The 115,343-nt window shown below is 60.1% G+C and carries 92 protein-coding genes, 1 other RNA gene and 1 pseudogene (1 of these 94 only partly in view); 39 read left to right on the top strand and 55 right to left on the bottom strand.

Features of this window, described 5'->3' with window-relative positions; genetic code table 11:
• Window positions 1–31 precede the first annotated feature (31 nt).
• Both ACNYC6_RS03775 and ACNYC6_RS03780 read left to right on the top strand, forming a co-directional pair.
• Window positions 32–613, top strand: a complete 582-nt coding sequence (locus ACNYC6_RS03775) for a PilZ domain-containing protein (protein ID WP_419711149.1) — start codon at window positions 32–34, stop codon at window positions 611–613.
• A gap of 14 nt (window positions 614–627) precedes the next feature.
• Window positions 628–1,350, top strand: coding sequence for a glycerophosphodiester phosphodiesterase (locus ACNYC6_RS03780; RefSeq protein WP_338585648.1), 723 nt, complete (start codon window positions 628–630; stop codon window positions 1,348–1,350).
• A gap of 42 nt (window positions 1,351–1,392) precedes the next feature.
• Here ACNYC6_RS03780 and sthA read toward each other — a convergent pair whose 3' ends face one another.
• Together sthA and ACNYC6_RS03790 are read right to left on the bottom strand one after the other, a co-directional pair.
• The gene (sthA, locus tag ACNYC6_RS03785; protein ID WP_053161582.1) at window positions 1,393–2,787 is read right to left on the bottom strand and encodes a Si-specific NAD(P)(+) transhydrogenase; all 1,395 of its coding nucleotides are present in this window, start codon (window positions 2,785–2,787) and stop codon (window positions 1,393–1,395) included.
• 207 nt (window positions 2,788–2,994) lie between these two features.
• Window positions 2,995–3,981 (bottom strand): FAD:protein FMN transferase, encoded by a 987-nt coding sequence (locus ACNYC6_RS03790; RefSeq protein WP_419712908.1) that lies wholly within the window; start codon window positions 3,979–3,981, stop codon window positions 2,995–2,997.
• A gap of 288 nt (window positions 3,982–4,269) precedes the next feature.
• Here ACNYC6_RS03790 and ACNYC6_RS03795 point away from each other — a divergent pair, with 288 nt between their 5' ends.
• Window positions 4,270–5,568, top strand: a complete 1,299-nt coding sequence (locus ACNYC6_RS03795; RefSeq protein ID WP_419711150.1) for an MFS transporter — start codon at window positions 4,270–4,272, stop codon at window positions 5,566–5,568.
• A gap of 95 nt (window positions 5,569–5,663) precedes the next feature.
• On the opposite strand, the gene ACNYC6_RS03800 is transcribed toward ACNYC6_RS03795, so the two are convergent.
• From ACNYC6_RS03800 to ACNYC6_RS03820, 5 genes are all read right to left on the bottom strand, one after another.
• Entirely contained in the window at window positions 5,664–7,103 is a 1,440-nt protein-coding gene (locus ACNYC6_RS03800) for an efflux transporter outer membrane subunit (RefSeq protein WP_419711151.1), read from the bottom strand.
• Window positions 7,104–7,112: 9 nt separating this feature from the next.
• Window positions 7,113–9,263, bottom strand: a complete 2,151-nt coding sequence (locus ACNYC6_RS03805; protein ID WP_419711152.1) for a glycosyltransferase family 2 protein — start codon at window positions 9,261–9,263, stop codon at window positions 7,113–7,115.
• Window position 9,264: 1 nt separating this feature from the next.
• Window positions 9,265–10,506, bottom strand: coding sequence for a hypothetical protein (locus ACNYC6_RS03810; protein ID WP_419711153.1), 1,242 nt, complete (start codon window positions 10,504–10,506; stop codon window positions 9,265–9,267).
• Window positions 10,503–11,708: an HlyD family secretion protein gene (locus ACNYC6_RS03815; protein WP_419711154.1), complete on the bottom strand. Its 1,206-nt coding sequence runs from the start codon at window positions 11,706–11,708 to the stop codon at window positions 10,503–10,505. The genes ACNYC6_RS03810 and ACNYC6_RS03815 overlap by 4 nt, the downstream gene beginning before the upstream one ends.
• 532 nt (window positions 11,709–12,240) lie before the next feature.
• Complete coding sequence (locus tag ACNYC6_RS03820) at window positions 12,241–13,704, bottom strand: glyceraldehyde-3-phosphate dehydrogenase (RefSeq protein ID WP_419711155.1); 1,464 nt, start codon at window positions 13,702–13,704, stop codon at window positions 12,241–12,243.
• A gap of 363 nt (window positions 13,705–14,067) precedes the next feature.
• Here ACNYC6_RS03820 and mfd point away from each other — a divergent pair, with 363 nt between their 5' ends.
• From mfd to ACNYC6_RS03835, 3 genes are read left to right on the top strand one after another with little or no spacing between them, the layout of a single operon-like run.
• Window positions 14,068–17,517, top strand: coding sequence for a transcription-repair coupling factor (gene mfd, locus ACNYC6_RS03825; RefSeq protein ID WP_419711156.1), 3,450 nt, complete (start codon window positions 14,068–14,070; stop codon window positions 17,515–17,517).
• A gap of 10 nt (window positions 17,518–17,527) precedes the next feature.
• Window positions 17,528–18,106, top strand: a complete 579-nt coding sequence (locus ACNYC6_RS03830) for a CsiV family protein (RefSeq protein WP_419711157.1) — start codon at window positions 17,528–17,530, stop codon at window positions 18,104–18,106.
• A gap of 11 nt (window positions 18,107–18,117) precedes the next feature.
• Window positions 18,118–20,811 (top strand): SNF2-related protein, encoded by a 2,694-nt coding sequence (locus ACNYC6_RS03835; RefSeq protein WP_419711158.1) that lies wholly within the window; start codon window positions 18,118–18,120, stop codon window positions 20,809–20,811.
• Between the two features lie 115 nt (window positions 20,812–20,926).
• On the opposite strand, the gene ACNYC6_RS03840 is transcribed toward ACNYC6_RS03835, so the two are convergent.
• The 3 genes from ACNYC6_RS03840 to ACNYC6_RS03850 all read right to left on the bottom strand — a co-directional run bounded on the left by ACNYC6_RS03840 (window position 20,927) and on the right by ACNYC6_RS03850 (window position 23,553).
• Window positions 20,927–21,664, bottom strand: a complete 738-nt coding sequence (locus ACNYC6_RS03840; RefSeq protein ID WP_419711159.1) for an S-methyl-5'-thioinosine phosphorylase — start codon at window positions 21,662–21,664, stop codon at window positions 20,927–20,929.
• Between the two features lie 12 nt (window positions 21,665–21,676).
• Window positions 21,677–22,687: a beta-N-acetylhexosaminidase gene (nagZ, locus tag ACNYC6_RS03845; RefSeq protein WP_419711160.1), complete on the bottom strand. Its 1,011-nt coding sequence runs from the start codon at window positions 22,685–22,687 to the stop codon at window positions 21,677–21,679.
• Between the two features lie 158 nt (window positions 22,688–22,845).
• Complete coding sequence (locus tag ACNYC6_RS03850) at window positions 22,846–23,553, bottom strand: TetR family transcriptional regulator (RefSeq protein ID WP_419711161.1); 708 nt, start codon at window positions 23,551–23,553, stop codon at window positions 22,846–22,848.
• A gap of 229 nt (window positions 23,554–23,782) precedes the next feature.
• On the opposite strand from ACNYC6_RS03850, the gene lexA reads away from it, so the two are divergent.
• Window positions 23,783–24,391, top strand: a complete 609-nt coding sequence (gene lexA, locus ACNYC6_RS03855) for a transcriptional repressor LexA (RefSeq protein WP_419711162.1) — start codon at window positions 23,783–23,785, stop codon at window positions 24,389–24,391.
• Window positions 24,392–24,401: 10 nt separating this feature from the next.
• Window positions 24,402–24,878 carry an SOS-induced cell division inhibitor SulA gene (sulA, locus tag ACNYC6_RS03860; RefSeq protein ID WP_419711163.1) on the top strand — a complete coding sequence of 159 codons (477 nt, stop codon included), beginning with the start codon at window positions 24,402–24,404 and terminating at the stop codon, window positions 24,876–24,878.
• Window positions 24,879–24,962: 84 nt separating this feature from the next.
• On the opposite strand, the gene ACNYC6_RS03865 is transcribed toward sulA, so the two are convergent.
• From ACNYC6_RS03865 to ACNYC6_RS03895, 7 genes are all read right to left on the bottom strand, one after another.
• Window positions 24,963–25,196 carry a hypothetical protein gene (locus ACNYC6_RS03865; RefSeq protein WP_046041430.1) on the bottom strand — a complete coding sequence of 78 codons (234 nt, stop codon included), beginning with the start codon at window positions 25,194–25,196 and terminating at the stop codon, window positions 24,963–24,965.
• 153 nt (window positions 25,197–25,349) lie between these two features.
• The gene (locus ACNYC6_RS03870) at window positions 25,350–25,874 is read right to left on the bottom strand and encodes a DUF6586 family protein (protein ID WP_419711164.1); all 525 of its coding nucleotides are present in this window, start codon (window positions 25,872–25,874) and stop codon (window positions 25,350–25,352) included.
• 242 nt (window positions 25,875–26,116) lie between these two features.
• Complete coding sequence (gene topA, locus ACNYC6_RS03875; RefSeq protein ID WP_419711165.1) at window positions 26,117–28,744, bottom strand: type I DNA topoisomerase; 2,628 nt, start codon at window positions 28,742–28,744, stop codon at window positions 26,117–26,119.
• A gap of 114 nt (window positions 28,745–28,858) precedes the next feature.
• A complete protein-coding gene (locus ACNYC6_RS03880; protein WP_007986363.1) occupies window positions 28,859–29,095 on the bottom strand; it encodes a DUF1653 domain-containing protein in 237 nt (78 codons plus the stop codon).
• A gap of 99 nt (window positions 29,096–29,194) precedes the next feature.
• Entirely contained in the window at window positions 29,195–30,370 is a 1,176-nt protein-coding gene (gene fadA / locus ACNYC6_RS03885) for an acetyl-CoA C-acyltransferase FadA (RefSeq protein WP_150701104.1), read from the bottom strand.
• Between the two features lie 29 nt (window positions 30,371–30,399).
• The gene (gene fadB / locus ACNYC6_RS03890; RefSeq protein WP_419711166.1) at window positions 30,400–32,547 is read right to left on the bottom strand and encodes a fatty acid oxidation complex subunit alpha FadB; all 2,148 of its coding nucleotides are present in this window, start codon (window positions 32,545–32,547) and stop codon (window positions 30,400–30,402) included.
• 528 nt (window positions 32,548–33,075) lie between these two features.
• Window positions 33,076–33,513 carry a hypothetical protein gene (locus ACNYC6_RS03895; protein WP_419711167.1) on the bottom strand — a complete coding sequence of 146 codons (438 nt, stop codon included), beginning with the start codon at window positions 33,511–33,513 and terminating at the stop codon, window positions 33,076–33,078.
• A 104-nt stretch (window positions 33,514–33,617) separates the two neighbouring features.
• Between ACNYC6_RS03895 and ACNYC6_RS03900 the strand changes: the two genes are divergently transcribed.
• On the top strand, window positions 33,618–34,058 hold the full coding sequence (locus ACNYC6_RS03900) for a universal stress protein (RefSeq protein ID WP_214381980.1): 441 nt from the start codon (window positions 33,618–33,620) through the stop codon (window positions 34,056–34,058).
• Between the two features lie 71 nt (window positions 34,059–34,129).
• Here ACNYC6_RS03900 and ACNYC6_RS03905 read toward each other — a convergent pair whose 3' ends face one another.
• Window positions 34,130–36,046 carry an ATP-binding cassette domain-containing protein gene (locus ACNYC6_RS03905; RefSeq protein WP_419711168.1) on the bottom strand — a complete coding sequence of 639 codons (1,917 nt, stop codon included), beginning with the start codon at window positions 36,044–36,046 and terminating at the stop codon, window positions 34,130–34,132.
• A 214-nt stretch (window positions 36,047–36,260) separates the two neighbouring features.
• Here ACNYC6_RS03905 and ACNYC6_RS03910 point away from each other — a divergent pair, with 214 nt between their 5' ends.
• Window positions 36,261–38,189, top strand: a complete 1,929-nt coding sequence (locus ACNYC6_RS03910) for a transglycosylase SLT domain-containing protein (protein WP_419711169.1) — start codon at window positions 36,261–36,263, stop codon at window positions 38,187–38,189.
• A 108-nt stretch (window positions 38,190–38,297) separates the two neighbouring features.
• Here ACNYC6_RS03910 and ACNYC6_RS03915 read toward each other — a convergent pair whose 3' ends face one another.
• Window positions 38,298–40,076: an ABC transporter transmembrane domain-containing protein gene (locus tag ACNYC6_RS03915; RefSeq protein WP_419711170.1), complete on the bottom strand. Its 1,779-nt coding sequence runs from the start codon at window positions 40,074–40,076 to the stop codon at window positions 38,298–38,300.
• Between the two features lie 259 nt (window positions 40,077–40,335).
• Here ACNYC6_RS03915 and ACNYC6_RS03920 point away from each other — a divergent pair, with 259 nt between their 5' ends.
• Window positions 40,336–40,515, top strand: a complete 180-nt coding sequence (locus tag ACNYC6_RS03920; protein WP_419711171.1) for a PA1571 family protein — start codon at window positions 40,336–40,338, stop codon at window positions 40,513–40,515.
• 68 nt (window positions 40,516–40,583) lie between these two features.
• On the opposite strand, the gene pdxB is transcribed toward ACNYC6_RS03920, so the two are convergent.
• Window positions 40,584–41,726 carry a 4-phosphoerythronate dehydrogenase PdxB gene (gene pdxB / locus ACNYC6_RS03925; protein WP_419711172.1) on the bottom strand — a complete coding sequence of 381 codons (1,143 nt, stop codon included), beginning with the start codon at window positions 41,724–41,726 and terminating at the stop codon, window positions 40,584–40,586.
• A gap of 166 nt (window positions 41,727–41,892) precedes the next feature.
• On the opposite strand from pdxB, the gene ACNYC6_RS03930 reads away from it, so the two are divergent.
• The gene (locus ACNYC6_RS03930; protein ID WP_419711173.1) at window positions 41,893–43,302 is read left to right on the top strand and encodes an MATE family efflux transporter; all 1,410 of its coding nucleotides are present in this window, start codon (window positions 41,893–41,895) and stop codon (window positions 43,300–43,302) included.
• A 46-nt stretch (window positions 43,303–43,348) separates the two neighbouring features.
• Here the strand turns inward: ACNYC6_RS03930 and tusA are convergent, their stop codons facing one another.
• Complete coding sequence (gene tusA / locus ACNYC6_RS03935) at window positions 43,349–43,600, bottom strand: sulfurtransferase TusA (protein ID WP_419711174.1); 252 nt, start codon at window positions 43,598–43,600, stop codon at window positions 43,349–43,351.
• 92 nt (window positions 43,601–43,692) lie between these two features.
• Entirely contained in the window at window positions 43,693–44,766 is a 1,074-nt protein-coding gene (gene rlmM / locus ACNYC6_RS03940) for a 23S rRNA (cytidine(2498)-2'-O)-methyltransferase RlmM (protein WP_419711175.1), read from the bottom strand.
• A gap of 222 nt (window positions 44,767–44,988) precedes the next feature.
• Here rlmM and acnA point away from each other — a divergent pair, with 222 nt between their 5' ends.
• The 3 genes from acnA (at window position 44,989) to ACNYC6_RS03955 (ending at window position 50,379) form a co-directional block, all read left to right on the top strand.
• Window positions 44,989–47,730 (top strand): aconitate hydratase AcnA, encoded by a 2,742-nt coding sequence (gene acnA / locus ACNYC6_RS03945; RefSeq protein ID WP_419711176.1) that lies wholly within the window; start codon window positions 44,989–44,991, stop codon window positions 47,728–47,730.
• A 187-nt stretch (window positions 47,731–47,917) separates the two neighbouring features.
• Window positions 47,918–48,709 carry a type II CAAX prenyl endopeptidase Rce1 family protein gene (locus ACNYC6_RS03950; RefSeq protein WP_419711177.1) on the top strand — a complete coding sequence of 264 codons (792 nt, stop codon included), beginning with the start codon at window positions 47,918–47,920 and terminating at the stop codon, window positions 48,707–48,709.
• 104 nt (window positions 48,710–48,813) lie between these two features.
• The gene (locus ACNYC6_RS03955) at window positions 48,814–50,379 is read left to right on the top strand and encodes a methyl-accepting chemotaxis protein (RefSeq protein ID WP_419711178.1); all 1,566 of its coding nucleotides are present in this window, start codon (window positions 48,814–48,816) and stop codon (window positions 50,377–50,379) included.
• A gap of 108 nt (window positions 50,380–50,487) precedes the next feature.
• On the opposite strand, the gene ACNYC6_RS03960 is transcribed toward ACNYC6_RS03955, so the two are convergent.
• Complete coding sequence (locus ACNYC6_RS03960) at window positions 50,488–51,165, bottom strand: alpha/beta fold hydrolase (protein ID WP_419711179.1); 678 nt, start codon at window positions 51,163–51,165, stop codon at window positions 50,488–50,490.
• 94 nt (window positions 51,166–51,259) lie between these two features.
• On the opposite strand from ACNYC6_RS03960, the gene ccoN (ACNYC6_RS03965) reads away from it, so the two are divergent.
• The 8 genes from ccoN (ACNYC6_RS03965) to ccoP (ACNYC6_RS04000) all read left to right on the top strand — a co-directional run bounded on the left by ccoN (ACNYC6_RS03965) (window position 51,260) and on the right by ccoP (ACNYC6_RS04000) (window position 58,149).
• Complete coding sequence (gene ccoN / locus ACNYC6_RS03965; RefSeq protein ID WP_419711180.1) at window positions 51,260–52,684, top strand: cytochrome-c oxidase, cbb3-type subunit I; 1,425 nt, start codon at window positions 51,260–51,262, stop codon at window positions 52,682–52,684.
• A 10-nt stretch (window positions 52,685–52,694) separates the two neighbouring features.
• Window positions 52,695–53,303, top strand: a complete 609-nt coding sequence (gene ccoO, locus ACNYC6_RS03970) for a cytochrome-c oxidase, cbb3-type subunit II (RefSeq protein WP_419711181.1) — start codon at window positions 52,695–52,697, stop codon at window positions 53,301–53,303.
• 3 nt (window positions 53,304–53,306) lie between these two features.
• On the top strand, window positions 53,307–53,495 hold the full coding sequence (locus tag ACNYC6_RS03975) for a cbb3-type cytochrome oxidase subunit 3 (protein ID WP_419711182.1): 189 nt from the start codon (window positions 53,307–53,309) through the stop codon (window positions 53,493–53,495).
• Entirely contained in the window at window positions 53,492–54,445 is a 954-nt protein-coding gene (gene ccoP, locus ACNYC6_RS03980; protein ID WP_419711183.1) for a cytochrome-c oxidase, cbb3-type subunit III, read from the top strand. Before ACNYC6_RS03975 ends, ccoP (ACNYC6_RS03980) begins: the two co-directional genes overlap by 4 nt.
• 482 nt (window positions 54,446–54,927) lie before the next feature.
• Entirely contained in the window at window positions 54,928–56,370 is a 1,443-nt protein-coding gene (ccoN, locus tag ACNYC6_RS03985) for a cytochrome-c oxidase, cbb3-type subunit I (RefSeq protein WP_419711184.1), read from the top strand.
• Window positions 56,370–56,978 carry a cytochrome-c oxidase, cbb3-type subunit II gene (gene ccoO, locus ACNYC6_RS03990; RefSeq protein ID WP_419711185.1) on the top strand — a complete coding sequence of 203 codons (609 nt, stop codon included), beginning with the start codon at window positions 56,370–56,372 and terminating at the stop codon, window positions 56,976–56,978. Before ccoN (ACNYC6_RS03985) ends, ccoO (ACNYC6_RS03990) begins: the two co-directional genes overlap by 1 nt.
• A 5-nt stretch (window positions 56,979–56,983) precedes the next feature.
• Window positions 56,984–57,169, top strand: a complete 186-nt coding sequence (locus tag ACNYC6_RS03995; RefSeq protein WP_003175465.1) for a CcoQ/FixQ family Cbb3-type cytochrome c oxidase assembly chaperone — start codon at window positions 56,984–56,986, stop codon at window positions 57,167–57,169.
• Window positions 57,166–58,149 (top strand): cytochrome-c oxidase, cbb3-type subunit III, encoded by a 984-nt coding sequence (gene ccoP / locus ACNYC6_RS04000; protein WP_419711186.1) that lies wholly within the window; start codon window positions 57,166–57,168, stop codon window positions 58,147–58,149. The genes ACNYC6_RS03995 and ccoP (ACNYC6_RS04000) overlap by 4 nt, the downstream gene beginning before the upstream one ends.
• 61 nt (window positions 58,150–58,210) lie before the next feature.
• Here the strand turns inward: ccoP (ACNYC6_RS04000) and ACNYC6_RS04005 are convergent, their stop codons facing one another.
• Window positions 58,211–59,233, bottom strand: a complete 1,023-nt coding sequence (locus ACNYC6_RS04005) for a metallophosphoesterase family protein (protein WP_419711187.1) — start codon at window positions 59,231–59,233, stop codon at window positions 58,211–58,213.
• Window positions 59,234–59,476: 243 nt separating this feature from the next.
• Between ACNYC6_RS04005 and ACNYC6_RS04010 the strand changes: the two genes are divergently transcribed.
• From ACNYC6_RS04010 to ACNYC6_RS04055, 10 genes are all read left to right on the top strand, one after another.
• Window positions 59,477–59,731, top strand: coding sequence for a type II toxin-antitoxin system Phd/YefM family antitoxin (locus ACNYC6_RS04010; protein WP_059404729.1), 255 nt, complete (start codon window positions 59,477–59,479; stop codon window positions 59,729–59,731).
• Window positions 59,731–60,141 carry a type II toxin-antitoxin system VapC family toxin gene (locus tag ACNYC6_RS04015; RefSeq protein WP_419711188.1) on the top strand — a complete coding sequence of 137 codons (411 nt, stop codon included), beginning with the start codon at window positions 59,731–59,733 and terminating at the stop codon, window positions 60,139–60,141. The genes ACNYC6_RS04010 and ACNYC6_RS04015 overlap by 1 nt, the downstream gene beginning before the upstream one ends.
• A 205-nt stretch (window positions 60,142–60,346) precedes the next feature.
• The gene (gene ccoG, locus ACNYC6_RS04020; protein ID WP_419711189.1) at window positions 60,347–61,762 is read left to right on the top strand and encodes a cytochrome c oxidase accessory protein CcoG; all 1,416 of its coding nucleotides are present in this window, start codon (window positions 60,347–60,349) and stop codon (window positions 61,760–61,762) included.
• A gap of 11 nt (window positions 61,763–61,773) precedes the next feature.
• On the top strand, window positions 61,774–62,313 hold the full coding sequence (locus tag ACNYC6_RS04025) for a FixH family protein (RefSeq protein WP_419711190.1): 540 nt from the start codon (window positions 61,774–61,776) through the stop codon (window positions 62,311–62,313).
• A gap of 166 nt (window positions 62,314–62,479) precedes the next feature.
• Window positions 62,480–64,930, top strand: a complete 2,451-nt coding sequence (locus ACNYC6_RS04030) for a heavy metal translocating P-type ATPase (protein WP_419711191.1) — start codon at window positions 62,480–62,482, stop codon at window positions 64,928–64,930.
• Between the two features lie 22 nt (window positions 64,931–64,952).
• Complete coding sequence (ccoS, locus tag ACNYC6_RS04035; RefSeq protein ID WP_059404569.1) at window positions 64,953–65,171, top strand: cbb3-type cytochrome oxidase assembly protein CcoS; 219 nt, start codon at window positions 64,953–64,955, stop codon at window positions 65,169–65,171.
• On the top strand, window positions 65,164–65,847 hold the full coding sequence (locus tag ACNYC6_RS04040; protein WP_419711192.1) for a sulfite exporter TauE/SafE family protein: 684 nt from the start codon (window positions 65,164–65,166) through the stop codon (window positions 65,845–65,847). Before ccoS ends, ACNYC6_RS04040 begins: the two co-directional genes overlap by 8 nt.
• 136 nt (window positions 65,848–65,983) lie before the next feature.
• Window positions 65,984–67,366 (top strand): oxygen-independent coproporphyrinogen III oxidase, encoded by a 1,383-nt coding sequence (hemN, locus tag ACNYC6_RS04045; protein ID WP_419712909.1) that lies wholly within the window; start codon window positions 65,984–65,986, stop codon window positions 67,364–67,366.
• 93 nt (window positions 67,367–67,459) lie between these two features.
• The gene (gene fnr, locus ACNYC6_RS04050) at window positions 67,460–68,194 is read left to right on the top strand and encodes a fumarate/nitrate reduction transcriptional regulator Fnr (protein ID WP_419711193.1); all 735 of its coding nucleotides are present in this window, start codon (window positions 67,460–67,462) and stop codon (window positions 68,192–68,194) included.
• A gap of 80 nt (window positions 68,195–68,274) precedes the next feature.
• On the top strand, window positions 68,275–68,823 hold the full coding sequence (locus ACNYC6_RS04055) for an adenine phosphoribosyltransferase (protein WP_419711194.1): 549 nt from the start codon (window positions 68,275–68,277) through the stop codon (window positions 68,821–68,823).
• A gap of 124 nt (window positions 68,824–68,947) precedes the next feature.
• Here ACNYC6_RS04055 and ACNYC6_RS04060 read toward each other — a convergent pair whose 3' ends face one another.
• The 5 genes from ACNYC6_RS04060 to dnaX form a co-directional block, all read right to left on the bottom strand.
• The gene (locus tag ACNYC6_RS04060; protein ID WP_419711195.1) at window positions 68,948–70,096 is read right to left on the bottom strand and encodes an acyl-CoA dehydrogenase family protein; all 1,149 of its coding nucleotides are present in this window, start codon (window positions 70,094–70,096) and stop codon (window positions 68,948–68,950) included.
• Between the two features lie 121 nt (window positions 70,097–70,217).
• A complete protein-coding gene (recR, locus tag ACNYC6_RS04065; protein WP_419711196.1) occupies window positions 70,218–70,820 on the bottom strand; it encodes a recombination mediator RecR in 603 nt (200 codons plus the stop codon).
• A 62-nt stretch (window positions 70,821–70,882) separates the two neighbouring features.
• Window positions 70,883–71,920 carry an NADP-dependent oxidoreductase gene (locus ACNYC6_RS04070; RefSeq protein ID WP_419711197.1) on the bottom strand — a complete coding sequence of 346 codons (1,038 nt, stop codon included), beginning with the start codon at window positions 71,918–71,920 and terminating at the stop codon, window positions 70,883–70,885.
• 173 nt (window positions 71,921–72,093) lie between these two features.
• Window positions 72,094–72,432: a YbaB/EbfC family nucleoid-associated protein gene (locus ACNYC6_RS04075; protein WP_419711198.1), complete on the bottom strand. Its 339-nt coding sequence runs from the start codon at window positions 72,430–72,432 to the stop codon at window positions 72,094–72,096.
• Window positions 72,433–72,498: 66 nt separating this feature from the next.
• Window positions 72,499–74,577, bottom strand: a complete 2,079-nt coding sequence (gene dnaX / locus ACNYC6_RS04080; protein ID WP_419711199.1) for a DNA polymerase III subunit gamma/tau — start codon at window positions 74,575–74,577, stop codon at window positions 72,499–72,501.
• A 135-nt stretch (window positions 74,578–74,712) separates the two neighbouring features.
• Between dnaX and ACNYC6_RS04085 the strand changes: the two genes are divergently transcribed.
• On the top strand, window positions 74,713–75,453 hold the full coding sequence (locus tag ACNYC6_RS04085; protein WP_419711200.1) for a substrate-binding periplasmic protein: 741 nt from the start codon (window positions 74,713–74,715) through the stop codon (window positions 75,451–75,453).
• Here the strand turns inward: ACNYC6_RS04085 and ACNYC6_RS04090 are convergent.
• The 8 genes from ACNYC6_RS04090 to ACNYC6_RS04125 form a co-directional block, all read right to left on the bottom strand.
• A complete protein-coding gene (locus ACNYC6_RS04090) occupies window positions 75,450–77,159 on the bottom strand; it encodes a putative bifunctional diguanylate cyclase/phosphodiesterase (protein ID WP_419711201.1) in 1,710 nt (569 codons plus the stop codon). The genes ACNYC6_RS04085 and ACNYC6_RS04090 overlap by 4 nt on opposite strands.
• A 376-nt stretch (window positions 77,160–77,535) precedes the next feature.
• Window positions 77,536–77,632, bottom strand: an RNA gene (gene ffs, locus ACNYC6_RS04095) — signal recognition particle sRNA small type.
• Between the two features lie 110 nt (window positions 77,633–77,742).
• On the bottom strand, window positions 77,743–78,909 hold the full coding sequence (locus ACNYC6_RS04100; RefSeq protein ID WP_419711202.1) for a zinc-binding metallopeptidase family protein: 1,167 nt from the start codon (window positions 78,907–78,909) through the stop codon (window positions 77,743–77,745).
• 133 nt (window positions 78,910–79,042) lie between these two features.
• Entirely contained in the window at window positions 79,043–81,400 is a 2,358-nt protein-coding gene (gene ligA, locus ACNYC6_RS04105) for an NAD-dependent DNA ligase LigA (RefSeq protein ID WP_419711203.1), read from the bottom strand.
• Window positions 81,401–81,492: 92 nt separating this feature from the next.
• Window positions 81,493–82,908, bottom strand: coding sequence for a group II intron reverse transcriptase/maturase (gene ltrA / locus ACNYC6_RS04110; RefSeq protein ID WP_419711204.1), 1,416 nt, complete (start codon window positions 82,906–82,908; stop codon window positions 81,493–81,495).
• 506 nt (window positions 82,909–83,414) lie between these two features.
• Window positions 83,415–84,269, bottom strand: a complete 855-nt coding sequence (gene zipA, locus ACNYC6_RS04115; protein WP_419711205.1) for a cell division protein ZipA — start codon at window positions 84,267–84,269, stop codon at window positions 83,415–83,417.
• A 258-nt stretch (window positions 84,270–84,527) separates the two neighbouring features.
• Window positions 84,528–88,016: a chromosome segregation protein SMC gene (gene smc, locus ACNYC6_RS04120; protein WP_419711206.1), complete on the bottom strand. Its 3,489-nt coding sequence runs from the start codon at window positions 88,014–88,016 to the stop codon at window positions 84,528–84,530.
• Window positions 88,017–88,018: 2 nt separating this feature from the next.
• Window positions 88,019–88,678: a GntR family transcriptional regulator gene (locus tag ACNYC6_RS04125; protein WP_419711207.1), complete on the bottom strand. Its 660-nt coding sequence runs from the start codon at window positions 88,676–88,678 to the stop codon at window positions 88,019–88,021.
• 264 nt (window positions 88,679–88,942) lie between these two features.
• On the opposite strand from ACNYC6_RS04125, the gene xdhA reads away from it, so the two are divergent.
• The 4 genes from xdhA (at window position 88,943) to guaD (ending at window position 95,090) form a co-directional block, all read left to right on the top strand.
• Window positions 88,943–90,397 carry a xanthine dehydrogenase small subunit gene (xdhA, locus tag ACNYC6_RS04130; protein WP_419711208.1) on the top strand — a complete coding sequence of 485 codons (1,455 nt, stop codon included), beginning with the start codon at window positions 88,943–88,945 and terminating at the stop codon, window positions 90,395–90,397.
• A complete protein-coding gene (gene xdhB / locus ACNYC6_RS04135) occupies window positions 90,390–92,789 on the top strand; it encodes a xanthine dehydrogenase molybdopterin binding subunit (protein ID WP_419711209.1) in 2,400 nt (799 codons plus the stop codon). Before xdhA ends, xdhB begins: the two co-directional genes overlap by 8 nt.
• A 145-nt stretch (window positions 92,790–92,934) precedes the next feature.
• A complete protein-coding gene (xdhC, locus tag ACNYC6_RS04140; RefSeq protein WP_419711210.1) occupies window positions 92,935–93,777 on the top strand; it encodes a xanthine dehydrogenase accessory protein XdhC in 843 nt (280 codons plus the stop codon).
• Between the two features lie 8 nt (window positions 93,778–93,785).
• Window positions 93,786–95,090, top strand: a complete 1,305-nt coding sequence (guaD, locus tag ACNYC6_RS04145) for a guanine deaminase (protein WP_419711211.1) — start codon at window positions 93,786–93,788, stop codon at window positions 95,088–95,090.
• Between the two features lie 88 nt (window positions 95,091–95,178).
• On the opposite strand, the gene ACNYC6_RS04150 is transcribed toward guaD, so the two are convergent.
• The gene (locus ACNYC6_RS04150) at window positions 95,179–95,943 is read right to left on the bottom strand and encodes a GntR family transcriptional regulator (RefSeq protein WP_419711212.1); all 765 of its coding nucleotides are present in this window, start codon (window positions 95,941–95,943) and stop codon (window positions 95,179–95,181) included.
• Window positions 95,944–96,169: 226 nt separating this feature from the next.
• On the opposite strand from ACNYC6_RS04150, the gene ACNYC6_RS04155 reads away from it, so the two are divergent.
• On the top strand, window positions 96,170–97,369 hold the full coding sequence (locus tag ACNYC6_RS04155) for a benzoate/H(+) symporter BenE family transporter (protein WP_419711213.1): 1,200 nt from the start codon (window positions 96,170–96,172) through the stop codon (window positions 97,367–97,369).
• 41 nt (window positions 97,370–97,410) lie between these two features.
• Here the strand turns inward: ACNYC6_RS04155 and ACNYC6_RS04160 are convergent.
• The 17 genes and pseudogenes from ACNYC6_RS04160 to ACNYC6_RS04240 all read right to left on the bottom strand — a co-directional run.
• Window positions 97,411–97,604, bottom strand: a pseudogene (locus tag ACNYC6_RS04160) (hypothetical protein); the annotation flags it as partial.
• A gap of 68 nt (window positions 97,605–97,672) precedes the next feature.
• Window positions 97,673–98,851, bottom strand: coding sequence for an MFS transporter (locus ACNYC6_RS04165; RefSeq protein WP_419711214.1), 1,179 nt, complete (start codon window positions 98,849–98,851; stop codon window positions 97,673–97,675).
• A 24-nt stretch (window positions 98,852–98,875) separates the two neighbouring features.
• Window positions 98,876–99,913, bottom strand: coding sequence for a Rieske 2Fe-2S domain-containing protein (locus ACNYC6_RS04170; protein WP_419711215.1), 1,038 nt, complete (start codon window positions 99,911–99,913; stop codon window positions 98,876–98,878).
• A gap of 121 nt (window positions 99,914–100,034) precedes the next feature.
• The gene (locus ACNYC6_RS04175; RefSeq protein WP_419711216.1) at window positions 100,035–100,868 is read right to left on the bottom strand and encodes an SDR family NAD(P)-dependent oxidoreductase; all 834 of its coding nucleotides are present in this window, start codon (window positions 100,866–100,868) and stop codon (window positions 100,035–100,037) included.
• A 23-nt stretch (window positions 100,869–100,891) separates the two neighbouring features.
• Window positions 100,892–101,656, bottom strand: a complete 765-nt coding sequence (locus tag ACNYC6_RS04180; protein WP_419711217.1) for an SDR family oxidoreductase — start codon at window positions 101,654–101,656, stop codon at window positions 100,892–100,894.
• Between the two features lie 132 nt (window positions 101,657–101,788).
• Window positions 101,789–103,039 carry a helix-turn-helix transcriptional regulator gene (locus ACNYC6_RS04185; protein WP_419711218.1) on the bottom strand — a complete coding sequence of 417 codons (1,251 nt, stop codon included), beginning with the start codon at window positions 103,037–103,039 and terminating at the stop codon, window positions 101,789–101,791.
• Window positions 103,040–103,087: 48 nt separating this feature from the next.
• Window positions 103,088–105,478 (bottom strand): efflux RND transporter permease subunit, encoded by a 2,391-nt coding sequence (locus ACNYC6_RS04190; RefSeq protein ID WP_419711219.1) that lies wholly within the window; start codon window positions 105,476–105,478, stop codon window positions 103,088–103,090.
• Window positions 105,465–106,463 carry a WD40/YVTN/BNR-like repeat-containing protein gene (locus ACNYC6_RS04195; RefSeq protein ID WP_419711220.1) on the bottom strand — a complete coding sequence of 333 codons (999 nt, stop codon included), beginning with the start codon at window positions 106,461–106,463 and terminating at the stop codon, window positions 105,465–105,467. The genes ACNYC6_RS04190 and ACNYC6_RS04195 overlap by 14 nt, the downstream gene beginning before the upstream one ends.
• Window positions 106,464–106,667: 204 nt before the next feature.
• The gene (locus ACNYC6_RS04200; RefSeq protein WP_419711221.1) at window positions 106,668–107,876 is read right to left on the bottom strand and encodes an acetyl-CoA C-acyltransferase; all 1,209 of its coding nucleotides are present in this window, start codon (window positions 107,874–107,876) and stop codon (window positions 106,668–106,670) included.
• A gap of 8 nt (window positions 107,877–107,884) precedes the next feature.
• Window positions 107,885–108,355 carry a MaoC family dehydratase gene (locus tag ACNYC6_RS04205; RefSeq protein ID WP_419711222.1) on the bottom strand — a complete coding sequence of 157 codons (471 nt, stop codon included), beginning with the start codon at window positions 108,353–108,355 and terminating at the stop codon, window positions 107,885–107,887.
• Between the two features lie 9 nt (window positions 108,356–108,364).
• Window positions 108,365–109,150, bottom strand: a complete 786-nt coding sequence (locus ACNYC6_RS04210) for an SDR family oxidoreductase (protein ID WP_419711223.1) — start codon at window positions 109,148–109,150, stop codon at window positions 108,365–108,367.
• Between the two features lie 228 nt (window positions 109,151–109,378).
• Window positions 109,379–110,257: an SDR family oxidoreductase gene (locus ACNYC6_RS04215; protein WP_419711224.1), complete on the bottom strand. Its 879-nt coding sequence runs from the start codon at window positions 110,255–110,257 to the stop codon at window positions 109,379–109,381.
• Between the two features lie 34 nt (window positions 110,258–110,291).
• Entirely contained in the window at window positions 110,292–111,443 is a 1,152-nt protein-coding gene (locus ACNYC6_RS04220) for an acetyl-CoA C-acetyltransferase (RefSeq protein WP_419711225.1), read from the bottom strand.
• A gap of 3 nt (window positions 111,444–111,446) precedes the next feature.
• On the bottom strand, window positions 111,447–112,505 hold the full coding sequence (locus ACNYC6_RS04225) for an acyl-CoA dehydrogenase family protein (protein WP_419711226.1): 1,059 nt from the start codon (window positions 112,503–112,505) through the stop codon (window positions 111,447–111,449).
• 9 nt (window positions 112,506–112,514) lie between these two features.
• Window positions 112,515–113,675, bottom strand: a complete 1,161-nt coding sequence (locus tag ACNYC6_RS04230; RefSeq protein ID WP_419711227.1) for an acyl-CoA dehydrogenase family protein — start codon at window positions 113,673–113,675, stop codon at window positions 112,515–112,517.
• Window positions 113,676–113,684: 9 nt separating this feature from the next.
• Window positions 113,685–114,437, bottom strand: coding sequence for an enoyl-CoA hydratase family protein (locus ACNYC6_RS04235; RefSeq protein ID WP_419711228.1), 753 nt, complete (start codon window positions 114,435–114,437; stop codon window positions 113,685–113,687).
• Window positions 114,438–114,455: 18 nt separating this feature from the next.
• A protein-coding gene (locus ACNYC6_RS04240) for an NAD(P)H-dependent flavin oxidoreductase (protein WP_419711229.1) crosses the window boundary here: on the bottom strand, window positions 114,456–115,343 show its 3' portion. Its footprint extends 243 nt past the window's final position; 888 of the gene's 1,131 nt are visible here — the last part of the coding sequence; its start codon lies beyond the right edge, outside the window — the gene reads right to left on this strand; its stop codon occupies window positions 114,456–114,458.

The following is a 115,343-nucleotide window of genomic DNA, read 5'->3' on the forward strand; positions in this document are numbered from 1 at the left end:
CTCAGACCACCGCCGCTACCATGGGTTCGCCATGTCGACATTAGATGAAGAAGATCGCCGCGAATACTACCGTATCGAGGACACGATCGCACTGGAAATTCGGCCCCTGTCCGCTCCCGAAGCCGCAGGCCAGGAAGTGTTGCAGGATGCTTCCCCACTCTTCAACCTGCTCAGCGAATTGCACCTGAGCGAATTCGAGTCGCAGCATCTGTTGCGCCAGATCAGCGAACGCGACCGCACGACGGCTGCATTCCTCAAGTCCCAGAACAAGCGCATCGATTTGCTGAGCCAGGTCGTCGCTCTGACGGTGCTGGGGCAGATTGGCGAACCGCAGCCTGTGATCATTTCCGAAGGCGGCATCGACTTTCAGCACCCAACGCCCATCGCCGCCGGTGCGCGCCTGTCGGTCAAACTGGTGCTGATGCCGCAAGCCCTGGGCCTGTTGCTGCGCGCCCGCGTCACCCACTGCGACCGCAAGGGCGATGGCTACGACGTCGGCACCGAGTTCGAACACCTGACCGACGCCCAGCGACAGCTGCTCGCCCGCCATATCTTGCAGAAGCAGGCCCAGGAACGACGTCTGGCCCGCGAACAACTCGAATCCGGCAATTAATTTAAGGAAGAACCGTGACCCTCATCTACGGCCACCGCGGCGCCAAGGGCGAAGCACCGGAAAATACCCTGACCAGTTTTCAGGAATGTCTCAAGCACGGCGTACGCCGTTGCGAACTGGACTTGCACCTGTCCATGGATGGCGAGCTGATGGTCATTCACGACCCGACACTCAAGCGCACGACCGACCGGCGCGGCAAGGTCGTCGAGCACACGGCGGCGGAGCTGGTGACCTACGACGCGCGCAAAGGCGGCCCGGGCTGGATCAAACCCTGCCCGATTCCGACGCTGGAAGAACTGTTCGAAAAGTGCGACTTCGATCACTGGCAATTGGAAGTCAAAAGCGCCTCACGCACCCGCGCTGCAACCACGGTACTGGCGATCCGCGAAATGGCGCAACGTCATGGCCTGCTGGACAAGGTGACGATCACCTCCAGTTCCCGGGAAGTGCTGAAAGCGGCGCTGGATCTGGTGCCGGACGTATCTCGCGGACTGGTGGCCGAGTACGCCTGGCTCGACCCTTTGAAGGTCGCGGCAAGTTATGGCTGTGAGATTCTGGCGCTGAACTGGACACTGTGTACGCCGGAACGCCTGCAGAAGGCGCAGCGACAGGGGCTGCATGTGTCGGTATGGACAGTCAACGAGCCCGCGCTGATGCGCAGACTCGCCGACTTCGGCGTTGACAGCCTGATTACAGACTTTCCCGGTTTGGCCACTGCCACGCTCGAGAATTGCTGAAATCGGTCTCCCCGGCCGGCTCAGGCCACCGGCCGGAGCCGCTCAAAAAAGCCGGTTGAGGCCGTCGTAAGCCGCTACCCGATAGGCTTCGGCCATGGTCGGGTAGTTGAATGTGGTGTTGACAAAGTACTTCAAGGTGTTGAGCTCACCCGGCTGGTTCATGATCGCCTGACCGATGTGCACGATCTCCGACGCCTGATAACCGAAGCAGTGAACGCCCAGCACTTCCAGGGTTTCACGGTGGAACAGAATCTTCAGCATGCCTTGCGGCTCGCCGGCGATCTGCGCACGCGCCATGCTCTTGAAGAACGCCTTGCCCACTTCGTACGGCACTTTGGCCTGGGTCAGTTCCTGCTCGTTCTTGCCGATCGAGCTGATCTCCGGAATGGTGTAGATGCCGGTCGGCACGTCATTCACGAAACGCCAGCTGCCATTATCGACGATGCTGCCCGCAGCCGAGCGGCCCTGGTCGTGGGCGGCACTGGCCAGGCTTGGCCAGCCGATCACGTCACCGGCGCCATAAATGTTCTGGATGCCGGTGCGATAGTTTTCGTCGACTTCGATCTGGCCGCGGCCATTGACCTTCACGCCGATGTTTTCCAGACCCAACTGATCAGTGTTACCGGTTCGGCCGTTGCACCAGAGCAAGGCGTCCGCCTTGATCTTCTTGCCGGACTTGAGGTGCAGGATCACGCCGTTGTCCACGCCTTCGACGCGGTCGTAGTCTTCGTTGTGGCGAACCGTGATGTTGTTGTTGCTGAAGTGATAACTCAGTGCCTGGGAAATTTCCGAGTCGAGGAAGCTCAGCAACTGACCACGGTTGTCCACCAACTCAACCAGCACACCCAGACCGCTGAAGATCGAGGCGTATTCGCAACCGATCACGCCGGCGCCGTAAACGATGAGTTTGCGCGGGGTGTGGCCGAGGCTGAGGATGGTGTCGCTATCGTAGATACGCGGGTGGTGGAAATCGATGTCCGCCGGGCGATACGGGCGCGAACCGGTGGCGATGATGATGTGTTTGGCCACCAGTTTTTCGACTACGCCGTTGGCGCAGACCACTTCGATGGTTTGCTCATCGGCGAAACTGCCGGTGCCGAAGAACACGTCGACGCGGTTACGGGCGTAGTAGCCGGTACGCGAAGCGACTTGTTTGGAGATGACTTTTTCAGCGCTTTTCAACACGTCCGGGAACGAGAACCAGCGCGGCTCACCAATGGCCCGGAACATCGGGTTGGTGTTGAACTGCATGATCTGCCGGACCGAGTGACGCAGTGCCTTGGACGGGATGGTGCCCAAGTGAGTGCAGTTGCCGCCGACCTGGCGACGGCTATCGACCATCGCCACCTTGCGCCCTGCCTTCGCGGCGTTCATTGCCGCGCCTTCTCCCGCCGGGCCGGAACCCAACACCACCACGTCGTAGTTGTAGACAGCCATGCGTACTCCTCAGAACAGGCCGTGGCGCCATCGGCGCCTGCGGCTAAATCACGCCAATCTGTGGCGTGAAGGAACAATTTGGGGCCAGTGCAGAACCCGGACACAGTCTATAGAAGCGTCAACGCCGCGCACATTAACCCTTGGTCGCGTCGTAGGCTACTTTTGCCTGCACTACAACGCCAGTTTTCAATGCTTGAATCGCCGCAATCACTCGGTTTTTCCGCCACTGATACGTGCAAAATCGTGACTGCTGCGTGTGACGAAACCTGTATCGGCACGAATCACAAAAAATGCGCCGATATCGTGTTTTTCTGCGTAGTCCCAACCCCGCTCAGGGCCGAGAATCAACAACAACGTCGATAAGCCATCGGCCATCAACGCAGAAGGATGAATCACCGTGACGGACGCCAGCGTGTGTGAGACCGGCGCACCGGAGCGGGCATCCAATGTGTGGGAAAAACGCTGGCCGCCCTGCTCGAAATAATTGCGGTAATCGCCAGACGTGGAGAGCCCGTAACCGTCGATGGCGACGATGCGCTCGGCCACTTGTTGATCATCACGAGGTTCTTCCAGGGCGATGCGCCACGATGAGCCGTCGAGTTTCTTGCCGGACGCCTTGAGTTCGCCGGTCACTTCGACAAGAAAATTGTGAATCCCGAGCGCATCGAGCTTCGCGACGATCGTGTCCACCGCATAGCCGGCAGCAATGCTGTTGAAATCGACCTCGACCGCAGCGTCCTTGCACAACTGGTCACCGTTGATGCGCAAGTGTCCATGACCGACGCGCTGGCGCACCTCGGCTAGCGCTTCGGCCGTCGGCACTTTTTCTTCTCGGGCCTGAGGGCCGAAGCCCCAGAGATTGAGTAGCGGCTCCACCGTCAAATCGTAGGAGCCTTCGCTTTGCTCTGACAACTGCTCGCCAACGCGGATCAATTCGAGGATCGACGCGGGCATTTTCTGACAACGGTTGGCGGGCAATTGGTTGAAACGTTCGATGTCGGAGTCACTTCGGTAAGTCGACATTTGCTGGTCGACTTCAGCCAGGATCTTTTCGACTTCATCCTGGACTTCCGCCGGAGCAGGAGCACCCGCCTGGCGCACGTACTTGATCGACCAAGTGCTGCCCATCGTCGGGCCGCCTAAATTTGCCATGGCACTGTCGTTGCCGCAGCCGGACAACATACCCAACAACATCGTGAGTGCCACCGTCCACCAATTCAAAACCACCCCCTGAAGATTACCCTCAACCCAATATCAGGCCTGGTCATTATGCCCGCAGACTCCCTCATTCTCTTGAGAAAGCTTTTCATGCGGTGAAATGGCAAAAACGTTTAAGCAGCAAGCTAACTAGTTGTTGCCTATCTATCCCTCTACACATATTGTTACAAACTGTTGCAAAGGTTGCCTGACGCCCAAGCAACACAGAGGGACGCGTCTAAATCAGGGATTTCCGACAAGACAGCTAAAAGCGAGTACGTTCAAATGTCCTCTAATACGGGCAAAGGCAAAGCGATTTTTCGCGTTGTCAGCGGTAACTTTCTCGAGATGTTCGACTTCATGGTCTACGGTTTTTACGCCACGGCCATCGCCAAAACTTTCTTCCCTGCCGATAGCGCTTTCGCTTCCCTGATGCTCTCACTGGCTACCTTTGGGGCCGGCTTCCTGATGCGCCCGCTGGGAGCGATTTTCCTCGGTGCTTACATCGACCGTCATGGCCGCCGTAAAGGGTTGATCATCACCCTGGCCTTGATGGCTGCCGGTACGGTGCTGATTGCCTGCGTACCCGGTTACGCCACGCTCGGCGTCGCAGCGCCGCTAATCGTCCTGTTCGGTCGGCTGCTGCAAGGTTTCTCGGCTGGCGTGGAACTGGGAGGCGTGTCTGTTTATCTGGCGGAAATCTCCACGCCGGGCCGCAAAGGCTTTTTCGTCAGCTGGCAATCCGCCAGCCAACAGGCGGCCGTGGTTTTTGCCGGGCTACTGGGGGTTGGCTTGAACCATTGGCTGAGCCCGGAGCAAATGGGTGACTGGGGCTGGCGCGTACCCTTCCTGATCGGCTGCATGATCGTGCCGGTGATCTTCGTGATCCGTCGCTCGCTGGAGGAAACTCCCGAGTTTCAGGCGCGCAAACACCGCCCCACCCTGCAGGACATCATTCGTTCCATCAGCCAGAATTTCGGCATCGTCATCGCCGGGATGGCGCTGGTGGTGATGACCACGGTGTCGTTCTACCTGATCACTGCCTACACCCCGACGTTCGGCAAGGCCGAACTGCATTTGTCGGACATGGATGCGTTGCTGGTGACCGTATGCATCGGCCTCTCGAACTTCTTTTGGCTGCCGGTCATGGGTACGGTGTCCGACAAAATCGGACGCAAGCCCCTGCTGCTGGCGGCGACGATTCTGGCGATCCTCACGGCTTATCCAGCGCTGTCATGGCTGGTGGCGAACCCGAGCTTCAACCATCTGCTGATCGTCGAGCTATGGCTGTCGTTCCTGTATGGCTCGTACAACGGCGCGATGGTCGTGGCCCTGACCGAAATTATGCCGGTGGAAGTTCGTACAACCGGCTTCTCTCTGGCCTACAGCCTGGCGACGGCGACCTTCGGCGGTTTCACACCGGCGGCGTGTACTTATCTGATCCATGTGCTGGACAACAAAGCGGCACCGGGGATCTGGTTGAGTGCGGCGGCGGTGCTGGGGTTGATTGCAACGCTGGTGTTATTCCGGGGCAACAAGCATGAACTGCGGACCGCAGAAGCGGCAGTCGTTCGCGGCGCCTGACAGATCGCCTTCGCGAGCGGGCTCGCTCCCACAGGGTTTGACATGCCCCTGTGGGCGCGGGCATGCCCGCCAGGGCCCTCAAATACACCGAAACTTTATCGATCCGCCATCTTCAGCGATTGACTCCACCCGCCCCCCAGCGCCTTGTACAACGTCACCTGATTGATCTCACGCGCCAGCTCCAGTTGAGCCCATTTCTGCTGTGCATCAAACAATGAACGTTGGGCATCCATGGTGGAAAAGTAGCTGTCCAGCCCCGACTCGAAACGTAAACGCGATTGCCGATAGGCTTCCTGATAATCCCCCACCAGTTTTTTCTGGAACGCCACTTGGGTGAGCATTTCCTCTCGCGCATTCAGGGCATCGGCCGCTTCACGAAAAGCATTTTGCACCGTGGCTTCATAGGCGGCTGTACGCCCATCGAAGCGCGCATGACTGGCATCGACCTGCGCCCTGCGCGCCCCCCCGTCGATCAGCGGCAAAGAACCTGCTAGCGCCACCGACCAGAACTCGGCCGGCCCGGAAAGTAACCGGGAAAAATCTCCCGTGAGACTGCCCAGCGCCGAAGTCAGGGAAAAGGTCGGAAAGTACGCACTGCGTGCCGCACCAATGTCCGCATTGGCCGCTCGCAGTTGAGCTTCGGCAGACATGATGTCGGGGCGACGCTCGACCAGATTCGACGGCAGACCCGCCGGCACATCCAGCGTGGCCAATTGCTCACCCAGCACTCCGGTGGGCAACAAACCCGTCGGCACCGGCTGCCCCACCAACACCCGTAGCGCGTTCATGTTCTGCGCCACTTGCATCCGATAGGTGTTGACCTGCACCGCCGCCGTGTTGGTCTGCGCGTCCGCCTGATGAACGTCGATGCGCGCACTGGAGCCGAGGCTATAACTTTTGCGCAACAGCTGGCCGTAGCGGTCCTGGGATTGGTAGGTATTCTGCGCGAGATCAAGCAAATGCTGATTGGCCTTGAGGCTAAGCCAGGTACTGGCGACTTCGCCGATCAGCGCCAGCCGCGCCGTTTGATAATCCGCCTCGGACGCCTCGAAACGCGCCCCCGCCGCATTCCGCTGACTGCGGATGCGGCCGAACAGATCCAGCTCGTAGGACGTAAAGCCACCCGTGGCTTGAAACGTATTGGCGATGCTGCCGGCCGTATCGCCGCCGCCCGGCGTGCGCACCAACGGTGGCAGCTTGCTGCGCCCGGCGTAAGTGTCGATACCAATCGTGGGGAAAAGCCCCGATTGCGCACTGTCGTACCCGGCCCGGGCTTCTTCGACACTGGCGGCGAACTGGCGCAGGCTGCGATTGTTGACCAGCGCCAGTTCAATCAACTGACGCAGACGGTCGTCGACCACAAAACCACGCCAGTCCTTGTCGAACGCCTGCTTGCCGCTGCAACACTCTCCGTTTGTGTTCGCCGGCCATTGCTGGTCGATCGGCGCATCGGGTTTCTCGTAGGTCGGCTCCAGCGAACAACCACCGAGTAGCAACAGGGACATGAAACATGAAGTGGGTAAGCAACTGTTCATGGCGCGCACCTACAAGCGTTGGCCGAGCAAAGCTCGCAAAGGAGAAAGCAGCAGTGTCCACATGCCTGCGCGGCTGACACTGATGGGCGATACCGGTTGCTTGTGCGACCGCACCATGACCGGCCGCCATCGAAGTGGCGAAACGCTGGCCGCAACGTTGACCGGCCGATGAGAACGCGGCGCCAGGCGTTTCTCACCCAATAAGGAACGTTGCAGCAAGGTGCCGAAGGCTTGTGCCGGCTCGGCCTTGCTGACGACGTTGACCGTCGCATCACTGAATAGCCGCGCAATCAGGCTGCGCCGCAATCCTTCATCCAGGTCGGCAAACCTCAAGCCCAGTCGGTCGTCACCGTGGTTGCGCATGACTTCCACGTCCAGCCAACCGAGCTTGTCGATCCACAATTGTGCGCACAACCCCGGCTTGATCGAAGAGGCAAAGGCACAACTCAGAGATGCACCGCTGAGGGAGATGTCCACCAACCGCCCCGCCAGGGTCTTGCCACCAAAGCGCAAACCGGTGGGTTTGTCGAACGGGAACCGCTCTTCACCGTGCAGTCGTGGCCGGTCAACGCAGGCCACCAGGGTCGCCAGGTTGTAGACCAGCGCAACCACCGTCCAGCAGAGGTTGAACATCATGTTGCCGTCGAACGAGGCCGCCGTGCTGATGGCGATGTAAGCGCCGATCTGCGAAAACAGGGTCAACGAGAAAAAGAACCCGAACAGCTTCCAGTGGACCATCGTTTTCGTACGATCAAGGCCCTTGGCGGTGACTTTGAAGGGGCGGCCAAACGGTCGGATCATCGCACTGGCGATGGTTGCCGTGACGGCCAGCGAGGCGACGATTTGCGTCACTTCGGTGAATATCGGCAGCGTACGCCGGTCCGTAACCCAAGTGCCGTACCCCCAGAACGCAATCAGCGCCGGCATGCCGAACGCCAGGAAATCCACCGGGTTGGCGTAGAACCCGGCGATGCCGAAGTACCAATACAACACCGGCGATACCAGCATCATCAAAATGAATGGCTTGGAAAACCAGTGCATCAGACCATGCAGATAATGCAGCCGGTCGTTCAACGTGTAGCCGCTGCCGCGCAGCGGCCCGTCCTTGAGCAATGCCACCTGGATCGTTCCCAGGCACCAGCGCCCGCGCTGATTGATGTATTCGGTCAAGCCTTCGGCTGACAATCCAATCGACAGCCGTTCATTCAACCAACGGGTGACATAGCCTTTTTGCAACAACCGGTAGGTGGTGTAGATATCCTCACAGACCGAACCTGTCGGGAAACCACCCATTTCGTTGATCAAATCCCGCCGCACCACAAAGGATGTACCGACACAAAACGCCGCATCCCAACCGTCCTTGGCGGGCTGGAACACATCGAAGAACACTCGCTGCTCATCGACCCAGCAGGCCGACGTGCCGAGGTTGTGCTGTATCGGATCGGGGTTGTAGTAGAACTGCGGCGTCTGGACCAGGCCGACCCTGGGGTCTTCGAACAAGCCCAACGTGCGCATCAGGATCGGTTGTTGCGGTGCGAAATCGGCGTCGAGCACCAGAATGTACGGCGCGTTACTGCCCGCCGCCGACTGGCGCAATCCGTTGTTCAAGTTGCCGGCCTTGGCGTGCGAATTATCCGGGCGCCGCGCGTATTGCACCCCCATCTCGGCGCAGTAATCGCGCAGCCAGTCGCGCCGGGTATCGTCGAGCACCCAAATGGTGAAGTTCGGATAGTCGATCGCCTGGGCGGCAATAATGGTTTTTTCGAGAATCTCCAGACCTTCGTTGTAAGTGGCGATGAACACATCCACCGCCGGTACCGCTACACCCTGCTCACGCAAGCGCCGTTCGCCGGCATCGGCACGTTTTCGGTGATCGGTCCGGCAGAGCATCACGACGATGGAAAACAGCGTGTAACCAATCGCCAGCATTTCGAAAAACAAAAAGGCATAGGCCCAGACCGTGGCAAACCCTGAATGCCCGTCGGGCAAGGTCTCGCGAATCCGCCACGCCGCGTAGTTGATCAGCAGCAACGCCGTAACGGCACCGAATCCCGCACGCGCCCACCCTTGATCCCGTTGAGTCAGGCAGGTGAAGAGAATCACCACTGCCAGAGTCCAGAAATTGATTTGCAGCAGTTGCAGCGAGTCCAGTGCCTGCATGTCAGTCAACCTCTTGAGAACCGGTAAAGGGATTGACGCCCGTGGCCGCAATCGCCGCCCACGCCGTGGCGCCCAAATGAGGCAGGTGGTAATAGAAGAAGTCGTTGGTGACCGAGTCCGGGCCAATCGCCAGCCCCGTGCTGATGCGCTGCGCCGGCGTTGCGAACAGCCAGCCATTGCCCGCCTGCTGAGCCAGCAACACACGCCAGAGCGGTTGTGCCTTTTCACTCAAGCCACTCAAGCGCGCCACTGCCGCCGCTTGAGCCGTACCCTCAGTCCACAAACCATCGGGATCACGGTTAAAGCCGTAACCGTCGCCGGCGCGGTGAGCGTGATCGATAAAGGCAAAGACACGCCGCCAGTCCTTGGGTGGATCGTGCAGCGCGATCAACGGCCAGATCTGCGCGTCCAGCCCCGAACGTTCACGATCCGAAGTCTGGCCATCCGCGCCGGTGCCGATCAGAAAGCGCCCTTCCCCCGCGTCCCACTGGCTCGACACAAACTGTCGGGCAATCTGCGCCTGCCTTGCCGAATCCGCATCCGGCGCCACGGCGTCGAGCGCCGACCATGCGGCGGCAAGGTCGACGTTGTGCTCGGTGGACTTCCAGTTCTGCTGAATCTGATTGGGAAAGTATCCGTAGTAACCACCGCTGAAACCTGCTGGCGATTGTCCGTCGTAAGTTTTTTGCTGTGACCAGCGCAGGACTTTTCGTGCGGCCTCAAGGTAAGACGCGACGCCGCTCTGACGAAAAGCCTCCAACAGCGCCAAAGCCGCCCAAGCCTGATTGCCCGTTGCACTGCTGACTTGATAGGCATCCTGATTCCAGGCGTTGCGTTCAGTACTCCAATATCCGGGCAACTTCATCGACGGCGCACCTACGGGGCCAGCGGCGTACGCGTTGCGCAACCGTCCATCCTGATATTCCGGATCGTGGCGCGTGGCGAATGCCAAGGCGTCGGCAATCCTGAGTGCCGACTCGGCTTTGCCGCAGGCAAACAAGGCAATGCTGGCCAACGCGTTGTCGTAGGTGAACGCCACGCCGCGCAATGCCAGGATCGGTGCTGGCTGGCCATCCAGCGGCGGGTAACTGGCCACCAGCACCGGCCCCGCGGGAAGGGCTGTGACGGCTTGATCCAGTGCGGCGCAGGTCATCGCCGCCAATTGCGGCCTCGCTTGCGCTGCCATGGCGGGCACCTCGAAGGCGATAAGCAACACGGCCAATAACCTGCGCACGCCGTTCATGGCCGCGATACCTCGGCACTGGCCCACAGCCCCGGATTGCAGGTCATGGCGCGCTGGCTATCGGTCAGGTCCGCGGCAAACGTACCGACGACATACACCGAGTTCTGTTCCGCGTAAGGGAACGGCACGCTGTAAGTGTTCGCACGGACGTCCGAAGTGCTGGACAGCAACTGCACAACGCGGGCCTTGAGCGGCTCATCCAGGCCGCGAATTTTCACCGTAAGCACGCTGTCGCGGTCGATCTTGCTGGCCATGCGCTCGGGAAACACCGCAACCACATAGCTCTGCCCGCAATCGGTGGCGCGTAACAGGGTCGACCCGGCCTGCACCAGCGTACCTTGTGGCGCCAGCAGCTCCTGAACCGTACCCGGTGAAAAAGCCACCACGTCGTAGCCGGCCATCAACTTGACCCGGTTCTGTTCGGTTTCGATCAGTTGATTGAGGTTGTCGAGCTCCTGTTGATAAGTGGTCCGGTTGCGCGCCTGATTCTCAAGACTGAGTTTCAAAGTGATCATCTGTGAGCTGAGGTCAAACATGCGCAGTTGATCGGGGTCAAGATAAACCCGCTTGTTCGCGGCACTGACATCGCCGTCATTGATCCGCAATTGCGAACGCACCGACTCTGCCGCACCTTGCAACGAGGCCAGTTGTGCTTTTGACGAAGCGACCACCGCGCCACTCACCGCGCCCTGAACGAACAGTTCGAGGTTGCGTTCGACGGTTTCCTGGGCATCCATCAACCGCGCGCTCGCCGCGCTACTTTCGGCTTTCAAGGCCTTTTGGGTAAACAGCTGGCGGGTATGAAACGCGGCCTGGTATTGCTGACTGGTTTTCTCCAGCTCTTCGTAATAGCGCAGGTCGTGCTCGGCCTGGCTCGCTGACGAAGAGAGCTGTTGTTCAAGCGTCAGGCGCCGGGTTTGCAAAGTCAGTAAGGTTTCCTGGTTCGCCCGCGGGTTTTCCACCACGGCGATTTTCTGGCCCTGACTGAACGTCGCACCGGGCTTGACCGCCAAAGAGCTCACAACTCCATCAATCGGCGTGGTCAGCAGTATCACTGGCGCATTCAAAATGGCCCGTGTAGCCGACGCCGACACCAACGGCATGAGCAGAGTCGACAACAGCAACCAGACGACAAACCCAAGAACTCCCAAACCCACTAGGCGTGGCAACAACGACAAGAGTTTCGATCGTTCTTCTGCCATGTTTGGTTCTCCCGATAAACCAACCGCTTAACAGTCAGGCAACAGCGAGCCGTGACCGCGAGACACTATTGGCAGGGCGAACAAAACAAAAATTGATTAACTTGACGACAACTTGTGCCGACACAGTTTTATTGGGACTTATTGTGATGTGAGCAGGAATCGGATTCCCGTCTTTTTGGAGAGTTGCTGTACAGCGCAGTGGTGACAGAGCATTCCAGGCTCGTGGCAGAGCGAGTTTGTTCTGTGGCGACACTAGAATCAGTGTGTTGGAGTGTCAAGCAGTCAGCTCATACAAATAAATGGCGCCAAATATGTAGCACATCAAAAATTGGATCCATTACAACGACTCAGCTCCAATCCATCGACAACTTATTATTTTTATTCAGGGTTTTTATTTTTTAGAATTAAATGAACTTTGTCACGAAATTTAGATAATTATTAACTTTCAACCAGAAATACTAAAACGATATAAGTCGCCCACAAACAAAAACGCCCCGACCAAAGTCGGGGCGTTTTCATTTTCAGCTAAGGCTTAGCGCGGGAATGCTGGCGGGTTTACACCGGCCATGTCTTCCATCACGCGAACCACCTGGCAGCTGTAACCGAATTCGTTGTCGTACCAAACGTACAGAACAACGCGGTTGTCTTGGGTGATGGTCGCTTCAGCGTCCACAACGCCTGCGTGGCGCGAGCCAACGAAGTCGGTGGAAACCACTTCCTGGGAGCTCACATAGTCGATCTGCTTGTGCAGATCCGAGTGCATGGCCATCTGGCGCAGGTACTCATTGATCTCTTCGCGAGTGGTGGCCTTTTCCAGGTTCAGGTTCAGGATGGCCATCGACACGTTCGGTGTAGGAACACGAATCGCGTTACCGGTCAGCTTGCCCTTGAGCACTGGCAGTGCCTTGGCGGCTGCGGTGGCGGCACCGGTCTCGGTGATGACCATGTTCAACGGCGCGGCGCGGCCACGACGGCTGCCCTTGTGGAAGTTGTCGATCAGGTTCTGGTCGTTGGTGAACGAGTGAACGGTTTCGACGTGGCCGTTGACGATGCCGTACTTGTCGTTGACTGCCTTGAGCACCGGCACGATGGCGTTGGTGGTGCAGGAAGCCGCCGAGATGATCTTGTCGTCAGGGGTGATGTCGGCATGGTTGATGCCGTGCACGATGTTCTTCAGCGCACCCTTGCCAGGTGCGGTGAGGATCACGCGGGCAGCGCCCGGGCAGGCCAGGTGCTGGCCCAGGCCGTCGGCGTCACGCCATACACCGGTGTTGTCGACGATCAGAGCGTTTTCGATGCCGTACTGGGTATAGTCGACTTCAGTCGGGCTCTTGGCGTAGATCACCTGGATCAGGTTGCCGTTGGCGGTGATGGTGTTGTTGGCTTCATCAATGGTGATGGTGCCATCGAACGGACCATGAACCGAGTCGCGGCGCAGCAGGCTGGCACGCTTGACCAGATCGTTCTCGGCGCCCTTGCGGACGACGATGGCGCGCAGACGCAGGCCGTCGCCGCCACCGGTTTTCTCGATCAGGATGCGCGCCAGCAGACGGCCGATACGACCGAAGCCGTAGAGGACAACGTCGGTGCCTTTGCGGCCGGAAGCGTTCTGTTGGCCAACCACGTCGGCCAGTTCTTCACGGACGAACTGCTCGGCAGTACGGCCATTGCCTTCGGCCTTGAATTTGGCCGCCAGCTTGCCCAGGTCCACCGAAGCGGCGCCGAGCTTGAGTTCGCTCATCGCCTTGATCAGCGGGAATGTTTCGTGGACGGACAGCTCGCTTTCGTCGGACTGACGGTGACGAGCAAAGCGGTGAGCTTTGAGAATCGCAATGACTGAACGATTGATCAGGCTGCGGCCATAGATCGAGCTCACCACGTTGTTATTGCGGTAGAGCTGACCGATAAGCGGAATCATCGCTTCTGCGAGTGCTTCACGGTCGATCCATTCACCAAGACACTGGTCGGGCTTCTGAGTCACGGGAACCTTCCACATGTAGGGGCAGAAAAAAGGGGCTACATTATGCCGCCCCATTCCTCTTGTAGCAATGCGCGCCTGTCGTGCGATCCGTAACAAATTCCCGTTCAAAAAATTTACGCTGCGCTAAAGCCCAATAAAACCGGGGCTTCCAGCACAGTCAATTTTTTGGAGACAACGCCACCTTGTCCGTAACCCTCCGTAACACCTGCTGTTTTTACCACTACATATTCAGTATTTATCCGTAAAAAACCGCGGTTTTTTGTCTTTACCACTACATTTCGCCAAACCTGCGTAATAGACGCAGTCTGCAACTGACAGGCGGCACCCGGGGCCGCTACAATTACCGACTTTGTCGCAACGCTTGGAGCTCAACCTTCCGTGCCTGTTCTGCGTCTACCGCATCTCCCTGCCGCGGCAGGTAAACAGCATTGGGGCAATCTGCCCGGTGCCGCCCTTAGCCTCGCCATCGCCGAGGCCGCCAGCGCTGCCAAGCGCTTTACCCTGCTGCTTACAGCCGACAGCCAAAGTGCCGAACGACTGGAACAGGAGCTGAGTTTCTTCGCCCCGGACTTGCCGGTGCTGCATTTCCCCGACTGGGAAACCCTGCCCTACGATCTGTTTTCGCCGCACCAGGACATCATTTCCCAGCGCATCGCGAGCCTGTATCGGCTGCCGGAATTGAGCCATGGTGTGCTGGTGGTGCCGATCACCACCGCCCTGCATCGTCTGGCGCCGACCAAATTCCTGCTCGGCAGCAGCCTCGTGCTGGATGTCGGCCAGAAGCTCGACGTCGAGCAAATGCGCACCCGACTCGAAGCCACCGGTTATCGCTATGTCGATACCGTGTACGAACACGGCGAGTTCACCGTGCGCGGTTCGCTGATCGATTTGTTCCCGATGGGCAGCAAGCTGCCCTATCGCATCGACCTGTTCGACGACGAAATCGAAACCCTGCGCACCTTCGACCCGGAAAACCAGCGCTCCATCGACAAGGTCGATTCAGTCAAGTTGTTGCCGGCCAAGGAGTTCCCGCTGCAAAAAGAAGCAGTCACTCGCTTCAAGGCGCGATTCCGCGAGCGCTTCGATGTGGATTTCCGCCGCTGTCCGATTTTCCAGGATTTGAGCAGCGGGATTACCCCGGCCGGTATCGAGTACTACCTGCCGCTGTTCTTCGAGGAAACCTCCACGCTGTTCGATTACCTGCCCCAGGACACGCAAGTGTTTTCCCTGCCGGGCATCGAACAGGCGGCGGAAAACTTCTGGAACGACGTGCGCAATCGCTACGAAGAGCGTCGCGTCGATCCGTCCCGTCCTTTATTACCACCCGCCGAACTGTTCCTGCCGGTGGAAGACTGCTTCGCACGCCTGAAGAACTGGCCGCGCGTGGTCGCCAGTCAACAGGATGTAGAAAGTGGTGGTGGTCGCGAGCGCTTCCCGGCTCGTGAACTGCCAAACCTGGCGATTGAAGCCAAGGCCACGCAGCCGTTGGCGGCGCTGGCGGAATTCCTCGACCAGTTCCCCGGTCGCGTGTTGTTTACTGCTGAGTCCGCAGGCCGTCGCGAAGTGCTGCTGGAGTTGTTGGAACGCTTGAAGCTGCGACCGAAGACCGTCGACAGCTGGCCGGATTTCGTTGCCGGCAAAGAGCGCCTGGCAATCACCATCGCGCCACTGGATGAAGGATTGCTGCTGGACGACCCAGCCCTGGCGCTGGTTGCCGAAAGCCCGCTATTCGGTCAACGGGTGATGCAACGCCGTCGTCGCGAGAAACGCGCCGACGCCAACAACGATGCGGTCATCAAGAACCTCACCGAACTGCGCGAAGGCGCGCCAGTGGTGCATATCGACCACGGTGTCGGTCGTTATCTGGGCCTCGCAACGCTGGAAATCGACAGCCAGACCGCCGAATTCCTCGCCCTGGAATATGCCGAGGGTGCCAAGCTCTACGTGCCGGTGGCCAACCTGCATTTGATCGCACGCTACACCGGCAGCGACGACGCACTGGCCCCGCTGCACCGCCTCGGCTCCGAGACCTGGCAGAAAGCCAAGCGCAAAGCTGCCGAACAGGTGCGCGACGTCGCCGCCGAATTGCTCGACATCTATGCCCGCCGCGCTGCCCGCGAAGGTTATGCCTTCGCCGACCCGAAAGCCGACTACGCCACGTTCAGCGCCGGCTTCCCGTTCGAAGAAACCCCCGACCAGCAAACCACCATCGAAGCCGTGCGCGAAGACATGCTCGCACCCAAACCGATGGATCGACTGGTGTGTGGTGACGTGGGTTTCGGCAAGACCGAAGTGGCCATGCGCGCGGCGTTCATCGCGGTTCACGGTGGTCGCCAAGTGGCGATACTGGTGCCGACCACCCTACTCGCCCAGCAGCACTACAACAGCTTCCGCGACCGCTTCGCCGATTGGCCGGTGACCGTGGAAGTGATGAGCCGCTTCAAATCGGCCAAGGAAGTCAACGCGGCGGTCGCGGACCTGGCCGAAGGCAAGATCGACATCGTCATCGGCACGCACAAGCTGCTGCAGGACGACGTAAAAATCAAAAACCTCGGCCTCGTCATCATCGACGAAGAACACCGTTTCGGTGTGCGCCAGAAAGAACAGCTCAAGGCGCTGCGCAGTGAAGTCGACATTCTCACGCTGACCGCTACGCCGATCCCGCGCACGCTGAACATGGCAGTGTCGGGCATGCGCGATCTGTCGATCATCGCCACGCCGCCGGCCCGTCGCCTGTCGGTGCGCACCTTCGTCATGGAGCAGAACAAGAGCACGGTCAAAGAAGCCCTGCTGCGTGAGCTGCTGCGTGGCGGTCAGGTCTACTACCTGCACAACGACGTGAAGACCATCGAAAAATGCGCCGCCGACCTCGCCGAACTGGTGCCGGAAGCGCGAATCGGCATCGGCCACGGACAGATGCGCGAGCGCGAACTCGAACAGGTGATGAGCGACTTCTACCACAAGCGCTTCAACGTGCTGATCGCCTCGACCATCATCGAGACCGGCATCGACGTGCCGAGCGCCAACACCATCATCATCGAGCGCGCCGACAAATTCGGCCTGGCACAGCTGCACCAGTTGCGCGGCCGGGTCGGACGCAGTCACCACCAGGCTTATGCCTATCTGCTGACGCCACCGCGCCAGCAAATTACCACGGACGCGGAAAAGCGCCTGGAAGCGATTGCCAACACCCAGGACCTCGGCGCGGGCTTCGTGCTCGCCACCAACGACCTGGAAATCCGCGGCGCCGGCGAACTGCTTGGCGATGGTCAGAGCGGGCAGATTCAGGCGGTCGGTTTCACGCTGTACATGGAAATGCTCGAACGCGCAGTGAAATCGATCCGCAAGGGCGAACAGCCGAACCTCGATCAACCGCTGGGCGGCGGACCCGAAGTCAACTTGCGCGTACCGGCGCTGATTCCCGAAGACTATCTGCCGGATGTTCACGCCCGCCTGATTCTCTACAAGCGCATCGCCTCGGCCACCGATGAAGAAGGCCTCAAGGATTTGCAGGTGGAAATGATCGATCGTTTCGGCCTGCTGCCGGAGCCGACCAAGAACCTGATGCGCATCACCGCCCTGAAGTTGCAGGCCGAGTTGCTGGGCATCAAGAAAGTCGATGGCGGTCCGCAGGGCGGGCGAATCGAGTTCGCGACGCAAACCCCGGTCGACCCGCTGACGCTGATCAAATTGATCCAGAGCCAGCCTAAACGCTACAAATTCGAAGGCGCGACGATGTTTAAATTCCAGGTCCCGATGGAACGCCCGGAAGAGCGCTTTAATACTGTAGAGGCGCTGTTCGAGCGCCTCATCCCGAAAACTGCTTGAAGGACGCCGCATGCGCCTGTTTCGCTCACTGACCTTGCTGACAACGTTAATCACAGCGCTGGTCGCACCCACGGCGTTTGCCGACGATCTGTACCAAATTGAAATGATTCTGGTGCGGCAGAACGCCGTGCCGGCGATTGACAGCCGCGCAGCGCCGGAAGACTGGGATGCCGGCGCCCAACGCATCAACACGGACAGTTTTCGCACGCCGAGCATGAACCCTGAAGTGGAAAAGCTCACCGCCAGCAACGACTACACCGTGTTGCTGCACAAGGCCTGGCAACAGAACCTTGGCGAGGAAGCCACCAAAGTCGCGATCAGCGACGGCAAGGAACAGTTCGGCCAGTTTCCAATTGAAGGCACCCTCAATGTCAAACTTGGACGCTTCACCGACGTTGACGCCGAATTCTGGGTCAACCAGTTCAACTCCGATGGCCTCGTGACCGCCAGCGAACGCCTGAAACAGGAAAGCCATACCAAAAACGGTCAACTGAACTTCCTCGACGCCGGCCATCTCGGCCTGCTGATCAAGATCACTTCATTGACGGCGCCCGCTCCCCGGGAAGCCCCTGAAGTGGTTCCAGACTGATCGAAGCCTCCATGTCCGCGACCCTGAGCAAACCCCTGGCACCTTCCTGGGTCAGCCGATTCAAGGAACAGAGCCTGGAGCGTGGCCGCCGCTACGCACTGGAAAATCGCGTCAGGATCGTCGAGGCCGGCGACGCTACGATCATCGCCGCTTGCGAAGGCTCTGGCGGTAACGTTTACCGTCAGACCATTCGCCTGCGCGAGTCAGCCAAAGGCACTTTGCTGATGGTCGATGCGACATGCTCCTGCCCTGTCCACAGCAACTGCAAACATTGCGCGGCGGTGCTGCTGCAAGTGCAGGAAACCCTTAACTACCCCGCTGCCGCCAAAGACGCCGAACTGCTGGAAAAACTCCAGGCCGTACTGGAAAACCGCAGCCCGAAAGCTCTGCCACAAGTGCTGGTGGATAACGTGCAACCGGTACCACGCCTGTGGCTGGCGAGCATCGAATTCAGTGCTTTCGAACCGCGCAACGGGCGGATGCAGCGTTACATCCAGCATCGCGCGGCGCTGTCCTTCAGTTATCTGGATGAGTACGTTTGCGGACAGAAAAACACTGACATCCTGATCCGCCAGGAAAAACAGACGTTACGGATAAAACGCCATCCGGAAGTGGAACAGTCCTACCGGGAACAACTGCGGATTCTCGGTTTCAAGATCGCCACCCGCCAAAGCAAGGCTTTGCCGGAAAGCGCTGGCGAACTGTTCGAGATGGTCAATGACAGCGCCTGGCTGACCTTCACCCTCAACGAACTGCCGAAGCTGCGCACCCAGGGCTGGGAATTGCAGATCAACGAGGATTTCGGTTTCGACCTGACGGCGGTGGACGACTGGTACGCCACGGTCGAACAGGCGCCGGAACGTGACTGGTTCGACCTGGAACTGGGGATCATCGTCAACGGCGAGCGGCTAAGCCTGTTGCCCATCCTGCTGAACCTGATGCGCTCGCACACCGAAATTCTCAACCCGGAGCGACTGGCCCGACGTCGCGACGACGAACTGATCCTGGTCAACATCCCAAACCGTCCGAACTCCGAGTACGGCCCGTTGCAAGTCGCCCTGCCCTTCGGTCGTTTGAAGCCGGTACTGGCGACCCTTGGCGAGTTCTATCTGCAGGGCCCCGGCGAGACCACCTTACGCCTGAGCAAGGCCGACGCCACGCGCCTGAATCCGCTGGAAGACTTGCCACTGCTTTGGGAGGGTGGCGAGCAGATCCGCACCTTTGCCCAACGCCTGCGTGACATCAAGGACTACACCGCCACCGCGCCCGAAGGCCTGAACGCAACGTTACGCCCGTATCAGCTTGAAGGTTTGAGCTGGATGCAATCGCTGCGGCAACTGGAGGTTGGCGGGATTCTCGCAGACGACATGGGCCTGGGCAAAACCCTGCAAACCCTGGCGCATGTGCTCACAGAGAAAATCGCCGGCCGCCTCGACCGCCCCTGCATGGTGGTAATGCCGACCAGCCTGATTCCCAACTGGCTCGACGAAGCGGCGCATTTCACACCGCAATTAAAAGTACTGGCGCTGTACGGTGCCAGCCGCAAAAAACATTTCGATAACCTCGCCGATTACGACCTGATCCTGACCACTTACGCGCTGCTGCCCAAGGATGTCGAGCGCCTGGCTGCGCAGCCGTTGCACGTTCTGGTACTGGATGAAGCGCAGTACATCAAGAATCCGAACAGCAAAGCCGCGCAGGCCGCCCGCGAGCTGAACGCCCGCCAGCGCTTGTGCCTGAGCGGCACGCCTTTGGAAAACCACTTGGGCGAACTGTGGTCGCTGTTTCACTTCTTGCTCCCGGGTTGGCTCGGCGACGTGAAAAGCTTCAACCGCGATTACCGCGTGCCGATTGAAAAGCGCACCAGCGAAGTAAGACTTCAACACCTTAACGGTCGGATCAAACCTTTCCTGCTACGCCGGACCAAGGAACAGGTGGCCACCGAATTGCCGCCGAAAACCGAAATCATCCACTGGGTCGAACTCAACGAAGCCCAGCGTGACGTGTACGAAACCATGCGCCTGGCCATGGACAAGAAAGTCCGCGACGAGATCACCCGCAAAGGCGTGGCCCGCAGCCAGATAATCATTCTTGAAGCCCTGCTGAAACTGCGTCAGGTGTGCTGCGATCTGCGCCTGGTGAATGATGCCACCCTGCCGGCTCGCGGTAGCACCTCGGGCAAGCTCGATAGCCTGATGGAAATGCTCGAAGAGTTGTTCGAAGAAGGCCGACGAATCCTGCTGTTCTCGCAATTCACGTCGATGTTGGCATTGATCGAGGACGAACTGAAAAAACGCGGCGTGGCCTATGCGCTGCTGACCGGACAGACCCGCGACCGTCGTACGCCCGTGAAAGATTTCCAGAGCGGCAAACGTCAGATTTTTCTCATCAGCCTGAAGGCCGGTGGCGTCGGCCTGAACCTGACGGAAGCAGACACGGTGATTCATTACGACCCGTGGTGGAACCCGGCGACGGAAAATCAGGCAACCGACCGCGCTTATCGCATTGGCCAGGAGAAGCCGGTGTTCGTCTACAAACTGATTGCGCGTGGCACGGTGGAAGAGAAGATTCAGCACTTGCAGAAGGAAAAATCCGACCTTGCGGCAGGTGTGCTGGATGGGCGTCAAGCTGGGGACTGGAAGCTGCAGAATGATGATATCGAGGCGCTGTTTGCGCCGTTGCCGGATAAGTTGGAGAAGCGCTGAGATGTGCAGCGCCTGATAGATCGCCATCGCGAGCAGGCTTGCTCCCACAAGGCATTCACTAATCCTGTGGGAGCGAGCCTGCTCGCGATGAATCCAACTCAATCTATAGCCAGGCTTAGCCCTTGAGCACCCGTGCCAGCGTCGACTTCACCTTACCCATCCCGTCATGCAACGCCTGCTCGATCTCGGCCATAGTAATCACTGCCGTCGACTTGCCCGCCGCCGGGTTCACCACCAGCGCCAGACAGGCGTAGTCCAGTTCCAGCTCACGGGCCAATGCCGCTTCCGGCATTCCGGTCATGCCGACGATGTCGCAACCGTCGCGCTCCAGGCGCGCGATTTCGGCCACGGTTTCCAGGCGCGGGCCCTGGGTGCAGGCATACACGCCATGACTGCTGTAACCCACGCCTTCAGCCGACAGTGCCGCAATCAATTGCTGACGCAGAGGCTCGCTGTACGGATAGCTAAAATCAATATGCGTCACCTGCTCCAGGTCATCGGCGAAATAGGTGTGCTGACGACCGCTGGTGTAGTCGATCAACTGATGCGGCACGCAGAAATGCCCGGTGCCCATCGCCGCATGAATACCACCCACGGCATTGACTGCGAGAATGGCTTCAGCGCCGGCCTGCTTCAGCGCCCAGAGGTTGGCGCGGTAATTCACCTGATGCGGCGCGAAGCGGTGCGGATGACCGTGGCGCGCGAGGAACAGCACTTCCTTGCCGGAATACTCGCCGATCTGTACGTCGGCCGAAGGCGCGCCGTAAGGGGTGTCGACCGCCAATGACTGACGAATGCCGAGCCCCTCGAGCTGAGTCAGGCCGGTACCACCGATAATCGCGTAAACCGTCATAGTGAACAGCCCTTAATCAATCAATTGAGCTTCTTTGAGCGCGCCGACGGCTGCCAGCCAGCGCGGATCCTGACGGTATTCGGTGGATGCGAACGACTGACCGCGCATCCGCGCGATTCGCGCGGACGGCTTGACCTTCAGACGCTGGGCGGCGCTCAGGGCGAGCTCGGCAGCTGCGCGATCGTTGCACACCAGGCCCATGTCACAACCGGCGGTCAAGGCCGCTTCGATACGGCTGGCGGCATCGCCGACCACATGGGCGCCGGCCATGGACAGGTCGTCGCTGAAAATCACCCCGTCGAACTGCAATTCGCCACGCAGGATGTCCTGCAACCAGCGCCGGGAGAAACCGGCAGGCTGGGAATCAACTTGCGGGTAGATAACGTGAGCCGGCATGACGGCGGCCAGTTGCTTGCTGAGTCTGGCGAACGGCACCAGGTCGTTGGCGCGAATCTCGTCGAGGCTGCGCTCGTCGTTCGGGATCGCCACATGGGAGTCCGCCTCGGCCCAGCCGTGACCGGGGAAATGCTTGCCGGTGGCGGCCATGCCGGCGTTGTTCATGCCGCGGATGAAGGCACCGGCGAGCAGTGCTGCCCGCTCAGGATTACCTTCGAACGAACGGGTGCCGACCACGGCGCTGCGCTGGTAATCGAGATCAAGGACCGGGGCGAAGCTCAGGTCCAGGCCAACAGCCAGTACTTCGGTGGCCATGATCCAGCCACACTGCTCAGCCAGATATTCGGCATTGGGATTGTCGGCGATCGCACGCATGGCCGGCAACCGGACAAAACCCTGACGCAGGCGCTGAACCCGCCCGCCTTCCTGGTCCACCGCCAACAGCAGATCGGGGCGAATGGCGCGTATCGATGCGCTCAACTCGCGGACCTGCCGCGGGTGTTCGATATTGCGAGCGAAAATGATCAGGCCGCCCACTTCGGGTTGGCGCAACAGTTGGCGATCTTCGGCCGTCAGCCAGGTACCGGCGACGTCCACCATCAACGAGCCTTGCAGGCCAGCAGTCATAGAGATTCCTTGATAACGATAAATCCGGCTCGCGCCGATACGCCGCCAAGGGCTGTGCCCGGCAGGTCGGCGATATAAATTGGGAGCGGATTGAAAACGAGAGTCGGCATGGGCGGCTAGCTTAGCGGATGTAAGCTGCCGCGCCCACCCGTGCGCGGTCAAACCTTGGCGGCAACCGGTGTCGATTTGCTACGTGGACGCAACTGCGCGGCGGCCATGGCCGCTTCGGTGACACCGGTCTCTGCACGCATGCCGGCCGCGAGGAACGGCACCATCAGGCGCATGACCTGCTCGATGGAGGTGTTTACCCCGAAGTCTGTCTCGGCAATCGCACGCAGCGCCTTGATGCCGGACATGCTGAACGCCGCCGCACCGAGCATGAAGTGCACACGCCAGAACAATTCGATTGGAGGAATACGCGGTGCGGCTTCGTTGACCAGCATCATGTAGCGACGGAACACCTTGCCGTACATGTCTTCCAGATAACGACGCAAGTGCCCCTGGCTCTGACTGAAGGCCAGCCCCAGCAAACGCATGAAGATAGACAGATCGTTACCGCTGCGCGGTTGTACCACCAGCGCTTGCTCGACGAGGATTTCGAGTAGTTCTTCGAGGGTGGGCTTGATTTCAGGCTTGGCCTGGCGCCGCTCCAGCTCTTTATCGAGGCTGATGCAGAATGGCCCGAGGAATCGTGAGAAAACCGCCTGGATCAGCGCCTTCTTCGAACCGAAGTGATAGTTCACCGCCGCCAGATTGACACCGGCCTTGCTGGTGATCAAACGCAATGAGGTTTCAGCGAAACCTTTTTCCGCGAACAATTGCTCGGCAGCATCAAGAATGCGTTCAACGGTTTCCGACTGGGCCATGGCTACTCCGCCTGACAAACACTTGTTTGAAACATACGTTTCAGCCTGTGCCTTGTCAAGTCTGGCAGTTCGTTTTGGGAATGGTCGGTCAGTCATTTAACCATACAACTGCAAAGCTTCAATCAGCAGGCTGATCGACCGTCCGGCGGCCGGCAAAAAAACGGGCATTGCCAAGACCGCTTCACTGTATATAATCCCAGTCACTGTATAAAAAAACAGAGCGATCGATATGCTAAAGCTGACGCCACGCCAAGCCGAGATTCTGGCCTTCATCAAACGCTGCCTGGAAGACAACGGCTACCCACCGACTCGTGCGGAAATCGCTCAGGAACTGGGTTTCAAATCGCCCAACGCGGCGGAAGAACATCTCAAGGCACTGGCCCGCAAGGGCGCGATCGAAATGACCCCGGGCGCGTCCCGCGGTATTCGCATCCCGGGCTTCGAAGCCAAGGCCGATGACTCCAGCCTGCCGATCATTGGTCGGGTGGCGGCCGGTGCACCGATCCTGGCGCAGCAACACGTCGAAGAGTCCTGCAACATCAATCCTGCCTTCTTCCATCCACGCGCTGACTATCTGCTGCGGGTGCACGGCATGAGCATGAAGGATGTGGGCATTTTCGACGGTGACCTTCTGGCCGTCCATACCACCCGCGAGGCCCGCAATGGCCAGATCGTGGTTGCGCGAATCGGCGACGAAGTGACCGTCAAGCGCTTCAAGCGTGACGGCAGCAAGGTCTGGCTGATTGCAGAAAACCCGGATTTCGCCCCTATCGAAGTGAACCTTAAAGATCAGGAACTGGTGATCGAAGGCTTGAGCGTTGGCGTGATTCGCCGCTAAAGGAGGCTTTATGCAGTTCCCACACACATCACAGCAAGCCCAACTGCCACTGCTGTTCGAGGCATTCCTGGCGCAGCCGATGGCGCCGATTCTGAAGGAAGTGGTCGAGTCGCCCTGGAGCGCCGAACCCGAGGTCTTCAGTGAACTGTCTCTGCGTGGTGCAGCCGGGAACTGCCTGAACCTTCTGGCCCCAATCCTCCGGGAGTTGAGCGACGATCAGGACGCACGCTGGCTGACACTGATCGCCCCACCTGCCAGCCTGACTCAGGCCTGGTTACGGGATGCCGGCCTCAATCGCGAACGCATCCTGATACTGCAACCACGCGGAACCCAGAGTGCCCAGCAATTGACCTGCGAAGCCCTTCGCCTCGGCCGCAGTCACACGGTCGTCAGTTGGCTCAATCCACTGAGCGCTACTTCACGGCAACAACTAGTCAGCGCCGCCCGGACTGGGGACGCACAAAGCCTGAATATTCGATTAGGTTAAGGGTGCACGCTGAACAACGCAGGGCTTCTCAAAGGATAGAGAAGCCGATCTGGAGCGGTACTGGATAAATTCGACGGACGGGTATCAATGCAGAACCCGAGAGCCCTCTTCCTTGTCGAATTCACCTTCAACCAGACGTCCAGCCATCTGAACGCCGACGCTCAACATCGCTTTGGCGACTTCGACGTGCTGGCCTTGCAGGAATGCTTTGGCGTCCTCGGAGAAATCCAAAGTAACCAGAGAACCCTCGTCCTCAGCCCTACGCAGCTCGATACGGCCGTCTGGCAACTCGACAATTTCTAGAAAGGACGTTGGCATAAAGGTTTGTTCTCCACGAAAGGCGGGGATTATATAGGCATCGGCTAGGCTTCGCTCGGGATCTTGACCAGATGCCATCACGAAGGGAAATTTCTGACAACACTTTTCCCTGAACGGACAGCCTTGTAGGCCATCCGTTGCAACCTGCCTATTTCAGCACTCGTTCAAGCCTTCGCGAAAGCGGATCGCCAGGCTTTTAAGGTTCTGACGCCAGCTCTCCAGTTCCTCACGACTCAGCTCTTGGGGCGCCTCTTCTTCGTCCAGGTTGACCGCCACAATCAACGGCTGTGTCACGTCACCTTTAGGCTTGCGCGGCGCCCTTGGTGGCTGAAACAGCGCCGCATGAGCCGCCAACAGCTTGGCCAGCCAGGTTTCAGGATTGTTGGCGAGTTCGACCATCTCGGCCATTTCAGGAATAGCGATGCTGTCCAGCACTTCGCGCGTCAGCAGAGATTCAGCCCGGGACGCATTGGCTTGAGGCAAACGATAGAAACCGGCAATTTCGTGACACAGCCCCAACAGTGCGCCGTACAGATGAAACAACGCCGATTCGCGGTTAGCCTGAATCAGCGCCAGGGAATTCATCGCCCGCCCCTCTTCAGCCTTGGCGAGCGCTTCCAGCGACAGGCCGGCGAAATAGATCTTCTGGTTGGTACGGGTATAGAGTTCGTGGGCCATGACGGCAGCCTCCACAGCGAAATAATTGCTTCACACAGGTCGGACAGTGTCGTGGATCACTCGAGTCCACCGCAAGCCCCCTGTAGAAGCGAGCTTGCTCGCGATGAGCCTGTAGGCACCGCGGGGTATCAGGTTTCCCGCGTCTTCGTTGATGAGCATCGCAAGTAAACTCGCTCCCACAGTAAAAAAAGCGCAAAAAAAGGCCGCATCATTGGATGCGGCCTTTTCGTTTACAGCGCCAATCAGGCCTTCGCAGCTGGACGCTTGTCTTCAACGGTCCACTTGCCGCCGTCGTAATACGCCTTCCAGCCAGTCGGCTTGCCGTCGACTTCGGTCTGCACGTATTGCTCTTTGGTCTTGCGGCTGTAACGGATCACGGCAGGGAGGCCGTCCGGATCTTTCTTCGGTGCTTCACAGAGGAAGTGATACTTCGGATCGATCTCGTCCTTGTGCGGGATGATTTCCATGACCAGCGGCGCACGGGTCTCGCGGTTTTTCGGGAACTGGCTGGCCGCCAGGAACAGGCCGGACGCACCATCACGCAGGATGTAGGTGTCGTTGACCTTTTCGCATTTCAGCTCAGGCATCTTCACCGGATCCATCTTCGGCGGCGCCGCGTCACCGCTTTTCAGTAGCTTGCGGGTGTTCTTGCAGGTCGCGTTGGTGCAACCGAAGAACTTGCCGAAACGGCCGGTCTTGAGTTGCATCTCGCTGCCGCACTTGTCGCACTCCAGGCTCGGACCTTCGTAGCCCTTGATGCGGTAGGTACCCTCTTCGATTTCGTAGCCATCGCAATCCGGGTTGTTGCCGCAGATGTGCAACTTGCGCTTCTCATCGAGCAGGTAGGCATCCATCGCCGTGCTGCAGATCGGGCAACGATGTTTGCCACGCAGTACCAGCGATTCCGACTCGCCCTCGTCATCCGCAGCGATTTCATCGCCTGGTACGAGGTTGACCGTAGCCTTGCAGCGTTCTTTCGGTGGCAGGCTGTAGCCGGAGCAACCGAGGAACACGCCAGTCGATGCGGTACGAATCTGCATTGGACGGCCGCAAGTAGTGCACGGAATATCGGTCATTACCGGCTGGTTGGCACGCATGCCGTTTTCCGGGCTTTCAGCTACTTCGAGTTTTTTCTTGAAATCGCCATAGAACTCGTCGAGCACGTTTTTCCAGTCGCGTTCACCCTGGGCCACGTCATCGAGATGCTCTTCCATGCCGGCGGTGAAGCCGTAGTCCATCAGGTTCGAGAAGCTCTCGGACAGACGCTCGGTAACGATGTCGCCCATCTTTTCCGAATAGAAACGACGATTGTGCAGCGCCACGTAGCCGCGATCCTGGATGGTCGAAATGATCGCCGCGTAGGTCGAAGGACGACCGATGCCGCGTTTTTCCATTTCTTTAACCAGGCTGGCTTCCGAGTAACGGGCCGGCGGCTTGGTGAAGTGCTGGGTCGGATCAAGCTTGATCAGCTTCATCGCGTCGCCCTGGGCCATGTCCGGCAGCACATCGTCATCGCCCGGCTTGGCGATTTGCGGCATGACACGGGTGTAACCGTCGAACTTCAGGATGCGGCCCTTGGCGCGCAGCTCGAAATCGCCGGCACCGACAGTGACGGTAGTCGACAGGTATTGCGCCGGCAGCATCTGGCAAGCGAGGAACTGGCGCCAGATCAGCTCGTAGAGCCGCTCTGCGTCACGCTCCATGCCCGACAGCTTGCTTGGCTCGGTGTTGGCGTCGGACGGACGAATCGCTTCGTGAGCCTCTTGTGCGCCTTCCTTGCTGCTGTAGACGTTCGGGGTCTCCGGCAGATACTTTTTGCCGAACTCGCCTTCAATATATGTGCGCGCCATCGCCACGGCATCAACCGAGAGGTTGGTCGAGTCGGTACGCATGTAAGTGATGTAGCCGGCTTCGTACAAACGCTGGGCCATCATCATGGTTTTCTTCACACCGAAGCCCAAGCGGTTGCTCGCGGCCTGTTGCAGGGTGGAAGTGATGAACGGTGCCGAGGGCTTGCTGCTGGTCGGTTTGTCTTCACGCTTGACGATGCTGTAGCTGGAAGCCTTGAGCTTCTCCAGCGCGGCCATCGCCTGGGCTTCGTTGAGCGGCTTGAAGGCTTCGCCCTTCTCGCGAGCCACGTCGAAACGCACGGTCGCGCCTTTGGCGGTACCAAGGTCGGCGTGCACTTCCCAGTACTCTTCAGGGATGAACGCGCGGATTTCACGCTCGCGCTCAACAACCAGCTTCACGGCAACCGATTGCACACGGCCGGCGGACAGACCGCGGGCAATCTTGGCCCACAGCAGCGGCGAAACCATGTATCCCACGACGCGGTCGAGGAAACGACGCGCCTGCTGGGCGTTGACGCGATCGATATCCAGCTCGCCTGGTTTCGAGAAAGCTTCCTGAATCGCCTTCTTGGTGATTTCGTTGAACACCACCCGCTTGTAGCGGGTGTCGTCACCACCGATGGCTTCGCGCAGGTGCCAGGCAATGGCTTCCCCCTCGCGGTCCAAGTCGGTTGCGAGATAGATGGTGTCAGCATCTTTGGCGAGCCGGCGCAGCTCTTCGATGACTTTTTCCTTGCCCGGGAGGATCTCGTACTTGGCTTTCCAGCCATGATCCGGATCGACCCCCATGCGCGCGACCAGCTGCTTGCGCGCCTTTTCTTTCGGCGACAAGGCCGGCGCTTCGCCCGCAGCAGCCTTGCCGCGCTTGGCGGCTGGCTCTTTGCTGGCGCTAGCCGAACCGCTGGTGGGCAGGTCTCGGATATGGCCGATACTCGACTTCACCACGTATTCGTTGCCCAAATACTTGTTGATGGTCTTGGCCTTAGCCGGGGATTCCACAATGACCAGCGATTTGCCCATGGATCAGAAAATTCCTGAATTCTAGAAGTGAAAGGCGGTTGGCGCCTGACGCGGCACCGCTATATATAGTGGCTACAAGATGAGGTCAAGCGCAGGGTCTTGCGCGAACTCCGCTTATGGCTTGGTAAAAAGGCTCTCTTCGGCCTGCACCAAAGCAAAGCGTGGCACCTGTTCGCCGTCAACCTCAACAGACTCCAGGAACATGCTCAAGGGACGCACCCAAAAGCCGTAATCGCCATACAGGGCTTGGTAGAAGACCACTTCTTCCTCGGTTTCCGAATGCCTCGCGACACTGAATACGCGGTACTGCGGACCTTTGTAATGTTGGTAGAGCCCAGGTTGTATCGGCATGCTTTGGCCCTCACTCAAATTTTTTCAAAATAAAAACAAAAATAAATCCGGAAAAACAAAAACCGGGGCACTTGGCCCCGGCTTCCATCGACGAAACGCTTAAACGCGTTCGAAGACGGTGGAGATGCCTTGGCCGAGACCAATGCACATGGTGGCTACCCCGAGGTTGCCGCCATTTTGCTTCATCACGTTGAGCAAAGTGCCGGAGATACGCGCACCGGAGCAACCGAACGGGTGACCCAGGGCGATCGCGCCGCCGTGCAGGTTAACCTTCTCGTTCATCTTGTCGAGTACTTTCAGATCTTTCAGCACTGGCAGGGCCTGTGCGGCGAAAGCTTCGTTGAGCTCGAAAAAGTCGATGTCGGAGATGCTCAGACCCGCGCGCTTCAATGCTTTTTGTGTGGCCGGTACTGGACCATAGCCCATGATTGCCGGGTCCACACCTGCCACTGCCATCGAACGAATCACCGCCAAAGGCTGAATACCCAGGTCCTGTGCACGCTGCGCCGACATCACGATCATGCACGAAGCACCGTCGGTGATCTGCGACGAAGTGCCGGCTGTCACGGTGCCGCCCTTCGGGTTAAACGCTGGCTTCAATGCCGCCAGGCTTTCCAGGGTGGTTTCCGGACGAATGGTTTCGTCGTAGTCGAAGGTTTTCAGGAAACCGTTCTCGTCGTAGCCCTGCATCGGGATGATTTCGTCTTTGAACTTGCCTTCCACGGTCGCTTTATGGGCGAGTTGGTGGGAGCGCACGCCGAAAGCGTCCTGTTGCTCGCGAGTGATACCGTGCATTTTGCCCAGCATTTCAGCGGTCAGGCCCATCATGCCCGAGGCTTTCGCCGCGTACAGGGACATGTGCGGGTTCGGATCGACACCGTGCATCATGCTCACGTGGCCCATGTGCTCGACGCCGCCGACGACGAACACGTCACCGTTGCCGGTCATGATCGCTTGCGCAGCAGTGTGCAGCGCGCTCATGGACGAGCCACACAGACGGCTGACGGTCTGGCCGGCCGAGGTGTGCGGGATCTGGGTCATCAGCGACGCCATGCGCGCAATGTTCCAGCCCTGCTCCAGGGTCTGGTTGACGCAGCCCCAGATCACGTCTTCGACTTCGCTCGGGTCAACTTTGACGTTGCGTTCCAGCAATTTGCTGATCAGGTGCGCCGACATGTCTTCGGCGCGGGTGTTGCGGTGCATGCCGCCCTTGGAGCGGCCCATCGGAGTACGACCGAAGTCGACAATCACGACGTCTCTAGGATTCAAGCTCATAAGTTCACTCTCACTCTAGTTGGGGGCGCTTAACCGAAGAAGCTCTGGCCGTTTTTGGCCATTTCGCGCAGCTTCGCGGTCGGGTGGTACAGCGCGCCCAAATCAGCGTACTGGTCAGCCAGGGCAACGAACTCTGCCACACCGATCGAGTCGATGTAGCGCAGCGCACCGCCACGGAATGGAGGGAAACCAATACCGTAGACCAGACCCATGTCGGCTTCGGCAGCGGTTTCGACGATGCCGTCTTCCAGGCAGCGCACGGTTTCCAGGCACAGCGGGATCATCATCCAGTTGATGATGTCTTCGTCGGTGACTTCGCGCTGTTCAAAGACGATTGGCTTGAGCACTTCCAGCACCGACGGATCGGCCACTTTCTTCTGCTTGCCCTTCTTGTCGGTCTCGTAGGCGTAGAAACCCTTGCCGTTCTTCTGACCCAGGCGCTTGGCTTCGTAGAGCACGTCAACGGCCGAGCGACGGTCGTCTTGCATGCGGTCCGGGAAACCTTCAGCCATCACGTCACGACCGTGGTGGCCGGTGTCGATGCCGACCACGTCCATCAGGTACGCCGGGCCCATCGGCCAGCCGAATTTTTCCATGATCTTGTCGATACGGACGAAGTCCACACCGGCGCTGACCAGTTTGGCGAAACCGCCGAAGTACGGGAACAGTACGCGGTTGACCAGGAAGCCCGGGCAGTCGTTGACGACGATCGGGTTCTTGCCCATTTTCTTGGCGTAGGCAACGGTGGTGGCAACAGCCAGTTCGCTGGACTTCTCGCCACGGATCACTTCCACCAGCGGCATCATGTGCACCGGGTTGAAGAAGTGCATGCCGACGAAGTTTTCCGGACGCTTGAGGGCTTTGGCCAGCAAGGTGATGGAAATGGTCGAGGTGTTGGACGCGAGGATCGTGTCCTCTTTGACCTTGTCTTCAACTTCAGCCAATACCGCTTGCTTGACCTTAGGGTTCTCGACGACGGCTTCTACCACCAGGTCCACGTGGCCGAAGTCACCGTAGGACAGGGTTGGACGGATGCCGTTGAGCACTTCAGCCATTTTCGCGGCGGTCATGCGGCCTTTATCAACGCGGCCAACCAGCAGCTTGGCAGCTTCGGCCAGACCCTGCTCGATGCCGTGCTCGTTGATGTCCTTCATCAGGATCGGCGTGCCTTTGGACGCCGACTGATAGGCGATACCGCCCCCCATGATGCCGGCGCCGAGTACGGCGGCCTGCTTCACGTCCTTGGCGATCTCGTCGTAGGCCTTGGCCTTTTTCTTCAGCTCCTGATCGTTCAGGAACAGACCGATCAAGCTCTGTGCGGCAGAGGTCTTGGCCAGTTTGACGAAACCTGCAGCTTCGACTTCCAGCGCCTTGTCGCGACCGAAGTTCGCGGCTTTCTGGATGGTCTTGATCGCTTCAACCGGCGCCGGGTAGTTCGGGCCAGCCTGACCGGCCACGAAACCTTTGGCGGTTTCGAAAGCCATCATTTGTTCGATGGCGTTCAGCTTCAGCTTTTCCAGCTTCGGTTGACGCTTGGCCTTGTAGTCGAATTCGCCGGAGATGGCGCGCTTGATCATTTCCAGCGCAGCTTCCTGCAGCTTCTCAGGCGCAACCACGGCATCGACGGCGCCGACTTTCAGCGCGTCTTCAGGACGGTTTTCCTTGCCGGAGGCAATCCACTCGATGGCGTTGTCGGCACCGATCAGGCGCGGCAGACGCACGGTACCGCCAAATCCTGGGTAAATGCCCAGCTTGACTTCCGGCAGACCGATCTTGGCCTTGATGGACATGACGCGGTAGTCCGCCGCCAGGCACATTTCCAGACCGCCACCCAAAGCGATGCCGTTGATGGCAACCACTGTCGGGACGTTGAGGTCTTCGAAATCGCTGAAAATCTTGTTGGCTTCGAGGTTGCCAGCAACAAGCTCTGCATCCGGCAGCTTGAAGTTGTCGACAAATTCGGTGATGTCGGCGCCGACGATGAAAACGTCCTTGCCACTGCTGACGATCACACCCTTGATCGAAGCATCTGCCTTGATGGTGTCCACGGCCTGACGCAGTTCGTTCAGGGTTAGACGGTTGAACTTGTTGACGGACTCACCCTTGAGGTCGAACTTCAGTTCGACGATGCCACTTTCAAGAGCCTTAACCGTGATGGCTTTACCTTCGTAAATCATCAACTGATCTCCACGATATGGAAGCTGAACAGTACACGTCGGACGCAGGCGAATGGCTGGCAGGACGTCAATCGTCAATGCTACGCCAATCCACCCGGCACACCCGCCAACGCGATAGTCGGGATTCTGTAGGAGCGGTCTGAAATACAAACGCTCAATTCATACGCCCGTTTGATTTGGGTACGCCACCTTCACGGAATTTCCGGCAATTGTCAATCGCCCAAAATGCGGGTTTAAACGCGACTTTGCGGTCACTTCCGTAACGCGAAGATCTCTAACACGCGGGTGCATGTGCTGCCATTCATAGGATCTATCATTAGAAAAGTCGCCCTAATTCACTGCAACTCGTGTTTAACAAGCTACGCTGGCGGAATCTGGAGAAAAAATTTTGAACGCTTTTGGCGAATGCCCGGCGTAAGATCAGCCCACTGCGAATTACCGGCCTGCCTGGCCAACCCGCCCGATGTTGTTGTCGGGCTTTTTATTGCCTGACGTTTCGCACCCTCGCAGTGCGAAACGCGATCGAAGTCATGCCAATGCTTTCAACAGCACATCAATGTCCTGCAAAACCGCCGCTTCGCCCTTCTCTCCCCAATACAGGGCGATCATTTGCTTGTCGGCCTCGACCTTGTAGACGTTGCCCGGCAATTTTTCGAAATGATTGAGCAGTGCTCGATCCTCGCAGGTTTCCTGCCACTGATTGACCCACAGACCCGGTGATTTCTGCCAGTAACTCCAGCAGGCTGGTTGCGTACCGCGCCGTGGCCGATGGTACTGCGCGCAGGGGTTTGGCGGCTCCTGACCGAGCCAGTGGGGCCATTCCTGAGGTGCAAGCTGCATGGCCAACCCGATGCGTCGCGCCTCCATGCGCAGGGCCATCCGACCACTCTGATAGCGAGACGGTCGCAACCATGCCAGGGGGCTGAGAACCACCAGCAGGATTGACACCACTATCCAGACCGTCATATCTGTACTCCCGATTTTGAATGAGCGCATTGAGTCTCTTTGGAACCAATGCGCTTGAAACCAGCCATACTTACCAATATTGCATTCCTCAGGAGGAGCACCTCATGCCCTACAACCATATCCTGGTCGCTGTAGATCTAACCGAAGAGTGCGACCCTGTAATCCACCGGGCTCGCGAGCTGTCGGTGAGCAACGGTGCGAAGTTGTCCCTGGTGCACATTGTCGAGCCGATGGCCATGGCCTTTGGCGGCGACGTACCGATGGACCTGTCACAACTGCAACAACAGCAGTTCGATCAGGCCAAGGAGCGCCTCGAACGGCTGATTGTGAAATATCCGGAGCTCTCCAAGGAATACAGCCACCTGACCTACGGCCAGCCACGCCAGGAGATTCACCACCTGGCCAAGGAACAGACCTGCGACCTGATCGTGGTGGGCAGCCATGGCCGGCACGGCCTGGCACTGCTACTGGGCTCCACCGCCAACGACGTGCTGCACGGTGCGCCTTGCGATGTGCTGGCGGTGCGCCTGCAAAACAAAAGCTGACAGCACCTGCCTTTTGTAGAAAAGCCCGACACTCGAGTCACCGAGGTCGGGCTTTTTTATTGCAGGATCAATCAGGCATCCAGCTCGGCCCAGCGCTCGACCATCACGTCGAGTTCAGCCTGCAACTGCGACAGCTGGGCGATCACCGCAGCGGTTTCGGCAGCCGGGCGCAGGTAGAAACCGCTATCCGCCATCTGCGCTTCAACGGCAGCGATCTGCTGTTCCATGGCTTCGATCTGCCCTGGCAAGGCTTCCAGCTCGCGCTGCAGCTTGTAGCTGAGCTTTTTCTTCGCTGGTGCTTCGACGGCTGCCGCAACAGGCGCAGGCTCGGCCTTGACCACAGCGGAGTTCAGGTCGGCCTTGCCGGATTTGCTCTCGGTCACGCCCAGCAGACGCGGCGAACCGCCCTGACGCAGCCAGTCCTGATAACCACCGACGTATTCGCGAACCTTGCCTTCGCCTTCGAAGACCAGGGTGCTGGTGACCACGTTGTCGAGGAATGCCCGGTCGTGGCTGACCATCAGTACGGTGCCGTTGAAGGTCAACAGGACCTCTTCCAACAGTTCGAGGGTTTCAACGTCGAGGTCGTTGGTCGGTTCGTCGAGTACCAGCAGGTTCGCTGGTTTGCTGAACAATTTGGCCAGCAACAGACGGGCACGTTCTCCACCGGACAGCGCCTTGACCGGCGTGCGGGCACGCTGCGGGCTGAACAGGAAGTCGCCGAGATAGCTCAGCACGTGGCGGCTCTGGCCGTCGATATCGATGAAGTCGCGACCTTCGGCGACGTTGTCGATCACGGTTTTTTCCAGATCCAGTTGATGGCGCAACTGGTCGAAGTAGGCGACATCGATCTTCGTCCCCTCTTCTACCTTGCCACTGGTCGGTTGCAGGCCGCTGAGCATCAGCTTGAGCAGCGTGGTCTTGCCGGTGCCGTTGGCGCCGAGCAGACCAATGCGGTCGCCGCGTTGCAACACCATCGAGAAATCCTTGATCAGGAACGGCCCGCCCGGGTGAGCGAAGCTCACGTTCTCAAGCACCATCACCTGCTTGCCGGACTTGTCGGCGGTTTCCAGCTGAATGTTGGCCTTGCCAGTACGTTCACGACGTTCGCTACGCTCGACGCGCAACGCTTTCAGAGCACGCACGCGGCCTTCGTTACGGGTACGACGAGCCTTGATGCCTTGACGAATCCACACTTCTTCCTGGGCCAGACGCTTGTCGAACAGCGCGTTGGCGGTGGCTTCGGCAGCCAGTTCGGCTTCTTTATGCACGAGGAAACTGGCGTAGTCGCCGTTCCAGTCGATCAGGCCGCCGCGGTCCAGTTCGAGGATGCGGGTGGCGAGGTTTTGCAGGAAGGAACGGTCGTGCGTGATGAACAGCACGGCGCCCTGGAAATCTTTCAACGCCTCTTCCAGCCAGGCGATCGCACCGATGTCCAGGTGGTTGGTCGGTTCGTCGAGCAGCAGCAGGTCCGGTTCGGAAACCAGAGCCTGGGCCAGCAGGACACGGCGACGCCAGCCACCGGACAATTCGGCGAGGGTTTTGTCGGCCGGCAACTGCAAACGGCTGAGGGTGCTGTCGACCAGGGTTTGCAAACGCCAGCCATCGCGGGCTTCGAGGTCGTGCTGGACGTGCATCAACTTGTCCAGATCGGCGTCGGTGACGATGTTCTGGCTCAGGTGGTGATATTCGGCGAGCAACGCGCCGACACCGTCCAGGCCTTCGGCAACCACGTCGAACACCGTCCGCTCGTCGGCTACCGGCAATTCTTGCGGCAATTCGCCAATCTTGAGGCCGGGTGCGCGCCAAACCGAGCCGTCATCGGGCTTCTGGTCGCCCTTGACGAGCTTCATCATGCTGGACTTGCCAGTGCCGTTGCGGCCGATGATGCACACCCGCTCTCCACGGGCGATCTGCCAGGACACCTTGTCCAACAACGGCATAGCGCCGAAAGCAAGGGACACATCGCTGAATTTGAGCAGGGTCATGAGCTTCTCCAAAAACCGGGCGCGCATTCTACCTGAATCGAGGCTTCAGAAGGCCGGCAATTTCACTGTCGAAGCACTCTGCACAACAAATGTTGCGAACTGATGCAGACAGGTCCGCAAAGCTTTCGCCTGCTGCTGGCAAAAGGCTAAGCTACGGATAATTCAGTGTGGTCATCGCCCGCACTTGTCATGATTTTTTAAGTCCGGACGTCTCATGCGCAGTCGCCTTTTCAAGCTTTTGTCCTGTTTTTTACTGTCTGCCGCTGCCGTTCAAACCGCTCAGGCGGTGGACCTGTCCACCCAACGCCAGTATTACGATGAAGCCAAGCGCGCCCTGGCCAAGGGCGACAGCGGTCCTTACTTCCGTTACAGCCAGGCGCTGGCCGATTATCCGCTGGAACCGTATCTGGCGTATGACGAGCTGACCGCGCGCCTGAAAACCGCAAGCAATGCCGAAATCGAAAAATTCCTTGCCGAACACGGCGACCTGCCGCAAGCCAACTGGATGAAACTGCGCTGGTTGCGCTGGCTGGCCGATCGCGGCGACTGGGCGACCTTTGTCAAGTATTACGACCCGAAAATGAATTTCACTGAGCTGGATTGCCTGAACGCGCAGTACCAGATCAGCCACAACCTCAAATCCGAAGGTTATGCCAACGCCAACAAACTCTGGCTGACTGGCAAATCTCAACCAGTCGCCTGCGATGCGCTGTTCGGCATGTGGGCCGCTGACGGCCAACTGACCGAACAGAAACGCTGGGAACGCACCAAACTCGCGGCCCAGGCACGCAACTACCCACTGGCCAACAGCCTGACCAACGGCCTGACCACCCTCGCCCCTCGCGGCCGCTTGTTGGTCGATGTAGCGCAGAACCCGGAACTGTTGAATCAGCCATCGCGCTTCACTCCGGCCGACGAGCCGATGTCCGACGTAGTCAGCCTTGGCCTGCGCCGCCTCGCCCGCCAAGACCCCGACAGGGCCATGAACCTGCTGGACGGGTACGCCAGCAGCATGCATTTCTCGCGGGATGAAAAAGTCGCGATTGCTAGAGAAATCGGGCTGACGCTCGCCAAGCGTTTCGACAGCCGCGCACTGGACATGATGACCAAGTACGACCCGGAACTGCGCGACAACACCGTGTCCGAATGGCGCTTGCGCCTGTTGTTGCGCCTGGCCCGCTGGGACGATGCCTATCAACTGACCCGCCGCCTGCCGCAGGATCTCGCGACGACCAACCGCTGGCGCTACTGGCAGGCCCGAAGCCTGGAGCTGGCACAACCGCAAAGCCCGGAACCGCAATCTCTTTACAAAAACCTCGCCCGTGAACGTGACTTCTATGGCTTTCTCGCAGCAGATCGTTCGCAATCCCCCTATTCGCTGAACAACAAACCACTGGTGATGAGCCAGGCGCTGATCAATAAAGTGCGCAACACCCCCGGTGTACGTCGCGCTCTGGAGTTCCACGCCCGCGGGCAGATCGTCGATGGCCGACGCGAGTGGTATCACGTCAGCCGCCACTTCAGCCGCGACGAAATGGTCGCCCAGGCCAAGCTGGCCTACGACCTGAAATGGTATTTCCCGGCCATTCGCACGATCAGCCAGGCGCAGTATTGGGACGATCTGGATATACGTTTCCCGATGGCCCACCGCAACACGCTGGTACGTGAAGCGAAGAATCGCGGCTTGCATCCAAGCTGGGCGTTCGCCATCACCCGCCAGGAAAGCGCCTTCATGGACGACGCCCGCTCCGGCGTCGGTGCCAGTGGCCTGATGCAATTGATGCCCGCCACCGCCAAGGAAACCGCGCGCAAGTTCAGCATTCCGTATGCCTCGCCGCAGCAATTGTTCGATCCGGACAAGAACATCCAGCTCGGCGCCGCGTACCTGAGCCAGGTCCACAGCCAGTTCAACGGCAACCGCGTCCTCGCCTCCGCCGCCTACAACGCCGGCCCCGGCCGCGTGCGCCAATGGCTGCGCGGCGCGGATCACCTGAGTTTCGATGTGTGGGTGGAAAGCATCCCGTTCGACGAAACCCGCCAGTACGTGCAAAACGTATTGTCGTACTCGGTGATCTACGGCCAGAAACTCAACGCACCTCAGCCGATCGTTGATTGGCATGAGCGGTACTTCGACGATCAGTAACAGCCCCGCGCTGGAGCTGTTCTAACAAAAAATGCCCGCATCATTTGATGTGGGCATTTTTTTCAAGGCAAGATCAAAAGATCGCAACCTCGTTTCACTCGACAGCGCCTACAGGGGAAGGTCGAGTTCTGCCTTGTCAGTGTTGAACTGCAACGCCGCCAACCGCGCATACAGTGCATTGCTGGCGATCAGCTCTTGATGCGTACCCACCGCCACCAGTTTTCCTTGATCCATCACGGCGATGCGGTCGGCGTTTTTCACCGTGGCCAGCCGATGGGCGATGACCAGCGTGGTGCGGTTTTTCATCAGGCTCGGCAGGGCTTGCTGGATCAGGTGTTCGCTTTGGGCATCGAGGGCGCTGGTGGCTTCGTCGAGCAGCAGGATGGGCGCATCCACCAGCAGCGCTCGGGCGATGGCCAAGCGTTGGCGTTGGCCGCCAGACAAGCCGAGGCCACCATCGCCCAGGTGCGTCTGGTAACCGTTGGGCATCGCTTCGATGAAGTCATGGGCGTAGGCGATTTTTGCCGCTTCCTGGACCTCGGCCAGCGTCGCGCCCGGATTACCGTAGCGGATGTTTTCTTCAATGCTGCCGAAAAACAGCGCCGGGGTTTGCGAGACCAATGCGAAGCAACGCCGCAGATCCAGCGGATCGAGTTGGGTCAACGGCGTGCCATCGAGCAGGATGCGGCCTTCAGCAGGGTCGTAGAAGCGCAGCAACAAGTCATACACCGTCGACTTGCCCGCACCGGACGGTCCGACCAGGGCCAGGGTTTCGCCCGCCCTGACCGTCAGGCTCAGGCCATCGACGGCATAGCTTTCGGGACGTGACGGGTAGGAAAACCGCACGTCTTGCAGCAGCAGATCGCCCTTCACCCGCGCAGGCAAGGTCACCAGATCAGTCGTCGGTGGCAGGATGATGTTTTCCGAACGCAGCAATTCGGCGATCCGTTCCGCCGCGCCAGCCGCGCGTTGCAATTCGCCGATCACCTCACTCAGAGTACCGAACGCACTGCCCACGATCAGGCTGTAGAAGACAAACGCCGCCAACTCCCCGGCGGAAATTCGCCCCGCAATAACATCCATGCCACCGACCCAAAGCATCACGCCCACGGCACCCAGAACCAGCACGATCACCAGGGTGATCAGCCAGGCCCGCTGGAAAATGCGTTTGCGCGCAGTGTTGAACGCCTCCTCCACGGTCACGGCAAAGCGCTGCTCGTCCTGAACCTGGTGGTTGTAGGCCTGCACGGTCTTGATCTGGCCGAGGGTTTCGGAGGCATAGCTGCCGATGTCGGCGATCCGGTCCTGACTCAGGCGCGACAGGTTGCGCACCCGCCGGCCGAAAATCAGGATCGGCGCGATCACCAGTGGCAAAGCGACCACCACGATGCTGGTGAGTTTTGGGTTGGTGATAAACAGCAGGACGATCCCACCGATCACCATCAGCAAATTGCGCAAAAACAACGACAGCGAAGAACCGATCACCGATTGCAGCAGCGTGGTGTCGGCGGTCAGCCGTGACTGGATCTCGGAGCTGCGGTTGTTTTCGTAGAACCCCGGATGCAGATAGATCAGATGATTGAAGACCTGACGGCGGATGTCGGCGATACAGCGCTCGCCGATCCACGACACCAGATAAAACCGGGTAAACGTGCCGACCGCAAGGCCAATCACCAGCAGCAAGAACAAACCGATGGACTGGTTAAGCAAATGCGGTGACTGGGTCATGAAACCCTGATCCACCAGCAGCCGGATGCCCTGTCCCATGGACAAGGTAATGCCCGCCGTGACAATCAACGCGAGCAAGGCCCCGAAAGCGTGCCAGCGATAAGGTGCGATGAAACGGCTGGCGAGGCGAATGGCGCGGCGGTGACGAACAGTGAGCATGGGCATTATCCAGGATGGAGCAATTGGCAGGGTCAACCTACACCGATCAATGGGGTGGAACTTGGTAAATCACAATGAGTCAGGTTAATTATGACCCGCAAGACTAGGCCATAGACGCTATTGGTCTAAGGTCCGGGTGGCAATGGCGCGGTATTTCTGGTGGACTGGTATTGCCACCAAGGAGAGATCGCAGGGAGTTGTCACAGCCTGGTCACCTGGCGGTTCTACAGTAAGCACACACCTGATGAGGAGACAGGCCATGTCCTTGCACAACAGCAGCGATGACAAGATTCAAGTGATCCGCACGCAGCCAGACCAGTCTCTGGGATGCTCGATTATCGATGAACAGGGCCGCGAAGTACCGATCACTGAAGACATGATCCAGCAAGCTTGCAGCGAACTGGAAAAGCGATTGGTCAAGCCTGCCGAACAAGAGTGATATAGCCACCGTCTTCATTGACCCGGCCCATGGTGGCCGGGTTTTTTATATCTGCAAGGCTTGCATCGTTAGACCGCCGCTGCACCCAACGCTGCCACAATCTGGCGCAACGCCGGCGAGCCCCCTTCGATCCGCACTGTCAAACCATCAATCTCCCGGCGCGATGGATAGTTCTTGCGCAACACATCAAACGCCGCACGCTGCTCGCTCACACTGCCTACAAGGCTGCGGCGGAAATCCGCATCGTCGCGGCGCGGGTCGTACACGCCACGGCACAACATCGCCAGCGCCCAGGCCGGATCGCTTTCAGCGCTCAGGGTCACTTGCGACAACCACGGCGCCGGCAACAAATCACTCAAGCTGACGCGGGCCGGTTGCCCTAGGAAATTGCAGTACGCCTGATAGATCTGCGCCGTGCCGCGCTGCTTGCCATCGAGGCTGTAGCCGGCAATGTGCGGCGTCGCCAGCACGCAGAGTTCGGCCAGCGCCACATCGACTTCCGGCTCGCCTTCCCAGACATCGAGCACCGCTTGCAGGTCTTCGCGCTCCAACAGCACATCGCGCAAAGCGGCGTTATTAACCACCGGACCACGACTGGCGTTGATCAGCCAGGCGCCCGTTCTGAGTTGGTTCAAACGCTTTTTATCGAACAAGTGCCAGGTCGACTGTGAGCCTTTTTTGGTCAGCGGTGTGTGCAGGCTGATCACGTCGCACTGCTCGATGATCTCTTCCAGGTTGACATACTCACCACCTTCAGCGGCTTGCCGTGGCGGATCGCAGACCAGCACTTTCCAGCCCAGCCCTTGCAGGACCTTGACCAGTCGCCCGCCTACTTCACCCGCCCCGACCACGCCGTACGTGCGCCGGGTCAGGTCGACGCCTTCGATTTCGGCCAGGGTCAGCAGACTGCCGAGCACATAGTCGACCACGCCCCGGGCATTGCAACCCGGTGCACTGGACCAGGTGATGCCGGCCTGTTCAAAGTAAGCGAGGTCCAGGTGATCGGTGCCGATGGTGCAGGTGCCGACAAAGCGCACGTTGCTGCCTTCGAGCAAGGCGCGATTGACGTTGGTCACCGAGCGCACCAGCAGTACATCGGCCTGCTCGACGGTGGCGCGGTCGATGGAACGTCCCGGCACCCGGCGGATTTCACCGAAACCCTCGAAGAAGGCATCAAGCAGGGGGATATTTTCGTCGGCAACAATCAGCATGGCAGGCTCCTTTGGCGGATCGGCAGTGTAGGCGTAGATGACACATCGCGCCTAGCGCGCAGCTTGCGCGTGATTACAAATCGTTAACACGGGTCTTATCCTGACTGCTGCGTCAAACGCGTAGAATGCGCGCCTGTGCATCAAAACCCTTTTGGACGTTTCGCTATTGAATCCTGTAACTGAAAACACCGTCGCCACGGCTCCTGCGCGGACGACGCCCGTACGCATGGAGCTCAAAGGCTTGCTCAACCTGGCCACGCCGATCATGGTCGCGCAACTCGCCACCACGGCCATGGGCTTCGTCGATGCCGTGATGGCCGGCCGCGTCAGCCCGCGGGACCTGGCCTCGGTTGCGCTGGGCAACTCGATCTGGATTCCGGTCTACCTGTTGATGTCCGGCGTACTATTGGCAACCACGCCCAAGGTCGCACAACGCTTTGGCGCCAGGCAGCTTGACGAGATCGGACCATTGGTTCGCCAGGCGTTGTGGCTGGCACTGTGTGTCGGGTTGATCGGCAGTGGCCTGTTGCTCAGCGCCGAGCCGATCCTGCACTGGATGAAAGTCGATCCGCAGTTGATTGAACCAAGCATGGGCTATCTGCACGGTATCGCCTTCGGTTTTCCCGGCATGGCGTTCTATTACGTCCTGCGCTGCTACAGCGATGGCATGGGTCGCACCCGTCCGAGCATGGTCATCGGCTTATGCGGCCTGCTGCTGAACATCCCCTTGAACTATGCGTTGATCTATGGCCATTTCGGCGCACCGGCCCTCGGCGGTGTTGGTTGCGGCTGGGCCAGCGGCATCGTGATGTGGTTCATGGCGTTGAGCATGGCTGGCTGGACTTTCTGGGCCCCGTTCTATGCCCGCACCCGGGTATTGGTGCGTTTCGATCGTCCGCAATGGGCCGTGATCAAACGCCTGGTCAGTATTGGCCTGCCGATCGGCATCGCCGTTTTCGCCGAGTCCAGCATCTTCGCAGTCATCGCCCTGTTGATCGGTAGTCTCGGCTCTACAGTAGTGGCCGGGCATCAAATCGCCCTGAACATCAGCTCGCTGCTGTTCATGATTCCGTACTCGCTGGGCATGGCGGTGACCGTGCGGGTCGGTCAGGCACTGGGGGCGGGCAATCCTTATCAAGCGCGGTTTGCGGCTAAGGTCGGGCTCGGTGCAGCGCTGGTGTTTGCGGCGTTTTCGGCAACGCTCATTTTGTGCCTGCGCGAACCTATCGCTTCGATCTACACGCCTGACAAGGCGGTGATCCAGATTGCGTCGATGCTGATTGTGTATGCCGCGCTGTACCAGTTTTCCGATGCCATCCAGGTGATTTGCGCGGGCGCGCTGCGTGGCTATCAGGACACTCGGGTGACGATGGTCCTGACGTTGTTCGCCTATTGGGGTATCGGCCTGCCGGTCGGTTACGTGCTGGGACTGACCGATTGGTTCGGTCCGGCCAGCGGTCCGAACGGGCTGTGGGAAGGGTTGATTGCCGGTTTGAGTTGCGCAGCGTTGATGCTGTCGATCCGCCTGACGCGCAGTGCGCGCAAACGCATTCGCATGAGCCGCTCGGCGGGATAACCGCAAAAAAAAGACCTGCTTTTGCAGGTCTTTTTTTTGCGGCCCGTTAAACGGACTTCTTGCGAATCCAGTACAGATAAGTGCCGGCGTCTTCGTGTTGCGCCACCAGTTCGTGGTCAAGAAACACGCAGAACTTCGGGATGTCGCGACGGGTCGACGGGTCGGTCGCAATCACCTTGAGCAGGCCACCGGGTGCCAGGTCACGGATATGCTGGTGCAACATCATCACCGGCTCCGGGCAGTTGAGGCCGGTGGCGTCGAGGGTGCCGTCAACCGGCGTATCTAGCATTTCACTCATGATCAACTCCTGAAACTTGCCGGCATTGTCGCGCATTGCCGGATTTGTGGCGAGGGAGCTTGCTCCCTCGCCACAACAGCCATGGATGGATATCAGCGGGACTTGGGTTTCTTCACGTCCAGCCGACGCAGATGGCAGGTCACTTCTTCGCGGTCGTGGTACAGCTGTTTGCAGCCGATCTCGACCTTGATACCGCGCGCCTTGAAGCCATCGGCAATGCGCTCCAGCAGACGCTTCACTTCGGCGTAACGCTGCTTCATCGGCAGCTTGAGGTTGACCACTGCTTCGCGGCAATGCCCGTCGCCGATCCACTCCTCCAGCATCGCGGCGTTGCGCGCCGGTTTCTCGACGATGTCGCAGACCATCCAGTCCACCGGCTGCTTGGGCTTGAAGGTGAAGCCATCGGCCATCAAGTGTTGCACCAGCCCGGTGTCCATCAGGCTCTCGGCCATCGGACCGTTGTCGATGGCGGTTACCAGCATGCCGCGGTTGACCAATTGCCAGGTCCAGCCACCCGGCGCAGCGCCGAGGTCGACGCCGGTCATGTCGCTGTGCAAACGCTCGTCCCACTGGTCGCGCGGGATGAAGTGGTGCCAGGCTTCTTCCAGCTTCAAGGTCGACCGGCTCGGCGCTTCGCGGGGGAATTTCAAACGCGGAATGCCCATCGGCCACATCGCCGAGTTGTTCGACTCCGCCAGACCGACAAACACCTCACGACCGCTCTTGAAGGTCAGCAACAGGCGCGGCTTATTGGCGTCATCCACCAGTTTGCCCGCTGCCAGCAGCGCCTTGCGCAAGTGAACTTCGAATTTCTTGCAGAAGTTCGACAGTTCCTTGCCATCGTTGGTATCGACCATCTCCAGCCACAGGCTGCCGCACACCGGGAAATCCGCCATGTGCGCGAGGATCACGCTGATGCGGTCGGTTTCCGGCAGGTCGATGAAAATGCCCCGGGCCCATTGGCGCGGGAAGATCAGTCGTTCGAATCGCTGACCACGCATCAGGCGTTCGGCGCCGTCTTCTTCGGTGCAGACAAATTCGGCGCAGGCGCTGGCGGCCTTGGCCTTGGCATAACCGGCCACGTTCAGTTGTGCGGCGAGGTCGGAAATCTCGGAACAGACTTCACCTTCGAAGCCTGGCCGGCAATGCATGAATAGGGTGTTCATTCTTACTCCTGGGCAGATGGCGAGACATTCAACCACTGCGCGATGCCCAAGCTTGCTCTGGAGCAAAGCCTGTCACGAAAACCGGCGCATGATAGCCGACTTCGGAACCTCGGACTTGTCGATAGAGTCCAGTTATTAGCCAGCTACTTAAAACAGGGCTAGGTTTAATGCTCTGCCCGTCCCCTCAGTCCGTAGCCGTGCGGACTTCAAGGAGTGATTGCAATGCCGTCCCTCGATAGCCTGAAGACTCTGAAAACCCTGCAAGTCGACGACAAGACCTACCACTATTTCAGCCTGCCCGATGCCGCCAAGAGCCTGGGCGATCTCGACAAGTTGCCGATGTCGCTGAAAGTGCTGCTGGAAAACCTGCTGCGCTGGGAAGACGAAAAAACCGTCACCGGTGCCGACCTCAAGGCGATCGCCGCCTGGCTCAAGGAGCGCCGCTCCGATCGCGAAATCCAGTACCGCCCGGCGCGAGTGCTGATGCAAGACTTCACCGGCGTGCCCGCCGTGGTGGATTTGGCCGCCATGCGCGCAGCGATGGCCAAGGCCGGTGGCAATCCGCAACGGATCAACCCGCTCTCCCCTGTCGACCTGGTGATCGATCACTCGGTGATGGTCGACAAGTTCGCCACCAGCAGCGCCTTCGAACAGAACGTCGACATCGAAATGCAACGCAACGGCGAACGTTACGCGTTCCTGCGCTGGGGCCAAAGTGCCTTCGACAATTTCAGCGTGGTGCCGCCGGGCACCGGGATCTGCCACCAGGTGAATCTGGAATACCTGGGTCGCACGGTCTGGACCAAAGACGAGGATGGCCGCACCTACGCCTTCCCGGACACGCTGGTCGGCACCGATTCCCATACCACCATGATCAACGGTCTCGGCGTCCTCGGTTGGGGCGTTGGCGGCATCGAAGCGGAAGCGGCGATGCTCGGTCAACCGGTGTCGATGCTGATTCCGGAAGTGATCGGTTTCAAACTCACTGGCAAGCTCAAGGAAGGCATCACCGCTACCGACTTGGTGCTGACCGTCACCCAAATGCTGCGCAAAAAAGGCGTGGTGGGCAAATTCGTCGAGTTCTACGGCGATGGTCTCGCCGACTTGCCGCTGGCCGACCGCGCGACCATCGCCAACATGGCCCCGGAATACGGCGCCACCTGCGGCTTCTTCCCGGTGGACGACGTGACGCTGGAATATTTGCGCCTGTCCGGCCGCCCGATTGAAACCGTGAAACTCGTCGAGGCCTACAGCAAGGCGCAAGGCCTGTGGCGCTTGCCGGGCAAGGAACCGGTATTCACCGACAGCCTGGCGCTGGACATGGCCAGCGTCGAAGCCAGTCTCGCCGGACCGAAACGCCCGCAAGACCGGGTTTCGCTGCCGAATGTGGCGCAGGCGTTCAGCGACTTCCTCGGTCTGCAAATGAAGCCCACCAGCAAGGATGAAGGTCGCCTGGAAAGCGAGGGCGGTGGCGGTGTGGCAGTGGGCAACGCCGATCTGGCCGGGGAAGTGGACTACGACTTTGAAGGACAAACGGTGCGGCTGAAAAACGGCGCGGTGGTGATCGCGGCGATTACCTCCTGCACCAACACCTCCAACCCGAGCGTGATGATGGCTGCCGGCCTGGTGGCCAAGAAAGCCGTGGAAAAAGGCCTCCGCCGCAAACCCTGGGTGAAAAGCTCGCTGGCCCCCGGCTCGAAAGTGGTCACCGACTACTACAAGGCTGCCGGGCTGACGCAATACCTCGATGAGCTCGGGTTTGCCTTGGTCGGTTATGGCTGCACCACCTGCATCGGCAACTCCGGTCCGTTGCCGGAGCCGATTGAAAAAGCTATCCAGAAAGCCGACCTGACCGTGGCCTCGGTGTTGTCCGGCAACCGCAACTTCGAAGGCCGGGTTCATCCACTGGTGAAAACCAACTGGCTGGCCTCGCCGCCGCTGGTGGTCGCCTATGCACTGGCCGGCACGGTGCGCATCGACCTCAGCCGCGAGCCCTTGGGCGAGGACAAGAACGGCAATCTGGTTTACCTGCGGGACATCTGGCCGAGCACCCGGGAAATCGCCGACGCCGTGGAGCAGGTCAACACGGCCATGTTCCACAAGGAGTACGCCGAAGTGTTTGCCGGCGATGAACAGTGGCAAGCCATCGAAGTACCGCAAGCGGCGACTTATGTCTGGCAGGACGATTCAACCTATATCCAGCATCCGCCGTTTTTCGATGACATTGGCGGACCACCGCCGGTGGTCAAGGACGTCAGTGGCGCGCGCGTTCTTGCGCTGCTGGGCGACTCGGTAACCACCGACCACATCTCCCCGGCCGGCAACATCAAGGCTGACAGTCCGGCGGGCCGCTACCTGCGCGAGAAAGGCGTGGAACCGCGTGACTTCAACTCTTACGGTTCGCGTCGCGGCAACCACGAAGTGATGATGCGCGGCACCTTCGCCAACATCCGTATTCGCAATGAAATGCTCGGCGGCGAAGAAGGCGGCAACACCCTCTACATCCCGACAGGAGAGAAGCTGGCGATCTACGACGCGGCCATGCGCTATCAGGCCGCAGGGACGCCGCTGGTGGTGATCGCCGGGCAAGAATACGGCACCGGATCGAGCCGCGACTGGGCAGCCAAGGGCACTAACCTGCTGGGCGTGAAGGCGGTCATCGCCGAAAGCTTCGAACGCATCCACCGCTCCAACCTGGTAGGCATGGGCGTACTTCCGCTGCAGTTCAAGCTGGACCAGAACCGCAAGAGCCTGAACCTCAGAGGCACCGAAACCCTGGACATTCTCGGCCTGACCGGGATCGAACTGACACCACGGATGAACCTGACGCTGGTCATTACCCGTGAAAACGGCATCAGCGAAAGAATCGAGGTGCTGTGCCGGATCGATACACTTAATGAAGTGGAGTACTTCAAGTCGGGAGGGATTTTGCATTACGTGTTGCGACAGTTGATTGCGTCGTAGCCCTGCGTTGACACAGACACCGCCTTCGGGCGGTGTTTTTTTGTGCTCACGAAAATCCTGTGGGGAGCCTGCTCGCGATGGCGGTGTAACATTCACAAAAAATGCTGGGACACTCCGCTATCGCGAGCAGGCTCGTTCCCACAGGGGGCTGGTGCAGGCCCACAGAATTTAGACACAAGGATTTTCAATGTTCGCCCTGCCATGGACGCTACTGGCTCTGCTCTCGCTCGGCTACGGCATGGCCCTGACCTATGGCCGACTTGGCTGGCTCGCCGGGATATCCGTCGGCTTGTTGCTGATCGCCGGTTACGCCGTCCGCCAACAACAACTTCAGTTCGGTCGCTATCTCGGCCACGCGCTGTTCATCTTTCTCGCCCTGGCCTTGGCGATGCACTGGCTGCCGGGGTTCTACAACGGTCGTGTCATTCCAGCTCAGCAATTCACCGACGATGCCGTGCGGTTCTCCCTGTACCTGAATCTGGACAAACCCCTGATCGGCTTCTGGCTGTTGTTGGTATGTCCTTGGATTGTCGGCTGGCGTTCCCTGCGGCTGTTCCTGTATGCCACACCTTTGGCACTGACTGTGAGCGCGGTGCTGGCCCTGGGCGGCGCGCTGCTGTTGGGTGTCATCGGTTGGGCGCCGAAATGGCCGGAACATGCCTGGCTGTGGCTGCTGAACAACCTGCTACTGGTGACGCTGGTCGAAGAGGCGCTGTTTCGTGGCTATATCCAGGGCGGTCTGAGCCGATGCTTCAAGCACCTGGCGTACGGCGAAAATCTCGCGCTGCTGCTCGCTTCGCTGCTGTTCGGCCTGGTGCACGCAGGGGCAGGCTGGCAATGGGTGTTGCTGGCGGGCCTGGCCGGGATCGGATACGGACTGGCTTACCGTTTTGGTGGACTGGCCGCGGCCATCGCCACTCACTTTGGCTTGAATGTGCTGCACTTTGGCCTGTTCACCTATCCGATGCTGGCGCGCTGACGCAAGGGACGTTTTGCGACGTGCCACTGATTATCGAAAAATAGTCTCAACAAATCCCGATGGAGGCCGATACAACACTTGAAAGCCTTGCGGATTAAAAAGCCATGCGTAACAACCAGCCAATTACACAACGCGAGCGGACATTCCCGGCTCAGCAACGGTTGATTTCCACCACCGATGCCAAGGGCATGATTACCTACTGCAACGACGACTTCGTCGAGATCAGCGGGTTTTCTCGTGAGGAACTGATCCGTGCGCCGCATAACCTGGTGCGTCACCCCGACGTCCCGGCCGCGGTGTTCGCGCACATGTGGGGCACACTGAAACAAGGCTTGCCATGGATGGGCATTGTCAAGAATCGCTGCAAGAACGGTGATCACTATTGGGTTAATGCCTATGTGACGCCGATCTTCGAAGGCAATCAGGTCATCGGTTACGAGTCGGTGCGGGTCAAACCCACCGCCGAACAGATTCACCGTGCCGAAGCGCTCTATCAACGCATCAACCAGGGCAAGTCGGCCATTCCTTCCTCGGATAAATGGTTGCCGGTACTACAGGACTGGCTGCCGTTCATTCTGGTCAGCCAGTTGAGCTTCATGATCGGCGCCACCCTGACCTCGCAGTGGGGTTTCGCCCTGGCCGCCGGCCTTTCGGTGCCGCTGGGCCTGATGGGCCTGAGCTGGCAGCAACGCGGCATCAAGCGCTTGCTGCGTCTGGCTGAGCAAACCACGTCCGACCCGTTGATCGCGCAGATGTACACCGACAGCCGTGGCGCCCAGGCGCGTCTGGAAATGTCGATCCTCAGCCAGGAAGCGCGCCTGAAAACCTGCCTGACTCGCCTGCAGGACACAGCCGAACACCTGACCGATCAGGCGAAGCAGTCCGATGCCCTGGCACACAACAGCTCCACTGGCCTGGAACGTCAGCGCGTCGAGACCGAGCAAGTGGCGACCGCCGTCAATCAGATGGCCGCCACCACTCAGGAAGTCGCCAGCCACGTGCAGCGCACTGCCGATGCCACTCAGGAAGCCAATCGCCTGACTGGTCGCGGTCGTGACATCGCCGGGGAAACCCGCGAAGCGATCCAGCGCCTGTCGGTGGTTGTGGGTGAAACCGGCCTGACCGTGACTCAACTGGCCAAAGACAGTGACGAAATCGGCGGCGTGGTCGACGTGATCAAAGGCATCGCCGACCAGACCAACCTGCTGGCGCTCAACGCGGCCATCGAAGCGGCCCGTGCCGGTGAGATGGGACGTGGTTTTGCGGTGGTCGCCGACGAAGTCCGGCAACTGGCGCAACGCACCAGCGAATCCACCGGGCAGATCCATGCCCTGATCGCCAAACTGCAACAAACCGCCGGCACTGCCGTGCAGACCATGGAAGCTGGACATCGTCAGGCTGAAGAAGGTGTGGCACGGGTGCTGGAAGCGGATCAGGCATTGGTGGGCATCAGCGAAGCGGTGGCCAACATCACCGACATGACCACCCAGATCGCCGCCGCGACCGAAGAGCAAAGTGCCGTGGCCGAGGAAATCAGCCGCAACATCAGCAACATTTCGCACCTAGCTGACCAGACTTCGGAACAAGCACAGAACTCGGCGTTGTTAAGTGAAGAGTTGACCAAGACCGCGAATACCCAGTATTCGTTGGTGGAGCGGTTTAACCGCTGATTGATGCTGGCATGACAAAAACCCGGACAGTGAAAGCTTCCGGGTTTTTTATTGATTCCGTGAAAGTGATGTTGTCTGGTAGGCCCTCATCACAGCCTGCACAACACGTCACTGAATGAATGAAACCACCTTTTGCGCCGCAGCCGCCAAATGCTGCTCATGGGTAAACCCGGAAGCCTTCAGAGGCTTCAAATCATGATCCCCCGCCACCAACCAGAACACCTCGATGCTCGGTGACAGCGCATAGCCTTCCACCGCCTCCCGGTTGCCCAGGGCATCCCGCTCACCCTGCACGATCAACGTGCGGGTTTTCAAAGAAGCCAGATGCTCCACCCGCGGTTTCTCCGGTTTGCCCACGGCATAAAACGGATAACCCAGGCATACCAACGCATCCGCCCCCAATTCATCGGCCAGCAAACTGGCCATCCGCCCGCCCATGGACTTGCCGCCGATGGCCAGCGGCCCGGCGACATGACGCCGCACCTCGGCATACACCTCACGCCAGCATTCCAGCAGTTTCGGCGCCGGATTCGGTGGACGTTTACCGCCATCGACACGGCGTTGCGCCATGTACGGAAACTCGAAGCGCAACACGTTGACGCCATGTGCCGCGAGGCGTGCGGCCATGTCATTCATCCAGGTGCTGTCCATCGGTGCGCCGGCGCCATGGGCGAGGATCAGCGTCGCCGATGCAGCGCCTGAAGCGCCGTCCCAAAGCCATCCGCGATCGCGCGCACACTGCGCCCATTGATCCCCGTCAATACCGGCCTTGTGCCCTTTGTCCATGCTTGCCTCGCTTTTAGTCTGCCTATAACTCCGGCCGAAGGGTGCGCTGCCAAGCGCTGCGCGCTCACTTCGGCTGAACCGTGGATGGGGAACCATGAACACTTCTATCAGTACCGCCTACAACTACAAGGTGGTCCGCCAATTCGCCATTATGACGGTGGTGTGGGGCATCGTCGGCATGGGGCTCGGGGTTTTTCTCGCGGCCCAGTTGGTCTGGCCCGAACTCAACTTCAATTTGCCGTGGACCAGTTTCGGCCGTTTGCGCCCGCTGCACACCAACGCGGTGATCTTCGCCTTCGGCGGTTGTGCGCTGTTCGCCAGTTCGTTCTATTCGGTACAACGCACCTGCCAGACCCAATTGTTTGCGCCGAAAATCGCCGCATTCTGCTTCTGGGGCTGGCAACTGGTGATCCTGCTGGCAGCCATCAGCCTGCCGCTGGGCTACACCAGTTCCAAGGAGTACGCCGAGCTGGAATGGCCGATCGACATTCTGATCACCATTGTCTGGGTCGCCTACGCCATCGTGTTCTTCGGCACGGTGATGAAGCGCAAGACCAAACACATCTATGTCGGCAACTGGTTCTTCGGCGGATTTATCATCACCGTCGCCATCCTGCACATCGTCAACAACCTTGAGTTGCCGGTGAGTTTCACCAAGTCCTACTCGCTGTACGCCGGCGCCACCGACGCCATGGTGCAGTGGTGGTACGGGCACAACGCCGTGGGCTTTTTCCTCACCGCCGGGTTCCTTGGCATGATGTATTACTTCGTGCCGAAGCAGGCCGAACGCCCGGTGTATTCCTATCGCCTGTCGATCGTGCACTTCTGGGCGCTGATCACTCTGTACATCTGGGCCGGTCCGCACCACTTGCACTACACGGCGCTGCCGGACTGGGCGCAGTCGCTGGGCATGGTGATGTCGCTGGTGCTGCTGGCGCCGAGCTGGGGCGGGATGATCAATGGCATGATGACGCTGTCGGGCGCCTGGCATAAGTTGCGCAGCGACCCGATCCTGCGCTTCCTCGTGGTGTCGCTGGCGTTCTACGGCATGTCGACCTTCGAAGGCCCGATGATGGCGATCAAGACCGTCAACGCCCTCTCCCACTACACCGATTGGACCATCGGCCACGTTCACGCCGGTGCGCTCGGCTGGGTGGCGATGATCTCCATCGGCGCGCTGTACCACATGATCCCGAAAGTCTTCGGACGCGAGCAGATGCACAGCATCGGCCTGATCAATGCGCACTTCTGGCTGGCCACCATCGGCACCGTTTTGTACATCGCCTCGATGTGGGTCAACGGCATCGCCCAGGGCCTGATGTGGCGCGCGGTGAACGAGGACGGCACGCTGACTTACTCATTCGTTGAAACCCTGGTGGCCAGCCACCCCGGCTTCGTCGTGCGACTGGTGGGCGGTGCGATCTTCCTCAGCGGCATGTTCCTGATGGCTTACAACACCTGGCGCACCGTGCGGGCCTCGCAGCCTGCCGACGTCGCCGCTGCCGCGCAGATGGCCTGAGGAGACCGCCATGAAACACGAAACAATCGAGAAAAACGTCGGCCTGTTGATGCTGCTGATGGTGCTCGCCGTGAGCATCGGCGGCCTGACCCAGATCGTCCCGCTGTTCTTCCAGGACGTGACCAATAAACCGGTGGAAGGCATGAAGCCCTACACCGCGCTGCAACTGGAAGGTCGCGATCTCTACATCCGCGAAGGCTGCGTCGGCTGCCACTCGCAGATGATCCGGCCGTTTCGCGCCGAGACCGAACGCTACGGCCACTACTCGGTGGCCGGTGAAAGCGTCTGGGATCACCCGTTCCTCTGGGGCTCGAAACGCACCGGGCCGGACCTGGCGCGAGTCGGAGCGCGCTACTCGGATGACTGGCACCGCGCGCACTTGTACAACCCGCGCAACGTCGTGCCGGAATCGAAGATGCCCGCCTACCCGTGGCTGGTGGCCAACCCACTCGACAGCAGTCACACCGAAACCAAGCTCAAGACCCTGCGCACCCTCGGCGTGCCGTACACCGATGAAGACATCAGCGGCGCCGTCGCCTCGCTCAAGGGCAAGAGCGAAATGGACGCACTGGTCGCCTACCTGCAAGTGCTCGGCACTGCGATCAAGAGCAAGAGGTGAGTCATGTTTGAGATCAGCACTGGAATGATCCGCGGCCTGGGCACGGTCGTGGTGTTCGTGGCTTTCGTCGGCCTGACCTTGTGGGTGTTCAACAACAAACGCAACCCGGAATTCGCCGAAGCGCGCCTGCTGCCGTTCGCCGACGAGCCACAACCCGACATCACCGAAGAAACAAGGAGTACCCGGCCATGACCACCTTCTGGAGTACGTGGATCTGCGTACTGACCATCGGCAGCCTGATCGGCCTGACCTGGCTGCTGATCGGCACCCGCAAGGGCGAAACCAAGGGCAGTGTCGACCAGACCATGGGCCACAGCTTCGACGGCATCGAGGAGTACGACAATCCGCTGCCGCAATGGTGGTTCATGCTGTTCGCCGGCACGTTGGTGTTTGCCGTCGGCTACCTGATTCTTTATCCGGGCCTGGGCAACTGGAAGGGCATCCTGCCCGGCTACGAAAACGGCTGGACCGGTGTGCACGAATGGGAAAAGGAGATGGACAAGGCTGACGCGAAATTCGGGCCGATCTTCGCCAAATTCGCCGCGATGCCGGTGGAAGAAGTGGCTAAAGACCCGCAAGCACTGAAAATGGGCGGACGCCTGTTCGCCTCCAACTGCTCGGTGTGCCACGGCTCGGATGCCAAGGGCGCGTTCGGCTTTCCCAACCTGGCGGACAGCGATTGGCGCTGGGGCGGCAATGCCGACACCATCAAGACCACCATCATGGGCGGGCGCATGGCGGCAATGCCGGCCTGGGGTGAAATGCTGGGCGAGGCCGGCGTGAAAAACGTAGCCGCTTATGTACGTCATGAACTGGCCGGCCTGCCATTGCCTGCCGACAGCGCTGCCGACCTGCAAGCCGGACAACAAGCGTTCAGCACCACCTGCGTGGCCTGTCATGGGGCAAACGGCCAAGGCACTGCAGCCATGGGTGCGCCGAACCTGACACACCCGGCCGGCTTCATTTACGGCACCAGCCTGACGCAGTTGGAGCAGACGATTCGTCATGGCCGTCAGGGCCATATGCCGGCGCAGAACGAACTGCTCGGCAACGATAAAGTTCAGCTGGTGGCCGCTTATGTGTACAGCCTGTCCAACGGTTTGAATACCGAACGTTTACAGGCTGAAGACAAAAGCGAATAAATCTCGAGCGAACTACTGCCGCATTCACATGGATGCGGCAACCTCCCGCCCCTTTGCGACGCATTGTCGCACCCCCATGGTGTCTTTCTTTCGGTTCACCGGATTCGGGTCTAAGCTTCCCCCGATGCGGACCGGCGAACACCGGTTCCAGGTCGACCGCGAACGATGTGTTCGACGATTCGGCTGACTGACAGGCCGCAAAGGCTGGTAGATACCGGCTGTCGCGCCAATTGCCTCCGGTCACCCAATCGTTGCGTTTGAACACACGCCGTTACATCCGACCTGACCCCCTCGCCTATCGAGTCCGCCGAGACATTTTGCCCGTGGGCAATTTTGTCCTTACGCGGCGCATGGAAAGGCCGCAGAATCAGCATTTGAAAGCATTGACCCAGGTCATGGCGCGTTGCAATGACCCCCTGCTTTCTCCATACTTGCGGCCGATTTTTAATCCTAATAAAACACCCAAACCGTGGAACCTTAGAATGAGCACAGCAATCAGTCCGACTGCTTATAACTATAAGGTAGTCCGCCAGTTCGCCATCATGACGGTGGTCTGGGGGATCCTTGGCATGGGGCTCGGTGTCTTCATCGCCTCGCAACTGGTCTGGCCGGAGTTGAACTTCGGTCTGCCATGGACGAGCTTTGGACGCTTGCGCCCGTTGCACACAAACCTGGTGATTTTCGCCTTCGGTGGATGTGCACTGTTTGCCACTTCCTATTACGTCGTGCAGCGAACCTGCCAAACGCGACTGATTTCCGACAGCCTCGCGGCCTTCCACTTCTGGGGATGGCAAGCGGTGATCGTCGGTGCAGGCATTACCTTGCCGCTGGGTTACACCACCACCAAGGAATATGCTGAGCTGGAATGGCCGCTGGCCATTTTGCTGGCCATTGTCTGGATCGTTTACGCACTGGTGTTCTTCGGCACCATCGTCAAGCGCAAGACCAAGCACATCTATGTCGGTAACTGGTTCTACGGCGCGTTCATCGTCGTGACCGCGATGCTGCACATCGTCAACCACATGTCGCTGCCGGTCAGCCTGTTCAAGTCCTACTCCGCCTACTCGGGTGCGACTGACGCGATGATTCAGTGGTGGTACGGCCACAACGCGGTAGGTTTCTTCCTGACCACCGGCTTCCTGGGGATGATGTACTACTTCGTGCCGAAACAGGCCGAGCGTCCGATCTACTCCTATCGCCTGTCGATCGTGCACTTCTGGGCACTGATCACTCTCTACATCTGGGCCGGCCCCCACCACCTGCACTACACCGCGCTGCCGGATTGGGCTCAGTCCCTGGGCATGGCCATGTCGATCATCCTGCTGGCGCCGAGCTGGGGCGGCATGATCAACGGCATGATGACCCTCTCGGGCGCCTGGCATAAGCTGCGCACCGACCCGATCCTGCGCTTCCTCGTGGTATCGCTGGCGTTCTACGGCATGTCGACCTTCGAAGGCCCGATGATGGCGATCAAGACCGTCAACTCGCTGTCGCACTACACCGACTGGACCATCGGCCACGTACACGCCGGCGCTCTTGGCTGGGTAGCGATGATCTCGATCGGCGCGATCTACCACATGATCCCGAAACTGTTCGGTCGTGCGCAGATGCACAGCACCGGCCTGATCAACACGCACTTCTGGCTCGCGACCATCGGTACCGTTCTGTACATCGCTTCGATGTGGGTCAACGGCATCACCCAAGGCCTGATGTGGCGTGCAATCAACGATGACGGCACCCTCACCTACTCGTTCGTCGAAGCGCTGCAAGCCAGCCACCCTGGCTTCATCGTTCGCGCCCTGGGCGGTGCGTTCTTCGCCAGCGGCATGCTGTTCATGGCCTACAACGTGTTCCGTACCGTACGCGCCTCGAACCCGGCAGAAGCTGAAGCCGCCGAACAGATTGCTGTAGTTGGAGCTCACTGATGAAGCATGAAGCAGTCGAGAAGAACATTGGCCTGCTGGCCTTCTTCATGGTTATCGCCGTCAGCGTCGGCGGCCTGACCCAGATCGTTCCGCTGTTTTTCCAGGACGTCACCAACAAGCCGGTCGAAGGCATGAAGCCCCGCCCCGCCCTTGAACTGGAAGGCCGGGACGTTTACATCGCCAACGGTTGTGTCGGCTGCCACTCGCAGATGATCCGCCCGTTCCGTGCTGAAACCGAACGTTACGGCCACTACTCGGTCGCCGGTGAAAGCGTCTGGGATCACCCGTTCCTGTGGGGTTCCAAGCGTACCGGTCCGGACCTGGCCCGTGTCGGCGGTCGTTACTCCGATGACTGGCAGCGTGCGCACTTGTACAACCCGCGCAACGTGGTGCCCGAGTCGAAAATGCCGGCCTACCCGTTCCTCGTGGAAAACAAGCTCGACGGCAAAGACACCGCCAAGAAAATGGAAGTCTTGCGCACGCTCGGCGTCCCTTACACCGACGAAGACATCGCCGGCGCCAAGGATGCTGTGAAGGGCAAAACCGAAATGGACGCGCTGGTGGCCTATCTGCAGGGCCTGGGCACCATCATCAAAAGCAAACGGTGATCTAAATGGATATCGGGATGATTCGTGGCCTGGGCACCGTCGTTGTGATGGTGGCCTTCATCGGTCTGGCGTTGTGGGTATTCAGCCCCAAGCGCAAGTCGGAGTTTGAAGACGCGACCTTGCTGCCTTTCGCGGATGATCCCGAAGCCATCAAGCACGTCGAGCAAGCTTCTAGGAGTAACAAAGAATGACTACATTCTGGAGTCTGTACGTCACAGTCCTCAGTCTCGGTACGATCTTCGCCCTGACCTGGCTGTTGCTGTCGACCCGCAAGGGCCAGCGCACCGAGGCCACCGAAGAGACCGTTGGGCACTCCTTCGACGGGATCGAGGAGTACGACAACCCACTGCCGAAATGGTGGTTCATGCTGTTCGTGGGCACCATCATCTTCGCCCTGGGTTACCTGGTGCTGTACCCAGGCCTGGGTAACTGGAAGGGCCTGTTGCCGGGTTACAACTACCTGGATAACGAGAAGCAGACCGCGTTTGCCAACGGCCAGACCGGCTGGACCGGCGTTCACGAGTGGGAAAAGGAAATGGCTCGTTCGGACGCCAAGTTCGGTCCGATCTTCGCCAAGTTCGCTTCCATGCCAATCGAAGAAGTGGCCAAGGATCCGCAAGCCCTGAAGATGGGGGGCCGCCTGTTTGCCTCCAACTGCTCGGTCTGCCACGGTTCCGACGCCAAAGGCGCCTACGGTTTCCCTAACCTGACCGACGCCGACTGGCGCTGGGGCGGTGAGCCGGAAACCATCAAGACCACCATCATGGGCGGTCGTCACGCGGTCATGCCGGCGTGGGCTGAAGTGATCGGCGAGCAAGGCGTCAGCGATGTGGCTGCATTTATTCTGACCAACCTCGATGGCCGCAAGCTGCCGGAAGGCGCCAAGGCAGATCCGGTTGCCGGGCAGAAGCTGTTCGCTGCCAACTGCGTGGCTTGCCACGGTCCGGAAGGTAAAGGTACTCCAGCGATGGGCGCACCAAACCTGACCCACCCGGCCGCGTTTATCTACGGTTCGAGCTTCGCTCAACTGCAGCAGACCATCCGTTACGGCCGTCAGGGCCAGATGCCTGCGCAAGAGCAAATGCAGGGCAACGACAAGGTTCACCTGCTGGCCGCTTACGTCTACAGCTTGTCTCACGGCGAGAAAGCTCCGGCGGCGGACGCCCAATAAGGCAAACGCTTGATGCATAAAAAAGCCCGGTCATCTGACAGGGCTTTTTTTTGATTAATGATTATCGGACAAGGATGACCGCAATCGGCTGACGGCTTGGCCAATTGTTACCATTGACCTGATGTACTTTCAGCGTCTTGCGATCCGGCGCAATATCGGCGATCAGATACGTCTTATTGGAAGCAGCACCACTGAGGAACACCGGCACGTCACCGAAGTAGTCCCGACGATTCCAGCCGATGTATTCCCCTGGTTCATTGTGCAAATGGCCAGCGAACACCGCCGTCACCGGGTAGCGGGTAATGAGTGTTTTAAAGCGCTTTATCTGTTCATCACTCCCGTGCCAACGGTCGGGCTTGTGCATGTTCAGAATGATGATCTTGCCTTGGGTGTGTGCTCGCTGCAGGTCACGCTCCAGCCAATCCAGTGCATCGGTTATTTCAAACCTGACCCTATTGAACGGAAAGCCAGAGTTAAACTCAACCGAGTAAGTCGGCTCATTATTCAGTTGCACCAAATGAACATCGCCCACTGTTTTTGAGTAGGCAAGACTGCCGTAATAAATCTTGATTCCAGATTCAGCACGTGCGGCCAGGTCCATACTAAAAACGTTACCCCAGTACTTCCCCTTCAATTCCTCGATGCTACCTGCGGCGCAATTATTTTCAGGAAAGCTGCAATCATCCACATTATTTTCGTAGTCGTGATTACCTAATCCATAGTCATAAACGCCCCCTAGCTGCTTGTCGAGAATCGACTTGACCGTCGAGCGCTGGCCACCATGACCAAAAGCCGTCATATCACCATTGATCATGACCGGAACCCGATCAGGACTGGACGCAACATTGTTCCTGAAGTTGGCCACATCCGAGTACTGGGTTTCGATCAGCCATTGCGAACGCCGTTCTTTTTCCGCCGTTGACTCATCCCAGCCAACGTCGGAACTTTCAGTCCACGGGTACTGAGGGTCCGAGGTAAATATCAAATGCTTCGGCAGGTAGTCATCTTGTGCCGAATAAACACTGAACGCACTAATCCATAACAAAGCGCACAAAAGCACTTTGAACAATTTTTCAGTAACCATAGATATCCATATCCATTAAGTTGAACAATTCAAGCGAATAACAAAAGCCCGCCTCATCAACTTACGACATGAACTGATTTAGAACAAAGGGGTTGGATGTTCCCACTTCAATAACGAATGTTTCGCAAGACTCCCGATCAGCCTGACAATGACCGACGGTCGAGCGCTGGAGCGACAAGGTTGCGAGGCGAGCACTCAGGTAGTAACGTTTCTACATCCGAACATTCAAGAGGGTCAGACATGATGGCCATCACCACCATTTCCAGCCGCGAATTCAACCAGGACACAAGTGGTGCCAAAAAAGCCACGCGCCAGGGGCCGGTTTTCATCACCGACCGAGGCAAACCGGCCCATGTGCTGCTAAGCATTGAGGATTACCAAAAACTGACCGGCATTAACGCCGACATCGTCGACCTGTTGGTAATGCCAGAAGCGGCAGACATCGAGTTCGAAACCGAGCGTGCCGTGATCACTCACCGCCCTGTGGATTTGTCTTGATGTTTCTACTTGATACCAACGTGATTTCGGAGCTACGCAAACCTCAGGCTGATGCGAACGTCGTCGCCTGGGCCAAAAGCATCATGGCTCCGCGCATGTTCATTTCAGCCATTACCTTGAAAGAACTGGAGACCGGTGTTCTACGCGTGGAGCGCCGCCATCCCGCGCAGGGAAAGGTATTGCGCACCTGGCTCAAGCGTCACGTCATCCCGGCTTTCGATGCCCGTATCCTGCCGATCGATGCTGCCGTGGCCCTTCGATGTGCCAGTTTGCATGTGCCGGATCGCGCCAATGAAGCAGATGCATTGATTGCAGCCACTGCGCTGGTTCATGGCCTGACTGTCGTCACCCGCAACGTCGGCGACTTTCAATCCAGTGGCGTGCAGTTGATTAACCCATGGGCCGATTGAGCCGCGGCCTTCGCAAAACCGTCCATAATTCTCAAGTCAATTGATTCAAGTCATTACACCATCAATTGATTTTGCCAAACGTGACCAAAGGTCGCACCCGCGACCTAGAGCGACAGGCGTATCATTGCGCCACTGCAACATCTCTTTTTGACCGCGGTCGGCACGTACTGACCGAGGCATTTTTCCACTGCCGTGGGATGCAATGATGAGCAACCAGATTCCGGTACACGACGTCACTCCACCCGCCAAGAACGCGAACAACAGCGTCGACCTCTACGCCTCTCGAGAAAAGATCTACACCCGCGCCTTCACCGGTCTGTTTCGCAACCTGCGCATGGCGGGCGGCGCCGTATTGTTCCTGCTGTATTTCGGTACGGTCTGGCTCAATTGGGGTGGCCATCAGGCTGTCTGGTGGAACCTGCCGGAACGCAAGTTCTTCATCTTCGGTGCCACCTTCTGGCCCCAGGACTTCATTCTGCTGTCCGGCATGTTGATCATCGCCGCCTTCGGCCTGTTCTTCATCACGGTGTACGCCGGCCGGGTCTGGTGTGGTTATACCTGCCCGCAAAGCGTGTGGACGTGGATCTACATGTGGTGCGAAAAGGTCACCGAAGGCGACCGCAACCAGCGCATCAAGCTCGACAAGGCGCCGATGAGCGCCAACAAGTTCCTGCGCAAATTCAGCAAGCACACCCTGTGGCTGTTGATCGGCTTCGTCACCGGCATGACCTTCGTCGGTTACTTCTCGCCGATCCGCGAACTGGTGATCGAATTCTTCACCGGCGAAGCGGATGGCTGGTCTTACTTCTGGGTCGGTTTCTTCACCCTCGCCACCTACGGCAACGCCGGCTGGTTGCGCGAGCAGGTGTGCATCTACATGTGCCCGTATGCACGTTTTCAAAGCGTGATGTTCGACAAGGACACCCTGATCGTTTCCTACGACCCGCGTCGTGGCGAAGGCCGTGGTCCGCGCAAGAAAGGCATCGACTACAAGGCCCAGGGCCTGGGTGACTGCATCGACTGCACCATGTGCGTCCAGGTCTGCCCGACCGGCATCGACATCCGGGATGGCCTGCAAATCGAATGCATCGGCTGTGCCGCGTGCATCGATGCCTGTGACGCCATCATGGACAAAATGGAGTACCCGCGCGGCCTGATCAGCTACACCACCGAACACAACCTGTCCGGGCAGAAAACCCATAAACTGCGTCCGCGCCTGATCGGCTATGCCGTGGTACTGCTGGCGATGATCAGTTTGCTGGTGACCGCTTTCTTTATGCGCTCACTGGTGGGTTTCGACGTCAGCAAGGACCGCGTGCTGTACCGCGAGAACGCCGAAGGCCGGATCGAAAACGTCTACAGCCTGAAGATCATGAACAAGGACCAGCGTGACCACACCTACGTGCTCGAAGCCACCGGCCTGCCGGACCTCAAGCTGCAAGGCCGACGCGAAATCAAGGTTGCGGCCGGCGATATCATCAGCCAGCCCGCCGAGTTGTCCGTGGCGCCGGAACACCTGCCATCGAGCACCAACGAGGTGAAATTCATCCTCAAGGATGCCGATGACGCCAGCATCCACGTTGAAGCCAAGAGCCGGTTCATCGGCCCACAAAATCGTTGAGAGAAGTGATCATGCCCGCAGCAACTGCCGCAAGTCCCTGGTACAAGCACCTTTGGCCGTGGATCATCATCGGGATCCTGGCCTGCTCGGTGACCCTGACCTTGTCCATGGTGACCATCGCGGTGAACAACCCGGACAACCTGGTCAACGACAACTACTACGAGGCCGGCAAAGGCATCAACCGCTCCCTCGACCGTGAACTGCTGGCGCAAACCCTGCTGATGCGCGCCAGCATTCATCTGGATGACGTGACCGGCGAAGTCGACCTGCGCCTGAGCGGCAACAGCCAGCCGAAAAGCCTGGAACTGAACCTGATCTCGCCGACCCAACCAGAGAAGGACCGCAAGATCGTCCTGACCCGCAGCGAAACCGAACAGGGTCGTTACATCGGTCAGTTGAGCGACAAGATCGAAGGCCGCCGCTTTGTCGAATTGCTGGGTACCCAGGACGACCATATCTGGCGCATGTTCGAAGAAGAACTGGTCAATCATGACAAGGATCTGCTGCTCGGTGATGAACCGTTGCAAGGCGCGGAAGACCTGAAGAAGTAAGAATGCAATCGAATGTGGCGAGGGAGCTTGCTCCCGCTGGGTCGCGCAGCGGCCCTAAAACCTGTAAACCGCTTCTATCAGGTACGGCAAGCCTGCAGCATTGCGCCTGCCGCGCAGTCGAGCGGGAGCAAGCTCCCTCGCCACAAAGGCTTTCATGGCTACAAAAATGACCACCCCAACCCCCTGCTACCACTGCGCCCTGCCCGTCCCGCCCGGCAGCCGCTTCACCGCCGTCGTGTTCGGGGAACCCCGCGAGTTCTGCTGCCCGGGCTGCCAGGCTGTGGCCGAAGCCATCGTCGCCGGGGGACTGGAAAGCTATTACCAACACCGCAGTGAAGCCTCGGCCAACCCCGAAGCACTGCCGGTGCAACTGGTCGATGAACTGGCGCTGTATGACCGTGCCGACGTGCAACAGCCCTACGTCCGCCATGAAGGCGAGTTGGCCGAAACCACGCTGCTGATGGAAGGCATCAGTTGTGCCGCCTGCGGCTGGCTGATCGAGAAACACCTGCGCACCTTGCCGGCCGTGGCCGAAGCCCGGCTGAACCTGTCCAACCATCGCCTGCACGTACGCTGGGCCGATGCGCAATTGCCGCTGAGCCAGGTGCTCAGCGAGTTACGCCACATCGGTTACGCCGCCCATCCCTATCAAGCCGACCGCGCCAGCGAACAACTGGCCAGCGAAAACCGTCTGGCCCTGCGCCAACTCGGGGTCGCCGGGCTGCTGTGGTTCCAGGCGATGATGGCGACCATGGCCACCTGGCCTGAATTCAACATCGACCTCAGCCCCGAGCTGCACACCATCCTGCGTTGGGTCGCGCTGTTTCTCACCACCCCGATCGTGTTCTACAGCTGCGCACCGTTCTTCAAAGGCGCGATGCGCGACCTGCGCACCCGTCACCTGACCATGGACGTTTCGGTGTCGCTGGCCATCGGCAGTGCCTACATCGCCGGGATCTGGACTTCGATCACCGGGGTTGGCGAACTGTATTTCGATGCGGTCGGCATGTTCGCATTGTTCCTGCTGGCCGGACGTTATCTGGAGCGTCGCGCCCGCGAGCGTACGGCCGCCGCCACCGCGCACCTGGTCAATCTGCTGCCCGCCTCATGTTTGCGCCTGAGCGCCGACGGCCAGAGCGAGCGGATCCTGCTGAGCGAGTTGCGTGTCGGTGATCAGGTGCTGGTGCACCCGGGCGCAATCCTTCCGGCTGACGGCAAGATCCTCGGCGGCCAATCGAGCATCGACGAATCACTGCTGACCGGCGAATACCTGCCACAGGCACGCACGCCGGGCGATGTCGTCACGGCGGGCACGCTGAATGTCGAAGGCGCCTTGACCGTCGAAGTGCAGGCGCTCGGCCAGGACACCCGCCTCTGCGCCATCGTCCGTCTGCTGGATCGCGCCCAGGCGGAAAAACCGCGACTGGCGGAAATCGCCGACCGCGCCGCCCAATGGTTCCTGTTGTTGTCACTGATCGCTGCCGCTGCCATCGGCCTGTTGTGGTGGCAGCTGGATTCTTCGCGGGCGTTCTGGATTGTGCTGGCGATGCTCGTCGCGACCTGCCCGTGCGCCTTGTCCCTGGCGACGCCGACCGCTCTCACTGCGGCCACCGGCACCCTGCACAAACTCGGCTTGCTGTTGACTCGCGGCCATGTGCTGGAGGGCCTGAACCAGATCGATACGGTGATTTTCGACAAGACCGGCACCCTCACCGAAGGGCGCCTGGCGCTGCGCTCGATCCGCCCGCTCGGCGCATTGGGAAGCGATGAGTGCCTGGGGCTCGCGGCCGCTCTGGAAAACCGCTCGGAGCATCCGATCGCCCGCGCCTTTGGCCGCGCACCGCTGGCCGCTGAAGAAGTGCACAGCACACCTGGCCTTGGCCTGGAAGGCGTCGTCGACGAACAACGCTTGCGCATCGGCCACCCCGGATTTGTCTGCGAACTCAGCGGCGCGGCGGTGCCGTCGATGCCGGATGAAGCCGGGCAATGGCTGTTGCTCGGTGATCGCCAGGGGCCGTTGGCGTGGTTCGTCCTCGATGATCGCTTGCGTGCCGACGCGCCTGCCCTGCTGGCAGCGTGCAAGGCTCGCGGCTGGCGCACGCTGCTGCTGTCCGGCGACAGTTCACCGATGGTTGCCAGTGTTGCCGCTGAACTCGGCATTGATGAGGCCCGGGGCAGTTTGCGTCCGGACGACAAACTGCACGTCCTGCAACAGTTGCACAAGGAAGGCCGCAAGGTGTTGATGCTCGGTGACGGCGTGAATGACGTGCCGGTGCTGGCCGCCGCCGACATCAGCGTCGCCATGGGCTCGGCCACCGATCTGGCGAAAACCAGTGCGGATGCGGTGCTGTTGTCTAACCGCCTGGACGCGTTGGTGCAAGCCTTCAGCCTCGCTCGGCGCACCCGTCGGGTGATCATTGAGAATCTGCTGTGGGCCGCGCTGTACAATGGCCTCATGTTGCCGTTCGCCGCCCTCGGCTGGATCACGCCCGTGTGGGCCGCGGTCGGCATGTCGATCAGTTCGTTGACCGTGGTGTTGAACGCCCTGCGCCTGACTCGCCTGCCGAGCGCGCCCGCTGCCAACGCCACGCCAGAAACCCGCCCGCTGCCGGCCTGAGCCGCGCGGGCATGGAGTCCAGATGCCAGCTCTCTACGTGATGATCCCGGCCGCGCTGCTGATCGTGGCCATCGCCATCTACATCTTCTTCTGGGCGGTCGACAGCGGTCAGTACGACGACCTCGACGGCCCGGCCCACAGCATCCTGTTCGACGACCAGGACCCCAACCACACCGCAGCGGTCGACGAGGCCAGCGGCCATCCAGCCAAACCCGACGACAAGGCCCCGCCCCATGCTTGAATTGGCGCCACTGTTGGTGTCTGCGGTGATTCTCGGTCTGCTCGGTGGTGGCCATTGCCTGGGCATGTGCGGTGGCTTGATGGGCGCGCTGACCCTGGCGATTCCCAAGGAACAACGCAGCCGGCGCTTTCGTCTTTTGCTGGCCTACAACCTCGGGCGAATCCTCAGCTATGCCACTGCCGGCCTGCTGATCGGCCTGGCCGGTTGGGCGGTGGCCAACAGCCCGGCAGCGATGTTCATGCGTGTACTCGCCGGGCTGTTGCTGATCGCAATGGGCCTGTACCTGGCCGGCTGGTGGAGTGGCCTGACGCGTATCGAAAGCCTCGGTCGCGGCCTGTGGCGGCATATTCAACCGGTCGCCAACAAACTGTTGCCGGTCTCGAGCCTGCCTCGTGCGCTGCTGTTGGGCGCGCTCTGGGGCTGGCTGCCGTGCGGTCTGGTTTACAGCACGCTGCTGTGGTCGGCCAGTCAGGGCAATGCGCTGGACAGCGCACTGCTGATGCTGGCGTTCGGCCTCGGTACCTGGCCGGTGTTGCTCGCCACCGGGCTGGCGGCTGAACGGGTGACCGCGTTGTTGCGCAAACGCAGCGTGCGCATGGCCGGCGGGTTGCTGGTGGTGCTGTTTGGCATCTGGACCTTGCCGGGGCCGCATCAGCATTGGCTCATGGGGCACTAACTGTGGCGAGGGAGCTTGCTCCCTCGCCACAAAAGCAATCAGAGCCCAATTATCCTTGATACAAATCAAGATCCATCAACGCCGCCGCCTCTAGACTGGCTGACACTGCCAGCCTATCCGGGGGAATGCCCGCATGATGCTCGACGCCATTCGTTGGGACACCGACCTGATCCGCCGTTACGACCTGGCGGGACCGCGCTACACCTCCTATCCGACCGCCGTGCAATTGCACGGTCAGGTCGGCACCTTCGACCTGTTCCACGCCCTGCGCGACAGCCGAAAGGCGCAGCGCCCGTTGTCGCTGTACGTGCACGTACCGTTCTGCGCGAACATTTGCTACTACTGCGCCTGCAACAAAGTCATCACCAAGGATCGTGGCCGCGCACTCCCCTATTTGCAGCGCCTGGAGCAGGAAATCCAGCTGATCGCCTGCCACCTCGACCCCGCGCAAAAAGTCGAGCAACTGCATTTCGGCGGCGGCACGCCAACCTTTCTCAGCCACGACGAACTGCGGCAATTGATGGCGCACCTGCGCAAACACTTCAACCTGCTCGACGATGACTCCGGCGACTACGGCATCGAAATCGACCCTCGCGAGGCTGACTGGTCGACCATGGGCCTGCTGCGCGAACTGGGCTTCAATCGGGTCAGCATCGGCCTGCAAGACCTCGACCCGGCCGTGCAACGTGCGGTCAATCGCCTGCAAAGCCTGGAGGAAACCCGCGCGGTGATCGATGCCGCCCGGACCCTGCAATTTCGCTCGATCAACATCGACCTGATCTACGGCTTGCCGAAGCAGACCCCGGAGAACTTCGCCCGCACCGTCGAGGAAGTCATCAGCCTGCAACCGGACCGGCTCTCGGTGTTCAACTACGCGCACCTGCCTGAACGCTTCATGCCGCAACGGCGGATCAACAGCAACGAACTGCCGACACCGGCACAGAAACTTGAAATGCTCCAGCGCACCATCGAACAACTGACCGCTGCCGGTTACCGCTACATCGGCATGGACCACTTTGCCCTGCCCGACGATGAACTGGCGATTGCCCAGGAAGAGTCGACCCTGCAACGCAATTTCCAGGGCTACACCACCCACGGTCATTGCGATCTGATCGGGCTTGGCGTTTCAGCGATCAGCCAGATCGGTGACTTGTACTGCCAAAACAGCAGCGACCTGAATCAATACCAGAATGCCCTGGCCTCTTCGCAACCGGCCACCAGCCGCGGCCTGCTGTGCAACGCCGATGACCGCGTGCGCCGTGCGGTGATTCAGCAACTGATCTGCAACTTCAGCCTGGAGTTTGCTGAGATCGAACAGACCTTCAACATCGATTTTCAGGGTTATTTCGGCGAACTTTGGCCACAATTGCAACGTATGGCCAAGGACGGCCTGATTGAACTGGATCGCGACAGAATCACCGTGTTGCCTGCCGGACGTTTGCTGGTGCGCTCAGTGTGCATGGTGTTTGATGCGTACCTGGAACAACACAGCCGCCAACGTTTTTCCCGGGTGATCTAACGGCCTGCGACAAAAGCGCCGTGTGCTGGCCTCAATGTCCTTGGGTGAGTTACCCTTACGTCTTATGTGTGATTTCCTACAAGGATTGATGAAATGTCCGAGCCAGTAAAACTGCGCGCTCATAATCAGGCCCATTGCAAGGATTGCAGCCTGGCCCCGCTGTGCTTGCCACTTTCGCTGAACCTGGAAGACATGGACGCGCTGGACGAAATCGTCAAACGCGGCCGCCCACTGAAAAAGGGTGAGTTTCTGTTCCGTCAGGGCGACACGTTCGACTCGGTCTACGCAGTACGCTCCGGCGCGCTAAAAACTTTCAACCTGAGCGATGCCGGCGAAGAACAGCTCACCGGTTTTCACCTGCCGAGCGAGCTGGTCGGCCTGTCGGGCATGGACACCGAAAAGCACCCGGTGTCGGCACAAGCGCTGGAAACCACCTCGGTGTGTGAAATCCCCTTCGAACGTCTCGACGAACTGGCCCTGCAATTGCCGCAGTTGCGCCGTCAGCTGATGCGCGTCATGAGCCGCGAGATCCGTGACGATCAACAAATGATGTTGCTGTTGTCGAAGAAAACCGCCGACGAGCGCATCGCTACCTTCCTGGTCAACCTGTCCGCGCGTTTCCGTGCCCGGGGTTTCTCGGCCAACCAGTTCCGCCTGAGCATGTCGCGCAACGAAATCGGCAACTACCTGGGCCTGGCGGTGGAAACCGTGTCGCGGGTGTTCACACGCTTCCAGCAGAACGAACTGATCGCCGCCGAAGGCAAGGAAATCCGCATCCTCGACCCGATCCAGCTCTGCGCCCTGGCCGGTGGTTCCCTGGAAAGCTGAAACATGCTGTTGCGGCTGAGCGAAACGGTTCAGCCGCCGTTATAATGCGTCGTTTGCAGCCCTGCCAGGACACAACGACGATGGTCTTCGACTCCTTCGACATCAAATCCCTCATCCGCCCCGTGATCGACTTTCCCAAGCCGGGCGTGATCTTTCGCGACATCACCCCGCTGTTCCAGTCGCCCACCGCCCTGCGCCTGGTGATGGACAGCTTCGCCCATCGTTACGTCGAGGCCGATTTCACCCACATCGGCGCGATGGATGCCCGTGGTTTCCTGATCGGTTCAGTACTGGCCTATCAGTTGAACAAGCCGCTGGTGTTGTTCCGCAAGCAAGGCAAACTGCCAGCCGATGTCCTCGCTGAAGGCTATGCGACCGAATACGGCGAAGCCTTCCTCGAAGTGCACGCCGACAGCCTGTGCGAGGGCGATTCGGTGGTGATGTTCGATGACCTGATCGCCACTGGCGGCACCCTGATCGCGGCGGCCAACCTGATTCGCCGCATGGGTGCGAAGGTTCATGAAGCGGCGGCGATCATCGACTTGCCGGAGCTGGGTGGTTCGCAGCGTCTGCAAGACATGGGCATTCCGACGTTCTGCCTGACGCAGTTTGCGTTGACCGATAAGTAAGCGGCGCCTGTACTGACGCCATCGCGAGCAGGCTCGCTCCTACAGTGGATTGCGTTCTTCCGGACAGAACGCGGTCGAATGTGGGAGCCTGTTCGCGATGGCGTAATCCGCAACGCTACAAGACTTAAAGCCCCATCTGCTTGCTGATGATTTCATTCATCACTTCCCGCGTCCCCCCGCCGATCGACAGAATCCGGTTGTCCCGATACAGCCGCTCCACCAGGCTCTCGCGCATATAACCCAAACCTCCCAATACCTGCACGGCGTCGTTAACGATCCGATCCGCCGTGTCCGTGGCAAAGTTCTTCGCCATGGAAATTTCCTTGATCACCGTCTGCCCCGCCGCCATTTTCGCGGCTTGCCGGTAGGTGAATTCCCTTGAGACTTCAAGTGCCGTGGCCATCTCGGCGAGTCGATGCTTGATCACCTGAAACTTGCCGATCGGCTTACCGAAGGCTTCACGTGCTCGCGCCCATTTCAGGCTTTCCTCCAGCGCCAGTTGCGCGGTCATGTTGGCCATCAGGGCCAAGGCCAAACGCTCGCTCTGGAAGTTACCCATGATGCAGGCAAAGCCCATGTTCTCGGTGCCAATTAAATTTCCTACAGGCACCCGGCAATCGTCGAAGAACAGTTCAGCCGTGTCCGACGCCCACCAGCCCATTTTCTTTAACTGCCGTCCCACGGTGAAACCGGGCGTGCCCTTCTCGATCAACAACAGGCTGATGCCGGCGAAACCCGGCTCGCCAGTGCGCACCGCGACGGTGTAGAAATCCGCGCGGACGCCGCTGGTGATAAAGGTTTTACTGCCGCTGACCCGGTAGAAATCGCCGTCACGCACAGCGCGGGTTTGCAGGTTGGCAACGTCGGAACCGCCGCCAGGCTCGGTGATGGCCAGGGCGCTGATTTTCTCGCCGGACAGCACCTGCGGCGCCACTCGATCACGGACCTCAGGCCTGGCCCACTTGAGGATCGGCGGCAAGCCGATGTCCAGCGACCCCAGCCCCGCCACGAGGCCACCGGAGCCACAACGCATCAACTCTTCGCTGGCGGCGACCTTGGCGAACAAATCACCTTCGTGACTGCCACCGAGCGCTTGCGGATACCCTATGCCGAGAATTCCTGCCGCGCCGGCCTTCAGATAGAGTTCACGGGGAAAGCTTTCGGTTTCTTCCCATTGATCGATGTCCGGAAGAATCTCGCGCTCGACGAAACGTCTGACGCTGTCACGGACCAATTGGTGGCTGGGATCGAAGTATTCCTGAAAGGCAGGCATCGGCGAACTCCACTGAAGGGTTCAGCGACGTTAACCGAGCGCTTGCTTGGTTTACAAGATCAAATGATCGCAGCCTTCGGCAGCGCCTACAGAAAAGCCTGAAGGCTGCGATCTTTTGCCGTTACAACGAAATCGGCTTACGCCCTGCAAACGAATGCGCCAGCGTCCCGCCATCCACCAACTCCAGCTCCCCGCCCAACGGCACGCCATGGGCAATGCGCGAGGCGATCAAGCCTTTGCTGCTGAGCAATTGGGCGATGTAATGCGCCGTCGCTTCACCTTCCACGGTCGGATTGGTGGCGAGGATGACTTCCGCGAACGTACCCGCCTCTTCGATCCGCGCCATCAGCTGCGGAATACCGATGGCCTCCGGCCCCAGTCCATCGAGCGGCGACAAATGCCCCTTGAGCACGAAGTAGCGACCACGGAAACCTGTCTGTTCCACGGCGTAGACATCCATCGGCCCTTCCACGACGCACAACAAAGTGTCATCGCGGCGGGTGTCGGCGCATTGTGGGCAGAGGTCATCTTCGGTCAGTGTGCGGCACAAACGGCAATGGCCGACCCCTTCCATGGCTTGGCTCAGGGCCAGCGCCAGTCGCGAGCCGCCGCTGCGATCACGCTCGAGCAACTGCAACGCCATGCGCTGGGCGGTTTTCTGGCCCACGCCCGGCAAAACTCGCAGGGCATCGATCAGTTGGCGAATCAAAGGGCTGAAGCTCATGGGGAAAAAGTCCGACAAAACAACGAGACGCGGTTTATACCCGCGCCTCTGTTTAGCGTCAATTATTCAGCTGTCGCGACCCTCACCACCAATTTGCCGAAGTTGCGTCCTTCCAGCAGACCGATGAACGCTTGCGGCGCGTTCTCCAGGCCATCGACCACGTCTTCGCGGAATTTCACCTTGCCATCGCGCACCCACGGGGCCATGGCGGTGGCGAATTCCGGCTGACGGTCGCCGTAGTCGTCAAACACGATAAAGCCCTGAATCCGTACACGCTTGGTCAGTAACGTGCGCTGCAATTGCGGCAAGCGATCCGGGCCGCTCGGCGCTTCGCTGGCGTTGTAGGAAGCAATCAGGCCACACAACGGAATTCGCGCCTTGGGATTGAGCAGTGGCACCACCGCGTCGAACACCTTGCCGCCGACGTTTTCGTAATAGATGTCGATGCCCTTTGGGCATGCCTGCGCCAGTTCATCGACGAAGCTCGAACTCTTGTGATCGATGCAGGCATCGAAGCCGAGTTCTTCGACCACATAACGGCACTTGTCCGCGCCGCCTGCCACGCCGACCACGCGCAAGCCCTTGATCTTCGCCACTTGCCCCACGACCGAACCCACCGCGCCGGATGCCGCCGCGACCACCAGCGTCTCACCGGATTTCGGCTGGCCGATGTCCATCAATCCCATGTAGGCGGTCATGCCCGGCATACCGAGTACGCCGAGGGCCATCGACGGGCTCGGCAGGCTTTTCGGAATAGGAATAATGCCGCGACCGTCGTTGATACTGTGGCTTTGCCAGCCTGTAGCGCCGACCACCAGATCGCCTTCCTGAAACTTGGGATTGAGCGAGCGCTCGACGCGACTGACAGCGCCACCGGTCATTACATCGCCGATTTCTACCGGAGCGGCGTAGGACGGAGCGTCACTCATGCGCCCGCGCATGTAGGGGTCCAACGAGAGGTAAAGCGTCTTGAGCAACACTTGGCCATCCGTCAGGTCAGGCAATGCGACCCGCTCCAGACGGAAGTTTTCCGGCGTCGGCGCGCCCACCGGGCGTGAAACCAGGACGATACGTTGGTTGAGGGTCATGGGGTCGGACATGGCAGCGTCTCCTTTGATCAATGGGGTTGGTGATATAGGGAGCAGACCTTTGTGGCGGTTTGGCGTTCGATGTTTCTGCCCTGAACCGAGTCGACTTCATTCGCGGGCAGAAACAAAAATGCCAGGCGCGATGCCTGGCATTTTTTGTAGCTCATCTGTCACCCGAAGGCGAATCAGAATGGCAGTTTCATGCCCGGTGGCAGTTGCATGCCAGCGGTCATCCCGGACATTTTGTCCTGGCTGTTGGCTTCGATCTTGCGGACGGCGTCGTTGACGGCGGCGGCAACGACGGCTTCGAGCATTTCCTTGTCGTCTTCGCTCAGGCCTTCGACCAGACTCGGGTCGATGGTCACGCTCTTGACGTCATGACGACCGGTCATCACCACGGTGACCATATCACCACCCGCGCGACCGGTGACTTCGGCATTGGCCAGCTCTTCCTGCATCTTGGCCATTTTTTCCTGCATCTGCTGCGCCTGCTTCATCAGGCCGGCCATGCCACCTTTCATCATGGGAATCACCTCAAAAGTACTTGGATTAAACGGCGCCCGGCCCTTTCGGCCGAACGCCTTCAGTTATTAGCCCTGACTGACCAGGGCTTCGACAGGTTCAATAGTATCGTTACGGATCACCGCACCGAACTGCTGCATCATTTGCTGGATGAACGGATCACCGTGGATCGACTCCTCGGCCTCGCGCTGACGGTCGGCACGCCGGCGTGACGCCGCCTGGGCCGGGGTTTCCTGCTCGGGCTTGATCAGCTCCATGGTCAGGTTCAGGGTCCGCCCGTGATACTGGTTCAACGCATCGTTGAGGCGACGCTGCTGCGTCGCGTTGAACAAGGCACTGTGGGCCGGGTCCAGGTGCAACAGCCAATTGTCACCATCCACGGCGATCAATGTGCAGTTGGCGGCGATGCTGCCGGTCATGCCGGAGATCGGCAGCTTCGGGAACAGCTCAAGCCATTGCAGGGCCACGCCGGTGGCCGGCGCGGCGGCAGGCTCGGGTTCAGGCTCCGGCGTCGGCTCGGCGGTGTGTTCGCTGGCCAGCTCATCGAGGTAGCTGTAGGCCGAATCCATGTCCGGCTCGATGTAGTCTTCGTCCAGCGGCGGCTCGTCGTCCAGGTCCATACCCGGCGTGGCGGCATCGACCTCGGCCACGGACGGCTCCGGGATTGGCGCAGCGGCCCACTCCGGTGCGTCCGGCACCACGCTGTCAGGCGTCGGCAACGGCATCGGCGGCAACTCGGGTTGCTCACTGGTGGTTTCCAGCACCGGCTCCACCGCAGGCTGCTGAACAGGCGCAGGCTCGACCGGATCGTTCCACGGCAGGTCGACCACTTCTTCGACCACGGCAGCCTCGACCACCGGCTCGGGCTCAACCACCGGTGCTACCGGTTCAGGCGCAGGCTCGGGAGCCACAACCGCCTCAATCGGCGGAGCAGCCGCAGGTGCAACTGCCGCAGCGACCACCGGCGCAACGACCGGCGTGGCAGCCACTGATTTGGCGGAATCAACCGTGGCCTGGCTGATCCCCACTGGCTTTAGCGGTTGCCTCGGGGCTTCCGCCGTGTCGGCGGGCCGGAACGCGAGCATCCGCAGCAGCACCATTTCAAATCCGCCACGGGGGTCCGGCGCCAGCGGCAAGTCGCGGCGGCCGATCAGGCCCATCTGGTAGTAGAACTGCACGTCTTCGGCCGGCAATGCCTGGGCCAGTGCCAGCACCCGCTCACGGTCGCCGTGACCGTTATCGACACCTTCCGGCAAGGCCTGGGCGATGGCGACACGGTGCAGCACATTGAGAATTTCCGAGAGCACGCCGCTCCAGTCCGGGCCTTGTTCGGCCAAGTGACGAACAGCTTCGAGCAACGCCTTGGCATCGCCTTCGATCAATGCATGCAGGACGTCATAGACCTGCCCGTGATCGAGAGTGCCGAGCATTGCCCGAACGTCGGCGGCCATCACCTTGCCTTCGCCGAAGGCAATCGCTTGGTCGGTCAGGCTCATGGCATCACGCATCGAGCCATCGGCGGCGCGGCCCAGCAGCCACAGTGCATCGTCTTCGAACGGCACGTTCTCGACGCCCAGCACGTGGGTCAAATGCTCGACCACACGCTCCGGCGTCATGTTCTTCAGGGAGAACTGCAGGCACCGCGATAGAATCGTTGCAGGAAGTTTCTGCGGATCAGTGGTGGCCAGGATGAACTTGACGTAGGGTGGCGGCTCTTCGAGGGTTTTCAGCAGCGCATTGAAGGAATGGCTGGAGAGCATGTGCACTTCGTCGATCAGGTAGACCTTGAAGCGCCCACGGCTCGGGGCATATTGCACGTTGTCGAGCAGCTCACGGGTGTCTTCGACCTTGGTGCGGCTGGCGGCGTCGATCTCGATCAGGTCGACGAAACGGCCTTCATCGATCTCACGGCACACCGAGCACTCGCCGCAAGGCGAAGAAGTGATGCCCGTTTCACAGTTCAGGCATTTGGCGATAATTCGCGCGATGGTGGTCTTGCCGACCCCGCGCGTACCGGTGAACAGGTAGGCGTGGTGCAACCGTTGGCTGTCCAAGGCATTGATCAGAGCCTTGAGCACATGGGTCTGGCCGACCATTTCGCGGAACGAGCGCGGACGCCATTTACGTGCAAGAACCTGATAACTCATCGAAAACCATCGCAACGGTAGAAGCAGAAGCGGCTAATGCTAGCGGAGCAAGGCCAAAATTGCATCCGGCGCGCTCGTCTAATATGGCTAAGCTGCATTTCGGGGGCTTTTTGTTTCAAGGATAGTGGAGCGGTTATGCGGTTGGCCTTGGGGGCATTGCTGTTGATCAGCCTGAACGGCGCTGCCGCGCAAGCGCCGTTGCGCTTCGTGGTGCCCGACAGTTGGGCGATGCCGATGGTGCAGTTTGAACGCGGCCGGCCAACCCAGGGCATTCTGTATGACGTGATGCTCAGCCTCGCGACGCAGGTCGGCATACCTGCGCAGTTTCACGTGTTGCCACGGGGCCGGGTGCAAAGCGCCATGGAACACGGCGAGGTCGATGTTCGCTGTTATGCCGCACAATCATGGCTGCCGAATCAGTCCGGCGATTACATCTGGAGTATCCCGCTCTGGACCCAGCCCGACTTGCTCGTCAGCCGCCCCGCTCTCCAAACCTCAGTGGTTCCGGCAAGCCTGCCCCGACAGTCCATCGGCACTGTGCTCGGCTACAGCTACCCGACCCTGGAACCGTTGTTCGACGCCAATCAACTGCTGCGCGACGACGCCCGCAATCAGGAACAGGTGCTGGAAAAACTTCACGCCGGGCGCAATCGCTATGCGGTCAGCAACCAATGGTCACTGGACTGGTTCAACCAGCGCCTGATGCCGGAACACCAATTGCTGAGTGTTGCGGTGCTGCAGGAGCAAAGCGTCGGTTGCTATGTGCGCAACGACCCAAAAGTGCCGGTGCAACGGATATTGCGGACGTTGGTGCGCATGAAAATGTCCGGGGAAATCGATGACATCATTCGGTTGTACGTCGGCGGCAAACCTTAACCCGCGGTCTCCAGCAAATCCGGCGCCTGCCATTGCGGCGGAGTGACAAACGCTGCCACCCAACCCGGTACATCCGTGGACGGCATCGGTCGAGCGATGAAATACCCTTGGGCCACGTCGCAGCCCAGGCGCAGCAATAACTCGCCGTGCTCCACGCTTTCCAGTCCCTCGGCAATCACCTGACGCCCAAACGCCCGGGCCAGGCCAATGATCGCAGTGGTCAGGGCCAGGTCGTCGCTGTCATGCAGAATATCGCGCACAAAGGTTTTATCGATCTTGATGGTTTGCGTGCGCAGACGCTTGAGGTAGCTCAGGGACGAGTAACCCGTGCCGAAGTCCCCCAAGGAAAACTGCACGCCAAGCGCCTGGCAGGCCTGCAAGCAGTCGCTGACGTGCTGGATATTCTCGACGGCAACCGACTCGACGATTTCCAGGTCCAGCCGCTGCGGTGCGACCCTGGCATGCCGCGCCAACACGTTTTTGAGCCGGTCGACAAAGTCCGTCCGCTGAAAATGCCGTACCGCGATGTTGACGCTCACCGGCCAGTCATGCCCGGCTTGCCGCCATTGATCCAGCTGCGTCAGCACCTGATCCATCACCCATTCGCCGATATCGATAATCAGGTCGGTCTCTGCCACCAGCGGCAAAAACTCCCGCGCAGGGACGATGCCGTTTTGCGGATGCTCCCAACGCAGCAACGCCTCGAAACCAACGACCTTACCCTGGCGCATGTTGACCTTGGGCTGGAAATGCAGGCGCAATTCGCCGCAAGCCAAGGCCCGACGCACCTGCTCGACGGTCTGGTGCGTGGCCTTGACCTCCCGATCCCGGGAGACATCGAATAGATGAAAGCGATTGCGGCCGCTCTGCTTGGCCACGTACATCGCCTGATCGGCGTGGCGCAACAGGGTATCGGCGTTTTCGTTGTCGTGGGGAAACAGCGTGACGCCAATACTGGCGAACACATGGATGTCCTTGCCATTGAGCGAATATGGTGCCGAGATTGCTCCCAGCACACGATTCAACGCCGCGCGCAGTTCCTGCAGGTCGCGAACATAACGCAGCACCAGCACGAACTCGTCACCGGCCAGCCGCGCCACCACATCCTCGCCACGCACAATACCGCGCAATCGTTTGGCAACTTCGACCAGCAAAAGATCACCGCTGGCATGCCCATAACCATCGTTGACAGCCTTGAAACCGTCGAGGTCGAGCATGCACACCGCCAGCGGAATGCTCTCCAGGCGCGAGAATTCCAGTGCCTGATCCAGCAAGTCCGAGAGAAACGCACGATTGGGCAAGCCGGTGAGCACGTCATGTCCCACTCGCCATTGCAGGGAATGCAGCAGTTGACGCTTTTCGCTGATATCGAAGCGAATGGACAAGTAACGCTCCACTCGCCCGGTGACTTCATCGAGAATCGGCACCATGGTGCTTTCGACCCAATACAGGCTGCCATCTTTGGCACGATTGCAGATTTCGCCCTTCCAGACATTACCCAGGGCGATGTTGCGCCACATCCCGGCGAAAAACTCGGCCGAGTGCATGCCGGAATTGAGCAATCGATGATTTTGCCCGAGCAGTTCCTCACGGCTGTAGCCGGAAACTGCACAGAATTGGTCGTTGACGTGGGTAATCCGGCCGGTCAGATCGGTCTCGGAAAAAATGGCGGCGGCATCCACGGCCCTGCGGTACTTCTCATCCATGAGTCAGACTCGCTGTCGCTAACATTGGCGGCGGTGAGGCAACAATATACCGCTGACGATTCGCGGGATATCACGGCTGCACAACGACTCACGTAACCCCGTGAGCATGCGCCCTGCTGGCTCTATTGTATTGATCGAACGTCTGGAAACAGGTGATCAAATACCCATTTCCGGCGGCGATTCTACGAGATGCCTGACAATTTGCAAAGCAAGGTAACCGATTCATGTCGCGAGAGGGTGAGCGACAGGCTGCTTTTTATCCGCCTCACAAATCGAAGACGACAAAAAACCGCTATGGACAAGGTCCATGGCAGCACAAAAAAAGTATTTGATTCAGATAACGCGAGAGAGGACTCGCGGTGCGTTATGGAGGCAACCCCACCAGCCACACCCCGGCACACAATGTTCCCGCTGTGGCTGCTGCCTTCCGGCTCTGACCAGGTTCACGGGTAATCGTTGCGGGGGGACCGATGGGGTCACCATAACGACGCTCACCTGACGGCGAGCCGCGCCATTGTACCTATCTGAGACGAAGATACAACCGTTCAGGTGGATTAAAAATATGAAGGCGTTCAAGCACTTGCTATTGCGCCTGAAGCACCTCATCTGCCCTGCCGCCCTCGCGCTGGATCACCAGATGAATAAAGTGCAGTTTGGCGATCACCGCCGGCGGTAACACGAACGGATAAAAATCCGGCTGCCCCATGCTGCGCGACAACTCATTGAGCATGCCGGCCAATTCGATCCAGGCGTTGACGAACGACAGAAACGCCGCACCGCCGGGATGCTGAGAATCGTAGAGAGTTTCCAGCGGAAACGGCTGATAGTCGAAGTCCATTTCCCGGGCACTCATGCCAAACCCGAGCGCCGTGTCCACCGCGTCCATCATGTGCAGGTAGTGCGCCCAGGTTTCGGCCCAGTCTTCCCACGGGTGCATGGTGGCGTAGGCGCTGACGTACTGTTGTTGCCAATCAAGCGGTGCGCCTTGTTGATAATGCCGATCAAGCGCCTCGGCGTAACTGGCGCGCTCGTCGCCGAACAGACCGCGAAACGCGTCCTGCCAATCACTGTTGGCGATCAATCGATCCCAATAATAGTGCCCGACTTCGTGACGGAAATGCCCGAGTAGCGTGCGATAGGGCTCGTGCATCTGAACCCGTACCTGTTCGCGATGGGCGTCGTCGGCTTCCTTGACATCGAGGGTGATCAAGCCGTTGGCGTGGCCGGTAGTGGGCGACTTGCCTTCGAGGTCGACGCCGATGAAATCGAAGGCCAGGCCAGCGTCTTCGTCAATGGTTTTGGGGATCACCTGCAAGCCCAGGCTGACCAGTTGCGCGACCAGTCGCCGCTTGGCGGTTTCCACTTTGCGCCAACGCTCATGATTTTCAGCTATCGATAAATCGGGGATGGTGCGATTGAGACTACAGGCAATGCACAAGACGTCGCGATCATTGGCGGGCAACAACCAATTGCAGGCTGCCGGGGAGTCGAGGTTGGCGCAGCGGCGAAACAGGCCTGCCTCCGGGTCGACATCAAGTAACCAGGTGCCTGTCTGCTCACCCGGTTGCAGCGAGGTCAGGCAGCTCCGCTCCGGCTGATAGCCCAACGCCGCCGAACAGGCCAGGCACTGACTGTTGCGAAAGAACAGCGACTGCCCGCAACGACAGGGCCAGACCTTGCTGTTGCGCGAACTGTCGCCCATGAAGGGCGCGGCGATACGCGAGCTGAGCTGTTCGAAGAAACGGTACATGGCGATCTCTCCCTGGGGTTTGCCAAGACTAGATCATTTCCCAGACAGGATCGTTCCGTGCTCTTTGTGGCGAGGGAGCTTGCTCCCGTTCGCCTGCGTAGCAGGCGCCAGCTCCCCCGCCACAGGATAAAAGTCAGACAGAAACACCGTGCCCCTTCAGAAACTCGACAAACGCCTCTTCATCCAGCACCTTCAATCCCAGCTCATTGGCCTTGGCCAACTTCGACCCAGCTCCCGGCCCTGCCACCACGCAATGGGTTTTGGCCGACACGGAACCTGCCACCTTGGCGCCGAGGCTTTCGAGTTTTTCCTTGGCCACATCACGACTCATCAGCTCCAGCGAACCGGTGAGCACCCAGGTCTGCCCGGCCAGCGGCAGGCCTTCGACGACTTTCTTCTCGCTCTGCCAGTGCATGCCGAAATCGGCGAGTTGCTTTTCCGCAGATTCGGCGAGCAAGCGATTTTCCTCGACCGCAAAAAACTCACGAACCGAATTGGCCTGCTTCTCCGGCAGCGCCTGACGCATGTCCAGCCAATCAGCGCTGATGACCCCTTGCAGCGAACCGAACTTCTCAGCCAGTTTCTGCGCCCCGCCTGGCCCGACCGAAGGAATGTGCAGCTTGTCGAGGAAACCGCCCAACGTCGTGCTGGCGGCAAACTCGGCGCCCAAGTCACCTTGATCCTGAATCTGCAAACCATGCTTGAGCAGATCGGCGATCACTTGCTGGTTATGCGCATCTTCGAAGAAACTGTGAATCTCGTGAGCCACTTCCAGGCCGACGTCCGGCAAGTACGTCAGCACTTGCGGCAATGCCTGCTGCACCCGCTCCAGTGAACCCAGCGACCGCGCCAGCACCTTGGCCGTCTCTTCGCCGACATCGGGAATCCCCAACGCATAGATGAATCGCGCCAGCCCGGGTTTCTTGCTGTCTTCGATGGCACTGAGCAGCTTGTTGCTCGACACCTCGGCAAAACCTTCCAGATCGACGATGTCGTCGAACTTGAGTGCGTAGAGATCGGCCGGCGAACTCACCAAACCTTCGTCCACCAACTGCTCGACACTCTTGTCGCCCAAACCTTCAATGTCCATCGCACGGCGCGACACGAAGTGAATGATCGCCTGCTTCAATTGCGCACCGCAGGCAAGACGTCCGACGCAGCGGTAAACCGCGCCTTCGCTGATCGTCTCTCGGCCCTTGCTGCGTTTGACCAGTTGCGTGCGCTCGACGTGGGAGCCGCAAACCGGGCACTTCTCCGGGATCTGCACGGGACGCGCATCTTCCGGACGACGCTCCAGAACCACTTGCACCACTTGCGGAATCACGTCGCCGGCACGGCGAATGATCACCGTGTCACCGATCATCAGCCCCAGCCGCGCGACTTCATCCATGTTGTGCAGCGTGGCATTGGCCACGGTGACACCGGCAACCTTCACCGGTTTCAACCGCGCTACAGGCGTGACCGCACCGGTGCGCCCGACCTGGAACTCCACATCGAGCAACTCGGTGAGTTCTTCCATGGCCGGGAATTTATGGGCGATGGCCCAGCGCGGCTCGCGAGCACGAAAACCCAGCTCTCGCTGTGAGGCGATGCTGTTGACCTTGAACACCACGCCGTCGATTTCGTACGGGAGCGCGTTGCGACGCTCACCGATGTCGCGGTAGTAATCCAGGCACTCATCGATACCGTTGGCCAGTTTCAGCTCATGGCTGATCGGCATGCCCCAGGCCTTGAGCTGTTGCAAGTTGCCGATGTGCGTATCGGCAATGTCCGCCGAAATCTGACCGATGCCGTAGCAGCAAAACTCAAGCGGCCGGTTGGCGGTGATTTTCGAATCCAGTTGCCGCAAACTGCCTGCCGCGGCGTTGCGCGGGTTGGCGAAGGTCTTGCCGCCGACTTCGAGCTGTGTGGCGTTGAGCCGTTCGAAACCGGCCTTGGACATGAACACTTCACCGCGCACTTCCAGCGTCGCCGGCCAACCCGTGCCGTGCAACTTGAGCGGGATATTGCGCACGGTGCGCACGTTGACGCTGATGTCTTCGCCGGTGGTGCCATCGCCGCGCGTGGCACCGCGCACCAGCACGCCATCCTGATACAACAAGCTGACCGCCAGGCCATCGAGCTTCGGTTCGCAGCTGTACTCCACCGCCGCGCCCCCACCGAACAGATCGCCGACCGGCAGATCCAGGCCCTCGGTCACCCGACGATCGAACTCGCGCATGTCGGTTTCTTCGAAGGCATTGCCGAGGCTGAGCATCGGCACTTCGTGACGGACCTGGGTGAACGCCGACAACGCCGCACTGCCCACTCGCTGGGTCGGTGAATCGCTGGTGATCAGTTCGGGATTGGCAGCTTCAAGCGCTTTGAGCTCGTGGAACAACCGATCGTACTCGGCATCGGGAATGCTTGGCTCGTCCAGCACGTGATAGCGATAGTTGTGCTGATCCAGCTCGGCACGCAGCTCTAGAATGCGGTTTTTGGCGGCAGTCATGGGTGTTCTCTCATAATCGAGTAGGAGGCGGATTCACATCCGCCGTCCTCTCACACCACCGTACGTACGGTTCCGTATACGGCGGTTCAGGTTTAGCGGTTAAGCCGGGTTATCGTATCCAGTATCGAGACCAGCCCGAGTCGATCCCATAGTTTCTTCGGCAGCGCCTGATTCATATGGGGGGCTCCGGAGTTCCACCAAGGGCCTCGACCATTGAATGCCGAGTTACAAGCACGCGCCTCGTTGAGTCCCAAGCGCATCAAGTTGCGGGCCCTCGTAGAGGGCTGCTTCCATTGGCGCCAGATGATACAGCGAAGTTTATGTCGCACCCACCCATCCAGTGTCTCAAGTGCCCGCTTGCTCTGACTTAGCTTGAAATAGCCTGCCCAACCGCGCAGTACGGGGTTTATCCGTTCGATGACGTTCGCCATCTTGCGGCTCCGCGTTGCACGCAGCAGGCTTCTAAGTCGGTCGCGTAGGCGATTCAGACTCATCGTCGCCACTCTCAGTCTCGGCTGTTGATGCCAGCTCATCCCGTAGCCCAGGTAATCACACATCCACGACCCGGCTACTCGGCTCTTTTCCCGGTTCAGCGTCAGTTTCGGGCGCTGTCTCAGGAAGCGCTCAACGCCAGCCATCACTCGTTCGCCTGCCCGTTGGCTGCGCACATAGATGTTCGCATCATCGGCATAGCGCACGAATCGATGGCCCCGTCGCTCTAACTCATGGTCGAGTTCGTTGAGCAGGATATTCGACAACAACGGCGACAGTGGGCCGCCTTGCGGCGTCCCTTCCTGCCGTCGGCTGACGAGCCCGCCCGACATCGTTCCCGCTTCGAGATAGCGACGGATCAGCGTGAGCACACGCTTGTCTTCGATTTGACGCTCGATGTAGGCCATCAATACATCGTGATTGACCCGATCGAAGAACTTTTCCAAATCGAGTTCCACGCACCAGCGGTGACCCACTGCCACATGGCCGCGAGCGGTTTCAATGGCTTGATGAGCGCTTCTGCCCGGACGAAAACCGTAGCTATAGTCCGAGAACAGAGGATCGAAGATCGGCGTGAGCTGTTGCAGCAAAGCTTGTTGGATCAGGCGATCCACAACGCTGGGAATGCCCAGTTGTCGGGTGCCGCCTTGGGGTTTGGGAATCTCGACGGCGCGTACACCTTGCGGGTAGTACTCGCCGGCCAGCAACCGAGTCTTGAAGATCGGCCAATACTGTTTCACGTAGCCTGCCAACTGCTCGACCGTCATGCCATCGGCACCCGGCGCGCCCTTGTTGCTGACTACGCGTTGATACGCACGCCTGAGGTTGGCGGATGCAAGCACTCGCTCCATCAACGTGTCCGGCTCCGCTTTCGTCCACGTCACAGACGCCGTCGATACCTGTGCGCTGTCAGCCGTCATCCTCGGATTCTGTCCGGGACTCGGAGTAACAGTCTTCTCTGGGAGAAATTTCTGCATTTCGGTATTCAACGAGACTGTGACGCCTACTGGCGGCATGACCTGTTCGGCCCTTGGTGGCGTGGTTTTTTTCCGCCACTTACTACGGCCTCGGCTGACTTCTGCAGGTTCATCCCGTCGCCTCTCGACGCTCGGTAGCACAGTGGCAAACCTGCAGATCTCCCAGGGTAATTCGCGCGACCTTCCTGCTTATGCCTGTCGGATCTACGTCACAGCGTTCCGTGCAAGTATCGGGCTTTGAAGATGCTTGCCTTCTTACCCCGCTGCGCCGCCTCTATCCGCTTCCTGTTCGTCAAGCCAGCAATTTGCCTCGGGCTTCCTTCAGATTCGCAGTCGCCCGCGACACCCTTGCCTCTGGCTAACACTTCCCCTTGCCGGGTGTGTAGAGGACTTTCACCTCCAAGTCACCAGCGAGGCCACCACAGCCAAGCTGGTTGCGCTTACGCGCAACGCGCCATGCCTGGCGCACAAGCAAAAGAGCAGCCGAGGCTGCTCAATCTGTTTTGCCGATTATCCCGCGCACCGCACGGGAATAACCATTTCAATCAACGTTTCTGGGTCAGGGCACGACGCTCAAACTCAACAATGCGCTGACGGTAATGCTCAATCGTCTGGGCGGTCAGCACGCTGCGCTGGTCGTCCTTCAGTTCGCCGTTCAGCTCCTGGGACAGTTTGCGCGCTGCAGCCACCATCACGTCGAAAGCTTGCTTCGGATGACGCGGGCCTGGCAGACCGAGGAAGAAGCTCACTGCCGGGGTGCTGAAGTGGTCGATGTCGTCCAGATCGAAAACGCCAGGCTTGACCGCATTGGCCATGGAGAACAGGACTTCGCCGTTGCCCGCCATGCTTTCGTGACGGTGGAAGATGTCCATCTCGCCAAAACGCAGACCGCTTTCCAGAATGTTCTGCAACAACGCCGGGCCTTTGAAGCCGGCCGCGTCGCGGCAGATCACGCTGATTACCAGCACTTCTTCGGCCTGTGGCTGATCCTTGTCGTTGACCGCTGGCGAAGGCTTGGCGTCGTCAGCGAAATCATCGTCACGGCTGCTGAAGCTCGGGCCGCCATCCAGATCCAGGCTGAGGTTCATGTCACCCTGGGAAGGCTCGCCATGACCACGCTTGCCGCGCTTGGAACCCGACTCGCGAGGCTCGCGTGCCGGCATGCTTACGGATGGCAGATCATGCTCGTCCAGTTGCGGCTCTTTATGGGTATCCAGCACGCGGGGCGGGCCCAACAGCTCGGCGCTGGCGTCCTCGTCCGGCAGGTTGGACAGACTTCGATCAAGACGGAATTTCAGTTTTCCCTTGCCGCCGCGCATCCGGCGCCAGCCATCAAAAAGAATACCGGCAATGACAATAATGCCGATGACGATCAGCCACTCGCGCAGACCGATTTCCATGTAATCCCGTGCCTCTATAAAAAATGCTGAAAAATAAGGGGTTTACAACCTGTAAACCGCTTTAAAACGTGGCGCCAACTCTATGTTCTGACAGGCGTTTTGCCCACGTATACGAAAAATTGACATTAAACTAGCACGACCAAAGGTAACTTTACACCGTCTACCGCCCCGGCTTATGCGAATATGTCGATTGGCCAGCAAGTCGAAGCAAGTAAAAAAGTCCTACGGACTACAAATACCTCCCCTACAAGCGCCAAATCAGGCATCCACCATCGCCATCGCCTCTTCGACATCCACCGCTACCAGACGCGAACAGCCGGGCTCGTGCATCGTCACCCCCATCAGTTGATCGGCCATTTCCATGGCGATCTTGTTGTGGGTGATGTAGATGAACTGCACCGTCTGCGACATCTCCTTTACCAGCCGTGCGTAGCGTCCAACGTTAGCGTCATCCAAGGGTGCGTCAACTTCATCGAGCATGCAGAACGGCGCCGGGTTCAACTTGAAGATCGCAAAAACCAGAGCCAATGCGGTCAGGGCTTTTTCGCCACCGGAGAGCAAATGGATGGTGCTGTTCTTCTTTCCTGGCGGCTGCGCCATGATCGTCACCCCTGTATCGAGTAGATCTTCGCCCGTCAGTTCCAAATACGCGCGACCTCCACCGAAAACTTTTGGGAAAAGTGCCTGTAAACCGCCATTGATCTGATCAAAGGTATCTTTGAAACGGTTACGGGTTTCCTTGTCGATCTTGCGAATCACGTTTTCCAGCGTCTCCAATGCTTCCACCAGATCGTCGTTTTGCGCATCCAGATAACGTTTACGCTCGGATTGTTGCTGGTATTCGTCGATGGCCGCGAGGTTGATCGCCCCGAGGCGCGCAATCCGTGCGGCAATGCGCTCAAGTTCTTCCTCGGCGGCTTTTTCGCTGGCCTCGGCGGTCAGCGTGGCGAGTACGCCATGCAGATCGTAGCCGTCTTCGAGCAACTGATCCTGCAAGGCCTTGCGGCGAACGGTCAGTGCTTGCCATTCCATGCGCTGCTGTTCGAGTTGACCGCGGATCAGCTGCGATTGCTGCTCAGCCTGGTTGCGGCGTTTCTCGGCATCGCGCAGTTCACGGTCGGCGTCTTCCAGGGCGATCTGCGCGGTCTTGAGTTCTTCGTCGACGGTCATGCGTTTGTCGAGCAACTCTTCAAGCTTCAGGCGCAGCTCTTCCAGCGGTGCCTCGCCCTCCTCCAGGTTGAGGCTCAACTGCTCGCGCTTTTCGGTCAGGCGTTCTGACTGCATTTCCAGACGTTCCAGCGCCTGACGCGTCGAATCGTGCTGCGCCTTGAGCGAGCCCAGACGCACCGCCAGTTGATGGGCATGATCCTTGTGCTGCCGCGCTTCCTGACGCACCCGGTCAAGGCGCTCGCGCAAACTATCGCGCTGAGCCAGCAGCAATTCGCGTTGCTCGGTGTCCAGCGCCATGCTGTCGAGGGCTTCCTGCAATTGCAGGCGCGCTTCGCCGATGTTTTCGTGCTCCAGCGCACGCTGTTCGTCCAGTTCGGTAAGTTCTTCGTCGAGACGCGTGCGGCGCAGGGTCAATTGCTCGGCCTTGGCTTTACCGGCCGACAATTGGGCTTTCAATTCACCCTGCTGGCGCGCCTCGTCTTGCAGCAAGCGGCGCAAATGTTCGCGACCGTTTTCCTGCTGCCGCTGTTGCGCACGCAGGTTTTGCAATTGGCTTTCCAGGGTTTCGACGGCGGCTTCACGCTCTTCGCGCTCAAGGCTCAATTGCTGGATTTCCTGACCCCGGGCCAGTACGCCGCTTTCCGCTTCACTGGCCCGTCGCACCCGCAGGAAATGCCGGCCAACCCAGAAACCGTCACGACTGATCAGGCTCTGACCGGCGGCCAGTTGACCACGCAGGGCCAGCGCCTGCTCGAGGTTTTCTACCGGTTTGACCTGACCCAGCCAAGGCGACAGATCAATCTGCGCCTCGACCTTGTCGAGCAGGCTGCCGGGGACTCGCACGCCATCGCCCGCAGGGCTGAGCAAACGCAAATCGCCTTGGGCAAACCCGGCCAGATCGAATTCGTTGAAGTCATCCACCAGCACCGCTTGCAGATCGGCGCCGAGCACGGTTTCCACCGCCAGTTCCCAACCGGCCTCTACCTTCAGGCCTTCGGCCAGACGCGGGCGATTCGCCAGATTTTGTTCGCGCAACCATTCAGCGGTGCCGGTGCCAGGATCGAGCGCGGCTTGTTGCAGGGCTTCCAGCGAGGCCAGACGCCCATTGAGTCGCTGCAAATCGCCCTGGGCCTGTTGCTGCGATGTCAGCGTTTGCTGCAATTGCTGGCGCAGTTGCTCAAGTTTTTCGACCTGAGCTTCTTCACTGGTCTGCAAATCTTCGAGGGTCGCCTCGGATTCAGCAAGCTGCTCGCTGAGCTCCATGATCGCCGCGTCCTCCGGGTCTGCCGAGAGCAAGGCGCGCTCTTCGCCGAGACGCTTCCGACGATCGGCCAGACGCTCCATGCTGGTTTCCAGTTGCTGGATCCGCGACTGCTGCACTTCAGCCTGACGGCGCGGTTCGGCGGCGGTCAGGTTGAAGGTGTCCCACTGTTCCTGCCAGCCGTGCATGGTGGTTTCGGATTCTTCCAGCGCGGCGGCGGCTTCTTCGGCGGCAGCGCTGGTGACTTCCTGCTCCGGCGTGAGCATGTCCAGCTCTTCGCCGAGGGTCAGCAGCAACGTGCGGTCGTGCCCCAGGTGCGATTCGGTTTCCAGGCGCGCGCGCTCGGCTTCTTTCAAATCGTCCTGCAACTGACGCAAGCGCTGCTGGCCGTGCTGGATGCTCTGCTCGACCCGGGCGATGTCGCCGCCGACCGAATAGAAGCGCCCCTGCACCAGATTGAAGCGCTCGGACAGGTCATGGTGCCCGTCGCGCAAGCGTTCGATGCTGGCATCGGCGTTGCGCTGCTCGGCCACCAATGCTTCGAAACTGATTTCCTGGGTGCCGATGATTGCTTCACGCTGACCGACCTGATCGTTCAGGTCTTGCCAACGCAGAGCCGACAACCGGGCCTTGAGCTGACGCTCCTCGCCTTTGTATTCCTGATACTTCTTCGCGGCCTCGGCCTGGCGGTGCAAGCGTTCGAGTTGACGCTCAAGCTCCTCGCGCAGGTCAGTCAGACGCTCCAGGTTTTCGTGGGTGCGACGGATGCGGTTTTCGGTCTCGCGCCGACGCTCCTTGTACTTGGAAATGCCCGCCGCTTCTTCGATGAAATTACGCAGGTCTTCCGGTTTGGACTCGATCAGCTTGGAGATCATCCCCTGCTCGATGATCGAGTAGCTGCGCGGGCCGAGGCCGGTGCCGAGGAAGATGTCGGTGATGTCGCGGCGACGGCATTTCGTGCCGTTGAGGTAATAAGTGGTCTGGCTGTCGCGGGTCACTTTGCGGCGAATGGAAATTTCCGCATAGGCGGCGTACTCACCAAGCAAAGTGCCGTCGGAGTTATCGAAGACCAGTTCGATGCTCGCCTGGCTTACCGGTTTACGACTGGTGGAGCCGTTGAAGATGACGTCGGTCATCGACTCGCCGCGCAGATTCTTGGCCGAGCTCTCGCCCATCACCCAACGCACGGCGTCGATGATGTTCGACTTGCCGCAGCCATTGGGCCCGACCACCGCCGCCATGTTGCTGGGGAAATTCACCGTGGTCGGATCGACGAAGGACTTGAACCCCGCCAGCTTGATGCACTTGAGCCGCAAGATCAGGCGTCCGTCAGGGCGGAGATCACCAGATCGCAGCTGCGCTGGCCATAAGCGGTCAGCACTTCGCGAATCTGTGGAAAGTCACGGGCAATCACGGCGGCAAGCAGGCGTTCGAACAGCTCCAGGTACTCGCTCATCGAGGCCTTGCGCTGATCCAGTGCAAGGAAATAGGCACGGCTCATGGCCGGCTGCAGATTCTCGACGGTTTCCTGCAAGTACGGGTTGTTGGCAAACCCATAGGTGGCGCGCATCACGCTGAAACTGTCGTCGACGAAGGTGTGGATGTCCTGGCGCTCGTAGCTGGCCGTCAGGCGCTGCTGAATCTGCACGAACGGCGCCAGGTCGGCCTGGATTTTCCAGCCAGTGGCCACGGCGTTGGCGAGCAGGATGTACATCTCGCTCATCAGCGTGCACAGGCTCTGCACCTTGTGCGGGGTGAGTTCCGTCACATGGGCGCCACGTCGCGGCAGGATCGCGATCAGGTGGCGACGCTCAAGGATCAGCAAGGCCTCACGGACCGAACCGCGGCTGACGTCGAGCGCCTGCGTGACCTTCTGTTCCTGGATGCGCTCCCCGGGCTTCATTTCGCCGCGAATGATGCGTTCGGCGAGGTGGTGAGCAATTTGCTCGGCGAGGCTGTCCGGCGCCTTGAACGTCATGGTTGTCCTTCAAACTCTTCGATCTGCACAAGCGGCGCAGTGTAGCGCAATTGATACGTCATGGCGCAGAGCCCTACCGGGGGTTTTGGCACGATTCAAGCAAAAAGCAGGCTAGCCTGCGAGGGTTAATAATGAAGAAACAAGTTGTTAGTCGACAAAATGCACTTTCCTGACCTTTAAGTCAGAAAATCATTGACCGAAAAGTCAGACCTGCTAAATTCGGTCACATCGGTTAACAACAATAATGAGTCTGCGAGGCCTTCCGTGATCCAGTTTTTACTAAACCAGGAACTCCGTAGCGAGCACGCCCTGGACCCGAACCTGACCGTGCTCAATTATCTGCGCGACCATGTGGGCAAACCCGGCACCAAAGAAGGCTGCGCCAGCGGTGACTGCGGCGCGTGCACCGTGGTAGTCGGCGAATTGCAGACGGATGATGACGGCCGCGAGCACATTCGCTATCGCAGCCTCAACTCGTGCCTGACGTTCGTTTCGTCGCTGCACGGTAAACAGCTCATCAGCGTTGAAGACCTCAAGCACAAAGGCGAACTGCACAGCGTGCAAAAAGCCATGGTCGAGTGCCACGGTTCGCAGTGCGGCTTCTGCACGCCGGGCTTCGTCATGTCGCTGTTCGCCCTGCAAAAGAACAGCGACGAGCCTGACGCCCATAAAGCCCACGAAGCGCTGGCCGGCAACCTCTGCCGCTGCACCGGCTATCGCCCGATCCTGGAAGCCGCCGAGCAGTCCTGCTGCGGCAAAAAGCCGGATCAGTTCGATGCCCGTGAAGCCGAAACCATTGCTCGCCTCAAAGCCATTGCGCCGACTGATATCGGCGAACTCAACAGCGGTGACAAGCGCTGCCTGGTGCCGCTGACCGTGGCCGACCTGGCCGATCTCTACGACGCGTATCCACAAGCCCGCCTGCTGGCCGGCGGTACGGACCTGGCGCTGGAAGTCACGCAGTTCCACCGCACCTTGCCGGTGATGATCTACGTCGGCAACGTCGCCGAGATGAAGCGCATCGAGCGCTTCGACGACCGTCTGGAAATCGGCGCCGCCACCGCCCTCTCCGATTGCTACGAGGCTTTGAACGACGAGTACCCGGACTTCGGTGAACTGCTGCAACGTTTCGCGTCCTTGCAGATCCGCAACCAGGGCACCCTGGGCGGCAACATCGGCAACGCCTCGCCGATCGGTGACTCGCCACCGCTGCTGATCGCCCTCGGCGCGCAAATCGTCCTGTGCAAGGGCGAAACCCGCCGCACCATGGCGCTGGAAGACTACTTCATCGATTACCGCGTAACCGCGCGTCAGGAAAGCGAGTTCATCGAGAAGATCATCGTGCCGCGCGCCAGCGTCGAACAACTGTTCCGCGCCTACAAAGTCTCCAAGCGTCTGGACGATGATATTTCTGCGGTGTGCGCCGCCTTCAACATCCGCCTCGACAACGGCGTGATCGCCGATGCCCGCGTGGCGTTCGGCGGCATGGCGGCCATTCCGAAACGCGCCAACAGTTGCGAATCCGCGCTGATCGGCTCGCCGTTCAACTACGCCACCATTGAACGCGCCTGCGCCGCTTTGGCCGAAGACTTCACACCGCTCTCGGACTTCCGCGCCAGCAAGGAATATCGCCTGCTCAGCGCGCAAAACCTGCTGCGCAAATACTTCATCGAACTGCAAACACCGCACATCGAGACTCGGGTGACCGCTTATGTCTAATCATCACGCCGTAGAGAAGACCCAGGCCGAACTGGCTGAACTGTTCGCCAAGGACCTGACCACCGGTGTCGGCCGCAGTGTCAAGCACGACAGCGCCGCCAAGCATGTGTCCGGTGAAGCGCAGTACATCGATGATCGCCTGGAATTTCCGAACCAGTTGCACGTTTATGCGCGTCTGTCGGATCGTGCCCACGCGAAAATCATCAGCATCGACACCTCGCCCTGCTACGCCTTCGAAGGCGTGCGTATCGCCATTACTCACGAGGACGTACCGGGCCTGAAAGACATCGGTCCGTTGCTGCCGGGCGATCCGCTGCTGGCCATCGACACCGTGGAGTTCGTTGGCCAACCGGTGATCGCCGTCGCGGCGAAAGACCTGGAAACCGCACGCAAGGCAGCAATGGCCGCGATCATCGAATACGAAGACCTGGAGCCGGTGCTGGACGTGGTCGAAGCCCTGCGCAAGCGCCACTTCGTACTCGACAGTCACACCCATCAACGTGGCGATTCGGCCACGGCGCTGGCGACTGCCGAACATCGCATCCAGGGCACGCTGCACATCGGCGGCCAGGAGCACTTCTACCTCGAAACCCAGATCTCCTCGGTGATGCCGACCGAAGACGGCGGCATGATCGTTTACTGCTCCACACAAAACCCCACCGAAGTGCAGAAACTGGTGGCCGAAGTGCTGGACGTGTCGATGAACAAGATCGTCGTCGACATGCGCCGCATGGGCGGTGGTTTCGGCGGCAAGGAAACCCAGGCCGCAAGCCCTGCGTGCCTGTGCGCTGTAATCGCGCACCTCACCGGCCAGCCAACCAAGATGCGCCTGCCCCGCGTCGAAGACATGCTGATGACCGGCAAGCGTCACCCGTTCTACGTTGAATACGACGTCGGCTTCGACAGCACCGGGCGCCTGCACGGCATCGCGCTGGAACTGGCCGGCAACTGCGGTTGCTCGCCGGACCTGTCGGCCTCGATTGTCGACCGGGCGATGTTCCACTCCGATAACTCGTACTACCTGGGCGACGCGACCATCAATGGTCACCGCTGCAAAACCAACACCGCGTCGAACACCGCCTACCGTGGTTTCGGTGGCCCGCAAGGCATGGTCGCCATCGAAGAAGTGATGGACGCCATCTCTCGCCATCTGGCCCTCGACCCGCTCGCGGTGCGCAAGGCCAACTACTACGGCAAGACCGAGCGCAACGTCACCCATTACTACCAGACCGTCGAGCACAACATGCTCGAAGAGATGACTGCCGAGCTGGAAGAAAGCAGCCAGTACGCCGAGCGCCGCGAAGCGATTCGTCGCTACAACGCCAACAGCCCGATCCTGAAAAAAGGCCTGGCACTGACCCCGGTGAAATTCGGCATTTCCTTCACCGCCAGTTTCCTCAATCAGGCAGGCGCGCTGGTGCACGTCTACACCGACGGCAGCATCCACCTGAACCACGGCGGCACCGAAATGGGCCAGGGCCTGAATACCAAGGTCGCGCAGGTCGTGGCCGAAGTGTTCCAGGTGGAAATGGACCGCGTACAAATCACCGCGACCAACACCGACAAGGTGCCGAACACCTCGCCAACCGCCGCGTCCAGCGGCGCCGACTTGAACGGCAAGGCTGCGCAAAACGCGGCAGAAATCATCAAGAAACGCCTGATCGAGTTTGCTGCGCGCCAGTACAAAGTCACCGAAGAGGACGTCGAGTTCCACAACGGCCACGTGCGGATTCGCGATCACATCCTGACCTTCGAAGCGCTGATCCAGCAGGCATACTTCGCTCAGGTGTCGCTGTCGAGCACCGGTTTCTACAAGACCCCGAAAATCTACTACGACCGCAGCCAGGCACGCGGTCGTCCTTTCTACTACTTCGCCTTTGGCGCGGCGTGCTGCGAAGTGCTGGTCGATACCCTGACCGGCGAATACAAGATGCTGCGCACCGACATCCTCCACGACGTCGGCGCCTCGCTGAACCCGGCCATCGACATCGGCCAGGTCGAGGGCGGTTTCATCCAGGGCATGGGGTGGCTGACCATGGAAGAACTGGTGTGGAACAACAAAGGCAAGCTGATGACCAACGGCCCGGCCAGCTACAAGATCCCGGCCGTGGCGGACATGCCACTGGACCTGCGGGTGAAGCTGGTGGAAAACCGCAAGAACCCGGAAGACACGGTGTTCCACTCCAAGGCCGTGGGCGAGCCGCCGTTCATGCTCGGCATCGCCGCGTGGTGCGCCATCAAGGACGCCGTGGCCAGTCTCGGTGATTACAAGCATCAACCGAAAATCGACGCACCGGCGACCCCGGAGCGGGTGTTGTGGGGCTGCGAGCAGATGCGCCAGTTGAAGGTGGCGAAGGCTGTCGAAACCGAAGTTGAGTTGGCTTCGCTCTAAGACCGAGGCGCGGCCAATCGCTAGCAGGCTAGCTCCCACAGAATTTGTGTTGAATCCAGATTCTGTGAACACCACAAAACACTGTGGCAGCTAGCCTGCTAGCGATGAGGCCCGAACAGACAACAAATGTTGTAGGGGTGAAAACATGTACAACTGGATCGACGCCCTCGCCGACCTGCAAAACCAGGGTGAGCCCTGCGTGTTGGTGACCATCATCGAAGAGCTCGGCTCGACGCCGCGCAATGCCGGTTCGAAGATGGTCATCAGCGCGAACCAGACTTTCGACACCATCGGTGGCGGGCATCTGGAATACAAGGCCATGCAGATCGCCCGCGAGATGCTCGCCAGCGGCAAGCAGGACACTCATCTGGAGCGCTTCAGCCTCGGTGCCAGCCTCGGCCAATGCTGCGGCGGCGCGACCGTTTTGCTGTTCGAACCGATGGGCCAGGTGCAGGCTCAGATCGCCGTATTTGGCGCAGGCCACGTCGGTCGTGCGCTAGTGCCATTGCTCGCTGGCCTGCCCTGCCGGGTGCGCTGGATCGACGCTCGGGAAGAAGAGTTTCCCGAGCAGATTCCCCACGGCGTACGCAAGATCGTCAGCGAGGAACCGGTGGATGAAATCGACGACCTGCCCGCCGGCAGCTACTGCATCGTCATGACCCACAACCACCAACTCGACCTCGAACTCACCGCCGCGATCCTCAAGCGCAACGACTTCGCTTACTTCGGCCTGATCGGCTCGAAGACCAAACGGGTGAAGTTCGAACATCGCCTGCGCGACCGTGGTTTCGACAGCAGCGTCGTGCAACGCATGCGCTGCCCGATGGGCATCGGCGAAGTCAAAGGCAAGTTGCCTGTGGAAATCGCCATCTCCATCGCCGGCGAAATCATCGCCACCTATAACGCGAATTTCGGCCAGCAAACTTCCAGCGCCGGATCGATAGCCAAACTGCTGCCTGCCTCACGCCGCAGCCAAGCCTCTAATTGAGAACTCCCATGCCTTTGACTCGCAAAGCCTACCGCGCCGCCATCCTGCACAGCATCGCCGACCCTGCCGAAGTGGGTATCGAAGCCTCGTACGAGTATTTCGAAGACGGTTTGCTGGTGGTCGATAACGGCAAGATCAGCGCCCTTGGCCACGCCAGCGAATTGCTGCCGACGCTGCCGGCTGACATTGAAATCACCCACTATCAAGACTCGCTGATCACCTCCGGTTTCATCGATACCCACATTCACTTGCCACAAACCGGCATGGTCGGTGCCTACGGCGAGCAACTGCTGGACTGGCTCAACACCTATACCTTCCCGTGCGAAAGCCAGTTCGCCGACAAGGCCCATGCTGACGAAGTCGCCGACATTTTCATCAAGGAACTGCTGCGCAACGGCACCACCACCGCCCTGGTATTCGGCAGCGTGCATCCGCAATCGGTGAATTCGTTCTTCGAAGCAGCCGAGCAGCTCGACCTGAGGATGATCGCCGGCAAGGTGATGATGGACCGCAACGCCCCCGATTACCTGACCGACACCGCCGAATCCAGCTACGTCGAAAGCAAGGCGCTGATCGAGCGCTGGCACGGCAAGGGCCGCCTGCACTATGCGGTGACCCCGCGTTTCGCCCCGACCAGCACCCCGGAACAACTGACCCTCGCCGGCCAATTGCTGACCGAATACCCGGATCTGTACATGCAGACCCACATCAGCGAAAACCTCAAGGAAATCGAGTGGGTCAAGGAGCTGTTCCCGGAGCGCAAGGGCTACCTGGACGTCTACGATCACTACCAGTTACTTGGCGAGCGCTCGGTGTTCGCCCACGGTGTGCACCTGTGCGATGACGAGTGCGCGCGCCTGGCGCAAACCGGTTCGGCCATTTCGTTCTGCCCGACCTCGAACTTCTTCCTCGGCAGCGGCCTGTTCAACCTGCCGATGGCCGAGAAGCACAAGCTCAATGTCGGTATCGGCACCGACGTCGGTGGCGGCACCAGTTTCTCGCTGCTGCAAACCCTCAACGAAGCGTACAAGGTGATGCAACTGCAAGGTGCGCGCTTGAGTCCGTTCAAGTCGCTGTACCTGGCCACCCTCGGCGGCGCCCGTGCGCTGCGCCTGGAAGACAAGATCGGCAACCTGCAACCGGGCACCGACGCCGACTTCCTGGTGCTGGACTACAACGCCACGCCGCTGCTGAGCTATCGCTTGAAGCAGGCCAACAACATCGCCGAGTCGTTGTTTGTGTTGATGACGCTGGGGGATGACCGGACGGTTCAACAGACGTATGCGGCGGGGAATCTGGTGCATCAGCGCTAAAGTTCTTCAGGCATAAAAAATCCCCCGCACTTTTCAGTCCGGGGGATTTTTTATTGCCTGCCAGCGATTAGAGCAACTCGGTATCAGCTCAGAGCTTGGCCGGCGAGCGCCCTGGTTTCTTGGTCTGCAACAAATGCGAGAACACCGCATGCAAATCATCCGACGCACTTTCTTCGTCGAGGTTGAGTTTGCTGTCGATGTGATCCATGTGATGCATCATCAGGTTCACGGCCAGTTCACTGTCGCGCTTTTCGATGGCGTCGATCAACTGGGTGTGCTCGTCGTAGGAGCAGTGGGAACGGTTGCCGCTTTCGTACTGGGCGATGATCAGCGATGTCTGAGAGACGAGGCTGCGCTGGAAGCTGATCAGCGGTGCGTTTTTCGCCGCTTCGGCCAGTTTCAGGTGAAATTCGCCCGACAGACGGATGCCGGCACCGCGATCGCCACGGGAGAAGCTGTCGCGTTCGTCGTTGACCATCTGGCGCAATTCGGCGATCTGCTCGGCGGTGGCGTGTTGCACGGCCAGTTCGGTGATCGCGCGCTCCACCAGACGGCGGGCCATGAACACCTGCCGCGCCTCTTCGACGCTCGGGCTGGCGACCACGGCGCCGCGATTCGGACGCAGCAGCACAACGCCTTCATGGGCCAGGCGCGACAACGCGCGGCGAATGATGGTACGGCTGACCCCGAAAATTTCCCCCAGCGCTTCTTCGCTCAACTTGGTGCCGGGCGCCAGGCGCTGTTCGAGGATAGCCTCGAAGATATGCGCGTAGACAATATCGTCCTGGGTACCGCTACGGCCGGCTTTGCCTGCTCGCGGTTGTTTCTTTAGGGGCTGCAACTGTTCGTTCATGGGCACTCGAGTCGGGAGAACTGCGGCGAATTGACCGTGACTGTAATACGGCACAGTGGGTCGCTGGCAAGTATCGCGTAAAAAACACTGCGATTGTACACAATGGTTAGTGGCAACACGACTGTATGGCTGTTTGTCGCTTCTGCTGTATAGCAACGCTTGCTTACATTTGAGTTTAGGCTTGAACCCTGGTTTTACCTTTGAAAAGTACAGGAACAACGCTGTCATGAACGACGCCACACAAACCCGCCTGCGCCCATGGGCCGACACTTCACCTTCGGCCATCGTCGCCGGGTTCATCGCGATGATGACCGGCTACACCAGCTCCCTGGTCCTGATGTTCCAGGCCGGACAAGCGGCGGGCCTGACCAGCGGGCAGATTTCCTCGTGGATCTGGGCGATTTCCATCGGCATGGCGGTCTGTTCGATCGGCCTGTCACTGCGCTATCGCACGCCGATCACCATTGCCTGGTCGACGCCGGGCGCGGCGCTGCTGATCACCAGCCTGGGCGGCGTCAGTTACGGCGAAGCCATCGGTGCCTATATTACCTGCGCGGTGCTCGTGACCATTTGCGGGCTGACCGGCAGTTTCGAACGACTGGTGAAAAAGATCCCGGCGTCATTGGCGGCGGCATTGCTGGCGGGGATTCTGTTCAAGATCGGCAGCGAAATCTTCGTCGCCGCCCAGCACCGCACCGCGCTGGTGCTTGGCATGTTCTTCACTTATCTGGTGGTCAAGCGCCTGTCACCACGCTATGCGGTATTGGGCGCGCTGTTGATCGGTACGGCGCTGTCGGGGTTCATGGGGCTGCTGGACTTCAGCGGTTTCCATCTGGAAGTGGCGATGCCGGTCTGGACCACGCCACACTTTTCTCTGGCGGCGACGATCAGCATCGGCATTCCGCTGTTCGTAGTGGCGATGACTTCGCAAAACATGCCGGGCATCGCCGTGTTACGTGCCGATGGTTACAGCGTGCCAGCCTCGCCGCTGATCACCACCACCGGCATTGCCTCGTTGCTGCTGGCACCGTTCGGCTCCCACGGAATTAACCTGGCCGCCATCAGCGCGGCGATCTGCACCGGGCCGCATGCCCATGAAGATCGCAGCAAACGCTACACGGCAGCGGTGTGGTGCGGGATTTTCTACGGGATCGCCGGGGTATTCGGCGCTACATTGGCGGCGCTGTTTGCCGCGTTGCCCAAGGAACTGGTGCTGTCGATTGCCGCACTGGCGCTGTTCGGCTCGATCATCAATGGCCTGAGCATTGCCATGAGTGAAGTGAAGGAACGTGAAGCGGCGCTGATCACTTTCATGGTCACGGCATCAGGGCTGACGCTGTTTTCCATCGGTTCGGCGTTCTGGGGGATTGTGGCGGGGGTGGTGACTTTGCTGATTTTGAACTGGCGTAAAGCTGCGATCCTTTGACCTAAAAAAACGTCGACCCTTGAGTCGCCGTTTTTTCAACATCAAGCTACCGGATTGATCGGCTTTTCCGGGTACCAGACGTCCAGCAGCGGGCTGACTTCAACGCTGGTCAGCTCGGTGCGGCCCTTGAGCCAGGCTTCTGCAGGAAAACCAGACCGTAGACGTCGCCAAAATAACCCAGACCATTGGCTTCCATGGCTTCTTTGAGGAACGCATCGAGGAAAGCATCAATGGCAGTTCGACGCCTGCTTCCTCGATCACCTGCCAGACCTGGCGTTTCTGGGACGCTTTTTCATTCGGGGTCTATTGCAGGGCCGCCAGCGCGACAGTGCCTTTCAAGCGCTGCGCCAGCAGCCAGGTAAACGCCAGTACCGGGATCACCGCGCAGGCCGCCGCCAGCCACAACAGCGCGCCAAACCCTTGGCCAACCAATTGTCCGGCCAAGGCCGGCCCCGCCATGGAGCTCAAGGCAAATGCCCCCGGAATCAACATGATCGAGCGACCGCTGCTGTCCAGGCGAGCAATTGCCGCAGTTTGGTAGACACAGCCCCAGGTGAACCCCACCTCCCAGATCCAGGCCCCGGCGGCATACATCAGGAAGCCCTCGGCGCTGCCCAGTAACATCAGCCCTGCTCCCAGTACCGCCAGGACGATGACATGGGGCAAGCGCACGCCCAGACGGTCGCCCACCACGGCCAGGACAAGTGCAGCTGCGCCGCCCAGTAACTTCAACACTGCAAAGACGATACCCAGTTCCGTCGGCTGCAGCGCCAGACCATGGCCCAAACGCTCAAGGAACGCCCAAAGGCCAATTTGCCCCACGCCGAACAAGAAGAAAAAGGCCAACGCGGCATAAGCCGCAGGCGGCAATTGAAAGCATGAGAGCAACGATCCACCACGCAGTTGCTCTCTTTCACCAATAAAGTCCTGGCGATTCGGCAATACCAATGCGCTGAGGCTCAACAACAGAATGATCGTAGCCAGCATCAAGACCGCGCCGGCGTAGTGGAAATACGCAATCACCAACGAAGGCAAAGCGAAAAGCACGGCAGCCACCACTCCGAGTTCGATGCCCAGCCGCATACCCAAGGCTCGTTCCTTGTTGGCCATTTCGCCCATGATGCGCATGCCGAGGCAAGTCATCAGCGCGGCAAAAAAACCAATCACGGCCCACACCGGCAACTGCGCCGCGGCCGGTAGCCATGACGACATCCAGTACGCTGCCGCAGCCCCAGCCGCACAGCCCAGAGTCAACCAGCGCCAGTTCAAGCGATCAATCAGCATCACGGCCACCAGCGTGCCAAGCAGGTAGCCGGCAAAACACACCGCCCCCAGCAGGCCGATCTGTTGGACACTGAACCCAAGGCTGTCGACCATCGAACCGAGCAGGATAGGCAAGGTATTGAATGGCAAACCACCAATCGTCGAGGCAAAGCTGGCGGCCAGCATGATCGCCAGTGTTTTACGGCCACTCATGTTCATTGTGCGTTCCTGCCCGGGTGGTTATCAGCGCTGGCCGACGGTGATGATTTCGCGGCGTTCGGCCATTGCGGCCGGCACGCTTTCTTCGTCCATGAAAAACTGGTCGTACCATTCGCGCAGTTGATAAACCGGGCCATCCCCTTCAGCCAGGACCGGGTTGTTGACCCGAATCTTGTGTGCCCAGATATCCACGTCCTGATAGAACGACTCGCGGTTGCGCATCACATAGTCCTGAGCCAGGGCGCGATTTTGCTCCTCGGTCCAGCCCGGGATTTTTTTCACCATGCAACCAAAGCGCAGTTCGAAACTGTTGCCATTGATCGGCACGTGGCAGTTGAGCAGGATCGAGTGGATTTCCATGCCTTCGAACACCGCGCGCATGCGGGTGAAATGGGTCGCGGGCCCATAGTAAGCCGACTCGGCCACCAGGTCGCCGCCCAGTCGCTCGGAGTCACCGTGGAAAATCTGCTGTGCGATATGGCCTTCAAAGACGTTGGCGAAGTACTTGGTGGGAGTGCCGTGAACCGGGCCGAAATGCTGGGCGTCCGCCAGGTTGTCGACCAGTTCCCGCGGGTTGGTCTCGATGATCAGCTTGTCCATGTGCCAGTCATGCAGCCATTCATCGCTGTCCTGCTCGGGCAAATGAGGAATCACCACCTCGTCTGCCGGGGCCTTGCCTTGCGGGTTATTCCAGACAAACAGCAGTCTGTTCTCTTCACAGGTCAGCCAGCTGCGGGTCTTGGCTTTGGGTGGGATGCGCTTGCAGTACGGAATCTCCACGCATTTGCCGCTCGCGTCGTATTGCCAGTGGTGAAATGGGCAGACCACGCGGTCGTTTTCCAGGGTACCGCGCGACAGGTCAGCGCCCATGTGCGGACAATGCGCATCAATGACGCTGATCTGGCCGCTGGACGTGGCAAACGCCAGCAAGCGCGTACCAAAGATATCCAGGGTGTGCAATTGACCGTCACGGTAGTCGGCCGCTTCACCCAGGCAATGCCAGCCTCGACCAAAGCGAGGGGCCAGAACATTTTCGACATTGATTGCAGCGAGCTTGGTCATTGTTATTGTTCCTCGTGTGAAAATCCCCGATAACTTGCCCGGTCAATCTTCACCGAGCAGATGCCGGAGCTCATCCTCCGCATGGACTAGATGAGCCTTCCACCACGACTTCTCCAGACTGTCAGCGCCAGTCGGCGACGATCCCATGCTCCAGGGCGAAGGGCTGCGCGGCAATCGTGCGCCGCTGAAAATCCACCGCTTGCCCGGCAGTGGCCAGCCACACCATGACCGCGGCCGGCACCTGGGGGGGAGCGGTGCCGATGCGCATGGCCAGCAAGCCGCTCTCGCCAATCGTGGCCTTCAGTGCGTCGGTGGTGACCACCCCGGGATTGAGCGTGAAGGCGCGAATCCCCTGCTTGCCCAACTCGGCGGCAAGCACCCCGGACACCCGGGACACCGCAGCCTTGCCTGCCCCATAAGCGTACCCCCAACCGCCGTCGACGGCGGCCACGGGAGGGTCGCCCTCGCCGGCTCCGGAGGTCACGTTGATCACCACCCCCGAACCCCGTTCGAGCATGGCCGCCAGCACCGTCTGGGTCAGCAGCAACGGCGCCAGGATGTAGCCCTTGAATACCCGTTCCATGGTCTGCGCCTGTAACGTCATGAACGCCGCGTTCAAATCGTTGCCTTGGTAAATGGCGTTATTGACCAGCACATCGATGCGCCCGAACGCTGCCAGCACGGCCTGCCCGGCCGCCACCACCGAGGCGCTGTCGAGCAGGTCCATGGGCACCACCAGCACCTCGCGCCCCAACTCGCGGATGGCCGCCGCGGTGCTGTTGAGACTGCCGGGCAAGGGCACGCCCTGGGCATCGCACAAGCGATGGCTGGTGTGCTCGCCCTCCTCCAATGTGCGGGCACTGATTGCCACATCAAATCCGGCCTGGGCAAAAGCCAATGCCGTCTCCCGGCCGATGCCGCGGCTGGCGCCGGTAATGAATGCCACCTTGTTCATGGGCATGCTCTCCGTGGCAAGGGTCAGAAACCCGCGGGGCGAACCATGGCATCCATACCGCCATCGACAAAGATCACGCTGCCGTGGATGAAGCTGGCCTGTGCGGATTGCAGGAATGCCACCACTTGAGCGATTTCCTCGGGGTGACCGGAACGCCCCAGCGGTGCGACGAACTCACGGACGGCCTTGGCAAAACGCGGGTCGTTCAGCGACGCCTGATGCAACGGCGTCTCGACCGCTCCCGGCGCCACCACATTCAGGCGAATGCCCTGCTTGGCCCAGGTAACCGCCTTGCTGCGGGCATTGCGGGTCACCGCGTACTTGGAGCTGGCATAGGCGACGTGGGACAGACCCAGGGCATTGGCATGTTCCAGCGCCAGGCTTTCGTTGCCAGCGAGCATGGCCGCGACCATCGGCTGCTGATCGGGCTTGGCGTGGGTGGCGGCAATCGAGCCGATCACCACGGCGGCAGGCTTGTCGCCCTTGGCCAGGGCGTCGGCCAGACCGTCGAGCAGCTCACTGACGCCGAAGTAATTGACCGCGATAATGATATCGGACGTCGCGCTGGAACCTACCCCGGCGCAGCAGACCAGGCCGTCGAGCACGCCTGCGCTTTGCTCAAGCACCGCACTGATGGCTGCCTGGCGTCCGGCCGGGCTGGACAGATCGGCGATGACCTCGGCGTTCGCCCGATCGATACCAATGATACGGTGCCCTGCGGCGCGTAGCGCCTGGCAGACTGCCGCGCCAATACCGGATGCAGAACCGCTGACCGCTGTAACTGGCATAACGTTCTTCCTCATTAAATAACGGTGTCGGCTAGTATTGAGGCCGCACGAAGCCGCCAACATCGTCCGCACGGACTAAAACGCCCCGATCTTGCGAGCAAGAACGGGGCGTTCGATTGACAAAGACCACACTCAGGCGCGGTTGCGCACCAGCTGAGCCAGCTTCAATGCCGGCGCTTGGGGCTTATCGCTTGCCAGCAGCGCCAACTTGGGCTTTCCCAGGGCAACCACGCTATTGAGGATGATGCGCACCAACTCCGTTTGGCGGCGGACCCCGGTCTTCGAGAAAATCGAGCGCAAATGCGCCCGGGCGGTGTTACGGCGCACATTCAGTACTTCGGCGGCTTCTTCGAGCGACAGGCCATTGGCCAACTCCATGGCTAATGCGGTTTCCGCCCGCGTCAGGTTGAACAGTTGCTTGGTCACCGTTTCACTGGCCATGGAACGGCCGACGGCGTCACGGATGTACACCACCACCACAGGCTTGCTCTTGCCTTCGGCCCAGTCCTGGGTCGGAATTGGCTCGACGACGACGCCCAGGTTGATCTGTCCCGACGGCCTGGACACCGACATCGCTTCAGCCGCCGTGCTGACCTGCTCACTGCTCGCTTCGCGCGCGAAGGCGTTACGCACCAGGCGCTGCAGCTCGCGATTATCGGTGGGGTAAGTGGCCTCAAGACGGCCGCCGACCAGCTTGAGTCCATCGGCCTGCTTCAGCAATTCACTGGCCACAGGGTTCAGGCTCAGCACGCTGCCATTCTGGTCAAGGACGATGGTGGCCACTGACAAGCGGCTGATGGCCTGGGAGTACAACTCGCTGATCGATTCGCTGCGGTCGAGCAGGTTGTGCACGTGCATCGCCCGGCGCAAGTGCGGCAGGAGCATTTCGCACAAGGTGCGTTCGGAGGCGGTGAATTTCGGTGCGGCTTTCGGCCGGGTAATGCGAAAGCGCAGCTTGCCGCCATCGGGCGTGGAAACATCGGCACCCATGATGTGGTAGGTGTCGTGTACGGTGCCATAGGTTTTGTAATAGGCCGAATTGGCCCACTGCGCCTCGGTCATCAGGTCCTCGACCGTGAACACCTGGTCCATCGGTGGATTGTTGAAGGGAGTGACCGCTTGAGGATACGCCCAGTAACTGACCTCACCCTCGCCCTCAATGTCACCGACGACAATCATCAGGCCCAGGTCCGGCTGCTCAGGCACTCGCAAAATCAAGGTGACATAGTTGGCCTGGTACAAGCTGCGGACATGGCGCAGGGTCTTGGCCATCAACTTGTGATCCAGCGAGCCGTCGTAGAACTCGCCGATAAGCCTGTCATATTCAGCCAGCTCCACACCCATTTCTGCCAGGGCCTGAACACTCAAGCTGGAATTTTCCATCGCCCGTCTCCTCGCGGGGCACAGCGCCAGGCTGTGCCCGTTTTATTGTTATGATTCGAACACTTGCGTCTGCGGTGTACGGCCCGTGCGGGCCGCCACCAGTGGTTTGCCCTGGTTGAACCAGGCGGCCAAAGCCGGTAGCAGGAAAATCGCCCCAAGCACATTGACCAGAAACATGAACGATAGCAATACCCCCATGTCGGCCTGAAACTTCAGCGGCGCAAAGGCCCAGGTGCAGACCCCGATCGACATGGTCAGGGCGGTGAATACGGCCGCCGTTCCGCGCTGGCACATGGCCCGGTAGAACGCATTACGCAGGTCGGCTCCGTCGGCCATTTCATGCTGGATCCGCTCATAGAGGTAGATGCCGTAGTCCACCCCGACTCCGACCCCGAGCGCCATCACCGGCAGTGTCGCCACCTTCAGGCCGATACCGAGCATGGCCATCAGTGCGTTGCACAGCACCGCAACGATGGCCAGCGGAACCAGGATGCACAGCACCGCGCGCAATGAGCCAAACGTCAGCCAGCAAAACATCAGCACCGAGCCGAACAATGCCACCAGCATCAGCACCTCGGCGCGCTTGACCGCGTCATTGGACGCCGCCATCACCCCTACGTTGCCACCGCCCAGCAGGAACTTGATTTCCGGGACCTGGACCTGGTCGATGATCCGCTTGGCTTCCTTGACCACATGGGACACCGTTGCTCCATCGTGATCAGAGAGGAACACCAGGATCTGCATCTGCTGGCAGCCATCGGTCACCAGGCCGTCATCGGGCATATAGGCCCGCGCCCCCTGGCTCAGCCCCCGGGACGATCCCGGAATGGCCGCCCAGCGCGGGTTGCCTTCGTTGTTGCCGGCAATCACCGTCTTGCCGAAGCCGGCCACACTCTGCACAGACTGTACCCCCGTGACGCTGCGCATCTTAAAGTCGAAAGCCTCGACGGCACGCATCACCGTCGGCGACAGACAGGCCTCTTCCAGGCCCCTGGCCTCGACAAACACCGCCAGCACATCGAGGCCGATGGAATAGCTGCCGACAATCTTCGCGTTGTCCTGGTTGTAGCGCGACTCGGCGCGCAACTCCGGCGCACCGGCACCGATGTCACCGACTTCCAGCTGCCGCGCCTTGAGCACCGCGACGCCGAGCAACATCAGGCTGAGCACCAGCACCGCCAGCGCCGGACGCGGCTCGGCCAGCGCCGACAGCCGCCACCACAGCGGATGCCTGCCCTGCTGCTGGACGCGCCCCTTGGCGAGCACGCTACGCTCCAGACGCAAATGGGAAATGATGATCGGCAACATCATCTTGTTGGTGATGATCATCAGCATCACACCGATGCAGGCGGTCACACCCAGCTCATGCACGATCGGGATGTCGATCAGCATGATCACGGCAAAACCCAAGGCATTCATCAGCAGCGCCAGGGAACCGGGAATGAAGATGTTGCAGAAAGCCAGGCGCGCCGCCTGCACCGAATCCTTTCCGGCCAGGACTTCCTGCTTCCAGGCGTTGGTCATCTGCACGGCGTGCGAGACGCCGATGGAGAAGATCAGGAACGGCACCAAAATCGACATCGGGTCGATGCCAAGACCCATCAGCGGCAGCAGTCCCAGGAGCCAGACCACCGGTAGCAAGGCCACCAGCAAGGCCACCACGGTCAGGCGCAGCGACCGCGAGTAGATCCACAACAGCAGACCGGTGATCAGGAAGGCGACGACAAAAAAACCGATCACTGTCATCAAACCTTCGACCACATCGCCCACCAGCTTGGCGAAGCCGACGATGTTGATTTCCACCTGGTCGCCGGCGTATTTGGCGCGGATGTCTTCCAGGCTCCGGGACACGTCCACATAACTGACCGCCTTGCCGGTCTGCGGGTCGACGTCCTGCAGGTCGGCACGCACCATGGCCGATTTCAGGTCGTTGGCCACCAGCCGCCCGACCTGCCCGGAGCGGGCGGCATTGCTGCGCACCTGAGCCAGGTCCTCGGCAGTTCCGGTAAAGCGTGGCGGCACGACTACATCGCCGAAAAAGCCTTCTTCGGTGATTTCGATGTAGCGCACATTGGCGGTGAACAACGACGTAACGCTGGCCCGACTGACCCCGTTGATGAAGAACACATCGTCAGTGACCTTGCGCAGCGTGTCGAGGAACTGCGGGTTATAGATATCCCCCTCACCTTTCCATTTCACGCTGACCAGAAAACGGTTGGCCCCGGTGAAATACTGACTGAAACCGAGGAAGTTGAGCATGTACTCATGCCGCACCGGGATCTGCTTGTTGAAGCCAGGATCGAGCTGGGTGTGCGTGGCGCTGTACCCCAGGCCCAAGGTCAGCAACACAAACACCGACAGCAGCAGTTTGCGTTTCCCCAGTAACATGTCGGCACAGCGCTCGACCATGCGATCGACCCAGGATTTACCGTGTTTCATGACGCTGCTCCCCTTTGCCCAGCATGGCAACGCTGTTGCCGCTGCCCTGATACACACCACGCTCACCGGCCACCAGCACCTGGTCGCCCTCTACCACAACTGCTGAGGTCAAGGTCCCAAGCCCGGGTTGCCGGCTGGTGCCGAGCAGGTGGCCCTGGCCATCGAGGCGCACCATCGAACTGCCCGCGCCGACAATCAGTACCCCGCCGTTGTCCGGTAGCAGCACATGACCATAGAGCGGTTGCGTGTTGCCGACCTTGATGGCCTGCCATTGCTCGCCGAAGTTATCGGTGACAAAGACATGACCGCGCATGCCGTAGGTCACCCAACGCTGGGAGCTCAGCCGGACTACGCCAAACAGCGAACCGTTGTAGAACGTCGGCAACTGTTGCCAGTGCTGGCCGTTATCGACACTGCGCAGGACCAGTCCCTGCTCGCCGACCAGCATGCGCCGGCCATCACTGGCACCGTCCATGGCATTGAGGTGAGAGCGATCGACTTCCAGCGCCAGCACTTGCCAGCTCTGCCCGGCATCGTCGGATTGGTAGAACTTGCCATAGCTGCCGAACACAAAGACCTGATCACCGCCGGCCGCCCAAACGCCCAGCAATGGCTCACCAGCTTCGGGCTCGTAGTGAACCTCCTGCCAACTGCTGCCCTCGTCGGTGGAACGCAGGATCAAGCCATCCTGGCCAACGGCAATCAGTTGCCCGGCGCTCAATGCGGCAATGGCGGTGAGGGAAATCTGGCGCCGCGGCTCGACACTGGCCTGCCGCCAGGCATGGCCGCGGTCATCGCTGATTAAAATGGTGCCGCGCTCGCCCACCGCCACCTGGCGCTTGCCCAGGTTGAGCAGGCCGTTGATTTGCATGCGGTCGGTGTTCAGTACCGTTTCACCGACGCTCGCGTCCTCCCGCGGGGTAAACGCCAGCGCGACGATTGCGGCAACCGCAATACACACCAGGTAAGCGATCAACTGGCGCATGGGCGACTCCTTGCAGCAACATCCAGGCGCTCGACAATAGACATACGGCCCACCCTCTTATTCTTGTAGAAGTGAATCACCGCCCCCCCACGAGGTGCGGCGCTTGCAACCGCTCTTGACTGAGGTGTGTAGATAGTCGTCCTGCCCGGCACCCGGAGCATCGTCCAAATGGCCTACCCCCGGGCCGAACGACTCAATTCGTGATCAAGGAAGTTCGAACAGACCCGCTGCGCCCATGCCGCCGCCAATGCACATGGCCACGACCACGTAGCGCGCGCCCCGGCGACGCCCTTCAAGCAGGGCGTGACCGACCATGCGCGCACCGGACATCCCGAACGGGTGACCGATGGAAATGGCCCCGCCATTGACGTTCAGGCGCTCCGGGGGAATGCCCAGGGCGTCGCGGCAATGCAGCACCTGGCAGGCAAAGGCTTCGTTGATTTCCCACAGACCGATATCGGCCACGCTCAGGCCAAAGCGCTTGAGCAGCTTGGGCACCGCGACCACCGGCCCGATCCCCATCTCCTCTGGCGCACAACCGGCCACGGCGATGCCGCGATAAATGCCCAGCGGCTGCTGGCCCAGCGCTGCCGCTTGCCCGCGGCTCATCAGCAAGCTGGCCGACGCGCCATCGGAAAACTGCGAGGCGTTGCCAGCCGTGATGAATTCACCTTGCTCGACCCACTGACCGTTCTTCCAGACCGGCTTCAGGGCGGCCAGGTCTTCGCTTCGGGTCGATGGGCGGTTGCATTCATCGCGATCGGCCAGCACCTGTTCATGGCCAAGTGGCTGACCTTCCTTGTCGAACAGCTGCTTACGCGTCTGCAATGGCACGATTTCGCCATCGAACAAACCATCACGCTGGGCAGCCGCCGTGCGTTGCTGGCTTTGCAGCGCATAGTCGTCCTGGGCGGCACGACTGATACCGTAGCGCCGCGAGACAATCTCGGCGGTCTCGATCATCGGGATGTAGGCGCCGGGCATGCAGGCCAGCACCGCCTGCGACTGGTTGCGATAGGTGTTCTTGTGTTTGTTCTGGGTCAGCGACAGCGACTCGACGCCGCCAGCGATGGCAATGCTCATTTCACCGGCCAGGATGTTCTTCGCCGCCATGCCGATACTGATCAGGCCAGAGGCACACATGCGATCCAGGGCCATGCCCGGCACGCTGTCCGGAAGCCCGCCGGTGTAGGCGCAGAGCCTGCCGATGTTGTAGCCCTGGGTGCCCTGCTGCACGGCTGCGCCCATGATCACATCGTCCACCGAACCCGGATCGATACCGGCACGTTCCACCACGGCCCGCACCACATGGCCGCCGAGCACCGGGGCTTCGGTGTCGTTGAACGAGCCGCGGAAGGATTTGGCCAGCGCAGTACGCGCGGTCGCAACGATTACAACGTCATTCTTGTCCATGCAAAAACTCACTCGGTAATGGGATTGAAGGTGTAGCGACTGATGGTGTCGACCACGCAGCCGGGGCGCTCGGAGCCCTCGATTTCAACGCTGATGCGCACCACCAGCTGTACGGCGCTGCCGATCATCTCGGCGCTGATCACCTGGCCTCGGCCGCGTACCCGGGAGCCAACTTTCACCACGGCGGGAAAGCGCACGCGGTCGGTGCCGTAGTTGACCCCCATGGCCATGTTGTCGATGCTCATGAGCTGCGGCATGAACAGGTTGGCCAGCGCCAGGGTCAGGTATCCATGGGCGATGCATGCCCCAAACGGCCCGTTGGCGGCGCGCTCGGGATCGACGTGTATCCACTGCTGGTCGCCGGTTGCATTGGCGAACAGGTTGACCCGCTCCTGGGTCAGCTGCAGCCAGTCGGTGACGCCCAGGTCCTGGCCCTGGGCCTTGAGCATTTGTTCGGCACTACTGAATCGGGTGCTCATGGGAGGTCCTCAAGCCTGTTGCGAACTGACCGACAGCACTTCGCCGACCATGTAGGAGGCGTAGTCGCTGGCCAGAAAAATCATCACGTTGGCAACCTCCCAGACTTCAGCGGCACGGCCGAAGGCTTCACGGTCGGCCAGCTTTGCCAGCATTTCTTCGCTGGAGGCCTTCTTGAGAAATTCATGCAAGGCAATCGAAGGCGACACCGCGTTGATGCGCACCCCGCTTTCGGCAGCTTCCAGCGCGCTGCAACGGGTCAGGGCCATGACCCCGGCCTTGGCGGCGGCGTAGTGCGCCTGTTCCTTCTGCGCACGCCAGCCGAGCACCGAGGCGTTGTTGACGATGGCCCCCGAACCGCGACGCTCCATATGCGGCAACATCGCGCGGGTCATGCGGAAGGTGCCGGTGAGCGTCACATCGATGACCCGCAGCCATTCCTCATCGCTCATCTCGGTCACCCGCTTCGATCCACCGAGGCCAGCGTTGTTGATCAGCACATCGACGCCACCCAGGGCCTGCTCGGCGGCGGTGACCAGGGCCTGCACCTCGGCCTCGACGGTGACATTGCACAGTTGGCCGTACACCGCCTCCAGGCCGGTGTCGGCCTTGAGTTGCTCGACCGCCTGCTCCAGGCGCCGGGGATGCACATCGGAAATCATCAGGGCGCGGCAGCCTTCCTCGGCACAGCGCCGGGCCGCGGCGTAACCGATGCCTGCGCCGGCGGCGGCGGTGATGAGAACGGATTTGCCAGCCAGCAACTGGTGGCCAGGAACATAGGGAGGGGCTTGTTTCACGATCTATACCTCTGTCAGAAAACACGATGTCGACAGGTATAAAGGCCGCCGGGAGCGGGCACATCGTCAAAACGGACGGGGTGGGTAATAGCGGGGGTCTACAAGGGAATGTATTTCAAATGTGCGGGCCAGCTCGCGAAAAACGCCCAGACAACACGGTCATTCAGACAGGTCGCGTTATCGTTGACGTCCATTGCGAGCAAGCTCGCTCCTACACGGAAGAAGGACTCAACTGCCCCAGACCTTCTGGGCCTTGGGCGCTTCGTTAAGGATCGCATCGACTGCCGCGCCTACTTCCGCCACTTGCCAGCGCGCGCCCTTGTCGCGGGTAACGCCCGTGCGCCAACCGTCGCCAAGGGAGATTCGCCCCCCCTGACTCTCGAACAACTGACCGCTGACATGCCCGGACGATTCGCTCCCCAGCCACACCACCAGGGGAGCGACGTTCTCCGCAGCCCAGGCATCGAAGCTGTCGTCTTCGGGTTTTTTGACCATATCCGGCATGGCGCTTTCGGTCATCGCCGTGCGCGCCGCCGGGGCCAAGGCATTGGCCGTAACGCCATAACGCCGCAGTTCCGCCGCCTGCACCAGGGTCAGGGATGCAATGCCACCCTTGGCCGCCGAGTAGTTCGATTGCCCGATCGAGCCCTGCAAGCCGGCCCCGGAACTGGTATTGATAATGCGCGCGGCCACCGGTGTACCGGCCTTGGCCAGGTCACGCCAGCGCCGCCCAAGAATATTGGCCAGGCAGTAATGCCCCTTCAGGTGCACGCGCATCACCATGTCCCAATCCTCTTCCGAGAGACTGATGAACATCCGGTCACGCAGGACCCCGGCATTGTTGACCAGCACATGGACTTCGCCGAAGGCCGCGAGCGCGGCGTCGACGATGCCCTGCGCGCTGCTCAGGGTAGTGATATCGCCATCGCTGGCGATCGCCTGGCCACCGTTCGAGCAAATCTCGTCAACCACGGCTTCGGCCGCCTCGCGCCGAATGTCATTGACCACGACGTTGGCGCCTTCGGCGGCGAACGCCAACGCATAGGCGCGGCCAAGCCCGCCTCCGGCACCGGTGATGATCACGGTACGACCTGCACAGATTCCCATGGAGTGTTTTCCTGTTCCTGAGTGTGGGGCGGCTTCAGAGCCGTTCGATAATGCTGACGTTGGCCTGGCCACCGCCTTCGCACATGGTTTGCAGGCCATAGCGCCCACCCGTGCGTTCAAGCGAGTGCAGCAGCGTGGTCATCAATCGCGCACCGGTCGCACCCAGCGGATGGCCGAGGGCGATGGCGCCACCATTGACGTTGGTGCGGGTCGGGTCGTAATCAAGTTCCTTGCCCCAGGCCATGACCACCGAGGCAAAGGCCTCGTTGATCTCCACCAGGTCGATGTCCGCCATGCCCATGCCGGCTTTCTTCAGCGCCGCACGGGTGGCTGCAATCGGTGCGGTGAGATGCCAGATCGGATCATCACCCAATACCGACAGGTGATGGATACGCGCCCTGGGCGTCAGGTCGTAGCGTTTAAGCGCCGCTTCCGAGACCACCAGCAGCGCTGCCGAGGCATCGCAGGTTTGGCTCGACACTGCCGCGGTGATGGACGGAAACTGCGGGCTCACCGGCTCCAGGCTGGCCATCTTTTCCAGGCTGCTGATCCGCGGGGTTTCATCAAACGCCAGGCCTTCACAGGCCACGATCTCGCTGGTGAAATAGCCGGCATCGGCGGCCGCGAGGGCCCGTCGATGGCTTTCCAGGGCGAACCCTTCCATGTCCGCACGGCTGATCTGCCAGTGATCGGCGATGCGCTGGGCGGCGTAGAACTGATTGACCGGCTGGTTGCCAAAACGCGCCTGCCAGCCCTTGCTACCGGAAAACGGGTCGCTGAACCCCAGGGGCTGACCCGCGAGCATCGCCGACGAGATCGGGATCTGGGTCATGGTTTGCACGCCGCCCACCGCCACCACGTCCTGCATGCCACTCATCACCGCCTGGGCGGCAAAGTGCAAAGCCTGCTGGGAGGATCCGCACTGACGGTCAACGGTGGTGCCCGGAACATTCAGCGGCAGGCCAGCGGCCAGCCAGCTGGTGCGGGCAATGTCGCCCGCTTGCGAACCGATGGCATCGACACAACCGAAGATCACGTCGTCATAGTCTTCGGCGGGAATCGCGTTGCGCTCCACCAGCGCCTTCAATACATGGGCACCCAGGTCGATGGCATGCACATGGGCCAGGCTACCCTTGCGCTTGCCGGTGGGGCTGCGCAGGGCATCGACTATATACGCTTGGGGCATGGCTCAGTCCTCGAAGGTGGCGCCCGGCCCAAGCCGGGCTTCGTCGCTGAGCACATAGGCGGCGACGCGGGATTTGTGGGTGGCGCGGTCGCCCCAGGACGGGTCCAGCGCCCAGGCACGTTTCATGAACATTTGCAGGTCGACTTCCCAGGTGTAACCCATGGCGCCATGGACCTGGATGCCATGGCGAGCCGCCAGCCAGCTGGCGTCGCAGCAGGCCAGCCGGGCTTGCGAGACGTAGACGTCGGCGCCCCGCTCACCCTTGGCCACGGCGTGGGCCGCGCGATAGAGCACCGGCTTGGCGAACTCGATTTTGCTGGCGATATCGGCCAGGTGATGCTTGACCGCCTGGAAACTGCCGATCGGCTTGCCGAACTGCTTGCGCTGTGCCACGTAGTCCACCGACAGGTCGAGGATCCGCTGGGCCAGTCCCAGCAGTTGGCCGGCCACCGACAAGGCACCACGATTCAGGGCCTGGGCCCACAAGGCACGGCCCTGTTCGCCACCGACCAGCAGGGTCTCGGGGCCAGGCTGCCAGCTCACCTGGCCCAGGCGGCGGGACGCATCGATACTGGCGTTGGCCTGCACAACGACCTGTGCGCGTGACACCGCATGCACTTCATCGCCATGGGCCAGGATCAGCCACTCGGCCATACCTGCATCGGGCACCAGCGGGTTGATCGGGTGACCGATCGCCAGGCGCACGCTGCCATCGGCGATGCGTGGCAGCAGGCTGGCCTTGAGCGGGTTGTCCGCCGGAAGCCCATTGAGCAGGCCAGTAATCACGTAAGCAGTATCGGCCAGCGAGTCGGGGATGGCGTAGTAACCCAGTTCCTGGGTCATCAGCGACCAGGCCACATCGTCCATGCCCAGGCCGCCGAACTGCTCGGGCACCGACAAGGCTGTCAGGCCCTGCTCGGCAATCTTGCCGCGCAACTCTGCCGAGCGCCCTGCGTCGGTTTCCCAGATTTCGCGCAGCATTTCGGGGGCCGCCTCGGTCATCAGGAAACGGCTGATGGCTTCACGAAAGGTGAGCTGGTCATCGGTAAAGGTAAAGTCCATGGCCGGCTCCTATTTCGGCAGGCCGAGCATCCGCTCGGCGATGATATTGCGCTGGATTTCGTTGGTGCCGGCGTAGATCGGCCCGGCCTGGGCGAACAGGAAACCGTCGAGCCAGCCACCGCCCGGCGACTGCGGCGCGCTGTTCAACAACTCGCCGCTGGAGGCGAGGATGCGCATGGCGGTGTCATGCATCTTCAGGTCGAGTTCCGACCAGATAATCTTGTTGATACTCGACTCGGCGCCAATCTGCGCCCCCTGACTCAAGCGCCCGACGGTGTGATAGGACGACAGTGCATACCCTTCGGCGCCCAGCCAGGCATCGACCACCGCGTCACGAATGCTCGGGTCGCGGTCGGCGCTCTCACGGTGGGCGTGGTACAGCTGCACCAGCTTGCGCGCCGTGGCCTGGAAGCGCGCCGGCGAGCGCAACAGCAAGCCACGCTCAAAACCTGCGGTGGCCATTGCCACATGCCAGCCCTGGCCTTCGGCACCAATGCAGTTTTTTACCGGTACCCGCACATCGTCGAAGAACACTTCAGCGAAGGTGTTTTTGCCGTTCAGGGCCCGGATCGGGCGAATGGTCACTCCGGGGGCATCGAGCGGCACCATCACGAACGACAGGCCGTTGTGCCGGGTCGAAGCCGGGTCACTGCGAAACAGACCAAACAGCCAATCGGCAAACAAGGCGCGGCTGGACCAGGTTTTCTGCCCGTTGAGCACATAGTGGTCGCCATCGCGGATGGCCTTGCTGGTGATCGCGGCCATATCGGAGCCGGCATTCGGTTCCGACCAGCCTTGGGCCCACATGTCGACACTCGAGGCCATGCGAGGCAAGAAGCGCTGTTTCTGCGCCTCGGTGCCGAACTCCATCAGGGTCGGGCCGAGCAGCAGCTGGCCATTCTGGTTGATGCGCATTGGCGCATCGGCGCCATAGTATTCCTCTTCGAAAATCAGCCACTCGATCAGGTCACAATCCCGGCCCCCGTACTCTTTGGGCCACATGACCATCGACAGGCGTTGCTCGAACAGCTTCGCTTCCCAGGCACGGTGTTGCTCGAAGCCTTCACGGGTGTCGTAGTTGGCCAAGGGCGCCGTCGGCTGATTGGCCGTCAGCCACTCGCGGACTTCCTGGCGAAAGGCCTTTTGTTTCGGGGTATAAGCTAGTTCCATGGCAGCCTCTCAGAACTTCGCGTCGCGCTTTTCGACGAAGGCGCGGCGGGTTTCGGCAGAATCCGGACTGGTGTAGGCCTGCAGGGTGAAGCCCTGCTCCCAGCGGTACTTGTCTTCCAGGCTGCCGTCTTCGATGCCGTTGAGGGCTTCCTTGGCAATGCGGATCATCGCCGGGCTCTTGGCGGCGATTTTGGCCGCGATTTCCAGCGCGGTTTCACGCAGCTGTTCCCTGGGCACCACGCGCTCGATAAAACCGTACTGCGCAGCCTCGGCGGCGCCGATCTTGTCGCCGGTGAAGAACAGGTAACGGACCTTCTGCACCGGGAACAATCGCTGCAGGTGCGCACCGCCACCCATGGCCCCGCGATCCACTTCAGGCAGGGCGAAAGTGGCACACTCCGAGGCCACGACAATGTCGGCGGCGCCGGTAATGCCGATGCCACCACCCAGGACAAAGCCATGTACCGCGACGATCACTGGTACCGGGGTACGATGCACTGCCTTGAACGCCGCGTAGTTGCCGGCGTTGACCGCAATAATCCGATCGGGATGGGCGTCGAGTTCCTTGATGTCGACACCGGCGCAGAAGCCACGACCCTCGGCGCGAATAACGATCACCCGGACCCCGGGATTGGCACCCAGCGCCTGAACCTCCTCCGCCAGGTCCATCCACTCCTGGCTGTCCAGGGCGTTGACCGGCGGTTTGGCAAGCACCAATTCGGCAATGCCCGCGTCGATCTGTGTAGTAAATGCTTGACTCATGGTTGTCTGCTCCATTGCTCAGCGGGTCTGCTCGATTGATGTTGGGCTACAGTTTTCCTGCGCCCGTGCAGGCGTTTGTTCGTGTTTTCGGGCCATCAGAGCATCCAGGCAGCGTTCCGCTTGCCCGGCAATTTCCTCGATCACCTGCTGGCAGGTCTTCAGCTCATCGATGGCGGCGGCGACCTGGCCGCTGGGCAGAATCCCCTCGTCCGGCACGCCGTCGATCATCGAGCGCTGCAGCAACACCGGCTGGTTGGCGGCCATGACCGTTTGCGACACCGCACCGGGGTCGTCCTTGAGGGCCTGGTGCAGCACCGCGAACAAATGCCCCAGGCTCATGCCGGTTTGCTGTTTCCATTTCCAGGCGCTGCGCAAGGCGATGCGCAGGCGACCGAGTGATCCGGCCCGCTCCAGGCGGTTGATGAACGGGTTGTCGATCATGCGGTGGCGCATGCCGTCGACCGCAGTGGTCACCCGTACCCGCTGCGGGTCGCTGACCTTGAGGTAATGCACCAGGGTGGCTTCAGGTGTCGGCGAGTCACGGGTCATGAGGAATCTTGTGCCCATGGCAATGCCACAGGCTCCGGCGGCCAGCGCTGCGGCCAGCCCCCGTCCGGTGGAGTAACCGCCGGCGGCGATCACCGGAACTGACACCGCATCCAGTACCTGGGGCAAGAGGATCGAGCTCGGCACACCACCGGTGTGCCCGCCGCCCTCACCGCCCTGGATGGTAATCATGTCCGCGCCCAGTTCCACGGCCTTGAGCGCATGCTTGAGCGCCCCCACCGTCGGGATGCACAACACCCCGGCAGCCTTGAACCGTGCAATGGTCTGCTTGTCCGGGCCACGACCATAGCTCACCGCGCGCAAGCGGTAGCGAATCGCGAGGTCGACGCACTGCCCGGC

This window comes from Pseudomonas sp. NFX224, assembly GCF_048565165.1.
Lineage (GTDB): Bacteria > Pseudomonadota > Gammaproteobacteria > Pseudomonadales > Pseudomonadaceae > Aquipseudomonas.

Excerpts from the sequence above, each read along its gene's own strand:
- ACNYC6_RS03775 (WP_419711149.1), top strand. The coding sequence starts at position 32 with ATGTCGACATTAGATGAAGAAGATCGCCGCGAATACTACCGTATCGAG.
- sthA (WP_053161582.1), bottom strand. The coding sequence starts at position 2,787 with ATGGCTGTCTACAACTACGACGTGGTGGTGTTGGGTTCCGGCCCGGCG.
- ACNYC6_RS03790 (WP_419712908.1), bottom strand. The coding sequence starts at position 3,981 with ATGTTGTTGGGTATGTTGTCCGGCTGCGGCAACGACAGTGCCATGGCA.
- ACNYC6_RS03795 (WP_419711150.1), top strand. The coding sequence starts at position 4,270 with ATGTCCTCTAATACGGGCAAAGGCAAAGCGATTTTTCGCGTTGTCAGC.
- ACNYC6_RS03800 (WP_419711151.1), bottom strand. The coding sequence starts at position 7,103 with ATGAACAGTTGCTTACCCACTTCATGTTTCATGTCCCTGTTGCTACTC.
- ACNYC6_RS03805 (WP_419711152.1), bottom strand. The coding sequence starts at position 9,263 with ATGCAGGCACTGGACTCGCTGCAACTGCTGCAAATCAATTTCTGGACT.
- ACNYC6_RS03810 (WP_419711153.1), bottom strand. The coding sequence starts at position 10,506 with ATGAACGGCGTGCGCAGGTTATTGGCCGTGTTGCTTATCGCCTTCGAG.
- ACNYC6_RS03815 (WP_419711154.1), bottom strand. The coding sequence starts at position 11,708 with ATGGCAGAAGAACGATCGAAACTCTTGTCGTTGTTGCCACGCCTAGTG.
- ACNYC6_RS03820 (WP_419711155.1), bottom strand. The coding sequence starts at position 13,704 with ATGTGGAAGGTTCCCGTGACTCAGAAGCCCGACCAGTGTCTTGGTGAA.
- ACNYC6_RS03830 (WP_419711157.1), top strand. The coding sequence starts at position 17,528 with ATGCGCCTGTTTCGCTCACTGACCTTGCTGACAACGTTAATCACAGCG.
- ACNYC6_RS03835 (WP_419711158.1), top strand. The coding sequence starts at position 18,118 with ATGTCCGCGACCCTGAGCAAACCCCTGGCACCTTCCTGGGTCAGCCGA.
- ACNYC6_RS03840 (WP_419711159.1), bottom strand. The coding sequence starts at position 21,664 with ATGACGGTTTACGCGATTATCGGTGGTACCGGCCTGACTCAGCTCGAG.
- nagZ (WP_419711160.1), bottom strand. The coding sequence starts at position 22,687 with ATGACTGCTGGCCTGCAAGGCTCGTTGATGGTGGACGTCGCCGGTACC.
- ACNYC6_RS03850 (WP_419711161.1), bottom strand. The coding sequence starts at position 23,553 with ATGGCCCAGTCGGAAACCGTTGAACGCATTCTTGATGCTGCCGAGCAA.
- lexA (WP_419711162.1), top strand. The coding sequence starts at position 23,783 with ATGCTAAAGCTGACGCCACGCCAAGCCGAGATTCTGGCCTTCATCAAA.
- sulA (WP_419711163.1), top strand. The coding sequence starts at position 24,402 with ATGCAGTTCCCACACACATCACAGCAAGCCCAACTGCCACTGCTGTTC.
- ACNYC6_RS03865 (WP_046041430.1), bottom strand. The coding sequence starts at position 25,196 with ATGCCAACGTCCTTTCTAGAAATTGTCGAGTTGCCAGACGGCCGTATC.
- ACNYC6_RS03870 (WP_419711164.1), bottom strand. The coding sequence starts at position 25,874 with ATGGCCCACGAACTCTATACCCGTACCAACCAGAAGATCTATTTCGCC.
- topA (WP_419711165.1), bottom strand. The coding sequence starts at position 28,744 with ATGGGCAAATCGCTGGTCATTGTGGAATCCCCGGCTAAGGCCAAGACC.
- ACNYC6_RS03880 (WP_007986363.1), bottom strand. The coding sequence starts at position 29,095 with ATGCCGATACAACCTGGGCTCTACCAACATTACAAAGGTCCGCAGTAC.
- fadA (WP_150701104.1), bottom strand. The coding sequence starts at position 30,370 with ATGAGCTTGAATCCTAGAGACGTCGTGATTGTCGACTTCGGTCGTACT.
- fadB (WP_419711166.1), bottom strand. The coding sequence starts at position 32,547 with ATGATTTACGAAGGTAAAGCCATCACGGTTAAGGCTCTTGAAAGTGGC.
- ACNYC6_RS03895 (WP_419711167.1), bottom strand. The coding sequence starts at position 33,513 with ATGACGGTCTGGATAGTGGTGTCAATCCTGCTGGTGGTTCTCAGCCCC.
- ACNYC6_RS03900 (WP_214381980.1), top strand. The coding sequence starts at position 33,618 with ATGCCCTACAACCATATCCTGGTCGCTGTAGATCTAACCGAAGAGTGC.
- ACNYC6_RS03905 (WP_419711168.1), bottom strand. The coding sequence starts at position 36,046 with ATGACCCTGCTCAAATTCAGCGATGTGTCCCTTGCTTTCGGCGCTATG.
- ACNYC6_RS03910 (WP_419711169.1), top strand. The coding sequence starts at position 36,261 with ATGCGCAGTCGCCTTTTCAAGCTTTTGTCCTGTTTTTTACTGTCTGCC.
- ACNYC6_RS03915 (WP_419711170.1), bottom strand. The coding sequence starts at position 40,076 with ATGCTCACTGTTCGTCACCGCCGCGCCATTCGCCTCGCCAGCCGTTTC.
- ACNYC6_RS03920 (WP_419711171.1), top strand. The coding sequence starts at position 40,336 with ATGTCCTTGCACAACAGCAGCGATGACAAGATTCAAGTGATCCGCACG.
- pdxB (WP_419711172.1), bottom strand. The coding sequence starts at position 41,726 with ATGCTGATTGTTGCCGACGAAAATATCCCCCTGCTTGATGCCTTCTTC.
- tusA (WP_419711174.1), bottom strand. The coding sequence starts at position 43,600 with ATGAGTGAAATGCTAGATACGCCGGTTGACGGCACCCTCGACGCCACC.
- rlmM (WP_419711175.1), bottom strand. The coding sequence starts at position 44,766 with ATGAACACCCTATTCATGCATTGCCGGCCAGGCTTCGAAGGTGAAGTC.
- acnA (WP_419711176.1), top strand. The coding sequence starts at position 44,989 with ATGCCGTCCCTCGATAGCCTGAAGACTCTGAAAACCCTGCAAGTCGAC.
- ACNYC6_RS03950 (WP_419711177.1), top strand. The coding sequence starts at position 47,918 with ATGTTCGCCCTGCCATGGACGCTACTGGCTCTGCTCTCGCTCGGCTAC.
- ACNYC6_RS03955 (WP_419711178.1), top strand. The coding sequence starts at position 48,814 with ATGCGTAACAACCAGCCAATTACACAACGCGAGCGGACATTCCCGGCT.
- ACNYC6_RS03960 (WP_419711179.1), bottom strand. The coding sequence starts at position 51,165 with ATGGACAAAGGGCACAAGGCCGGTATTGACGGGGATCAATGGGCGCAG.
- ccoN (WP_419711180.1), top strand. The coding sequence starts at position 51,260 with ATGAACACTTCTATCAGTACCGCCTACAACTACAAGGTGGTCCGCCAA.
- ccoO (WP_419711181.1), top strand. The coding sequence starts at position 52,695 with ATGAAACACGAAACAATCGAGAAAAACGTCGGCCTGTTGATGCTGCTG.
- ACNYC6_RS03975 (WP_419711182.1), top strand. The coding sequence starts at position 53,307 with ATGTTTGAGATCAGCACTGGAATGATCCGCGGCCTGGGCACGGTCGTG.
- ccoP (WP_419711183.1), top strand. The coding sequence starts at position 53,492 with ATGACCACCTTCTGGAGTACGTGGATCTGCGTACTGACCATCGGCAGC.
- ccoN (WP_419711184.1), top strand. The coding sequence starts at position 54,928 with ATGAGCACAGCAATCAGTCCGACTGCTTATAACTATAAGGTAGTCCGC.
- ccoO (WP_419711185.1), top strand. The coding sequence starts at position 56,370 with ATGAAGCATGAAGCAGTCGAGAAGAACATTGGCCTGCTGGCCTTCTTC.
- ACNYC6_RS03995 (WP_003175465.1), top strand. The coding sequence starts at position 56,984 with ATGGATATCGGGATGATTCGTGGCCTGGGCACCGTCGTTGTGATGGTG.
- ccoP (WP_419711186.1), top strand. The coding sequence starts at position 57,166 with ATGACTACATTCTGGAGTCTGTACGTCACAGTCCTCAGTCTCGGTACG.
- ACNYC6_RS04005 (WP_419711187.1), bottom strand. The coding sequence starts at position 59,233 with ATGGTTACTGAAAAATTGTTCAAAGTGCTTTTGTGCGCTTTGTTATGG.
- ACNYC6_RS04010 (WP_059404729.1), top strand. The coding sequence starts at position 59,477 with ATGGCCATCACCACCATTTCCAGCCGCGAATTCAACCAGGACACAAGT.
- ACNYC6_RS04015 (WP_419711188.1), top strand. The coding sequence starts at position 59,731 with ATGTTTCTACTTGATACCAACGTGATTTCGGAGCTACGCAAACCTCAG.
- ccoG (WP_419711189.1), top strand. The coding sequence starts at position 60,347 with ATGAGCAACCAGATTCCGGTACACGACGTCACTCCACCCGCCAAGAAC.
- ACNYC6_RS04025 (WP_419711190.1), top strand. The coding sequence starts at position 61,774 with ATGCCCGCAGCAACTGCCGCAAGTCCCTGGTACAAGCACCTTTGGCCG.
- ACNYC6_RS04030 (WP_419711191.1), top strand. The coding sequence starts at position 62,480 with ATGACCACCCCAACCCCCTGCTACCACTGCGCCCTGCCCGTCCCGCCC.
- ccoS (WP_059404569.1), top strand. The coding sequence starts at position 64,953 with ATGCCAGCTCTCTACGTGATGATCCCGGCCGCGCTGCTGATCGTGGCC.
- ACNYC6_RS04040 (WP_419711192.1), top strand. The coding sequence starts at position 65,164 with ATGCTTGAATTGGCGCCACTGTTGGTGTCTGCGGTGATTCTCGGTCTG.
- hemN (WP_419712909.1), top strand. The coding sequence starts at position 65,984 with ATGCTCGACGCCATTCGTTGGGACACCGACCTGATCCGCCGTTACGAC.
- fnr (WP_419711193.1), top strand. The coding sequence starts at position 67,460 with ATGTCCGAGCCAGTAAAACTGCGCGCTCATAATCAGGCCCATTGCAAG.
- ACNYC6_RS04055 (WP_419711194.1), top strand. The coding sequence starts at position 68,275 with ATGGTCTTCGACTCCTTCGACATCAAATCCCTCATCCGCCCCGTGATC.
- ACNYC6_RS04060 (WP_419711195.1), bottom strand. The coding sequence starts at position 70,096 with ATGCCTGCCTTTCAGGAATACTTCGATCCCAGCCACCAATTGGTCCGT.
- recR (WP_419711196.1), bottom strand. The coding sequence starts at position 70,820 with ATGAGCTTCAGCCCTTTGATTCGCCAACTGATCGATGCCCTGCGAGTT.
- ACNYC6_RS04070 (WP_419711197.1), bottom strand. The coding sequence starts at position 71,920 with ATGTCCGACCCCATGACCCTCAACCAACGTATCGTCCTGGTTTCACGC.
- ACNYC6_RS04075 (WP_419711198.1), bottom strand. The coding sequence starts at position 72,432 with ATGATGAAAGGTGGCATGGCCGGCCTGATGAAGCAGGCGCAGCAGATG.
- dnaX (WP_419711199.1), bottom strand. The coding sequence starts at position 74,577 with ATGAGTTATCAGGTTCTTGCACGTAAATGGCGTCCGCGCTCGTTCCGC.
- ACNYC6_RS04085 (WP_419711200.1), top strand. The coding sequence starts at position 74,713 with ATGCGGTTGGCCTTGGGGGCATTGCTGTTGATCAGCCTGAACGGCGCT.
- ACNYC6_RS04090 (WP_419711201.1), bottom strand. The coding sequence starts at position 77,159 with ATGGATGAGAAGTACCGCAGGGCCGTGGATGCCGCCGCCATTTTTTCC.
- ACNYC6_RS04100 (WP_419711202.1), bottom strand. The coding sequence starts at position 78,909 with ATGTACCGTTTCTTCGAACAGCTCAGCTCGCGTATCGCCGCGCCCTTC.
- ligA (WP_419711203.1), bottom strand. The coding sequence starts at position 81,400 with ATGACTGCCGCCAAAAACCGCATTCTAGAGCTGCGTGCCGAGCTGGAT.
- ltrA (WP_419711204.1), bottom strand. The coding sequence starts at position 82,908 with ATGCCGCCAGTAGGCGTCACAGTCTCGTTGAATACCGAAATGCAGAAA.
- zipA (WP_419711205.1), bottom strand. The coding sequence starts at position 84,269 with ATGGAAATCGGTCTGCGCGAGTGGCTGATCGTCATCGGCATTATTGTC.
- ACNYC6_RS04125 (WP_419711207.1), bottom strand. The coding sequence starts at position 88,678 with ATGACGTTCAAGGCGCCGGACAGCCTCGCCGAGCAAATTGCTCACCAC.
- xdhB (WP_419711209.1), top strand. The coding sequence starts at position 90,390 with ATGTCTAATCATCACGCCGTAGAGAAGACCCAGGCCGAACTGGCTGAA.
- xdhC (WP_419711210.1), top strand. The coding sequence starts at position 92,935 with ATGTACAACTGGATCGACGCCCTCGCCGACCTGCAAAACCAGGGTGAG.
- guaD (WP_419711211.1), top strand. The coding sequence starts at position 93,786 with ATGCCTTTGACTCGCAAAGCCTACCGCGCCGCCATCCTGCACAGCATC.
- ACNYC6_RS04150 (WP_419711212.1), bottom strand. The coding sequence starts at position 95,943 with ATGAACGAACAGTTGCAGCCCCTAAAGAAACAACCGCGAGCAGGCAAA.
- ACNYC6_RS04155 (WP_419711213.1), top strand. The coding sequence starts at position 96,170 with ATGAACGACGCCACACAAACCCGCCTGCGCCCATGGGCCGACACTTCA.
- ACNYC6_RS04165 (WP_419711214.1), bottom strand. The coding sequence starts at position 98,851 with ATGAACATGAGTGGCCGTAAAACACTGGCGATCATGCTGGCCGCCAGC.
- ACNYC6_RS04170 (WP_419711215.1), bottom strand. The coding sequence starts at position 99,913 with ATGACCAAGCTCGCTGCAATCAATGTCGAAAATGTTCTGGCCCCTCGC.
- ACNYC6_RS04175 (WP_419711216.1), bottom strand. The coding sequence starts at position 100,868 with ATGAACAAGGTGGCATTCATTACCGGCGCCAGCCGCGGCATCGGCCGG.
- ACNYC6_RS04180 (WP_419711217.1), bottom strand. The coding sequence starts at position 101,656 with ATGCCAGTTACAGCGGTCAGCGGTTCTGCATCCGGTATTGGCGCGGCA.
- ACNYC6_RS04185 (WP_419711218.1), bottom strand. The coding sequence starts at position 103,039 with ATGGAAAATTCCAGCTTGAGTGTTCAGGCCCTGGCAGAAATGGGTGTG.
- ACNYC6_RS04190 (WP_419711219.1), bottom strand. The coding sequence starts at position 105,478 with ATGAAACACGGTAAATCCTGGGTCGATCGCATGGTCGAGCGCTGTGCC.
- ACNYC6_RS04195 (WP_419711220.1), bottom strand. The coding sequence starts at position 106,463 with ATGCGCCAGTTGATCGCTTACCTGGTGTGTATTGCGGTTGCCGCAATC.
- ACNYC6_RS04200 (WP_419711221.1), bottom strand. The coding sequence starts at position 107,876 with ATGGACAAGAATGACGTTGTAATCGTTGCGACCGCGCGTACTGCGCTG.
- ACNYC6_RS04205 (WP_419711222.1), bottom strand. The coding sequence starts at position 108,355 with ATGAGCACCCGATTCAGTAGTGCCGAACAAATGCTCAAGGCCCAGGGC.
- ACNYC6_RS04215 (WP_419711224.1), bottom strand. The coding sequence starts at position 110,257 with ATGGGAATCTGTGCAGGTCGTACCGTGATCATCACCGGTGCCGGAGGC.
- ACNYC6_RS04220 (WP_419711225.1), bottom strand. The coding sequence starts at position 111,443 with ATGCCCCAAGCGTATATAGTCGATGCCCTGCGCAGCCCCACCGGCAAG.
- ACNYC6_RS04225 (WP_419711226.1), bottom strand. The coding sequence starts at position 112,505 with ATGGACTTTACCTTTACCGATGACCAGCTCACCTTTCGTGAAGCCATC.
- ACNYC6_RS04230 (WP_419711227.1), bottom strand. The coding sequence starts at position 113,675 with ATGGAACTAGCTTATACCCCGAAACAAAAGGCCTTTCGCCAGGAAGTC.
- ACNYC6_RS04235 (WP_419711228.1), bottom strand. The coding sequence starts at position 114,437 with ATGAGTCAAGCATTTACTACACAGATCGACGCGGGCATTGCCGAATTG.